Consider the following 113,342-nt stretch of genomic DNA (forward strand, 5'->3'; position numbering starts at 1 on the left):
GGCGTCATTCTGGCTGCGCGCCGCGACTCAATCAGCAGCATCAGCGCCAGAAGCCCTTGGGCTTCGGGTTCATCCGGCATCAGCGTCACCAGGAGCCGGGCAAGCCGGACGGCCTCCGAACAGAGATCGTCCCGGACCAGCGCCTCGCCTGAGCTGGCGCTGTAGCCCTCGTTGAAGATGAGGTAGACGACGGCGAGCACGGCCGCCAGCCGCTCCGGCAGCTCGGCGCCGCGGGGCACGCGGTAGGGAATCCGGGCGTCCCGTATTTTGGCCTTGGCCCGGACCAGCCGCTGTGCCATGGTCTTTTCCGGCACCATGAAGGCACGGGCTATTTCCGCCGTGCTCAGCCCGCCCAAGAGGCGGAGCGTCAGTGCCACACGGGCCGGGGTTCCCAAGGCGGGGTGGCAGCAGGTGAAGATGAGCCGCAGCGTGTCATCGCGCATCCCGTCCTCCTCCCCCGGCTCTTCCATTAACAGGTCCTCGGGCGCCGCGCCGGAAGCGTCCCCGGTCCGGTAGCCAAGGATGGCGGCCTGGGCATATTTGTCGTCGCGGGCGGCATCCCGCCGGAGCCGGTCGATGGCCCGGTTGCGGGCAGTGGTGATAATCCATCCGGCAGGGCTGGGCGGGACGCCGGTGGTCGGCCAGCGGTGCACCGCCGCCGTGAAAGCGTCCTGGACCGCGTCCTCGGCGAGGTCAATGCTGCCGAAGACCCGGACCAGGACCGCCACGGCGCGGCCGTACTCCCGGCGGAAGATCCGGGCTATCTCGCCGGTGGAATCCCCCGAAACGGCCCCCTCCGCAGCGGGCCCCTCTGAAGCGGAACCGCGCCCCGTCATCCGTACGTCTCCGAACACCTAGTGCAGGAACGGGCGGACTTCGACCGGCAACGTCACGATCTCCGCCAGCCGGCGGGCCCAGCCCAGGGCGGCGTCGAGGTCGTCCACGTCGATGACGGTGAAGCCGCCCAGGTGCTCCTTGCCTTCGGTGAAGGGCCCGTCCGTGATGAGCACGTCGTGTCCCTGCGGCCGCAGGACGGTGGCGGTATCCGCGGGATGGAGTCCGGCGGCAAACACCCAGGCGCCGGCCGCCTTCATCTCCTGGTTGAGGCCTTCCAGGCCGCGCATGATGGGCTCCACGAACTCCGCATCCGGCACGGGACCGTCAGGCTGGTAGATGCTGAGCAGGTACTGTGACATTTGGCTTTCCTCCTTGAGGATTCGGCCGGCCCGGTGCCGGCCTCTCACCTTCTATACGAACGGCTCCCGCCCGTATCGACACACTCCGCCGCGTCCGTTCCGCGGAACATCCTGCTACGCCTCCCGTGCCCCGACCAGCGGGTGGCTCAGGTGCTGGCGCGCGAACTTCAGGGTTTCGTTAAGCCACAGTTCGCGCTCCCCCGCGAACTTCGCCCTCCGGGTGGAGATTTCCGCCACCACCACGCCGTCGAACCCGCTGCCGGCCAGGTGCTGCAGCGCTTCCGCGCAGCCCTGGTTGCCGCGGCCGGGAATCAGGTGCTCGTCCCGTCCGGAACCGGAGCCGTCCGTGAGGTGGATGTGCCTGAGCTTGCTGCCGAGGGCCTTGATCGCCTCAACACTGTTGGCTCCCGCGGTGGCGGCGTGCGAGAAGTCCCACGTGACGTCGTCGTAATCCTGGCCCAACGGGTCCCAGTGCGGCAGGTAGGCAACCGTCTCCCGGCCCCGCACGCGCCAGGGGTACATGTTTTCGACGGCGATCCGCACCTGGTACATGTCGGCGAGCTGGCGAATGCCGGCGGGGAAGTTCTCCGCGTAGTTGTTCTGCCAGCGGAACGGCGGATGCACCACCACGGTGCCGCAGCCCACCTCGCGGGCCATCCGGCACGACATTTCGATCTTGTTCCAGGCCGATCCCCAGACCTTCTGGGTCAGCAGCAGCGTGGGCGCATGAATGGAGACGATCGGCTGGCGGTAGCGGTGGCTGAGCTCCAGCAGGGAGTGCGGGCTCTGGCTGGTGGTGTTGTTGGTGACCATCACCTCCACGCCGTCAAAACCAAGGTCCTGCGCCACGGCGAAGGCATCGTGCACGCTCAGGGGGTAGACAGAGGCGCTGGACAGCGCCACCGGGATCGCGCGGTTTTCTTCTGGCAAACGTTCGACGTCGGCGCTCATCTCAGTCATCCCTCCCGCCGGCGTCGGTGGTTGAGCCGGCGAGCGTGGCCGCAACCGGAGGCAGCAGCGCCTGGTGTGCCGGTTCCAAGGGGCCTTCAAAGATCAGCTGGTCCAGCCTGCGGAGGATCAGTCCTTCGCGAAGCGCCCAGGGACAGATCTTGACCTTCTTGAATTCGAAGAGTTCCAGGGCCGCCTCGGCCACGAGTGCTCCCGCGAGGAGCTGGTTGGCACGGGCCTCGGAGACACCGGGCAGGTGCAGCCGGTCTTCGGTCTTCATGGCGGAAATCCGCTGCGCCCAGATGCCAAGGTCCGTGGCGCCCAGTTCACGCTTGACGTACGGCCCGGCCCCGCTCGGCGCCGCCCCGGCGATCCGGGCCAGCGAACGGAAGGTCTTGGACGTTCCGGCCACCACGTTGGCCCTGCCAAGCTCGTTGAAACTTCGAACCGCAGGTTTGAGGGTTGCCCGGATATAGCGCCGGAGCTCCTTGACGCTCTTCGCGGTGGGCGGGTCCTCGTGCAGCCAGTCCCGGGTGAGGCGGCTCGCGCCCAGTGGTACGGACGTGGCCAGTTCAGGTAGCTCATCCTGGCCCAACGCCATTTCGAAGGAGCCGCCGCCGATGTCAAGGTTCAGGATGGGTCCGGCACCCCAGCCGTACCAGCGCCGGACGGCAAAGAACGTCATGGACGCCTCTTCGCTGCCGGTGAGTTCCTGGAGCGTCACGGTGGTTTCGTGCTTGACCCGGGCCAGCACGGCAGGCCCGTTGGTGGCTTCGCGGATGGCGGAGGTGCAAAAGGCCAGCAGGTCCTGGGCCTTGTGTTTGGCCGCGAACTCCCACGCTTCCAGGACGAATTCGATGAGTTCGTGCTGGCCGGCGTCGTTGATGTTTCCCTCGACATCGAGGAACTGCACCAGTGAGAGCGGGCGTTTATGCGAGGCGAAAGGCACCGGCCGCGCGCCGGGGTGCGCGTCGACCAGGAGCAGATGGACAGTGTTTGAACCGATGTCGAGAACGCCTAGACGCATTCTGCCATTATTCACCGATGGCAAGCCGCCGGCGCAACTGCGTCGGCGGCTTGCCGGTTCGAGTCGGAATGACGCCGGAGCTACTCGGCTGCCGCGGCGCCGGAACCCTCTGCGGGCTGGTCCGCGGGCTGGTCGGCGCGCTTGAAGTCGCGCCGGATGTTGGCCACGCCTTCGGGATCGATTTCGAAGCCGAAGGCGCTGCCGGGGTTGATCACCATGCCGAGCTCATCACCGAGGTTGCCGATGATGGCGGCTCCCTGGGTGCCCAGGACGTTGGGGGCGGCGTCGAGGAACTGCTGGTCCACCCGGCTCGGGTGCGAGAACACGGCCAGCACGGGCTTGCCTTCGGCGTTGGACAGCACCAGGGGTTCCACCTGGGCGTCCTCGCCCTCAAGCGCGTCGGAGCTGATGATGTAGACCTCGTTGTTGAGGAAGGACAGGATGACGTCCACCGGGTTGGCATCCGGCTGGTCACCTGTGGCGAGCTTCTCTTCGAGGTCGTTCAGGGGCTGGATTTCCGCGGGTGCAGGCTGTTCAGTCATGTCTCTACTCGACCACGTTTGCCGGGCGGGGCGCAATTCCTCCTTGCCGGGATCCGACTTCGCTGCTGCGGGCCGGGGGCTGTGTGCCGGCACGGAGCCCCCGGCCCGCACCCGCGATTTCAGCCGCCGAGGAGCCGGAGCAGGCGCACTTTCAGGCTCCGCTCGTCGAAAAGGTCCTTCCAGCCGATGCGCAGGATCCGCCACCCGAGTTCGGTCAACAGCTTCTCCCGCTCACGCTCTTCGTAAATCACCTGCGCCGTCGGTTTGTAGTCGAAGTACTTCGACCTTCCATCGAACTCCAGGGCAGCCCGTAGGTCGGGCCACGCAAAGTCGAATCTGCACATGCCTCTGGTTGTGCGGACCGGAAATTGGAGCACGGGAGCGGGGAGTCTCAACCCGGCAATGACGTCCCTCGTCAGTGACTCGCCGGGCGACTCCGACAGAGGGTTGGCAAATGCCAGTGCCCTGCGAAAGCCGGCAACACCCCGGACTCCCGTCAGTTCGGCGCAGGCCGATTCAAGTCGCTGTTTCTCGCATCCGATCCGCAGCCCGTGATCGAGGAGGATCAGGGCCTGCCGGTAGTTGAGCATCAGGGCGCAGTCCAGCACGGTCCGGTGCAAGGAAGTCACGGGCAGGCCATCTATCTCAAGCCGGTCGCCGGGCAGAAGAGGACTCGAATGGGCCCTGACGTCGGCGGCGTGCGAGCCCCGGGCGGCATGGTACGGAATGGTTACGTGTATCAGGTCGTCAGCTCGCCACAAATACAGCCGATGCAGGCGCGCTGCGGACGTGTGGCTGAACGTCAGCCCGTCAGCCGAGGCCGGCAGGGTCCGCTTGCTGTACGCGGCAAGTCGGGCCCGCTCCCTGTCGCCGTCCGAGAGGCCATTCCAGAAACTTCCGCGGGCCATGACGCCCGTGCGGACCCTGACAAGGGAGCCTGCCCGGAGGTGTTCATTGATTCGCCGCTTGCTGAGCCCCTGCGCAAGTAGCTCTTCAGTGCGCCACATGATTTCGCCTTTGGGGAGCGGAAATGCGGCGACGGCGTGATCAGGCGCCAGGGAAAGAGGCACTACGTGGCTGGAGCCGGAAGGTGCACCCGTCACCTCCGGCATGGGAGGCACTATGACGGCCGCGGGTGAGTTCCGCGAGACCCGGCCATCCGCCTGCGAGGTCACGATTTCGGCCCAGATGTCAGCGAGCGGATCCGTTGCCTCATGCGGGCGGGTGTTTGCCTGACTGGTCATTCCATCAGCTTCCAGTGGCGGCCGACACCTTGAAAGCGCCCGCCCGGGCCATGTGGAAAACTCCCGGACGCGGGTGCGGGCCGGGGGCTGCGTTCCGTAACGCAGCCGCCGGCCCGCACCCGCGGTCTCGAAGGACTACTTCTTGGCGACAGCCTTCTTCTTCGCCGGGGCCTTGCGCGCTGCCGGACGCTTGGCCGGGCCCTTGGCGCGCTTCTCCGCCAGGAGTTCCACAGCCTGTTCGCGCGTCAGTTCCTCGAGCGAGGTGGAGCGCGGGACAGTGATGTTGGTGATGCCGTCGGTGATGTACGGGCCGAAGCGGCCTTCCTTCACCACGATGTTCTTCTCCGAAACGGGGTCCGGTCCGAACTCGGCCAGCGGCGGGACGGCCGCACGGGCACCGCGCTGCTTGGGCTGGGAGTAGATCTCCAGAGCTTGCTCCAGCGTGATCGTGAAGATTTCCTCTTCGGAGCCGATGGAACGCGAGTCCGTGCCCTTCTTCAGGTACGGGCCGAAGCGGCCGTTCTGTACGGTGATGACGTTGCCTTCGGCGTCCTCGCCGAGCGCGCGCGGCAGGCTCATCAGCTGCAGCGCCTCGTCGAGGCTGACCGAGTCCACGCTCATCGAGGCGAACAGCGAACCGGTGCGCGGCTTGGCCTTGACGGGCTTCTTCGGCGGCTTGGGCTTGCCGTTCTTGTAGTACTCCACGGGCTGGTTGGCCAGCTGCTCGTCCGTCATTTCCGGAATGATTTCCGTGACGTAGGCACCGTAGCGGCCGTTCTTGGCCACGATCGTGTGGCCTGTGTGCGGGTCTTCGCCGAGGACACGTTCCTCCGGCGCCGCCGTCTCCATCAGCTCAAGGGCCTTGGCCGGGGTCAGCTCGTCCGGGGCCAGGTCCTCGGGGACGTTGGCGCGGGCGGACTCCACCACCTCGCCGGTCTTGGGATCGACCGTGGGGACCGAGCTCTCCAGGTACGGACCGAACTTGCCCACGCGCAGGGTGATGCCCTCGGCGATAGGCACGGAGTTGATTTCCTTGGCGTCGATTTCGCCAAGGTTGTTCACGATGCTCAACAGGCCGGGATCGGAATCTTCGCCGTAATAGAAGTGCTTGAGCCAGGCAGCGCCCACGGCCTGGCCGTTGGCGATCTTGTCCAGGTCGCCCTCCATGTCCGCCGTGAACTCGTAGTCCACGTAGTCATGGAAGTGCTGCTCGAGCAGCCGGATCACGGAGAAGGCGATCCAGCTGGGGACCAGCGCGGACCCCTGCTTACGCACGTAGCCGCGGTCCTGGATGGTGGAAATGGTGGAGGCGTAGGTGGACGGGCGTCCGATGCCCTTCTTTTCCAGCTCTGCCGTCAGGGAGGCTTCCGTATAGCGCGGCGGCGGCGAGGTCTCATGGCCGACGGCGACGATCTCCGAGGCAGTGAGCGCATCGTCCTTGGCCACGTTGGGAAGCCGGCGTGCTTCCTCGGAGTCGTCGTCTCCGCGGCTTTCGTCCTTGCCTTCTTCGTAGGCGGCGAGGAAGCCGGGGAAGGTGATGACGGTGCCGGAAGCCGAGAACTCTGCATCGCGGCCGTCCGCGGCCACCGCGCCGAGGCGGATGGTGGCGGTGGAGCCCTTGGCATCGCCCATCTGGGAGGCAACGGTGCGCTTCCAGATGAGCTCATAGAGCCGGAATTCGTCACCCGAGAGTTGCTTGGCCACCTGCGCCGGGGTGCGGAAGGAGTCACCGGCGGGACGGATGGCCTCGTGGGCTTCCTGCGCGTTCGCTGCCTTTCCGGTGTAAACCCGGGGCGACTGCGGCACGTACTCGGGGCCGTAGAGCTCCGAGGCCTGGCGCCGGGCAGCCGTCACAGCTTCGTCGCTCAGTGCGGACGAGTCCGTACGCATATAGGTGATGTAGCCGTTTTCGTAGAGGCGCTGGGCCACCTGCATGGTGCTCTTGGAGGAGAACCGCAGCTTGCGGCCCGCCTCCTGCTGCAGCGTGGAGGTGGTGAACGGAGCGGCCGGACGGCGGGTGTACGGCTTGGTGTCGACGGAGCGGACACGGAATTTCGCGTTCTGTAGCCCCGCTGCCAGCGACGTGGCGAGTTCCTCATTCAGGTGCGTGACGTTGCGCGAGGTGAGTTCGCCGTCGTCGTTGAAGTCCCGGCCGCTGGCCACCTTGGCGCCGTCCACGGCGGCGAGCTTCGCCTTGAATAACGACGTAGCGCCGTTGCCGGCACCGAACTGGCCGGTGAGGTCCCAGTAGGACGCGGCCTTGAACGCCATGCGTTCGCGTTCGCGGTCCACCACCATGCGGGTGACCACGGACTGGACGCGGCCGGCGGACAGGCCGCGGGCCACCTTGCGCCACAGCACCGGGGAAATTTCGTAGCCGTAGAGGCGGTCCAGCACGCGTCGGGTTTCCTGGGCATCCACGAGGTCCTGGTCGACATCGCGCAGGTTGCCCATGGCGCGCTGGATGGCTTCCTTGGTGATTTCGCCGAACGTCATCCGGTACACGGGGACCTTGGGCTTGAGCACTTCCAGCAGGTGCCACGCGATGGCTTCGCCTTCGCGGTCCCCATCGGTTGCGAGATAGAGGGCGTCAGCGTCCTTGAGCGCAGCCTTGAGCTCAGTCACCTTCTTCTTCTTGTCCGGGGACACCACGTAGTACGGCTTGAAGTCGTGTTCGATGTCGACGGCGAACTTGCCGATGGAGGTTTTCTTGAGTTCGGCGGGGAGCTCGGACGGCTGCGGCAGATCACGGATGTGACCGATGGAGGCCTCAACGATGAAGCCCTCGCCCAGATACTTGGCGATGGTCTTGCTCTTGGCCGGAGACTCCACAATCACGAGTTTCTTGCCGGTTTTGGCCTTGCTTGGCACGGTGCTCCTACAGAAAAAGGTTGGCTCGGGCAGATGGGCCCATACTCGCCTAGTTCACCATATTTTGGAGGATGATGCGCATTCATGTGGAAAACGGGTGCCGTGCATCACTTACGATCGTCCGGAATCAGGGACCACATTGTGGCCATGCGTTCCGCACCCGCGGGGACCTGGTCCGGATCCTCAAGCTCGTATTCCTTGAGCAGCCCGAACACCTTCGCGGTCAGCTCCGACTGCTGCGCCGGGGTCAGGTACAGAAGAGTGCTGGAGAGCACCACCACCCCGGGCGCCTCGGTCGATTCGTTGTTTTTCCTGCGCTCGTCGCGGACCCTGGCGTACGCATCGACCCTGCGCCGGAAAGCGTCCAGCTCAAGGTCCAGAACGGCGAACTCGGGACTGGCCACCCCGCCGCCTGAGTTAATGGTGAAGTCCGTCCCGGCGGCACGCCATCGACGTTCCCGCGCGTCTCCCGCTGTGGCGGCCGGCTCCACGATGCCCCACTTCTGCAGGGCCCGCAGGTGATAGCTCATGGCACTCGGCGTCAGGCCCGTCTGCGTGGCAAGCTCCGTGGCCGTCCGGCTGACCTGTGTGGAATACAGTTCGGAGATCACTTCCAGGCGTGCCGCGTGGGCAAGCGCGCGGATGGCCTTGGGATCGGTGATCTCCACCTTCTTCTCCGGCCGCATCCTGCGTTTGGCAGCCCCTGGCGCGGCCGGCTCCGGCTCCGGAGTTTCTGCGTTCACGTCCCCATTCTATCGGCCATCCGGCAACTCTGAAAGAAACGCTTGACATCCGCGCCAGCCGGGGAGTAGTTTCGCGGACATGGGGGACACGGCCAGGCCATCGCCTGCCTTATTACAACTAAATCCAGCACTCTGGCGAAGCCGGGATTTCCTGTTAGCCAGCAGCGCCCGCTTCATGGCTGCAGCCGGTATGGGTGCAGTTGTGGTCAGCGTGATGTTGCATCTGCAGGCCGCCGCGGCGGCCGGCACGATTGCCTTTGCCGGTTCCTGGCTGGTGGCCGCCTACCTTCTGTGTTCCGCCTTACCGCTGGTGGTCCTTGCCCCGTGGGCCGGGAGGCTGGCGGACACACGCGATTCCCGGACGCTCGCGACGGCGGCTTCCGCTGGAAGTGCCGCCGCCGTGGCGGGCATGGGCCTGAGCATGCACTTCCTGGAAAACTATTTTCCCGCGCTCTTCCTGCTGACTCTTGTGCTGAACGCCTGCCAGGCGGTGGCCGGACCAACGTTCCAGGCCCTGTTGCCCCGGATCGTCGGTGAAGAGCGCACACCCCGCGCTGTCGGGACCATGCAGGCAACCATCATGATCGCCGGAATGGCCGGACCCGCGGCGGGTGGCCTGCTGAGTGGCTGGGGCGGCTCAATACTGGTGTTTTCCGTGGCGAGCGCCTGCTATGTCCTGATGGGGGCGGGCGCCTTCCTGATCCGGACCCGGAGGGGCACTGCCGCCGAGCGTGCCGGCCGGAAGCAGCCTGCCCTGATGGACGGGCTCCGCCTCATCCGGCGGGACAGCCTCGTGTGGGCACTGGTGCTCGGCGCCCTGTTCTTCATTGCCGTGGGAGAGGCAACCAACGTCCTCGAAGTGTTCCTCGTCCGCGGCGAAATGGGCGCCTCCGAAACGCAGTACGGCCTGCTCGTTGCCGCTTTTGCTTTGGGAATGGCGGCCGGAGCCGCCCTCGCCGGCCTGATCAAAACACCCCGGGCGCGGCTCCGCATCCTCCTGGGATCAATGGCGCTGACGTCCGCAGTGCTCGCAGTCATCGGGCTGGTGCCCACCGTGGACATCATGTTCGTCGCCTACACCGGGATGGGTGTTTCCTGCGGCGTCCTCAACGCCTGTTTCGGGGCCATCGTGATCCTCCGGATGCCCGAGGAAGGCCGCGGCCAGGCGATGTCCATGATCGGAGGCCTGACCCGCGCCATCACCATTGCGGCGTTGGCCCTCGGCGGGATACTGGGGGCCTTGCTCCCCGTCCGGACGGGCTTCCTGCTGATCGGCGGCACCGGCGCGGTGGTGTCCCTGGCCATCGCCATCACCGTGCTGTGGCGCTTCGGCTCAGGAGACGGCCCGGAGGACCCGGCCCGCCCGCACGCGGGCCGGGGTGCTGCAGCCGAGCCTGCCGTTGCCGGGTCAGGCCGGGAGGAGGAACCCGTCGCGGACCAGGTTCCGGACTTCGGCGAGGAGCCCGTCCCTGAACGCCTGGCCGTCGAATCCGTCGCCCCCGCCCAGCAGCGCGTCCAGGGCACCGATGATCTGCCCGGCGGACAGATCGCCGTCGCACGCTGACACGAAACCGGCCAGCTCGGTGCTCAGCAGGTTGGTGTGCCGGAGCCCCGCGCCCTGGCGCAACAGGATCACGCCGGGATGTTCCGCCCCCGGGCGCTGGTGGCGCTCCTCCGTGACGTCCTCGGCCACAAGCAGGTGGGCGGCGCCCAGATCGTTGGCCGCCAGCCAGTCGGCCCGCTCCATTGCTGCCCCCAGGTGCGGGCCGATGGGCTGCTCGATCGGATAAGTGATCTCCTCGAACCGGCTGATGACCGGCCGGGCGCCGGCAGCGGGCCGCCGAAGGAAGATCATGCCGAATCCGATCCCCGCCACGTTTCGCGAGGCAAAGTCGTCCAGGTAGGCGGCGTAGGCGTCCTGGTAGTGCCGGCGATCGCGGGACTCGGAGGCGTCCTGCAGCCACGTTTCGGCGTATTGTTCCGGCCCCACCAGTTCGCGCTGGATGAACCAGGCATCCACGTCCGTTCCGGCCCAGCTTTGCGGCCTTTCCTGCCATGACGTTCCTGCGGTGACCTCCCAGTTACCCAATAGTTGGGCTGTTCCGGCCGGGGCAAGGACGGATGGCAGGTCCCGGACCAGTGACCCAACAATGTCGTCGCCGGGAAGGCCGCCGTCACGGTAGGTGAACTGGTCCGCCGCGGCCTCCCCCGGGCTCCGCGGCGTGATGACGAACGGCGGGTTGGACACCACCAGGTCAAAGGTCTCCCCTGCCACGGGTTCCAGCAGCGAGCCCAGGCGCAGGCTCACGCGGTCCTCCGGCCGGGCCGGGTCGACACGGAGCGCTTCGGCGTTCAGGAGCAGGTTGAACCGGGTAAAGGCAAGCGCCCGGGCGGAGATGTCCGTGGCTGTCACGTGGTCCGAATGCTGCAACAGGTGGAAGGTCTGGATGCCGCAGCCGGTACCCAGGTCCAGTGCTTTCGACACATGCCGGCGGACCGTGGTCTGCACCAAAGTGGTGGAGGCCTGCCCGATTCCCAGCACGTGGTCGTGGCGCAGAACGCCGGGCTGCTGGTGCGCCGCGAGGTCACTGGCCACCCACAGGTCGGTGCCCCCGCTACTGTCCGCACCTGCCTCGTCCGCGTCTGTTGCGGTATCGCCGCCCCAGCCGTACGGCCGCAGATCCGCTTTCGCCCTGACGGTTCCCGACGCAGGATCCGTGCCGTCTTCCGCCGCCGTGGAAGGTTCCACGAGTCCCAGCGTGAGGAGGCCCGCGGTACGGATCCCCGGGAGGGCGGCGTCGAGCACTTCGGCGCGCTGTGGCACCGCCAGCAGCCACAGGCGTACGACGGCGGCAAGCGCCGCCGCGTCCGGGTCACCCTTGGCGGCGTTTTCGGTGGCGATCAACGAGGGGATGATCTGGTCACGGCTGAGGGCGGAATAGGCGGAGTCGCCGAGGAGCCCGGCCACTCCATCCACGGTGAACCCGACGCCGCGCAGGTCCGCGGCGAGGGCGGCCATCAGCTCCGGGAGGTCGCTGCGGGGGGCGTCGGAGGTGTTGCCGGCCGTGAAGGCCATAGCTGTTTCAGTCACTGTGCAAGTCTATGGTTCGGGGCTGCGCCCTTTTGGGCCGGGTTCGCCCCGTTCCGCGCCGCCCGGGGCGGGATTGTCGGCAGTACCACCTATGCTTCTGAGCATGAGCCGCAAAAGTGTGATCTTCGTTGACGCAGGTTTCCTTCTGGCAACGGGCGGGCTGCGGGTCACCGGGAACTCGCTGCGCTCTGCCTTTTCCGTCCAGTACAAGAGCCTGGTGGACGGTATCCAGGAATTTGTCAGCGAGCGCGACAGCCGGGATCTGCTGAGGATGTACTGGTATGACGCCGCCAAGGACGGCGTGTTCAGCGACGAACACAAGCGGATCGGTCTGCTGCCTGGGGTGAAAGTTCGGCTGGGGCGCATGTCCTACAACGGCGAGCAAAAAGGCGTGGACCTTAAGCTCGGGCTGGACCTCGTGGGGGTGGCGCGGAACCGGTCGGCCGATGTCGCCTACCTTCTCTCCGGCGACGACGACCTCGCCGAGGCGGTGGAAGCGGCGCAGGACCTCGGTATGAAGGTGGTGCTGCTGGGGATCGAGAACCAGGGCCACCGGCTGGGGGTTACCGCGGTGGCGGAGCATCTGGCGTTGCAGGTTGACGATATCGCCACGCTTCCGCAGACGCTCCTGGACCGTTGCTTTGCGAAGTCGGCGCCGGTGGCTGAGCTTGCCGCCTTCGCCGCCGTTTCCTCTGAAACCGGGCCTGCTGAAGTCAGTGTTTCCGGCAACGGCGCGGTCCGTGTTCCCGGCACGCGGCCTGTTCCCGGACCAGGTGTTTTTCCCGCCCGGGGTGCCGTCGCGGCTACAGAGGCAGGGTCCGTTTCTGAGGCTGCTGGATCTCCCGTTCGTGCAGAGCCCGCCGCCGCTGCCGCCCCGACGGGATCATCCGGCAGGCCGGTGCCGACGCCGGGCCCCCGGCGGGTGCAGCAGGACGTGCGTCCGGTGCCGGCAGCCGGCGTTGTGCGCCGGGAACCGGTGTATTCCACCGCCACCGGAGCACCCGCCGCCCAAAGCCCGTGGTTCGATCTGGTAGAAAGCGCCGAAGCAGTGGCTGTGAGTCTTGCGGACAACTGGCACGGGAGCGTGAGCCAGCGCGAACTCAACGAACTCCTCGCCGAGCGTCCGCTGCTGCCGCCGACGATTGACCGGGTCCTGATCAAGGACTGTGCCGCGAAGATCGGCGAAGCCAAGACAGACCTCCAGGACATCCGGAAGGCGATCCGTGCGGCGTTCTGGCGCCGCCTCGATGAGCTTGTGTAGGAACAGCACTGCGGGGAGCACGTGCTGCGGCGGCCCCTGCCGGGACCTCCCGCGGGACCGGGCTGCCTTTTTCAGCGGGTAAGTTGGAGGTATGCTTTCACGTTCTTCCGGGCCGCAACGACTGCCTGCACTGAGGCGCATCGTCGGCGCGGCGTCCGTGGGCGCCTGCCTTGTGGTGGCCGCCTCGGCGTGCTCATCTGCAGTTTCCATCGAGAATGCCGACGTCCCGGCCTGGAAGGCCACCGCGCTGCCGACGGCCGGCGGAACGGTGCTCGAGGATGCCGGTAAGATCCTCAACCGCGAGCCGCTGGTCAAGGACGCGGCCGACGTTCCGGCCGGGGTGTACACCCTCACCATGACGTGCGACGGCGGCGGCAAGGCCTTCTTCACCGTCACGGCCGGCGGCACGAAGCTCGCCGAGGCCGGGGCCGCCTGCAACGGCAGCCGGGAGAGCGCCAAAATAACCGTGCCCGCCGCCGGCGCCGTGCAGGTCAGCGCCTCCAGCGTGGATGCTCCGCTGATTTACGCCTATCATCTGGCCGCCGGCAGCTAGCTCTGTGACTTGCACCGTCTGCGGGGGTGCGTATGCTCAGGGACATGTCAGCTCTCTGGGGGAAGCGGATGAAGGGCGTCGCCGCAGTTGTGCCGGTTTTGGGCCTGCTCGCGGCGTCGCTGAGCGGCTGTGAATACGCGGACGACGGCGGTCCGCCGGGCGTTGCTGCGTCCGCGCCACCGTCGAACGCCGGCCCGGAACACCCGGACTCCGGGGTTGCATCGAACTCTCCCGCCGCTCCACCTGAACAGGCCAACGACGAGCAGATGAGGCGGCTTCTGGGTCCGCCGGGAACCGATGAGCTTCCATACCTCACCGCAACAGGGGCAGCGGCCGCGTGGAGCGCCGAAGTTCCGGCCGGCGACTATCTCCTGACGGCTGCGTGCGTTGCCGCGCAGTATGCAGAGCTCGAGGTACGCCTGGGCGGGGCCGACGCCGAGGAGTCAAACATCCTCTGCCATACGAGGCGGGTCATGCGCCTCACCCACCAGGGCGGCCTGATCACGGCAAGGGTGGCGGCCGCCGCCGACCCGCACTTCGGCGCCAGCGGCGTCCGGCTGGAACCATACCCTGAAGTACCGGGTTCATCGGCGGGTCCGGCCAGCGGCTGGGCCGCGGAACAACTCGGTCCGGAGCAACCCGGAGAGGTGCGGGGCTATCCGGTGCCGGGCCAGTGGCATCGTTCCGGGCCGGTTGAGTCTCCCGGAACACTGACCCTCACCTTTGTCTGCGAAGGCACTGGCGCCGTCGAGATAACGGTATTCAAACCCAACGGTGACGATCTGTACGCTGGCAGCGGCTTCACGTGCGACAGGCCTTTCCCTGCGGATATTCCTGTGGGACCGGACGGCATCCTGGTGAGGGTGGAAGCCCCCCATGATCCGGTCCGGGCTGCGTACAGCCTGCTGCCGTCCACTGGGGGCGGGCATTAGTGGCGGTCCGGGCGCCAAAACGCGCGGTGTTCCTGGTCGCTGCCGTGCTCGCCGCCAGCCTGGCCGGCTCCGAATACGCGAACGACGTCGGGCCGGAGCCGTCCCGCTCCGCTGGCGCGGCGGGCAGCAGTGGCGCAAGCCCCTTGCCGCTGCCTTCCACGGATCCTGAACTTTTGGCGGAATTGGACCGCAACATGGCCGCAGTCGAACTGCTGCTCGCAGATGTCCCCGCGAGTGCGGGCGGGGCTGCCGGAGCCATCAGCGGGCACGGCGGAGCCGGAGGCGGACTGACGTACAACGGCGTACTGACCGGGGCAGGCACGTATACCGTCACGGCCGTCTGCGTGGGGGCGGAGCAGGCGCAACTGGTCGTGACGTCCCGCGGATCCGCCCCGGGCTCCCACGGCATGGACGTGCCCTGCGGGCAACCGGTCAGCCAGCAGGTTGAGTTGGGAACGGGCCCGGTAACCGCCTATATCGTGAGTCCGGAGGAGGGCAGAGTCTACACAGCGGCAGTGGGGGCGGTTCGGATTATGGAGCCCTCGCCCTGACGTCCGGCCGGGGCTGCCGCCGCGCGTCCGGCCGCCTCTGGTTTGGGGGTGGCGGCGGGCCTAGAGTCAGAGTATGCACACCGTGCAGGCACCAAGGGTGCCACGGCGTACGGCCGCGGCGGCCGCCGTCGTGCTTTCCGGTGTGCTGGCCGCCGGAGCGGCGCTGAGCGGTTGCGAGTACGTGTACGACGACGGCCGCGGGCCGCTGCCCACGGCGACGGCGCCGCCCTTCACCGACGCGGCGCTCCCGCAGGACCCGCGGCGGAACCTCCCCGTTACGGGCGCTGAACTGGATGCCTGGGTTGAGCGGGTGCTCCCGGAGACAGCCGGCCAGGTCTTCCACACGGGTTTCGGCCTGCTCAAGGCTGGCACCACACGCCAGGAAAGCACCGGCCAGCTGCCCAGCGGCACGTACTCGCTGACGCTGGCCTGCAAGAGCCCGCGCAGGGTGTCATTCACGGTACGCAACGGGGAACTCGCCCTCGTGGACCTGAGCCTGCGGTGCGGAACGTCAAGGGTGAACGTGGTCCATGTGTCCAACGACGCCATGCTCAGCGTGGAAGTGGCGGCCCAGTCGGCAGCGAACTTCGCCTACCGGATCAGCCGGATCTGAACACCGCGATGCCGAACTTATGCGGCGCAGCCTTCCGGGCAGCGGAGCGTCTCCGGGCTGGAGGCGCAATCCTGGCAGTAGAGCGTGAGCGTGCGGCAGCTCGGGTTGGAACAGTTCTCGAACTTGCTGGTGGGGGCCGAACAGCGGACACACTCGCCGATCGTCTTGGCTTCGTCGCTGAATTCCAGGTGCATGCGCTTGTCGAAGACGTACAGGGACCCTTCCCAGAGGCCCAGGTCCTTGAAGGTCTCGCCGTAGCGGACAATCCCGCCGTCGAGCTGGTAGACCTCCTTGAACCCGCGGTTCACCATGAGGCTCGAAAGCACCTCGCAGCGGATCCCGCCGGTGCAGTAGGTGACCACCGGCTTGTCCTTGAGGGAGTCGTACTTGCCTGACTCGAGTTCCTTGATGAAGTCGTGGGTGGTGGCAACGTCGGGGACGATGGCGTCCTTGAACTTGCCGATCTGCGCTTCAAACGCGTTGCGTCCGTCGAAAAACACCACGTCCTCGCCGTTTTCCTTCTTGGCATCGACCAGCTGGTGGAGTTCCTCGGGCTTGAGATGGGTGCCTCCGCCCACCACTCCATTGGCGTCCACCTTGAGTTCGCCGGGGGCTCCGAAGGAAACGATCTCGTCCCGTACCTTGACGCTGAGCCGGGGGAAGTCCTCCGCTCCGCCGTCGGACCACTTGACGTCAATGCCGTGGAAGCCCTTGTATTCGCGGGTCGTCTTTACGTACTGCTTGACGGCTTTCAGCTCGCCGCCTACCGTCGCGTTGATGCCGTCCTTGGAGATGAGGATGCGTCCGGTCAGGCCCAGCTTTTCGCAGAGGGCGCGCTGCCACAGGCGCACGGCATCGGGGTCGGCGATCGGAGTAAAGCCGTAAAAGAGCACAATTCGGTTCAAAGCCACGTATTTAAGGGTACTTGCTGACCGAAAGCGGCTGAAACGCTGAATCGGGGGCCTTGGCCTCTACCAGCGGCTCCGATCACAATTCAATAAGCAAGAGCACTTCCGGGACCCTACCTCTGTTGCTTGTGTCAGGGCTGGAATACTCTCATCACATGAGCCCAGACGCCATGGTTGAAGACATCACCCGCCTCGTGGAAATCTGGGTGACCGGATGGGCCGGTTGCCGAGGCTACGAGACGCGAACGGAAGGCCGTTTCCCGGCCGCGCTGCGCGCGGACACCACCAAGGAATGGGAGTATTTCGCCCACGATCCCTCGGACACCGAATTCGCCGAGCTTGCCGCCAAGACTGCCGAGGCGCCGGCCAGGATCCTCACCATCCTCACCAACGACGTCGCGCGGTACACCTATCTGGCCCAGCAACATGGCCTGAACGTCACCTCCGCCTCGCAGACCATGATGATCGTGGACATGGAGACGCAGGACTCCGAAGATCCGTGGCTCTCCGATGACGACCTGCAGCTCACCACGTCCAAGGACGACGGCGTCCACCATGCAGTAGTGCGCGCAGGCGAATCCGTGGCTGCGAGCGGCCGCGTGTTCGTGGTTGGACACACGGCCGTGTTCGACAAGATTGTCACCGAACCGGCCTATCAGCGGCGCGGGCTGGGGAGTTTCATCATGAAGGCTTTGGCGGCGCAGGCGTTCGAGCACGATGTGGAAAACGGCCTGCTGCTGGCCTCCCTGGACGGCCAGAAGCTGTACTCGCACCTGGGTTGGACTACCCTGTGCCACGTGCTGATGCTGTCCTCGTCAGACGAAGGCGCCGACCTTTCCGTCGGCTGACACCGCTTCCTTCGGCGGAAACACGCTTCGGCCGGCGCCGTTGGTTGGACCCGGGCAGCCACGCCGGAGTTCTTGGTGCCCGGGCTGCCAGGGGCCGGGCGATTTGAGCCCGGATGAAACAATATTGAAGTGAACCCGCATGACTCCCTGATTCCGCTGCTGGGCCGTGGCCCGGACCCGGAGCAGCTGCGTCATGTCCGCACCATTCCCGCCCGGCAGGCCGTAAACGAGCCGTGGCCGGAATGGGCCCACCCCGATCTCATCAAGGCCTACGGCTCCCTGGGCATCCATGAGCCGTACCGTCACCAGATCGAGGCGGCGAACCTTGCCCACGGCGGGGAACATGTGGTGATTGCCACCGGCACCGCCTCCGGTAAGTCGCTGGCGTATCAGCTGCCTGCGCTGGACGCGATCCACCGCTCGGAACTTCGGGTACTTTCGGAGCCGGGAAAGATCCACGACGACGGCGCCGTGGCCTTGTACCTCTCCCCCACCAAGGCGCTGGCCGCCGATCAGCTTGCCGCCATCCGCTCGCTCAGGCTCCCGACTGTCAGGGCCGAAACGTACGACGGCGACACCGACCCGGCGTCACGGCGCTGGATCCGGGACCACGCAAACCTCATTCTGGCCAACCCCGACATGCTGCACTTCGGCATCCTGCCCAACCACGCCTGGTGGGCCAGCTTCTTCCGCCGGCTCAAATACGTGATCGTGGACGAGGCCCACAGCTACCGCGGCGTCTTCGGGTCCCACGTGGCCAACCTGATGCGCCGGTTGCGGCGAATCTGCGCCTATTACAGCACCAGCACGTCCCAGCCTGGTCCGGTGTTCATCGCGGCATCGGCCACGGCGTCCGAGCCGGGAACGTCCTTCGGGCGGCTCATCGGTGCGCCGGTCCGGGCCGTGTCCGAGGATTCCTCACCGCACGGCTCCACCACCGTGGCTTTCTGGGAACCTGCCCTCACTGAACTACGCGGCGAGAACGGTGCCAAGGAACGCAGAACCGCCGTGGCCGAAACCGCTGACCTGCTGGCGAACCTGGTCTCCTCCCGGATCCGGACCATCGCGTTCATCAAGTCCCGGCGCGGGGCCGAGACCATCTCAGCGATCACCAAGCGGCTCCTGGACGAGGTGGATCCCAGCCTGCCCCAACGTGTTGCCGCCTACCGTTCCGGCTACCTTCCCGAGGAGCGGCGGGCGCTGGAGAAGGCCCTGAGGTCAGGGGAACTCCTGGGCGTCTCCAGCACCTCCGCCCTTGAACTCGGCATCGACATCTCCGGGCTCGACGCCGTCCTGGTTGCCGGCTGGCCCGGCACCAGGGCTTCCCTCTTCCAGCAGATCGGCCGGGCGGGGCGCGCCGGCCAGGACGCCATCGCTGCTTTCGTGGCCAGCGATGACCCGCTGGACACCTACCTGGTGAACCACCCGGAAGCCATCTTTGACGTGTCCGTTGAGGCCACGGTGTTCGATCCCTCCAATCCCTACGTGCTGGGGCCGCACCTGTGTGCCGCCGCAGCTGAACTGCCGCTGGGTTACACGGAGCTTGATCTGTTCGGCCCCACCTCGGAGAAACTCCTCGACCAGCTCGTCGCCCAGGGTTACCTGCGCAAACGTCCCGCCGGCTGGTTCTGGACCCACCCGCAGAGCGCGGCGGCCATGGTGAACCTGAGGGCGGACGGCGGCGGGCCGGTAAGCATTGTCGACGCCGAGACGGGCTCACTGCTCGGCACCATGGACTCGCCGCAAACGCATTACCAGGCCCACACGGGCGCCGTGTACGTGCATCAGGGCGACAGCTATGTGGTGGAGGACCTGAACGAGGCGGACCACTGTGTGATGGTGCGCCGCGCCAACCCCGATTACTACACCACTGCCCGTGACGTGACCCAGATCGAAGTCCTGGAAACGCAGCGGACCGCCCAGTGGGGCGACGTCGCCGTGCACTTCGGGGACGTGAAGGTGACAACACAGGTGGTTTCCTTCCAGCGCAAGGCACTGATTTCGAATGAAATTCTGGGCGAGGAACCGCTGGAGCTGGGCGCCCGGGACCTGTTCACCAAGGCTGTCTGGTTTGTGGTGGACAACCGATCGCTGACGGGGGCGGGCTTGATCGAAGCCCAGTTCCCCGGCGCCCTGCACGCGGCCGAACACGCCGCCATCGGGCTGCTCCCGCTCGTCGCCTCCAGCGACCGCTGGGACATCGGCGGGGTATCAACCGCCATTCACGCCGACACCGGGGTGCCCACGATCTTCGTGTACGACGGGCACCCCGGTGGCGCGGGCTTTGCCGAACGCGGCTTCGACAAGGCCAAGGTGTGGCTTTCCGCGACCCGTGACGCCATCGCGGCCTGCGAGTGCGACGCAGGCTGCCCGTCCTGTGTCCAGTCGCCCAAGTGCGGCAACAAGAACAACCCGCTGGACAAGGCGGCGGCGATCACCTTGATAGACGTACTTCTGAAGGACTCCACCGAGCAGCCCGCCGAGCAGCCGCATGCTGAACTGGCGACGGGTGCCCAGGCCGAGGCTGCCCGGCCGGCGGAGCACGCCGCCCGGTTCTGAGCAGGGCTCTCATGGGTGCCCGGTCAGCAGGGCTCTCATGGGCGCCCGGTCAGCAGGGCTCTCATGGGCGCCCGGTCAGCAGGGCTCTCATGGGTGCCCGGTCACGGAGGAGGCCCCGCCCGTGCGTGACCGGTGGCTGCGCCGACCATACTTCGGTTCAGGAGTTCCGTTCGGACCTCCACGGTGTCATTTCCCCCTTCCGAGCAACTGGTTATCTTCGCACCTTGCCGACCCGCAACATCGGCCGCAACGGAGCATGGCACGCCCTGGCTGATCCCCCGCAACGCGTCGGCTGCCGCCAGCGCCGCGAGGTCTGCGGCCGACGCCGCCCTGGACGCCATCACGGCGGACTGGGCCAGGAGCAGCATTAGCGCCATGGCTACAATCACCACTAGTCCGAGCCCGGCGGCAAGGACCGTTCCGGATCCACGTTCATTGGTCCGCCCCCGCTCGCCAGCCTCCGGTCCGCGCACTGCCACATGCCGTGATGCCGCATTTCCCGGTTCCGGATAGCCCGGTTTTCGGTGCCGCGGCGGCTTCACGAGGCCGCGGCTTCCGGACGCCGTTCCCACGCCTGTCCGGCTCGTGCCGGTGCGGGCCAGGCCTCCGCCGGCGGGACGCCTGCGGACTCGGCGGTTTCGCTCCGGGCAGTCTCGCTCCGGGCCAGGGCCCGGGCTGACAGTGCCCACGGCACGACGGACCCGACGGGACCGGAGACCCTGTCTGAAACCGTGACACTGAGCCATTCACCCTCAGCCACGACCACCGATGATGCCGAGGCCCCGGCGAGGTGCCGGACGATCCCTTCCACGGCTCCGGGGTCTTCCCCGCGCGCCAGTGCCCTGGCCCCGGCCCGTGCCGCTTCTTCGAGCCGCAGCTGGGTAATCCCGGCCGCCGATCCCGCGAGCAGGAGTGCAAGGAGAAGGAGGACCGCCGGCAACGCCACCGCGAATTCCGCGGTGACAGCTCCACGGTCCTTCCCCGAACCGCCGGGCCCCGGACCTCGCAATCCCGCGCCCGGCAACCGCAAACCGCTGGACCCGGACCAGCTATGTCCCCGAACGCCGGGCTTCTTCATCGCCGGCATCCGCTGCCGGCGCACCGCCGGCGTCATGGCAACGCCAGCGCCGTCCGGATGAGGTTCAGCAGGAAACCCCGGACTTCGTCACTGCGAAGGATGAACACCAGGATCCCGGCGAAACCCACGGCCGCCAAGGTGGCGATGGCGTATTCCGCGGTAGCCATTCCCACCTCGGATCCCATGAGCCGTCCGCGCGTCCGGCCGGAGACGGGCGCCGCGTCCCGGGCGCCGGGAAAGATTTCCAGGACTTCCGCGTCCTCGTGGCCGGTCTGCGCGGCGGCCCCGGACTGGGCATACTGACGGTGGTTGGAGGTGATTGACATGGCAGTTCCTTTCATTGGTTTCCGGCTGACTTGCCGGCTGGTTCGACTCTCCCGGCCCGGCCGGAAGGAATTAAGTGCGAGGTTCGGCTAAGTGGAAAAGCCCGGAAAGTCGCGGCTGTGGAGGAACACTCGTCCCCACGCGGGACCCCTCCGTCAGCTTCCGGACGGAAGCATCGCCAGTAGCACGGGCACCACGCCAAGGCAGACGAAAGCGGGCAGGGAGCAGAGCCCGAGCGGGACAACCAGCCTGACGCCGAGGGCGGCCGCACGCTTTTCCGCTGCCCGGAAGCGTTCCCGTCGCAGCCTTGCTGCCTGGGCGTAGAGAATGGCAGACGACGGCGCCCCAGTCAGGGCGGCAAAGCCGAGGGCCTGCCTCAGGACCAGCAGCTCCGGAGTCCGGGACTCGGAACTGCGCCACGCTGTTTCCCAGTCGGCCCCGATGGCCAGGGCGGCCACCACGGGCCGGAGCGATTCGTGATACTCCGGGGAGGCTGAATCCGCGACGAGTTCCAAGGCTCGACCGATCCCCGAACCGGCGTCCAGCATGGCCCCGATCAGTTCAAGCATCATGGCGGTGTCGCTCAGGCCGTCCCCCGCCCGAAGATCCGGCCGAGCCGCTGGCGCGTCGTCGCCGTTCCTTCCGTTGTCCACCCGCATACGACTTCGCCGAAGAAGCCTCCTGTGCGCGCTGCCGCGTCCCGTCAAGGCCAGTGCGGCGGCAGCGGCCAGCACAAGTGCCATGACCACCGACGGCAGCCATTCCGCCGTCATGGTGTTCCGATGGCAGAGCGGACCAGCCTGGCGGACCAGATCCGGCCGGCCACGGTCAGCGCTACGCCGGCGGCGAGCGCAGCCATCCCAAACGGCGTGCCAAGCAGGATGGACAGCGGATCCACGCCGAGGGCGGCTCCGAGCCCCAGACCCAGCAGCGGAAGCCAGGTCAGGAGGGTGACGGTGGCCTTCGGCCCAGCCAGGGCGGTCTGGCGGGCGGCTTCGGCGTCGTCCTCCACTTCCAGCTGCGCTGCCAGGCGGCTCAGGACGTCCGCCAGCGGGCAGCCGCTCGCCTCCGCAATGTCGAAACAGGCCGCGAGATCGCCCCAGATTCGACGTTCGCGGCTTTTGCTTCCCCGGAAGGCGGCGGAGGACGCCGCCCGGATGGCGTCCGCTGCGGGAGAACCTCGCATGGCGGCAGCCCGGGCCACCGACAGCATCGACAACGACGCAGGGGTGAGCGACGATCCGTCAGCGGGTCCGTCGCCTGATCGGCCGTCCGTGGCGTAGACCATCCAGAGTTCATCCCACAGCTTTGACGGTGTTCGGCCTCCTTTGAGCAGTGCGGCCAATTGCTGGACCACCACCGTCATAGGCACGCAATGCTCTGGCTGGCGCGACTTTCCGGGCCAGATGGCGCGCCGGGCCCCTGACGCGCCGCGCCGGCCGCCCTTGCCGGTGCCGCTGCCCGAACCTCGGGCACCTCCCCTGTCCCACGACTCGGGATGCCCGGTTTTCAGTGCTTTGCGGATCCTTCCTGAGCGGCCGCCGGGCGGCCGGGCAACGAGCCACGCAGCAAGTGCCAGCGCTGTAACGAACAGGACCATCATGCGCCTCCCCCGGACGCTGGTCCCCTCGGTCCCGCACCGTGCTCCGCAGCGCCGGATTCGTCAATGCCCAGCCGTCGGGCCAGCTTTGGCCACGAGGGCCCCAGGCTGACCGTACCCTCGTGCGCAGCCACGGCGACCGAGACCTCCAGTCCGAGGTGGCCGTCCTCAACCACGCCGATGCATGCCACGTGGCGGACCCCGCGGGACCGCTCAACATGCACCACGACGTCCAAGGCGCTGGCAACCTGCAGACGCATGGCGTCCTGGCCCATTCCGGCGAGGGCCCCCAGCGCCGTAAGCCGGGCAGGAACGGCTGCGGCTGTGTTGGCGTGGATGGTTCCGCCGCCCCCGGTGTGTCCGGTGTTCATGGCCGTCAGCAGTTCCCGGACTTCGGCTCCGCGGCATTCCCCAACCACCAGACGGTCCGGCCTCATCCGGAGGGCCTGGCGGACGAGTTCGGCAAGGTCCACCGCACCGCCGCCTTCGAGGTTTCCATGCCTCGATTCAAGCGACACCACGTGCGGGTGGACAGGGTTCAGTTCCGAAGCGTCCTCGATCAGGACGAGCCGTTCGCCGGGCTGGCTCAGACCCAGCAGCGTTGAGAGGAGGGTGGTCTTCCCCGACCCGGTGGCACCACTGATCAGGAAGCTCAGGCGCCGGGAAACCACGCGTTCCAGCACGTCCTGGATCAAGGAGCCAAACATGCCGCCGGCGCGGAGCTCGTCCAGCGTGAACACCTCGTGACGGCGGATCCGGACGCTCAGAAGCGTCCCGGCAGTCGAGATAGGCGGCAGGACCGCGTGGATCCGGTATCCGGCTTCGAGCCTGACGTCCACGCAGGGGGAGCCATCGTCAAGGCGCCGCCCGCCTGCCGCCACGAGACGGGCCGCCAACGAACGGACTTCGTTTTCAGAGGAGAATGACACCGCCGCCTGCTCCAGGCCGTTTCCGCGGTCCAGCCAGACGGAGTCCGGGGCGTTGACGAAGATGTCCGTCACTGATGGATCCCTGGTCAGCACCTGCAGGGGTCCCAACCCGTTGAGCTCGGCGCTGATCCGTTCGACGGCGGCCAGCGACCCTGCGGTGCCCAAGAGTCTGCCCGTGGCTTGGACCGCCGCGGCCACGCGGGACGGAGTCACGGGACCGGAATCTGCCATCACCGATTCCCGGACCGATTCGAGGAGCCCGGCGTCCAAGGCACTGTTGTGCCGCCGCCTTAGGCCTCCGGCGGGACCCGGAAACCGGGACATCCCGGGCGGTTGCGAAGGCGTGCTCACGGGAACTCACCACCCAGGAGGTCCAAAACCGACGCGGCGAACCGGCGCACGGTGCGCCGGCGTCCCGTTTCCAACAGGCGGCCGAGCTCCGTGGCGTTGGCCGTGCCCTTTACTTCCGGGACAAGTCCCTGCAGGGGCAGCCCCACGGATTCCGCGATCAGTGGCCCGTCCAGGACAGCCCCCGCTTTGCCCCTGATCACCAGCGCCGTGTCCACCGGCGGAAGTTCCTGCAGCAGCCTGGCGGAAGAAACGGCGGCCTTCAGCTGCGCGGGGGCCACCACCAGGATGCGGTCGCAGTCCCAGGCGAACGTCCGCAGCGGCTCCGTTCCGCGGCCGATATCCACGAGGACCAGTTCGTAGCCCCGCCGGGCGGCATCGAGGACACCGCCCACGGTGGCCGCCTCCACACCTTTCTGACGTTCACGGCTGCCTGGCCAGGACAGGAAGGAGAACCCGCCCGCCACGGGCAGGGCGTCGGACAGTTGCTCGGGATCGATGCTCCCGCTCGCCTCGGATAGGTCTGTCCACCGAAGGCCGGGTGATTCCTCGGCGGCCAGGGCGAGTTCCAGGCCGCCGCCCCAGGGATCGCCGTCGATCAACAGGACGCGCGCTCCCCACTCCGCGGCAGCCTGGGCGATCCAGATCGCAGCGGTGGTGGCACCGGCTCCCCCGCACCCGCCTGTCACGCCCAGGACGAGCCCGCCGGCTTCCGGTGACCGGGAACGGCTGAGGTATTCGGCCAGCCACGCGGCCGCATCCGGGAGAACCGCGACGCGTTCAGCACCCAGGGCGGCGGCAAGGTGCCAGAGGCTGTCGCCCTCACCGCCCAGGCCAACGAGCACGGCGGGTGCCCGGCGGCGGGGCGGCAACTCTCGGATATCGCTGCCCACGAGTACTACGGCTGCGGTGTCCCAGAACGGGGCGGCTTCCGTGGCATCGGCTGCGACGCGAAGCTGGCCGCCGGCTGCGGCCACGATCCGTTCAACCTCGCCGCGCAGGAAATCGAAGCCCGTTACCAGAAGCGTTTCCGCCGACTCGGCCGGAAGCCATGCGCCGGGAGCCCGCGCCGCCGGCGTAGCCTTCGCGGCGGTACCGGCACGGTCTGCCGTCCGGGCCCGGGCTGGCCGCCTGCCCGCAGCAGGTTGCCGCCCGGGCGCCTGCCGCCCGCGCATCCGCCGCGCCCGTGTCTGCTGTTCTCCCGCCTCCGTGTCAGTCCCGTTCCGTTCCCGGGGCTGGCTTCCGCGCGCGGCGCCCGCACCTCCCGGCGGTGCAGCCCGCGCGGCACGGCGTGCCGCCCTGGCCGGATCCGGAGGCCCTGAAGCCGGTCCGGACGGCGGACGGGCACCTCCGCCGGAGGACCTCACGGGGGCCTGGCCGCCGAGATCCCGCGTGACTTCCGGCGTCGGTTCCGGCATGGGTTCCTGAAGATGCTGCCTGCTCATCCTGCCACTGTGCCGACCCGCCGGCCCGTCCGACAGATCCCCGGCGAGCCATGTGGACAACCTCCTGCCCCGTGAGCCTGTGGAGGGGCAGTGCCCCACCGGACCTGCCAAGGCCCCGACCCGGACGGAAGCTGTCCGCACGGGCCCGCTGAAGCCAGGGCGCCAGCCGCCCTGGCGCCGGCCGCGCATCTGGCGCCGGCCCCGCACCTGCGCCCGGCCACACAGGCTCACGGGCCCAAGAGCCCGTCGGGGGCGCAGGCATGTCACTCCACAGGGCAGAATTAGGACTATGTACCTGCTGCTGTCCGCCCACGCCGACGGCGCAGCCCTCCAGGAACTCGTCGCAGACGGCTCCGCTAACCCGGCAAACCCCAAACCGCGCCTCGTCAGCGCCGGCGAGCTGGCCGGCGTCGTACGTGAACTCGAAAAGCGGCGCCCGCGCTGGATCTGGCACCGGACGCAGGACTGGTACCCTGCGCTGCTGGCGGCGGGGGTTGAGCTGGAACGCTGCTACGACCTCACGCTCTGCGGCGCCATCCTGGCCCATTCCGAGTTCACCGCCCACACTGCCTACGCCCGGAACGCGGACAAACTCACCCAGGATGACGACTCGCAGCAGCCGCCCCGCAGCCTGCAGCCGCCGCCCCAGCCGGCACACCAGGGGGCGCTCTTCGAGGACTCAGGACTCAGCCGGGCACCAAAACATTCGCTGGAGGAGCTGCGCACCGAGTACGCCGCCCAGCAGGAGGCACTGGGCCAGGCGAGCACGGACGCGAACCGCAGGCAGCGCCTCCAGCTGCTCCTCGCCGCTGAATCCGCCGGCGCCATGATCGCCGCGGAAATGCAGCACACCGGTGTGCCGTGGCGGGAAGAACTGCACGAACAGATCCTGGCGGACTACCTGGGACCGCGCCCGCCCCTGGGCCACCGGCCCGCGAAGCTCGAGGCGCTGAACTCCGAGCTCCGCAGGCTCCTGAACTCGCCAAGCCTCAACCCGGATTCGCCGCAGGAACTCATGCGCGCCCTGCACCGGAACGGCATCGAGGTGAAGACCACCCGGCAATGGGAGCTGAAGGAGTCCAGCCATCCGGCCATCGAACCGCTCCTCGCCTACAAGAAGCTGGCACGGCTGCATGCGGCCAACGGCTGGGCCTGGCTGGACGCCTGGGTGAACCATGGCCGCTTCCGGCCCGAGTATGTGGTGGGAGGTGTCGTCTCCGGGCGATGGGCGTCGCGCGGCGGCGGTGCACTGCAGATTCCGCGCCAGATCCGCGGCGCCGTGCACGCCGATCCCGGCCACAAACTCATCGTGGCTGACGCCTCGCAACTCGAGCCGCGGGTCCTGGTTGCCCTGGCCCAGGACTCCAAAATGGCCGAAGCAGCCCGGGACAAGGACCTCTACGCCGGCATCGCAGCACAGGGATTCGGCGGTGACCGGGCCAAAGCAAAGGTGGCCCTGCTCGGTGCCATCTACGGGGCCACCACCGGCGAATCCGGGCGCCTCATGCCGCAGCTGACCCGCACGTACCCCCGCGCCGTCGGCTTCGTGGAACAGGCCGCCCGGGAGGGTGAAGGGGGTGGAACGGTCACCTCCAGGCTGGGCCGCAGCAGCCCGCCGCCGTCGGACCGCTGGCTGCAGAGCCAGAAATCCACCACCGCTGAGGAACAGCGGAGGGCGGACGCGGTTGCCCGCTCCCGCGGGCGGTTCACGCGCAACTTCGTGGTCCAGGGGTCGGCGGCAGACTGGGCTGCCTGCTGGCTGGCGGAATTACGACGGCGGCTCCGCGCCATGCGGTCGGCCGGCGGACCCGGCGGCGAGCTGGTGTTCTTCCTCCATGACGAAGTGATGGTCCACTGCCCTGAAGACTCGGTGGATGCCTGCATCCGGGCGATCGAGGAGGCCGCCGCGGCCGCCAAGGAACTGCTGTTCGGCCGGATTCCGGTGGAATTCCCGGTGAGCGTGGCAGTGGTGGACTCCTACGACAGGGCGAAGTAGGTCCTGTAAGTCGCGCTCTGTAACCTACCTGCGGGTAGCTTTGTGAACCGTCTCACCTCCCGGTTAGGCTCAATTAGCCGGTTCGCAGCAGTGGCAGTGCAGCACCCGATACAGAACCGGCCGATGCAATGACGCATGGAGACTTGGGGAGGCAGCACAAAGTGGCTGGAACATTCGAAATTATCAACGCCGAAGAAGAAGCTTTCTACTTCCGGCTCAAGGCCGACGACGGCACGGTAGTGGCGGTTTCGCCACGGTTCAAAACACTCAAGGGAGTCGTCGCAGGCATCAACGCCGTCCGTGAGAGCGCGGCCACGGGGCTTGTCGTGAACCGGGGCCGGAGGGAACTGGCCTCCGGATAGCCCTTGACCCCGGCGCCCGTCACCGGGCGCTCACACATCGATCTGGTGCAACCTCGTCCGGTCCCAGGGGACGGACCAGCCCAGGTGATCGAAAAGTTCGTTCAGGATCATCCCGGTGAACCCCCAGACCACCACCCTGTTCACCACAAAGGCGGGGCTCAGGAACGACTGGCCGGCCCGGCTGACCGTGGCCATCACCCGGTTGTCGGGATCCAGAAGGTCCCGGACGGGGACCCGGAAAACCTGGGCCGATTCGCCGTAGTCCACCACCCGGACGGGCGAAGGCGAGTGCCACCAGGCCAGGACGGGCGTCACCAGGAAATTCCCGCGGGGCAGGGCCAGCTGCGGCATGGCACCCAGTACTTCCACACCAGCCGAGTCCAGCCCGGTTTCCTCTTCGGCTTCGCGAAGGGCTGCTTCAATGGGCGTCTCGCCCGGATCGATCCCGCCGCCTGGAAACGCCACCTGGCCGGGGTGATCGTCCAAGGTGTGGGCGCGTTCCAGCAGCAGGACATCGAGGTCAGCCGGGGCCAACGGCTTTCCTGAAGCAGCCGGGACGTTATCGAGGGCACCAAACAGCATCAGTACGGCGGCCTTGCGGGCAACGGCGTTGTCCACGGTGAGATCGCGCCAGTAGGGATTGCGCGCCGGGCCGCTCCCGGCTTCGATGGCGGCAATGAGGTCCGCGAGGTCCTGGCGGGCGGTCATTTCCCCCGCTTTTGTGATTCCATCCGGATTTCCGCAGCCCGGTGTGTTTCCGCCAGCAGCTGCGCCAGAAGCACTTCCTGCCCGGGTGCGAGCTCGTATTTGAGCAGCTTGCGGGCCTTCTCCGGATCCGTCTCCCCTGCCCCGTAGCTGGGGCACCATGTAGCCACCGCGCACGCGCCGCAGGCGGGCTTCCGCGCATGGCACACGCGGCGTCCATGAAACACCACCCGGTGCGAGAGCATGGTCCAGTCCCGCGGTTCGAACAGCTCTGCCACGTCGGCTTCAACACGGACGGGATCGTCCGATTCGGTCCAGCCGAAGCGCCGGGCAAGCCGGCCGAAGTGCGTGTCCACGGTGATTCCGGGGATGCCGAATGCGTTGCCCAGCACCACGTTGGCGGTTTTCCGGCCCACGCCGGGCAGCGTTACCAGGTCCTGTAGCCGGGGCGGCACTTCACCGTCGTACTCGTCCACCAGCCGGTTGCACAGAGCCATGACGTTCCTCGCCTTTGCCCGGAAGAACCCTGTGGGCTTGAGGATCACTTCGAGCTCGGCGGGGTCGGCTTCAGCCATGCTTCGGGCATCCGGATAGCGGGCGAACAGCATCGGCGTGATCTGGTTGACCACCACATCGGTGGTCTGGGCCGAGAGCACAGTGGCCACCAGGAGCTCAAAGGGGCTGCGGAAGTCCAGCTCGGCATGCGCGTAAGGGTACAGCTCCGCGAGCGCCCGGTTGATCCTGCGTGCGCGCCGCTTGAGCGCCAGCAGTGATTCCCCGGACGACCGCGGCATGATGCTGCCCGGCTTCGGAGTGCCGGAAAAAGTGGCCACCGGCGGCCGGCTAGCCGCGCTCGATGTTACTGAGGTCGCGCAGCACGCCCACCCGGCCATCAGTGTGCTGGACCAGGAATTCGTGACCCCGGTCCTCCAGCGCAAGAACCCACCCGCCGGGTTCGATCACGAAAGCGGGCATGCCCGTCCGCTCGTCGACGGCAGTGCGCGGCTGGGCAACAGCGAACCAGAACGCCTCGTGGACCGGCTGATCCTCGTGTTCCTCAGGCCGGCTGTAGGGGTCGACGGTGGCACCGATGGGCTCTTGCGACTTCACCTGGGGGTTCAGCATCGTCTCAGCGGGAGCCGAGGTTGACGCCACGGCACCCGCGGCCGCTGCGGAAGGAGCCACGGCCTCGGACACCCGGCCGGAGGCGGGAACTGCCCCTGCCTGCGTGGCCTCCGGTGCGGAAGGAGCGGCGGCGGCGGCCTGCGTCCGCACTGCAGCGGAAGGAACGACGTCGGCTGCCTGCGTTCTGGGCGACGTGTCGGTGACGCGGCTGGCAGCCGCAGCACCTACCGCCGCCGCCCCCGTGGCGACGGCAGCGTTGTTGCCGACCGCATGGCCCGAGGACGCGGCGGCGCCAGCGGCAGCTGCGGGCACAGCGTCACCCTGCCTGACAGCGTCATGCTGCGTCGGCTCCTGCCGGGCTGTTCCCTGCGGGGTTGCGGCACGCGCTGCGTCAGCGGCCGAAGCCCCGGCGTAAGGGCGGTCGCCGCTTGGCACCGGGCTTCCGGCAGCATCCGCGCCACCGGCCGCAGCGCCGGTGCCAGGCGCAGCGCCGGTGCCACCCGCGCCGCCAGCCGCAGCACCGGCCGTCAGCCGCTTCGACCAACCGGCCAGCGCGCTGGAGCCCGGGTCCTTCGCCGGTTTGGACTCCTTCGGGGCGCTGGGCTTGCGGAACGGCACCGCGGACTCACGGGCCACAACATGCGCCGGAACCTCGGCACGGTCCAGGAAGTCGCCGGCGAAGAAGGGGATGAACCGTGCCAGCACGGTGGCCGCGAAAAGCCCCACGGATCCGATCAGTCCCACCAGCATGACCGGGATGAATTCCTGGGCGGCCGACAGGAAGAAGAAGCCCAGCGCAAATGAGGCCACCACGGAGGCAAACTGGTCGATGGACAGGGACCCGACCCGCACCCTGGATTCGGGGCTCAAGCGGCGGGCCACGAAGAGGGCGGTCACAATCAGGGGCAGGATGATCCCCAGGCCGAGGAAGAAAAGGTTGCCCAGGTTCCACAGGTTGTACCGGGAGGCGAACATCGGGATCAGCGACGCGACAAACAGAAGAAGCGTCGATGCGAAGACGGTGACGTCCCGCACGGTGAACGGGCCAAGGACCGTTTCGTTCTTCTGTGCCGTCAGCCTGCTTCCCGAGGGCTTGGACCCGTCGGCGCTTGCCGGCGTGCCGGAATTCGCCGGGCCGGCCGCCTGACCGGGATGCTGATGGACGGCTTTGTGCTGTCCATGGCTTTGCTGGTTCATTCTGTTCTCCTTAGCATGGCGGCGCCCTGGACGGCGCCTCCTAACGGCAGGCAGAAACCGGACCGCAAGCGGTCCTGTCGCCTCCATCGGATGTCACAACTCCATCTCAGCCTAGCCAAGTGATTGCCTGATCACTAGCTGACGGGCCGGAGGCAGGCAACGCGAAATACTCGCGGAATACCCGCAGAATTTGCCTAGCACACCCGCCTGTTTGCGGGGTGTACACAACCTTCCGGGACAGGTCCGCGCGGTTTCCATCGGCCGTGCCCCAGGCCGCAGTACTCGCCGTGCCGGAACCACTCGGCGCTTAATAAATGCCGTTCACGGTTCACTATGTGACGGGGCACACGCAGGCCGCGGGGCAGGTATTAGTGTGTATTTCGGAACAGCTCTTTGCGGTACAGCCGTGATCGGCCGCTGCCCGATGCCGCGCACGCGGCCCGGCCGTGGCCTGATGACGGTCCGTCCCGCGCAGCAAAGATCGATGAATGATGAGGTTCACCATGTCCCAGGACACACCCAGCTCCACGGCCACCGCTGCACACACCGACGTGCCGGCCAACCCGTCCATTTCCGGAGCCGAAGCCGTCTCCGGGGCAGCCGGAGGCGCGTCAGCGAACGGCTCCTCAGCCAACGGAGCCGCAGCCAACGGCGCCCGGGGCGGGAACGGCGACGCCTTCGAAAACCTGTCCCAGGAGGACCGGAAGTTCGCCCCGTCAGCGGAATTCGCCGCGAACGCGGTGGTCACGGCCGCTGACTATGCAGAGGCCGACGCCGACCGTCCCGCGTTCTGGGCAAAGCAGGCCCGCGAACTGCTGACGTGGAGCAAGGACTTCACCCAGACGCTGGACTGGTCCAACCCACCCTTCGCAAAGTGGTTCGTCGGCGGCGAGATCAACGCCGCATACAACGCCCTGGATCGGCACGTCGAGGCCGGCAACGGCGACCGGGTGGCCATCTACTTTGAGGGCGAGCCCGGCGACACCCGCACGTACACCTACGCGCAGCTCACCGAAGAAGTGAAGAAGGCCGCGAACGCGTTCGAATCCCTCGGCGTGGCCAAGGGCGACCGCGTGGCCGTGTACCTGCCCATGATCCCCGAGGCGGTCATCACGCTGCTGGCCTGCGCACGGATCGGCGCCATCCACTCGGTGGTATTCGGCGGCTTCTCCGCCGAGGCCCTGCGCTCCCGGATCGACGACGCCGAAGCCAAGCTCGTGGTCACCGCGGACGGCACCTACCGCCGCGGCAAGCCCAGCTCACTTAAGCACGCGGTGGACGACGCCCTGTCCCACGAAGGGGACGGCAGCGGCCACACCGTCGAGAATGTCGTCGTCGTCAAGCGCAACGGCCAGGACGTGGACTGGCACGAGGGCCGGGACCACTGGTGGGCCGACACCGTCGGTGCGGCCTCGCCGGAGCACACTGCAGTGGGCCATGACTCCGAGCACCCGCTGTTCATCCTGTACACCTCCGGCACCACGGGCAAGCCCAAGGGCATCCTGCACACCACCGGCGGCTACCTTGCCCAGGGCGCGTACACCCACAAGGCCGTCTTCGACCTGCATCCGGAAACGGACGTGTACTGGTGCACGGCCGACGTCGGCTGGATCACCGGCCACTCCTACGTCGCCTACGCCCCGCTGATCAACGGCGCCACCCAGGTCATGTACGAAGGCACCCCGGACTCCCCGCACCAGGGCCGCTGGTGGGAAATCATCGAGAAGTACAAGGTGTCGATTCTCTACACCGCTCCCACCGCGATCCGGACCTTCATGAAGTGGGGCAAGGAAATCCCGGCCAAGTTCGACCTCTCCTCCATCCGGGTCCTGGGCTCGGTGGGCGAACCCATCAACCCCGAGGCCTGGATGTGGTACCGGAACGTCATCGGCGCCAACGCCGGAAAGAACGGCGAAAAGAAGGAGAACCCGGCCCCGATCGTGGACACCTGGTGGCAGACCGAAACCGGCGCCCAGATGATCGCCCCGCTGCCGGGAGTCACCGCCACCAAGCCCGGCTCTGCCCAGGTCCCGCTTCCCGGCATCGCAGTGGACGTGGTCGACGAAGCCGGCGAATCCGTGCCGAACGGCCGCGGCGGCTTCCTGGTCATCCGCGAACCCTGGCCGGCCATGCTCCGCGGCATCTGGGGGGACCCGGAACGCTTCAAGGAAACCTACTGGTCCCGGTTCGAGACCATGTACTTCGCGGGCGACGGCGCCAAGAAGGACGACGACGGCGACGTCTGGCTCCTGGGACGCGTGGACGACGTCATGAACATCTCCGGCCACCGCCTTTCCACCGCGGAGATCGAATCGGCCCTGGTCAGCCACCCCGCCGTGGCGGAAGCCGCCGTGGTGGGCGCAGCCGACGAAACCACCGGCCAGGCCGTCGTCGCCTTCGTGATCCTCCGCGAGGACGCCGTGGACTCCGGGGATGCAATCGTCCAGGAACTCCGCAACCACGTGAGCAAGGAGATCGGCCCGATCGCCAAGCCGAAGACCATCCTGGTGGTGCCTGAACTGCCCAAGACCCGTTCCGGCAAGATCATGCGCCGCCTCCTCAAGGACGTCGCCGAAGGCCGCGAAGTGGGTGACGCCACCACCTTGGCTGACAACACCGTGATGGCCCAGATCGCCCAGTCGCTCAGAAAGTAACTGTCGCCCGGAAGTAATAAGAGCCTGAAACCCCGGATTCCAGGCAACAGTCGGCCCCGTTTTTCCCCGCTCCGGCGCGGAAAAGCGGGGCCGCACTGCTTTGTGACGTTTCAAGCACGGAATGCACCCAAAATGTTGTTTCCCGTTCTTTCCTGTTCTCTTTTGAGAGGTTATAGTCAGAGCATGTGAGGTGCCTCACACGCAGCTTTTTTCAAGGGAGAGAACATGGCAGCACAGTTTGATGCGTCGGCAACTGCTTATCCGAGCCGGCGGACCATCCTCAAGACCGTCGGCGTCGGCGCGGCAGGCCTGGCCGGCATTCCGTTCCTCGCAGCCTGTACGGGCGGGAGCGGACCGTCGGCCACGGGTTCCGACTCCCCCGGCCTCACCTTCGGTTCAGGATCCTCGGACGATGTCCCCAAGCGGGCGTACCAGGCCGTCACGGATGCCTTCGCCGCCAAGACCGGCAAGAAAGTCACCACCAACGTTGTGCCGCACAACGATTTCCAGAACAAGATCAATTCCTACCTGCAGGGCTCGCCGGACGATACCTTCACGTGGTTTGCCGGATACCGCATGCAGTATTACGCGGAGAAGGGACTGCTCGCGCCCATTGACGACGTCTGGGAAAGCATCGGCGGCAACTACTCCGAGGCGCTGAAGAAGGCTTCCACCGGACCGGACGGCAAGATGTATTTCGTCCCCAACTACAACTACCCGTGGGGCTTCTTCTACCGGAAGAGCCTCTGGGCGGAGAAGGGCTACGAAGTCCCGGAGACCTTCGACGCCCTCAAGGCCCTGGCCACCAAGATGAAGGCCGACGGCATCATTCCGATCGGCTTTGCCGACAAGGACGGCTGGCCCGCCATGGGCACCTTTGACTACATCAACATGCGGCTCAACGGCTACCAGTTCCATGTGGACCTCTGCGCGCACAAGGAATCCTGGGACCAGCAGAAGGTCAGCAAGGTTTTTGACACGTGGTCCGAACTCCTTCCCTTCCAGGACCCGGCAGCCCTCGGCCAGACCTGGCAGGACGCAGCAAAGGCCCTGGAGGCCAAGAAGACCGGCATGTACCTGCTGGGTTCCTTCGTGACCCAGCAGTTCACCGATCCCGCCGTCCTGGCCGACATCGGATTCTTCGCCTTCCCGGAGATCGCGATGGAAGGCCGCGACGCCGTCGAAGCCCCCATCGACGGCCTCCTGCTGTCCAAGAAGGGCGGCGAGAACAAGGCCGCCCGCGACTTCATGGCATACCTGGGAACCGCCGAAGCCCAGGACGCCTACGCCGCGGTGGATTCGTCGAATATCGCCACGGCAAAGGGCACGGACGCGTCCAAGTTCACGCCGCTCAACAAGACGTGCGCGGACACCATTGCGAACGCAAAATACATCAGCCAGTTCTTCGACCGCGACGCCCTTCCGGCCATGGCCAACAACGTGATGATCCCTGCCCTGCAGAGCTTCATCAAGGACGGCAAGATGGACGTCAAAAACCTCGAAGCACAGGCCAAGACGCTGTACGCCGCCCAGTAGTTCCGGCCCCTGCCGGCCGCGTATCACAGGCAACCGTCCAGGAAGGAACGACGACGGCGGCACAGCCTTCCGCCGTCGTCGTTCCTTCCCGGAATCCGGACCAATCGAGAGAAAACTTCCATGAGCAGCACTGCAAGAGAACTGATTCCGCCGGAATCACGGGAGCCTGAGGGCCCTTCCGCGAAGCGGACCAAAGGCGGCCGGGTCCGCCGCCTGTCCCGACAGGACAAAGTGGTCCTGTCACTGATGGTGGGCATTCCCACCCTGATCGAACTGACCCTGGTATGGCTGCCCATGCTGATGTCCGTTGGCCTCAGCTTCACCCGGTGGAACGGCCTTGACCTCGGGGACATCCGCCCCGCCGGCGTGGACAACTACCAATTTATTTCCCAGGACTACCCGCCGTTCTGGCCGGCGGTGCAGCACAACATGCTGTGGCTCCTTTTCCTGGCCCTCATCGCCACGCCCCTGGGCCTGCTGCTGGCAGTGCTGCTGGACCAGAACATCCGCGGCAGCAAGATCTACCAGAGCATCTTCTTCGCCCCCGTGATGCTGTCGCTGGCCCTGATCGGCATTATCTGGCAACTGTTCTACCAGCGCGACAACGGCCTGCTGAACTTCCTCCTGGGTACTGCCGGCACGCCGCAGGCCGTGGACTGGTTCGGCGATTCCTCCGTCAACATCTGGGCCGCGATGATCGCAGCAACCTGGCGGCATGCCGGCTACGTCATGCTCCTCTACCTGGCCGGACTCAAGGGCGTGGACCCCAGCCTGAAGGAAGCCGCCGCCATCGACGGCGCGAGCGCCGTCCAGACGTTCTTCCGGGTGGTCTTCCCGGCCATGCGGCCCATCAACATCGTGATCGTGGTCATCACCATCATCGAATCGCTGCGCGCTTTCGACGTTGTGTACGTCATCAACCGCGGCACCAACGGCCTGGAAATGCTCAGTGCCCTGGTGATCCAGAACCTGGTGGGCGAAGGCCAGGTGATCGGCGTCGGCTCGGCCCTGGCAGTGGTGCTGCTGGTCATATCCCTCGTCCCCATCGTCTTCTACCTCAGCCGCACCTTTGGCAAGGAGAACAAAGCATGAGCACCGCAACAGTCCGCGCGGGCACGAAAGACACGGCCGCCGCGCCCCGGTCCGGCAGCCGTCCCAAGCGCCACTACGGAACACATATTTTCCTCACCGTCATGGCCGTCATGTGGCTGATCCCGCTGGGCTGGTCGGTCTTCACCGCGCTCCGCCCGGTGGCGTCCACCAACGAACACGGCTACTTCAGCCTGGCGGGCGACTTCAATTTCGATAACTTCATCCAGGCCTGGACACAGGGCGGATTCGCGACGTACTTCTGGAACTCGGTGATCATCACCGTTCCGGCCGTGCTCCTGACCCTGTTCCTGGCCTCCCTGATGGCGTTCGCCGTGAGCCGGGTGAGCTGGAAGTTCAACATCACCCTGCTCATCATGTTCACGGCCGGCAACCTGCTGCCGCCGCAGGTCCTTGCCGCGCCGTTGTTCGAGATGGCCAAGCACTTCGAGGTGCCGTACTCGTTCAGCGACTCCGGCAACATGCTGAACACCTACATCATCGTCATCGCCGTCAACACGGCCTTCCAGATGGGGTTCTGCACCTTCGTGCTCTCCAACTACATGAAGGCCCTCTCCGCCGACCTCACCGAAGCCGCCCTCGTGGACGGCGCCGGAATCTGGCGGCAGTACCGGGAGATCATCCTGCCGCTGTGCCGGCCGGCGTTCGCCGCGCTGGGCACCTTGCAGGTCATCTTCATCTACAACGACTACTTCTGGCCGCTGCTGTTCATCCAGAGCGGCAACCGGCTCCCGATCACCACAGCCATCAACAACCTCCAGGGCCAGTTCCTGAACAACTACAATCTCCTGGCCGCCGGCGCTGTGATCACGGTCATCCCCACCCTGGTGATCTACCTGCTCCTGCAGCGGCAGTTTGTTGCGGGGCTGACTCTTGGTTCCAGCAAGGGGTAGACCATGATGGAAGCTGACGGGGACAGCACTCCCCCAGCCGCAGCCCGAAAGGAACTCCATGCTCCCCGCAGCACGCCACCAGGCAATCGTGGACGCCGTCCAGCGCGAGCGGGTGGTCCGCGTCTCGGACCTCGCCCAGCAGCTGGGTGTGTCGCTCATGACCGTTCGGCGGGACATCGAGCTGCTCGAGGAGGGCGGCCGGGTGGAGAGGATCCACGGCGGCGCCAAGCTCCCCGGCGATGCCAGCACCCATGAACCCGGCTTCGAGCAGAAGTCAACGCAGCTCACGGCGGAGAAGAGGGCCATCGCCCTGGAAGCGGCTTCGCTGGTCCACGAGGGGATGGCCGTAGGGCTGGGAGCCGGGACCACCACATGGGCGCTGGCCAAGGAACTCGTCAACGGGCCGCGCATCACGGTGGTGACCAATTCCATCCGCATCGCCGATCTCTTCCATCACGGCTCATCCTCCGGGGCCGGGCGCTACGGCTCCACCGTGATCCTGATCGGCGGAGAGCGCACGCCGTCGGACGCCCTGGTGGGTCCGATTGCGACGGCGGCGCTGAAGCAGCTGCACCTGGACCTGCTGTTCCTGGGCGTTCACGGGATGGATCGCGACGCCGGTTTCACCACACCCAACCTGCTGGAGGCCGAGACGGACCGTGCGTTCGTGGCGGCTTCCCGCAAGGTGGTGGTGGTGGCCGACCACACCAAGTGGGGCACCCAGGGCATGAGCACCATTGCAGGGTTCGAGGAGGCGGACGAGGTCATCAGCGATGCCGGCCTCAGCGCCGACGCACGCCGGATCCTGCAGGAGAGCGTCGGCCGATTGCGGATCGTCGACGCGGGATAACCGCGCGCCCGGCACCGCTCACGGCCGGTGACCCGGGCGCTACGGGCAGCCGCAGGACTGCCGGACCAGCAGCCGCGTGGGGAAGACATGGTGGCGGGGCGGCTCTCCGCGGCCCGCTCCAACCAGCGCGCGCACCGCGGCTTCCGCCATGTCGCGCACCGGCTGTTCCACCGTGGTCAGCGGGGGCCACGAATATTCGGCCTCCACTGAACCGTCGAAGGAGGCCAGCGCAATGTCCTCCGGAGCGGAGAGTCCGGCTTCATGGAGGGCCCGGAGGATGCCCACGGCCTGCATGTCGGAGCTCGCAAAGATAGCGGTGGGCCGGTGCCCCGAGGCCAGGAGGCGTTTTCCCGCCGCGTAGCCTCCATCCCGGGTGAAGGCACTGCGCGCGATCGGGCCCTCCGGCAGGCCTGCGGCCTCAAGTGCCTGCAGCCAGCCCTGCTCACGGTCATCTGCCTCGTTGGCCGTGGTGGTGCCCATGGCCAGGCCGATGTTGGTGTGGCCGTGCCCGATAAGGTGCTCGACGGCGGTGCGGGCGCCGGCAGCCAGGTCCACGCCGACGCTCGTGACCCCCGCCAGCCTTTCGCTGTGGCTGAGCAGGACCGATGAGATCTCCGCCGATTCCAGATCCGCAAGGTCGGGTTCGGAGAGGACGCTCGCGAGCACCACGCCGTCCACCTGGCGGGCGGCCAGGTTACGGATGTGCCGGCGTTCCTTGGCGAGGTCGCCGTCGGAGTTGGTCAGGAACAACGCGTAGCCGAGTTCGCCGGCAGCGTCCTCCACCGCGTGCGCCAGCAAGGAGAAGAACGGGTTGCTGTTGTCCGGAATGATCAGGCCGATGGTTTCGCTGGACCCGAGTTTCAGCGCCCGTGCCGCGGCGTTGGGGCGGTAGCCCAGGACGCGGATGGCGTCCTGGACCTTCGCTTCCGTAGCCGGCGCGACCCGTTTCGGGCCGCCGTTGACAACGTAACTGACCACCGCCGTACTCACACCCGCATAGCGGGCAACATCCTTGCGGGTTACCGGGCCTCGGGGCGGGTGCGTTGCGGGAATGGTCATGGAGTACATGCTAGCTATGCACCCTGCGGAGCGGCGCCAAAATCGCGGATCGGCAGCCGTGCGCCGTCCTGCAGTGCCGAAGCATGGGCCACGATTCCCGGAAGCGTGAACCTCGCCGCCACCCAGGCATTGACCGGCGGGAGCGTCCCTTCGTTCACTGCGGTCACGAAGTCGTCCACCAGGAACTGGTGGCTGCCTTCGTGCCCGTTCGGGGCGCCGAGGAATTCGTCCGGAAGCCGTCCGCGGTCGTGGACAGGGGCAAGTCCGGAGATGAACGCATCGCGAAGTTCGGGGGCGACGTCGGCCAGCGAGGGATCATCCAGCGGGATGCTGGGCCGGGTTTCCACCTGCTCGGAGATGTCGTGGACGTTTTCCTTGTCCTGCCACACGGTCACCTTGGCGAGCTGCTCGAAGCTTGCCTCGGTGCCGAAGAAGCGGAAGCGTGATTCACGGATGTGCGACGGGTAGCCCACCCGGCGCATCTCGTTGGTGCGCATGGCGCCGCCGTCGTTCAGTTCAAAGAGCGCGGTGGCGTTGGAGAAGTCGTTGCCGAACATGCTGACGTCCTTGTCGAAGACGCCGTCGTCGCGGTCGTCCCGGACTCCGATGCAGCTGACACTGACCGCATGCGACGGCAATGCGCCCAGGACGCCGCCGATGGCGTGGGTGGGGTACAGCATGGGCGGGTAGCTCGCCGTCGACTTCCACGCGTCTCCGCCGCTGTACTGGTAGGCGTCGTAGAAGCCCAGGTCCATGTCGTGGACGTAGTCGCCTTCGCTGTAGAAGATCCTGCCGAACTTGCCGGCCGCGTGCTGGTTGCGGGCGTAGACGATAGCGGGGTTGTAGTAACTGGTCTCACCCATCGCGTAGACCAGCCCGGTTTCCTTCACGGCGGCGATGATGCGCTCGATCTCTTCTTCCGAGACCGCCATGGGAACAGCGGAATAGACATGCTTTCCGGCGCGCAGCGCCTGCTCCACCAGCGGACCGTGGGTCCAGCGCTGCGTGAAGATGGCGACGGCGTCGACGTCGGACGCCAGCAGTTCCTCGAAGCTGGCCTTGGTGCCGTCGAGCCCCCAGCGCTCAAGCGCCGCGGCGGCACGTTCCGGCCGTTCGTCCACGACGTAGACCTCGCTGACTCCCGGGTGGAGCTTGAAGAGATGGGCGAAATGGCCGCCGAACTGTCCGACGCCGACGACTCCGATTGAAAACGTCATTGTTTACCTTTCCCTGATTGGCCCGCGGTACCGGGCATGGTTGGCCGCTGTGGGCATGCTGCGAGTTTTCCACCGGAATCTACTCGAGTCAACAATCTAGCCATGATCCGCTGTAATTTTCTTTTTTGACAGCAAAAAAGACTTGCTAGACGAAATCTACTCGCGTAGATTCATCTCCAGTTGTTACCCACATCACAGTCAGGAAAGGGTCGAAGATGACCACCCTTACCAAGCAGCAACAGAACCCGGCAGCCCGGGCCCGCCGCCCGAAGGCGGCACAGCCCGCCCGGACGAGCCGGCCCCGAAGGCTGGGCGACTTGAAGATGGCACTGCTGTTCATCTTCCCCGCGATGATCGGCTTTGTTCTCTTCTATTTGGTCCCCACGATCCGGGGCGTCTACCTCAGCTTCACCGAGTACAGCATCCTGGGTGACCCCACCTGGATCGGTATCAAGAACTACACGGCCATGCTTGGCGATGAACTCTTCTGGAACGCGATGGGCGTCACCCTCCAGTACGTGGGGCTGAACATCGGCTTCCAGACCGTGATCGCCCTCGGACTGGCACTCCTTATGCACCGGGTGGCCAAGTCCACGTTCATCCGCGGCGCGTTGCTGTTGCCCTTCCTGGTGGCCAACGTGATCGTCGCCCTGCTGTGGTTCTGGATGCTCGATTACCAGATCGGCATTGTCAACGAAATCATCAATTGGATGGGCCTGCCGCGCATCGCCTTCTTCGGAAGCGAACAGTGGGCCATTCCCACCATCGCCGCCGTCAACGTCTGGCGGCACATGGGCTACACAGCCCTTCTGATCTTCGCGGGGCTTCAGTCGATCCCCAACCACGTCTATGAGGTGGCCTCCCTCGACGGCGCCTCCCCCGCCCGGACCTTCTGGAGCATCACCATGCCGCTCCTGCGCCCCGTCATGGTGCTGGTGCTCGTCGTCACCGTGATCGGCTCGTTCCAGGTGTTCGACACCGTGGCAGTGACCACCGGCGGCGGACCCATCAACGCCTCACGGGTCATCCAGATGTACATCTACCAAAAGGCCTTCGGCGAATCGGACTTCGGCTACGCATCGGCACTGTCCGTCATTCTCTTCCTCATTCTTGCCCTGGTGGCCTTCGTGCAAATGAAGTTCCTCAAGGGCAACGAATCGGATCTGGACTAAGGAACCCCAGCCATGAGCAACTCCACGATTACCCGCAAGAAGTCCGTCACCGCCTCCCCTCGCCGGAATTCCGCCAGGAAGCCCGTGAACTGGCGCCGCGTCGGAGCCTGGGCCCTGGTCGCCGTCGCCGTCGCCGTCACCGTGGCGCCCTTCCTCTGGATGCTCCGCACCGCGCTGTCCACCAACGCCTCGCTGGCCTCCAACGCCGGCAACCTGTTGCCCGCAGACTTCAACCTCGGCGCATTCAAGCGCGTTCTTGGCATGCAGAGCCCCGAAGAGGCCATTGCCGAGGGCGGCTCGGGTGCCGCGATCAACTTCTGGCTCTACTTGCGGAACTCGGTCATCTTCGCCACCGTCACCACCGCAGGGCAGGTCTTCTTCAGCGCGATGGCCGCCTACGCCTTCTCCCGGCTCCGCTGGCCCGGACGGAACGTGGTGTTCAGCCTCTTCCTGGCCACCATGATGGTCCCGCCGATCTTCACCGCCCTGCCCAACTTCCTCATGATCAAGAACCTGGGCCTGCTCAACACGTTCGCCGGCATGACGCTGCCCTTCCTGTTCATGACACCGTTCGCCATCTTCTTCCTGCGGCAGTTCTTCCTCAGCATGTCCCGGGAAGTGGAGGAAGCCGCCATGCTCGACGGTGCCAAGCACCTGCGGATCTTCTTCCAGATCGTCCTCCCCAACGCCGCTGCACCCCTGGCCACCCTGGCCCTGCTGACCTTCATCGGCCAGTGGAACGAATACTTCTGGCCGCTCCTGGTGGGCCAGGACGAAAACGTCCGTGTCCTTACCGTGGGCCTGGGCGTCTTCAAATCCCAGTCCCCGCAGGGCGCCCCCGACTGGACCGGGCTGATGGCCGCCACGCTCGTCGCCGCACTCCCGGTACTCCTGCTGTTCATTGCCTTCGGCAAGAAGGTGGTCAACTCCATCGGCTTCTCCGGAATCAAGTAACCCCTCACTTCCCTCCTCCCAAGAAACACCTCGAAAGGTCCACCATGAAGAAAACCATCGGCGTCGCAGCTGCCGCCGCGGCAATCGCCCTCTCACTGTCCGCCTGCGGCGGAGGCAGCACCGCCTCCACCGAGGCCAAGGGTGAAATCAACTACTGGCTGTGGGACGCCAACCAGCTCCCCGCATACCAGCAGTGCGCTGACGATTTCACCAAGGCCAATCCGGACATCAAGGTCAAGATCACCCAGCGCGGCTGGGACGACTACTGGACCACGCTGACCAACGGCTTCGTCGCCGGCACCGCGCCGGATGTCTTCACGAACCACCTCTCCAAGTACCCCGAGTACGCGGCCAAGAAGCAGCTGCTCTCCCTCGACGACGCTGTCGCCAAGGACGGCATCAAGCTGGATAGCTACACGAAGGGCCTGCCCGAGCTCTGGGTGGGCCAGGACGGCAAGCGGTACGGCCTGCCCAAGGACTGGGACACCGTTGGCCTGTTCTACAACAAGGCCATGGCGGACTCCGCCGGCCTGACCGCCGAGCAGATGGCGAACCTGGATTGGAACCCGTCCGACGGCGGCAGCTACGAGAAGGCCATCGCCCACCTGACCGTGGACAAGAGCGGCAAGCGCGGCGACGAGGCCGGCTTCGACAAGAACAACGTGGCAGTCTACGGGCTGGGCCTGGCAGGCAGCGGCTCCGGCCAGGGCCAGACGGAGTGGAGCTTCCTGAGCGCCACCACCGGCTGGACCGCCACGGACAAGAACCCGTGGGGCACCAAGTTCAACTACGACGACCCCAAGTTCCAGGAGACCATCGCCTGGTGGGCGGGCCTGATCGAGAAGGGCTACATGCCCAAGCTTGAGACCACTGTTGGCGCCAGCCTGGCTGACAACTTCGGTGCCGGCAAGGCCGCCATCAACACCACCGGCGACTGGCTGATCGGCCAGTACAAGTCCTACAAGGGCGTGGAGACGGCGTTCGCCCCCACCCCCAAGGGGCCTGACGGCAAGCGTGCCAGCATGTTCAACGGCCTGGCCGACTCCGTCTGGGCGGGCACCAAGAACCCGGCGGCATCCGTCAAGTGGGTTGAGTACCTTGGTTCCACCGCCTGCCAGGATGTCGTGGCCTCCAAGGCCGTAGTCTTCCCCGCCATCACCAGCTCCTCCGAAAAGGCGGCCGAGGCCTTCAAGGCCAAGGGCACCGACGTTTCAGCCTTCACCACCCACGTCGAGGAAGGCACCACTTTCCTCTTCCCCATCGCGGACAAAGCGGCAAAAGTTGATGGCATCATGAAGCCCGCCATGGACGCCGTGCTCTCCGGCAAGAAGCCTGCCAGCTCCTTGACCGAAGCCAACAACCAGGTGAACGATCTCTTCAAGTAGACCGCACCTGTAGTGGCTGCGTAAGTGGTCGCAGCCACAGCCCACGGTGCCGCCGTTTCATCCTCGCGAAGCGGCGGCACCCGGGGCACCCTCGCACCTACAGTCGAATCACCATACGAACCCCGCCGGCAGCGTCACCGGACGCCAGCCACAACGAAAGAGAAACCCCATGGATCCCCTGCACCTCCGCTCCGCCGGCACCAGCCTGGTGATCAGCTTCGACAGCGGGGAGGCCGAGGTCATCCACTGGGGCGCCGATCTGGGCGCTTCACTCCCCGATCTGGCCATCCTCGGCGAACCGATCCCGCCCTCCGCCATCGACGCCGCCGTCCCCGCCGGCCTGCTGCCGCAGGCATCCTCCAGCTGGCGCGGACGCCCGGCCCTCCGAGGGCACCGGATCGCCGACGGCGTGCCCGGCTACGACTTTTCCGTCCGCCTCCGTGTCACGGATGTCAAGACCGGAGGAGGTTCCGCCGTCGGGAATTCGGCTGTGATTGTCCAGTCTGATCCCGATGCCGGCATCACCGTTGAATCCACCCTGGAACTGCACGACGGCGGGCTGCTGGAAATGCGCCACACCGTCACCAACACCGGCACTTCACCTTTTCAGCTCGACGAACTGGCCACCGTGCTGCCGGTGGCTCCCGACGCCGTCGAACTCCTTGACCTGACCGGACGCTGGTGCCGTGAACGCCACCCGCAGCGCCGCGCCATCCAGCAGGGCACCTGGGTGCGGACCGGCCGGCACGGACGCACCGGCCACGACTCCTCCCTGTTGCTGGCCGCCGGTACGGCCGGCTTCGGCAACCGCCACGGCAAGGTCTGGGCCACCCACCTTGCCTGGAGCGGAAACCATGAGCAGTTCGCGGACAGCATTGGGGACGGACGGACCGTGATCGGCGGTTCCGAGCTGCTGGGGCCGGCCGAAGTTGTCCTCCAGGCGAACGGCAGCTACACCACTCCCGCTCTCTTCGCGGCCTACTCGGACCGCGGCCTGGACGGCATCAGCGAAGCGTTCTACAGCTGGTTCAGGAACCGCCCGCACCACGTGCTGCCTTCGGCGTCAGCCGTCTCAGGAGCAGCTCATGCGGGCACCGGCAAGGCCCGGCCTGTCATGCTGAACGTCTGGGAAGCTGTTTACTTCAATCACGAGCTCGGCGCATTGGTCGAACTGGCCGATTCCGCGGCGGACCTGGGCGTGGAGCGCTTCGTGCTCGACGACGGGTGGTTCCGCGGCCGCCGGCACGACCAGGCAGGCCTGGGCGACTGGTACGTGGACGAAGGCCTCTGGCCGGACGGCCTCACACCCCTGATCGACGCCGTCACCTCCCGCGGCATGGAATTCGGCCTCTGGGTGGAGCCCGAAATGATCAACCTGGACTCCGACGTCGCACGCGCCCACCCGGACTGGATCGTTGGGCCCGCCGCACAGTCCCACAAGGACGGGGGCCGGTTGCCGTTGACCTGGCGCCACCAGCACGTCATCGACCTGGTCAACCCCGAGGCCTGGCAGTACGTCTTCGACCGCATTGACGCCCTGCTGCGCGAAAACAACATCAGCTACCTGAAGTGGGACCAGAACCGGGACCTCACAGAGCACGGCCACGCCGGGCGCGCATCCGTCCACGAACAAACCCTGGCCGCCTACCGCCTCTTCGACGAACTGAAAAAAGCCCACCCGGGCCTCGAGATCGAAAGCTGCTCCTCCGGCGGGGCACGCGTGGACCTGGGCATCCTGGAACGCACGGACCGCATCTGGGCTTCGGACTGCAACGATGCCCTGGAGCGCCAGACCATCCAACGCTGGACCGGGCTGGTGGTGCCGCCGGAGCTGGTCGGAGGACACATCGGCCCCACCACGTCCCACACCACGGCCCGCACGCACGACGTTTCGTTCCGCGCGATCACGGCCCTGTTCGGACACTTCGGCCTTGAGTGGGACGTGCGCCAGGTCCGCGGAGCAGAGCGGGAGGAACTCAAACGGTTCATCGGCCTCTACAAGGAGCACCGCGGCCTGATCCACTCGGGCCGGATGGTCCGCGCCGATGTGGCCGACGATTCGCTGATGCTCCACGGCGTCGTTTCCCAGGGCACCCCCGCAACCGGAGACACGGCAGCACTGTTCGCGCTGGTCAGCACCAGGACCTCGTTCGCGGAGCGGCCGGGCCGCATCACCATTCCGGGACTGGACCAGGACCGCAGCTACCGCGTGGAGGCCATCTTCCCGACGCCCGGCGACGCTGATTACGCGCACAACTTCACACAGGCGCAGCCACCCGCATGGCTGGCCGAGGGTGCAGAGGCCAGCGGCCGGTTCCTGGCCGAGGTGGGCCTGCCCATGCCCGTCCTCAACCCGGAGCATGCAATGCTGCTCAGCTTCACCGCCGTGTAGCTCCAACGCCTCGCAGACAGCCTGCCGGCCGGGTACCAAACCCGGCCGGCAGGCTGTCTGCTTTCCAGGACCGGTCAGCGGGCGTCGGTGAGGACCACCTCGTAGGTGCTGGCCCCGGGAACGCCGAACTTCGCGTTGACCACGGCGAGCGTATCGCCGAACAAGGCCGCCGTCGTCGGGACCTGGAAGTCAGGGCTGGTGATCACGTCCCTGACCTCGAAGGAATCCAGTTGCCCGTCCAGGCGGACGCGGCTGACCTGGTTGAGCATGTTCTGCACAGCCCACAGGGTGTTCCCCTTCGCCACAATGCCATCCACGTTCGGCAGTTTGGCGCCGGCGATCGCAGCGCTGGCGCCGGTGTGCGGGTCCACCGTGTATAGGGCCTCATCCGCGGAATGCGCCACGATCAGGGTCCGGCCACCGCGGACGGCCGCGATGCCGTTCAGGTTGAAGTCCCCGGGAGTGGCGGCCGCAGGTCCGTCCAGTCCGAGCGTACTGGCCTTGCCGGGCTTGCCGTGGCGGTCCACCGGGACAAAGTACAGCTCACCCTTGCGCGAGTTGGTGAACCAGGCGCCGTCCGGGGTCACTGCGACGTCGTTGATGAATGATTCATCCGTGGTCAGCTGGTAGGTGGCCACGGTCTTTCGGGTGTCCGTGTCGTAGACGTAGGCCTGGCCGGTGGTGCCGCCGGCAACAAAGAGCAGGCCGTTCTCCACATCCGCTTTCATGCCAACCGCCATCCGGCCGTCGGGCACGTCAATGAAGAGCTTGGCCGTTCCCCTGCGGATATCTCCGCGGTAGATGTCCCCTTTGAACAGGTCCCCGGCGAAAAAGGTGGTGCCCTCCCCCTCGGCAATGCCTTCGGCGGACGAAGCGCCGGGAAGCTCAATGACCTTGTCATCGCCCTTCGTCGACGGCGGCCCGGCAGACGCCACGGGTGCCGGAATTATGAGTGCTGCGAGGGCAACCAGCCCCACGGCGGCACGGCGAAGTGCTTTTCCTGAATCCACATTTTTGCAGCGCATGATGACGCTCTCTCCAGATCGGGCTTTTCCGCGCGAGCTGACCGGTACGGGGAGCTCCGCACGATGGTCCTTCAAGTCTAGGCACCGCCGGTAAGGGTGGCCAGAGCCGCGGGAGATGGCGGGCACGGGCCGCCGGCTACGCCCGCCCGGCCGTGCCAAGATGAACCATGACCGATTCGTGTGAAGTCCTGGTGGTCGGTGCCGGGCTTGCGGGGCTCCAGTGTGCCTGCGAACTGCAGGCCGCCGGGCGTGACGTGCAGGTGTGGGAAGCGGCCGATGACATCGGGGGCCGGATCCGCACGGAACAGGTGGACGGTTTCCTGGTGGACCGCGGGTTCCAGGTACTGAATCCCGCCTACCCGGCTGTCCGCCGCTGGGTGGACGTCGGCGCGCTGGAGCTACAGCCCTTCGGCGCCGGGCTCGGCATCCGGCGCGATGACGGTTTCGCCGTGCTCGCCCACCCCCTGCGCGAACCGCAACTGCTTGCCCGGACCCTCGGCAGCGGCATTGCCACGCCACGTGACGTGGTGGCCCTCCTCCGCTGGGCGGCCCCCGCGGTTGCCCGGTCCTGGGGGCACTATGACGACGGCGGGTCCGGCCGGGACGTCACGCTGCGCCAGGCGCTGGACGACGCCGGACTGTCGGGAGGACTCCGCCGGGTGGTCGAACAGTTTTTCGCCGGGGTGCTCCTCGAAGACGACGGCAGCACCTCCAACGACTTCGCCCGGCTCCTGCTGCGCACCTTCGCGCTCGGCGTGCCCGGGCTGCCGCGCCTGGGCATGCAGGCACTGCCGAGGCAGCTGGCGGCTTCCCTCGCCGCGCCGGTGCGCACCCGGACCACGGTGGAGTCCATCCGGCGCGAGGGCGGTTCCATGCTGGTCCGGGCCGCCGGAGCCGAGCTCCGGGCAGAGCAGGTGGTGCTGGCCACGGATCCGGTCAGCGCCAGAAGCCTGGCACCCGGGAACGACGACGGCGGACCGGCGGCAGACGGCAGCCCGGCGGGCGGAGGCGTGCCTGCCCTGAAAGGCGTGCTGACGCACTGGTTCGCGGCGGACGAGCCGCCCACCCGGCTCAACGTGCTCTGCGTCGATGCCCGGGATCCGCGTGGCGGCCCCTTGGTCAATACCGCCGTCGTTTCCAACGCCGCTCCCGGGTACGCGCCCGCGGGCAGGCACCTTGTGCAGACATCGGCACTGTTCGGCCCGGGACGGCCGGTGCCCGGTGACGACGAGGTCCGCCGGCACGCCGCCGAGATCTACGGCTCGGATGCTTCACGCTGGGAACTGGTGGCCAGGCACGAAGTTCCGCATGCCCTGCCCGTCCAGCCGCCGCCGCTGGCGTCCCCGCGCCCGGCCGAGGCCTCGCCTGGTCTCTTCCTCTGCGGCGACTACCGCGCCACCGCTTCCATCCAGGGTGCCCTCGACAGCGGACACCACGCGGCGCAGGCGGTCCTGCGCCCAGACTTCGGCTAGCCGCATGCGGTTTTCCGTGTCACGGCACATCAAGGCGTCCGCCGCGGACGTGTGGGAGCTGCTCACCGACGTCGGGTGCTGGCCGGAATGGGGGCCTTCCGTGACAGGTGCCGAACTGGACTCGCCCGGCCTCAAGGCCGGCAGCACCGGCCGGGTGCGGACGGTGACCGGCATCAGCCTGCCCTTCAGGGTGACGGAATTCGAGGCGGGCCGCTCCTGGTCCTGGTCCGTTGCCGGCGTCCGGGCCACAGGGCACGCTGTGGTTCCGGAAGGGGACGGCTGCCGGATCACGTTTACGGTCCCGCGGTGGGCGCCTGCCTACCTCCTGGTCTGTGCTGCGGCGCTGCGCCGGATCGCCAGGATCACCGAATAGGGACAGCAGCGGCACAGGGACAGCGGCTCTGCGAATGGACGCCGTGGCTTCAGCGGGTCAGGCGGCCCTCAGACGGTCGTAAAGAACCCGCGCACGCCGCCCGCAAAGCGATAGATTGGCTCACATGACTGAAGCCTCCCCCGCCACCGACGCCGGCCGCGGCACCATCCTGGTCCTCAACGGGCCTAACCTGAACCTGCTGGGAACCCGGGAACCGGAGAAGTACGGCACGGCCACGCTGGCCGACGTGGAACAGATCGCCAAAGATGCGGCCGCCGCGTACGGCCTGGAGGCTGAATGTTTCCAGTCCAACCACGAGGGCGCCCTGGTTGACGCCATCCACGCTGCCCGGGGCAAGGCCATCGGCATCGTCCTCAATGCCGGCGCGTACACACACACTTCGGTGGCCATCCGCGACGCGATCTCCGCAGTGCAGCTTCCGGCCGTGGAGGTCCACATCACCAACGTCCATGCCCGCGAGGAATTCCGGCACCACTCCTACCTTTCGGACATCAGCAAGGCAGTGATAGCCGGCGCCGGCGTCATGGGCTACCGGTTCGCCGTCGAATACCTCGCAGAACTGAACGCCGGCAAGGCCTGACCATGGCAACGGTGGGGACTGCGGACTGGTACCGGAACTTCGGGACTCTCGATGCGCCGTCGTCCTCCCCCTGCTACGCCGAATGGTCGCTGGGCATCGCCGACGATCCTGAACTGATCCGCCGCATCGAGCAGTGGCCGCACAACAAACGCCAGCCGCTGCTGATCCTCGCCGCCGCCCGCTTCCTCGGGGCGGAAATCACTCCGTACCCCGAGTTCCGGGAGTTCCTGGACGCGAAGTGGGACGAGGTTTCCCGGATTGTGCTCTCCCGCGCCACGCAGACCAACGAGGCCGGCCGCTGCGCCACGCTGCTTCCCTCCCTCGCCGGCATCGCCGCGTCCTCGGGCCGTCCGTTGGCCCTGATCGAGGTGGGCGCCTCCGCCGGGCTGGCGCTGTTTCCGGACCAATACGCCTACGAGTACGTCGACGGCACTTCCGTCACGCGGCTGGTCCCGGGACCGGACGCCGCCGGTTCCCCGGCAGACGGGCCGCCGGTTCTGCGGTGCACGGTTGAGGGGGCAATTCCGCTTCCGTCCCGCCTCCCCGAGGTGGTGTGGCGGGCCGGGATCGACCTGAACCCCCTGGACATCAACAACCCCGACGACGTCGCCTGGCTTGAGGCGCTCATCTGGCCGGAGCAGGACTTCCGCCGTGAGCGGCTGCGCCGGGCCATCGCCATCGCGCGGCAGGACCCGCCGCTGCTCGTGGCGGGCGACCTCAACGAGCAATTGGTGTCACTGGCCGGCCAGGCCCCGCCGGACGCAACCCTGGTGGTCTTCCACAGCGCGGTGATGGCCTACCTGGACGCCGCACAGCGGGAAGCCTTCCGTGCCACCATCGGCACTCTTGCCGCAGAGCAGGGCTGCCACTGGCTGTCCAACGAAGGCCACACGGTGATCGCCCAGGCTGACGGCTCTGTGGTGGTGCCGGAAATGGACGATGCCCGGCTGCGCGGCAGGTTCCTCCTCCTCCAGGACGGCATCCCCACGGCCATCGCCGGCCCGCACGGCCAAAGCCTGGAGTGGCTCTAGCTGGAGTGGCTCTGGCGCCGCATACGGGTGCCTGCCGTTATTTCTGGATGCACTGCCCGGACGAAACAGGGCTGCTCAGTCCTGGCGCCTGGGCAGCCACGGGACCGAGGTCATCCATGGTGATGGCAAAGCCCAGATCGGCATCCGAGGTTGCCTTGGCGAAGATCACACCGGCCACCTGGCCTTCGGTGGTCAGGAGCGGCCCGCCGGAGTTGCCCGGCTGGACATCCCCGGCCAGCCGGTACACGTCTTCGGGTGCCGCATTGCTGCCGTAGATGTCCGGAACAAGGACGGTGGCGATGTCCTGCACCGTTGCCGGTTTGGACTGGAACGGACCGCCGTGCGGGTAGCCCGCGAAAGCGGCCGGGCTGCCGGCCGGAAGGTCTGCGCTCAGCTGGAGCGGGGACGACGGCAGTCCGTCCACGGCGAGCACCGCAAGGTCATGTTGGCTGTCGAAGTAGACCACCCGGCCGGGCATGGCTCCCCCGCCGGGAATCTCCACCACCGGCTGCGACACGCCCGCCACCACATGGGCGTTGGTCACAACGCGCCCCGGAGACACCACAAAGCCGCTGCCGGTCTGGTTCTGGCCGCACTGGTAGGCGGTGCCTGCGATCTTCAGGACGGACTCCGCTGCCCGGTTCAGCGCCGGCGTGTCCGTGCTGGCGTTCGGAATGGCCACCTGCTGGCCCTGACCCAGTCCTTCGATAAGTGTGGGGATGCCGTCACCGATCACGGTTGAGCGCAGTTGCGCCACGGCCGTTTTCACCGGCACCGGCGTCAGGCCGTCAATGAAGCGGATGACCTTGGACTCAGCCAATTGCTGCGACACGAACGGCACGCCCAGTGCGCTGATGCTGAAGGACAGCATGGACATGACCAGGGCCGCCACCACCACATTGACGCCGCCGCCCACCAGCCGGTCCATGGCCCGCAGCGGCTGGATCCGCACGGCGCTGCGGATTTTGCGGCCGATCATGGTTCCCAGCGCATGCCCCAGGACAATGAGCACGACGGCGGCGGCCACAATCGCGGTGAGCCGCCAGCCGCTGTCCTCGACGAGGTTGCTGACGACCGGCACGGAAACGAAGGCGGCCACGGCGCCGACGATAAACCCCGCGATGCCGCCAAGGGTCACCAGGAAGCCATTGCGCAGGCCGTAGATCAGGTAGGACAGCAGCACCAGGATCAACGCCAGGTCCAGGATGGTCAAGCCGAACACACGGGCTCCTCACAAAACAGGTAAGTCCTAATTCTAGGGGCGGACCCTGACAGTTTGCCGATGAGGTCCGGCGCCGCAGCAACCGGCGATGTGCCCGGCAAACCCCGGCCCCGCCGTCGGAATCTGCCGTGTATGGGCCCCGGAAGGGCCTCAAAGGCGCCGTTTCAGGCGTTTCGCGTGCCAAGTACGTCACAGAACCTTCAAAATTCTGAAACAATGGCTGAAGCGCCCCAGCCGACACATTTACTCAGGAGATTTCATGGACATCGAGGTATTGCGCCGCGCACCCCTATTCGCCACGCTCGACGACGAGGCATTCCGCCTGCTCACGGACGAGCTCACGGAGGTGGACCTGTCACGCGGAGCATCGGTCTTCCGCGAAGGCGACCAGGGTGACCAGCTCTACTTCATCGTCTCCGGCAAGGTGAAGCTGGGCCGTACGTCCCCGGACGGCCGCGAGTCCCTGCTGGCAATCCTCGGCCCGGGCGAGCTCTTCGGCGAAATGGCCCTCTTCGATCCGAGCCCCCGCACTGCCACGGCAACTGCCGTCTCGGAAACCCGCCTGGCCGGCTTGAAGAACGAAAGCCTCAACGCCCTCCTGCGCACCCGCCCGGAGGTTTCCGCGCAGCTGCTGCAGGCGTTGGCCCGCCGCCTGCGCCGCACCAACGATTCGCTGTCCGACCTCGTGTTCTCCGATGTGCCGGGCCGCGTGGCCAAGGCCCTGCTGGACCTGGCCGACCGCTTCGGCCGCCCGGCAACCGACGGCGTTCTGGTGGCCCACGAGCTCACCCAGGAAGAACTGGCCCAGCTGGTGGGCGCCTCCCGCGAAACCGTGAACAAGGCCCTGGCCGAGTTCGTGCAGCGCGGCTGGCTCCGACTGGAAGCCCGCGCCGTGGTCATCCTGGACATGCAGCGTCTCCGCCAGCGCTCCCGCTAGGTTTATCTGCGTCCGGCCCGAGGCCGGCATTCTCCGCGTGGTGCTCCTTCATCGCTTTGACGCACGCTTCCGGATGCCGAACCTCGGGCCTTTCTGTGTTTCCGGCCCCGTTCACGTCCCGAAGTTGCGACAACAACTGAGAGAGCGTCGCAGCAAAGGCGACAACAAGTGAGAGAGCGTTGGGGCGTTACCCCGAGCCGGGCGGCGGTCCTTCGCGTAGGAGCGCATCGCGATCGATCGCGGTCCGGAGGTCGCCCAGCGACCGGAGAGACGCCGGTCGAGCGTGTCCAAGCGACGGCGAAGGGCCGGTGCCCGGCGAACCCAGCCGCGGCGCATAGCGGCACCGAGCGAATTACCGCTCGCGCTGCGGCTCTCCCGCCACCGTCTTGGCTGCTTCGACTTCGAGCATCAGCTTGCCGTCTTCTTCGACAAGCTTCGGCTGGTACACGTGGGGCTTGCGCTTGTAGCTCAGGTAGGCGATGCACCCGTTGGCGGCAGCCATCTTCTCGAGCATGATTTCGGAGCCGGGCACCAGCAGCTGGCCGAGTTTCAGGCCCACGGTGTTTTCCTGGCCCACTTCGTCGGCGAGCGCGGTGGTGTCGCGTTCGGCAATGACTTTGCTGGCGCAGACCCAGCGTCCCCACACGCCTTTGCTTCCCAGCAGGGTGGGCTGCTGGTTCACGGGCACGGTGGCGGCAAAGTAGCGGGTGTTGAAGCGGCGGTGCGCAAAGTCGGGGCTGAGCCAGTTGACCAGGGGTTTCAGCAGGTCGGTGCGGATGGACAACCCGCGCTTCGCCAGGACGTCCGTGAAGGATTTCTCCTGTTCGGCAACGGCAATCCGGGCGCGCATCCATTCTGGGGTGGAGGTTGCTTCCACTGTGGTGGAGAAGTCCGGGCCGGCGAGGAGGACGCCGGTTTCTTCGAAGAGTTCGCGGATGGCACCCACCACGTGGCGGCGCGCCAGCCCGACGTCGTTCGTTCCCATTTGTTCCGCCCAGTGCTGCGGCGTGGGGCCAAGCCAGCCGACGGCGTCGTCGTCCGAGGCTTCCAGGGAACCACCGGGAAAAGCGAGGACGCCCAGAGGGGAGGAACCCGGGCGGTAGCCCAGCCAGGTTTCGAGTCCCGTGGGTGAGTCACGCAGGAGGACAACGGACGAGGCCAGGCGGGCGGCGCGCGGCGTTCGCTCGCCGTGTTCGAGCCAGCTTTGTGCTGCCCCCTCAAGATCGGGAGGCAGCACAAACAAGCGACGGGCTAACTGGGGCAAGGGAAGTGACCGGCCTTAGCTAAATTCGGCGATCAGTTCGACTTCGACCGGCGAGTCCAGCGGGAGCACTGACACACCGACGGCGGACCGGGCGTGCTGGCCCGCGTCGCCGAGGACCTTGCCCAGGAGTTCCGACGCGCCGTTGATGACTCCCGGCTGTCCGGTGAAGGTGGGGTCGGAGGAGACGAAGCCCACCACCTTGACGATCCGGGTGATGCGGTCGAGGTCGCCGATCACGCTCTTGACCGCGGCCAGGGCATTGACGGCGCAGACAGCGGCGAAGCGCTTGGCGTCCTCGGGAGAGACGGTGGGTTCGTCCGCGTAGCCTTCGGTGCCCGTGGACACCTTGCCGGTAGCTTCGAGTTTGCCGTTAATAAAGGGCAGCTGGCCGGACGTATAAACATGGTTGCCGGAGATGACGGCCGGAACATAGGCAGCCACCGGGGCTGCAACGTCCGGAAGGGTCAGTCCCAGCTCAGCCAGGCGCTGTTCGACGGCAGAAACCGGTGCTCCGTGTTCCGCTCCGGAGGCCGGATTTTCAGCGTGGGCCGGGGCTTCCGGCGCCGTGCCTGCAGGGGTTGTCATAACTACTGCTTCTCCCTCTTAAGGTAGGCAACGAGGCCGTTGCCGTCAGGACCGGTGACTACCTGGACGAGCTCCCAGCCGTCCTCTCCCCACTGGTCCAGAATCTGCTTCGTGGCGTGAATAATGAGCGGAATCGTGGCGTACTCCCATTTGGTCATGAGCTAAAGACTAGTCCTTGCCGGTAAAGTGGAAAACATGGCGACTGGTAAGAACCCTTTATTCGACACGGCCACCACCCTCGGAAAGATCCTCGCTTTCCTTGGCGTGAGCGCTATTTGTGGTGTCCTGGTGGCGGGCCTGCTGGTCCCTGCGGCAGCTGTTTCAGGCAGCACGGCAAGCGGCTCCATCGAATTCTTCGACACGCTCCCGGCGGAGCTGCAGGTTGATCCGCCCAGCCAGTCCACCAAGATCCTCGCCTCCGACGGCAGCGTGATCGCCAACCTTTACGCCGAAAACCGCACCCGCGTTTCACTGGACCAGATGTCGCCATACATCAAGGACGCAGTGATCGCCATTGAGGACAGCCGCTTCTATGAGCACGGCGGCGTGGACACCACGGGCATCATGCGCGCGCTGGTCAGCACCGCCCGAGGCAACAAGCAGGGCGCGTCCACCATTACGCAGCAGTACGTGAACAACGTCATCAATGCGTCGCTGGAAGCTGAAGGCAACACCGAAGACATCAAGCTCAACGGCGTCAACAAGGGCGTGGGCGACAAGCTCCGCGAGATGAAGCTGGCCATTGCCCTGGAGAAGAAGTTCACCAAGGAACAGATCCTCGAGGGCTACCTCAACATCGTGTTCTTCAACCGGGACGCGTACGGCATTGAAGCCGCTTCCAAGTTCTTCTTCAGCACCACAGCGAAGGACCTCACCCTTCCGCAGGCTGCCCTGCTGGCCGGCGTGGTCAACAGCCCGTCGTTCTACGACCCCATTACCAACCCTGAAAACGCCAAGAACCGCCGCGACCTGGTGCTCAAGTCCATGTACACGCAGCACAAAATCAAGCAGCCCGAGTACGAAGCAGCGGTCGCCGCCCCGGTGGAAACCAAGGTCACCCCGGCCCGCCAGGGTTGTGCCTATGCGTCCACCGCCCCGTATTTCTGTGATTACGTCCTGCACCTGCTGCTGAATGATCCGGCCTACGGTGCCGATGCCACGGAGCGCGAGCGGAAGATCTTCCGCGGCGGCCTGACCATCACCACCACCCTTGACCCCAATGCCCAGAACGCGGCGCAGGCCCAGGTTGATGCGTCCGCCGGCGCCAACCCGGACAAGTGGGGGGCCGCGGTCGTTTCGGTGCAGCCGAACACCGGCAAGATCACCAACATGGCGCAGAACACCGTGTGGTTTGCCGGGGATGGCAAGTTCGACAGCCAGCTCAACTTCAGCGTTGACGCGTACGACGCCAACGGCAACGACCTCAACGGCCTCGGCGGTGCACAGCCCGGTTCAACCATGAAGCCGTTCACGTTTGCCGAATGGCTCAACGAGGGCAATTCGATGAACACCCTCCTGAACGGTGCGGTTCGTCGCTATCCACAAAACTTCCCTTGGAAGAACACGTGCGAGACCCCGACCGTTGGCTGGTACGACAGCACCAACGGCGATTCCAAGGACCTGCAGAACGCCGAGGAGGGCTACTACCGTTCCATGACGGTCCTCGACGGCTTGGCCAACTCAATCAACACCATGACATTCGCCACCGCCGCCAGGGTGGACCTGTGCGGAATCCAGAAGGTCGTGGATGCCGTGGGCCTGCACGAAGGCCTTCCGCAGCGGGACTCCGAGGGCAAGATCACCAACCCGAACCCGCCCATCACGATGACGACGATTGGTAACCTGCTAGGTTCCAGGCAGACGTCGCCGCTGGCCATGGCGAGCGCCTTTGCCACCTTCGCTAACGACGGCAAGTACTGTGCCCCGATCGCTATCACTTCGGTGACGGACCAGACCGGCGCCCAGCTGCCGGCCCAGTCCACGAATTGCCGCGATGCCCTCAAACCGGAAGTCGCCCGCGGCGTGAACTACGCCCTCCAGGAAGTCCTCAACCGTGGTTCCGGTTCGCTCATCCAGCCCCGGATTTCCACCAAGACCAATTTCCCCATCGCGGCCAAGACCGGTACGTCCAACAACAACGGCTCAACCTGGGTGGTGGGACACACCACCGGTCTGGCCACCGCTGCATGGTTCGGTGACGCCCTCGGCGACCAGGGCCGCGCCGGCCAGAACGTCACCGTCAACGGCAAGTTCTACACCGGAATTGACGGTTACATGATCGCCGGGCCGATGTTCTCGAACTTCATGTCGCAGGTAGCGCCGGCTTACGGCACCAACCCCTTCACCCCTCCGCCGTCCAACATGATCAGCGGGACGCCCACTCGGCAGACCACCCCGAGCACGCAGGGCACGCAGGGCAGTGCACCTGCACCGGCACCCACCACCGCAGCCCCGGCTCCGGCGCCCAGCAACAAGGACAACGGGAAGGGCAACGGGTAGCGCACCGATGGGGGACACAACAACGCTGGCAAGCCGCGCCCGAAGCATCGGACGCGGCTTTGCCGTAACCGCAGCAGCCGGTGCCGCAGCCGGACTGGCAACGGCAGGCTACGGGCTGTGGGAAAAGAACCAGTTCGTCCTGCGCGAGGAAACCCTGCCCATCCTTCCTGCAGGTTTCGGCCCGTTCCGGGTCCTGCACCTGAGCGACATCCACTTCGTCCCCGGGCAGAACCGGAAGGCGCAGTGGCTGTCGTCCCTTGCGGAGCTGGAGCCGGACCTGGTGGTGAACACCGGGGACAACCTGAGCCACGTCAAGGCGATCGATCCGCTGCTGGAGGCGCTGGCACCCCTCATGGATTTTCCCGGCGTCTTCGTTCCCGGCTCCAACGACTACTTCGCGCCCGTCCTCAAGAATCCGGCGTCCTACCTGCTGGGACCTTCAAAAGCCCAGAAGAAGCCCGTGGAACTCGACTGGCCGCGGCTGCGCTCCTACTTCGGGATGTCCGGCTGGGTGGACCTGACCAACCGAAACCAGTCCCTGGTGCTGAAGGGGCTGCGCTTTGACTTCTCCGGCGTGGACGATCCGCATCTTAAGCTGGAGCGCTATGCCGGCTGGCCCCGCGGAACAAGGGGGCAGGACAACACGCCGCACCTGCGCGTGGCGGTTATCCACGCGCCGTACCAGCGCGTGCTGGACCATTTCACCGAGGACGGCGCGGACCTGCTGCTCGCCGGCCACACGCACGGCGGCCAGATCTGCCTGCCGGGTTACGGCGCCCTGGTGGCCAACTGCGACATCCCCACCTGGCGGGCCAAGGGACTCAACGACTGGGAAAGCAACGGACGCACGACGCCGGTCAACGTCTCCGGCGGGATCGGCACCTCCCGCTTCGCACCGGTACGCATCGCGTGCCGGCCGGAGGCCGTGCTCCTGACGTTGACAGAGCGCTGAGCGGCACGTTCCGAAAAGCTCAACCACCGGGGTAACCATTACAAAACACAATGACTGGGCAAGATCCCCGCGCCCCGCGGAATCCTGTGAACGGCGTCACTCCATGGCATAGGGTAGTTGCTAAAGGAAACTACATTCGCAGTTGAGCTTTAAGAAGCAGGCATGGCCAAGCAGACTCCATTCTTCACGTCAATCAGCCGACTCTACCCCCACGTAAGGCCGATCATCCCCCGGCTTCTTATGGGGTTAATGTGCGCCCTCCTGGCCAGCATCGTGGCCCTGGCCATCCCCCAGGTACTCCGGGTGCTCATCAATGATTCGCTCCGGCCGGGCGGCGCCACGGACGCCGTGTGGGTCGCTTCCCTGATCATCCTGGGCCTGGGCATCGCCGAAGCCGGGCTGGTTGCCCTCCGCCGCCAGTTCGTCATCAACCCGGCAACCACCGTGGAAACCCGGATGCGGGTGTCCCTCTACGGGCATCTGCAGGACCTGACGGTCTCCTTCCACGACCGCTGGGGATCCGGGCAGTTGCTCTCCAGGGCCATGACGGACCTGAACTTCCTGCGGCGCTGGATGGCGTTCGGTGCGATCATGCTGGTGGTGACCACCCTGACGGTGGTGATCGGCGTCGTCGTCATGTTTGCCATGAGCTGGCAACTGGCACTGATCTTCCTGGCCGCGGCCGTGCCCATCATGATCTATGGTTTCCGGTTCCGGACGCGGTTCAGCAAGGTGGCCCGCCGGAGCCAGGACCAGGCCGGCGATCTCGCCACCACCGTCGAGGAGTCGGTGCACGGCATCCGCGTGCTCAAGGCGTTCGGCCGCAGCCGCGAAGCCCTGGAGAACTTCAACGAACAGGCCGAGGAACTCCGCCAAACCGAGATCGCCAAGGCCAAACACCAGGCCACCTTCAGCATGGTGGTTACCCTGCTCCCTGAGCTCGCCCTCGGCGCCGGGCTGGTGGCGGGCATCATGCTGGCCGCGGACGGCCAGCTCAGCATCGGTTCGCTGGTGGCGTTCTTCGCCACCGCAGCCGTGGTGGCGGCGCCGGTGGAATTCAGCGGCATGCTGCTGGCCATGGCGCTGACTGCCAAGACGGCAATCGACCGGCATTTCGAGGTCATGGACGCACCCAACACCATCACCAGCCCGGAGCAGCCCCGGCAGCCCGCTCAGCTCAAAGGCGCGCTCAGCTTCAACGCGGCGACGTTCGCCTTCGAGGACGCACCGGACAAGCCGATCCTCAAGGACGTCAGCCTGGACATCCGCCCCGGCGAGACCATGGCCCTCGTGGGCATCACCGGCAGCGGCAAGAGCGCGCTGCTGCAGCTGGTCCCCCGGCTCTACGACGTCACCGCCGGCTCCATCACCATCGACGGGGTGGACCTGCGCGGGTTCTCCGTCGAGCAGTTGCGCACCGTGGTGGGGGTGGCTTTCGAAGACACCACGCTGTTCTCCAACTCCGTCCGCGACAATGTACTGCTCGGAGCAAGCGAGAAGAGCCAGGAGGCGCTGGAGGAAGCCCTGGACGTTGCCCAGGCACACTTCGCCTACTCCCTTCCGGACGGCCTGGACACGCTGATCGGCGAGGAGGGCCTCAGCCTTTCCGGCGGCCAGCGGCAGCGCATCGCCCTGGCCCGCGCCATCGCGGCGAAACCCAAGGTCCTGGTGCTCGACGATCCCCTGTCCGCCCTGGACGTCAACACCGAAGAACTCGTCGAAGCCCGGCTGCGCGAGGTGCTTGCCGACACCACCACGCTGATCGTCGCCCACCGTCCGTCCACCGTGGCCCTGGCGGACCGGGTGGCGCTGCTCGAAGACGGCCGGATTGCCGCCGTCGGCACCCATGCCGAGCTGCTGGCCCACAACGAGCACTACCGCTACGTGATCGCCAGCCTGGAAACGGAACCCCGGGATCTGGATTCCGAACTGTCTGACCTCTCAGAACTAGAGGACGAGTCCGAGGAGATTTCCCGATGACCACCGCCACCTTCGGCACCGCCAACGAGGACAACGCGCACCTGAGCAAAAGCGAAAGCAAAACAGTACGACGGCGGTCGCTCGCCTTGCTGGGGTCCCTGATCCGTCCCGTCCGGCTGAGGTTCTGGCTCACCATCGCCATGGTGGTCCTCTCACAGGCCGCCCGGGTGGCCGGACCGGCGCTCATCGCCTTCGGAATTGACCACGCCCTGCCGGCACTCCGGGCCGGGGACAACATGCCGCTGGTCCTCACCGGCGCCGCGTACCTCGCCGCGGCGGTCGCCACTGCGAGCCTCACCGCACTGTACGTGACCTCAACGGCCAAGCTAAGCCAGGCGATGCTGTTGGACCTGCGGGTCCGCGTCTTCCGGCACACACAGCGGCTGAGCCTCGAGTTCCACGAGAAGTACACGTCCGGCCGGATCATCGCCCGGCAGACCTCTGACCTCGAGGCGCTGCGTGAACTCCTGGACTCCGGCGTCAGCTCGCTGGCCTCCGGGATGCTGTTTATGGTGTTCACCGCCCTCACGGTCTTTGCGCTGGACTGGCGCAGCGGCCTCATTGTGCTGGCCGCGGGCGTGCCCATGTACTTCCTGGCACGCTGGTACCAGAAGCACTCCCAGATCGCCTTCCGCGAGTCCCGGGTGGTGTCCGCGCGCCTGATCGTGCACTTTGTGGAGACCATGACTGGCATCCGGGCAGTGAAGGCCTTCCGCAAGGAACGCGAAAACGCCGAGCGCTACGGCGAACTGTCCGAGGACTACCGCAAGGTGACCGTCCGGTCGATCAACCTCAACGGCGTCTTCCAGCCGGGACTGGTGCTGATCGGCAATGTCTGCGTAGCCGTGGTGCTGCTGTTGGGCGGTTTCCGCGTGCTGGGCGGTGACCTCGCCGTGGGTGTGCTGCTGGCCCTGATCCTGTCCACCAAGCGCTTCTTCCAGCCGGTGGACCAGATGGCCATGTTCTACAACTCGTTCCAGAGCGCCCAGGCAGCCCTCGAGAAGGTCTCCGGCCTGCTGGAGGAGGTTCCCACCGTGCGGCCTCCGAAGAACCCCGTAGCGCTCCGCGACGCCCGCGGCACCATCGACTTCAACGGGGTGGAGTTCCGGTACGGCGACGGGCCGGTCGTCATCCCCACGCTGGACCTGCACATACCGGCCGGGCAGATCGTGGCCCTGGTGGGCCAGACCGGTGCCGGCAAGTCCACGCTGGCCAAACTGATTGCCCGCTTCTATGACGTGTCCGAGGGGTCGGTGACGCTGGACGGCGTGGACCTGAGGAGCCTCACCACCCCGGACCTGCGCCGGAACGTAGTGATGGTCACCCAGGAGGCCTTCCTGTTCAGCGGGTCCGTGGCGGACAACATCGCCCTTGGCCGTCCGGAAGCCTCCCGCGAGGAGATCGAGGAGGCCGCCCGCGCCGTCGGCGCCTACGACTTCATCATGGAACTTCCTGAAGGCTTCGACACTGACGTGAACAAGCGCGGCGGCCGCGTCTCGGCCGGCCAGCGCCAGCTCATCAGCTTTGCCCGGGCATTCCTGGCCCGCCCGGCAGTGCTCATCCTGGACGAGGCCACCTCCTCGTTGGACATCCCCTCGGAGCGCCTGGTCCAGAGCGGGCTCGCCAGCCTGCTGGAGGGCGTGGCAGGGCACGACGCCGGGCGTACGGCCCTGATCATCGCCCACCGGCTGTCCACCGTTGAGACGGCCGACCGCGTCCTGGTGGTCCACGACGGACGCGTGGTGGAGGACGGCACCCCGGAGGAACTGATCGGCGGCGGCGGAAGGTTTGCCGAGCTGCACGGCGCATGGAAGGACTCACTCGTCTAGCTTTCGCGTTGCTTCAGGGCGCCGTTCGGACAGCCAAAGGGGCGCCGATTTCACATCCGGGGCAGGAATCGGATACTCTTGTGAAGTTGCTTTTGAAGCAACGGATCGGGATGTGGCGCAGCTTGGTAGCGCGCGTCGTTCGGGACGACGAGGTCGCAGGTTCAAATCCTGTCATCCCGACCAAAAGCAAAGAGGGTCTTCCATTCGGAAGGCCCTCTTTGCTTTGCCACCTCCCGCCTGCGGGCCCGGTTTCAGAGGCTGTCGAAGGTGGTTCTCTGGCCGGCCTGTCCATCGCCCAGCAGGGGAATCCCGGGACGGTTGGTGCCGTCATCCTCGCGGTAGTCCCCGCGCGTTTCGTACGTCCGGACCTGGTTCACATACCGGTGCCGGAGCCACAGTCCGTAGCCAAAGAGCACCAGTGCCTCCAGCAGTGACGCGATGCCGACCATCCCCCACACCAGGGTTCCGGCGTCGGCCGTCCCGCCGAACACCGCGGCAATCCCCGACCCCGCCACGGCGGCCACGATCAGCGACGTGCCCGCGACGGTCCAGACCGCATAGGCACGCTTCAAGTCATTCGATTCCCTGCGCTTCATGACACTCCCCTTGCGTCGTTGGAGCAAAAAAATGCCCCGGGACATGGTTCGCGCATGCCCCGGAGCCTGTGATCCCTTGCGGGAGGTTGTACTTGCGGCCTACATGGGGTCCGGCCAGTTGCCGATGTAGGCCGGGAAAGACATGGGGTCCGGCCAGTTGCCGATGGCCTGGGCAAACTGCATGGGGTCCGGCCAGTTACCGATAGCGATGGTGCTTCCCAACTGATCCGCCCAGTTGCCGATCGGACCTGCAGACATCACTGCGGGGGCTGCGGCTGAAAATGCCAGTGCGCCAGCCAAGGCGGCGGCGGCTGCGATCTTCTTCAACATTAGGTTTCCTCAATACGAGTCGGATTCGTTACAAAGTCAGCACTGCCCTTGTTGACATACATTGTAAAATGTTTTCCACAGAGACTGTCAAGCATTTGGTATAAAGACTGTCCGGAATAAGGAGGAAACCCGTGGGGAACGGATTCGGGGAGAAGCTCCGCGCCGAACGACTCGAACGTGGGTTGACGCAAGCAGAACTGGGAAAGGACCTTTATTCTCCCAGCTACATCTCCCTCTTGGAAACAGGTCGGCGTGAACCCACCGCCGATGTTATCGAAGAGTTAGCCCGCCGGCTCGAGCTGGCCCCCAAAGCATTGGAAGCCTGGAGCCAGCCCATCTCCGTCAGCGACGCCGAGTACGTCCTGGCCGGGCTCTACGCCCGGCAGGCCTGGGACCTCCGGGATTACCCGCTTGCGGCCGCCCACGCCGCCACCGCCGCCCAGATAGCCCTCGAGGGCAAGAACACCAGCGCCTGGTGGAACATGACCTACATGCAGGCCGAGTGCCTCATGAAGCAGGGCCAGCTGCAGGAATGCCAGAACATCATGCAGCACCTACTGGAGCACCCCATGGCCACGGAGTCAGCCGGCCTGGGCGTGCGCGCCCGCCAGATGCTCGCCGCGGTGTGCCACGGACAGGGCCAGCTGGCCACCGCCGTCGAACATGCCCAGAAGGCCGTGGAACTGTGCGCCCAGCTGCCGAAAGGGTCAACGCTGATCATCGGCGCCCTGCGCGCACTGATCGGCGCGCTGGCCGAAAGCGGCCGGCTGGACGAAGCCTGGACCTACTGCCAGGCCATGAACGACCAAATGGACGACCAATCCATCTCGCAGCTCGCCGGCGAGGTTGCCTGGGTGATTGGCAACGTGGCCTTCATGCGGCATGACTATCCCGAGGGCATCAAGTACCACGAACGCGCCGCCAAGCTGCTCTCGCCCGCCAATGACATCGAGCTGTGGGCACGCTTCAACAAGGCCTCCGCAGCAGTGCGGCTTTCCTCGGGCATCGTGGAACCGGAGACCCTCTCCGCCATCGAGCGCGCCGAACTGGCCCTGTCCATCGTGGGCGGAAACAAGACGGACCAGCTGGAAGTGGCCTTCATCCGTGCGCGCTGGCTGTACCTCACGGGGGACATCCCGGCAGCGGTGGCGAAGCTGCGCGAGATCCACGCCGAGCGGAAAGCCCTGGCCCGTCACACGGCGGGCGAAGTCTCGCTCCTGCTGGGGAAGTCGCTCAAGGCTGCCGGGGAATCCGACGAAGCCCTGGTGCTCCTCGAGGAGGCGCAGCAGGAATTCAGCGCCGCCGGCGCCTCCGACCGTGTCCAGCAGGCCATGGATGCCGTGCTGGAGATCAAGCTCGCCCAGCGGCGCGCGGCCGCGGCCCAGGCCGCCGCCGAGGCCAGCTAGGCGAACCCGGTCTCAACAACCTTCAGTCAGGCGAATGTCCGCCCGGTGAGCTTTTCGTACGCTTCAACGTAGCGGCCGCGCGTGCGGCTCACCACGTCCTCCGGCAGCGCCGGCGGCGGCACGTCCGAGGCCCGGTCCCAGCCGGACTCGGCGGACGTCAGCCAGTCGCGGACGTACTGCTTGTCATAGGACGGCTGGGACTTGCCCGGCTCATAGGTGGACGCGTCCCAGAAGCGTGAGGAGTCCGGGGTGAGTACCTCGTCGCCCAGGACGATGGCGCCGGTAGACACGTCGAAGCCGAACTCCACCTTGGTGTCGGCCAGGATGATGCCGCGGCCGCGGGCGATTTCCTCGGCCCTGGTGTAGATCTCCAGCGTCAGCTCACGCAGGCGGCCGGCAACATCCTCGCCCACCAGGCCCACCACGGCGTCGTAGGTGATGTTTTCGTCGTGCTCCCCCACCTCTGCCTTGGCGGACGGCGTGAAGATGGCCTCGTCGAGGCGGGAACCGTCCACCAGGCCTTCCGGCAACGGGATGCTGCACACCGTGCGGGACTTCTGGTACTCCAGGAGTCCGGAGCCGGTGAGGTACCCGCGGGCGATGCATTCCACCGGGAACATGTCCAGCTTCTTGCAGATCATGGCGCGGCCCTCGACCGCTGCCGGGACGCCGTCCGCCACGGTGGATGCCAGCACGTGGTGCGCGACGTCAAGCTGGTCGAACCACCACAGGCTCAGCTGGGTGAGGATGCGGCCCTTGTCCGGGATCTCGCTGGAAAGCACGTGGTCGTAGGCGCTGATGCGGTCGCTGGCCACCACCAGCACGCAGTCCTGGCCGAACTGCTGCGCGAGGGAGTCATCCGCGGGGACGTAGAGGTCCCGCACCTTCCCGGAGTAGACGTGGCGCCAGCCCGGGAGGTCCAGCGTTGCGGTGTCCAGACCGGCCTTGGGAGCCGACTCAAGGGGGGAATTTCCAGTCATGCTATGCCTTCGTCTTCGTCACGGGCAGCGTCCCGGTGGACGGGGCCGTGACCTTGATTTCACCGCGGGCCGCCTTGCGCCCGATGTCCGTGCGGAACTGTCCGCCTTCAAGCTGAACCAGTTCCACGCCGTCGTACGCCCGTTCGCGGGCCTCCACGAGGTCGGTTCCCAGCGCAACCACGGCGAGCACGCGGCCCCCGGCGGAGACCACTTTGCCTTCCTCGTCCAGCTTGGTGCCGGCGTGGATGACATGGACGCCTTCCAGCTCGTCAACCTTCTTGAGCCCGCGGATGCGGTCACCGGTCCGCGGGGTGTCCGGGTAGTTTTCGGACGCGACGACGACGGCGACTGCGGTGTCCTTGGACCAGCGCAGCTCTTCCGCCTTGTCCAGTTCGCCCTTGGCTGCTGCCAGCAGCAGCGCACCAAGCGGCGTCCTGAGCCGGGCCAGGACGGCCTGGGTTTCGGGATCGCCGAAGCGGACGTTGAATTCGATGACCCGGGTGCCGCGCGACGTCAGGGCCAGGCCCACGAACAGCACGCCGACGAACGGGGTGCCGCGGTGCGCCATCTCGTTGACCGTGGGCTGTGCCACGCGGTCGATGACTTCCTGGACCAGGCCTTCCGGAGCCCACTCCAGCGGGGTGTAGGCACCCATGCCGCCGGTGTTGGGGCCTTCGTCGTTGTCGAAGATGCGCTTGAAGTCCTGCGCCGGGGAGAGCGCCACCGTGTTCCGTCCGTCGCAGAGGACGAACACGGAAACCTCGGGACCGTCCAGGAACTCCTCGATCACCACGGAGCCGCCCGCATCGAAGCAGCTCTGGGCGTGGGCCAGGGCTTCGTCGCGGTTTTTGGTGACAACGACGCCCTTGCCGGCGGCCAGCCCGTCGTCCTTGACCACGTAGGGGGCGCCAAAGGTGTCCAGCGCGTCGGCGGCTTCCTCGGCGGTGCTCGCAACGCGCGCCATGGCGGTGGGGACGCCGGCCTCGGCCATGACCTGCTTGGCGAACGCCTTGGATGCCTCCAGTTGGGCGGCCGCCTTGCTGGGTCCGAAGACCGGGATGCCGGCTGCGCGGACGGCATCGGAAACCCCTGCGGCCAAGGGCGCCTCGGGACCAACCACCACGAGGTCCACGCCCAGCTTGGTGGCCAGGGCAGCCACGGCGTCCGGATCGTTGCCGTCAATGGCGTAGGTGGGGACCAGCTTGCCGATGCCCGCGTTGCCCGGCGCCGCGTGGACTTCGGAAACGTTGGGGTCTGCAAGCAGGGAGCGGACAATGGCGTGTTCGCGGCCACCAGGGCCAATGACGAGTACCTTCACAGTCTCCAAGGGTACTTTGTGCACCCGGTCCGGTCCTAAGCCGTGACCTGCCCCGTCAATCCTTAACGCCGGCAGCTACGAACCCCCGGCATGAAGAAGCTCACGAACTGGCTCAAGGGTCCCACCGCGCTGGCAGCGCTGGCAGGCGTGGCCGCGGCCGCCGTCGTACTTTCCGTTGCGGAACTGATCGGCGCCTTCTTCACGGCGCGGGCAACGCCGCTCATTGCCCTCGGCTCAACGTTTATCGACTTCACGCCGCCGTGGCTGAAGGATTTTGCCATCGCCACCTTCGGCACGAATGACAAGGCGGCACTGTTCGCGGGGATGGGACTGACCATCTTCCTGCTCGCCTGCGTGCTGGGCGTCGCGGCCTACCGGAAGTGGGCGCTGGGCGTAGCCGGCGTCCTCCTGATGGGCGGTGTGATCGTTGCCAGCGTCGTTACCCGGGCCGGTGTTGACCCGGTGGACGCCATCCCGTCGCTGATCGGCACTGCGGCCGGACTGGCTGTGCTGCGCCTGCTGGTCACGCGGCTGTGGCGGATGCGTTCATGGCCCGGCGTCGCCGCGGATCTTGCCGCCAAGGACACCGAACGCCCGGCCACCACCCGCCGCGCCTTCTTCGCCGCCAGCGGGATCACCGCAGTGTCTGCTGCCATCGCGGCCACCGGCGGCCGGCTGATCAGCGCGGCACGGAGCAACATTGCCCAGGCCCGCGAATCACTCCAGCTGCCGTCGCCGGCCAAGGCAGCCCCCGCTGTCCCGGCGGGCGTGCAGTCCGCCACCCCGGGGGTTACGCCGTGGATTACCCCCAACAACGAGTTCTACCGGATCGACACTGCCCTGAGCGTGCCGGAAATCAACGCCGAGGAATGGGAGCTTCGCGTCCACGGCCTCGTGGAACAGGAAGTCACCCTGACGTTCCAGGACCTGCTCGACGCCGAGCTGATCGAATCCCACGTGACCCTCACCTGCGTGTCGAATCCTGTGGGCGGCAACCTGGCGGGCAACGCCAGGTGGTTGGGCCTGCCCATCCGGGAGGTCCTCAGGATGGCGCGCCCCACTGAGGGCGCCGACATGGTGCTTTCCACCTCCGAGGACGGCTTCAGCGCCTCGACTCCGCTTGAAGTGCTCCAGGATGACCGGGACGCGATGCTGGCGATCGGCATGAACGGCGAGCCCCTTCCGCTGGAGCACGGGTACCCCGTGCGCATGGTCGTTCCCGGCCTGTACGGATTTGTCTCGGCCACCAAGTGGGTTGTTGACCTGGAGGTGACCCGCTTCGCGGACAGCAAGGCGTACTGGACCGACCGCGGCTGGTCCGAGCGCGGCCCCATCAAGACCATGGCCCGGGTGGAAGTGCCCAAGTCCTTCGCTCAGGTCCCGGCCGGCAAGGTGGCCATCGGCGGCACCGCCTGGGCGCAGACCCGCGGCATCACCAAGGTGGAAGTGCAGATCGACGACGGGCCCTGGACCGAGGCCGTGCTGTCCGCCGAAGCATCGGTGGTGACGTGGCGGCAGTGGTCGTTCGAATGGGACGCCACCCCGGGGCCGCACTACATCAAAGCCCGTGCCACGGACGGCACCGGCGAGGTCCAGACAGACAAACGCGCCGATCCCGTGCCCGACGGCGCCTCCGGCTGGCAGTCGGTGATGGTGACCGTGCAATAGCCCGGTTTTCCGGTAACGGCACCATAGACTTTAGCCATGCCAGAAAATCCGCATGCCACATTCACCGTGGAGTCCGCCGTCGAACTGGCAGTCGTGGAACGAAGCGGTTTCGTTGAGTCCCGGCACATCGGCTCCGCCGTGGTCCTTGCCGCTGACGGAACGGTGGTCACACAGCTCGGCGACATCACCACCCCCATCTACGCCCGCTCGGCGCTGAAGCCGCTGCAGGCCCTGGCGGCAATGCAGTCCGGGGTTCCCCTGCGCGGCGCACAGGTTGCCCTGGCCTGCGCCAGCCACACGGGATCCCTGGACCATATGGACGTGGTGGAGGGGATGCTGAAGGCCGCGGGAGTCGAGGAAGAGCAGCTGCAGTGCCCCGCTGCGTGGCCGCAGGACGAGAACGCCCGCCACTGGCTGATCCGGTCCGAACAGGGCAGGTCCAAGCTCGCATTCAACTGCTCGGGAAAACACGCCGCGTTCCTCTGGGCCTGCACGGAAAACGGCTGGGACACCCACAGCTACCTTGAACCCAACCATCCGCTGCAGCAGCGGGTCCGCTCCGTGATCGAGGAGTATTCCGGCGAGCGGATCGCGCACCTGGGCATCGACGGCTGCGGCGCTCCGGTGGCGGCCATCTCCCTGACCGGACTGGCACGGGCCTACTCGCGGCTGGCCAAGGCCCCCGGGGACAAGAACTCCAACGCCCGCGCCGCCACCATCGCCACGTCCATGCTGGACTACCCGTGGGCCGTCCAGGGCAAGGGCGAGCCCAACACGATCGTGATGGACGAACTGGAGATCATCGCCAAGATCGGTGCCGAAGGCGTCCTGGCCATGGCCACCACCACGGGTGTTTCCGTGGCCATCAAGGTGCTGGACGGAAACCTGCGCGCCACCACGCTGGTGGGCCTGACCCTGCTGGCGGCCTCCGGCGCGGTGGACATCCCGGGCGTCTCCAGCGTGCTGGAAAAAGTGGTGGAACCCGTGCTCGGCGGCGGACGGCCCGTGGGCAAGATCCGGCTGGGCCACGCTGTCTCGGCACTGCTGGACTGACATGGCTGTTTCACGTCGACGCATTGATATAGATGAAGGCCGCGCCGCCCTGGCCGCGTGGCTGGAAGCCGCCGGCACGGCGTCAGGCGCTCCGGCGCCTGGTGTTCCGGCGCCTGGTGTTCCGGCGTCGGGCGTTACGGCGCCTGGTGTTCCGCGGGCGGTGACCGCGACGGCGGTGCGCTACTCACTGGAGGAGGTCACGGCACGGGCGCCGGGCAACTCGGTGGAGGTGCGCGTTCCGCCGTTCGGCGTAACGCAGTGCGTGGAGGGCCCGCGGCACACGCGCGGCACTCCCCCGAACGTCATTGAGTGCGACGCCGCCACGTGGCTGGCAATGGTGACGGGGCAGGTGGCCTGGGCCGATGCCGTGGCGTCCGGGAAGGTAGCCGCATCGGGGCTCCGGGCGGACCTGTCGGAACTGCTGCCGCTGTAGCCCACTTCCTATTGGAGTTTTTGTCCACATCGAGGGACTTCGAGGCCGTTTTGGACCCATTATCTGGACAAAAACCCGGCCGGCGGGCGGGGTGCTTCAGCAGGGGTTGGCCTGACGCTCCGCGGCGGCAACGCGCAGCCCCGCCCCGGTGTTTTCCGGGACGGGGCTGCATTGTTGCGGTTCTGCCGGTTATCCGGTTGTACGGCCGGCGCCTATTCGTGGTTGATGGCGGCCGAGCTGCGCTCCGACGGACCTGCGTGGCCTCCGGGCCTGCTCATCTGGAATCCGGGGATGTCTTCGGGGTTGGGACCGCCGCGGAACTTGGGCGACGGCGCCTCTCCGCCGCTGATCCGTTCAAGCTCCTGGTCCTCGAAGTCATCCTCGACGCCAAGCATGATGGCCGAGTCGTGGTTGGTGATTTCGCCGCGGAATGCTCGGACCATGACGCCGCGGTCGAACTGCCCCTCCCACTTGGAGACAACGAAGGTGGCTACGCAGTTCCCCAGCAGGTTGACCACAACCCGCATGGAATCCATCAGGCGGTCTGCGCCCAGGAGCAGGGCCACGCCGGCAACCGGGAAGATTCCCAAGGCGGCCGCGGTGGCGGACAGCGCAAGGAACGAGGAACCGGGGACTCCGGCCATGCCCTTGGAGGTCAGGAGCAGAACACCGAGGGCGGCCAGCTGCTGGCCAAGGTCCAGGTTGTGGCCGAATGCCTGCGCCAGGAAGAGCAGGGAGATCGAAAGGTAGATCGCGGCGCCGTCGAGGTTGAACGAATAGCCGGTGGGAACCACCAGGCCGGTGGTGGCCCGTGAGCAGCCGGCGTTGGTCAGCTTGGTCATGATGCGCGGCATGACAGCCTCGGTGGAGGCAGTGCCGAGTGCCAGCAGGAACTCTTCACGGGTGTACTTCAGGAAGTGCCAGAGGGGAACCCGGGCAAACCCCCAGGCCACGAGGAACAGCAGCGCGATGAAGACGATGGCTGCGCCGTAGCAGGCGGCGATCAACTTGGCGTAGGTGCCGAGGGTACCGAGGCCGTACTGGCCGATGATGAATGCCATCGCACCGAAGGCACCGATCGGCGCCACCTTCATGATCCAGGACATGATCTTGAAGATGAGCTCCAGGACGGTTTCCATGAGGCTGATGACCGGCATGCAGCGCTCGCGTCCGATGACTACGATGGCCGCACCGAAGAAGACCGAGAAGAACAGGACCTGCAGGAGGCTGTTGCTCGCGAAGGCGCCGATGACGCTGGTGGGAATGATGTCCAGGATGAAGTGGGCCGCGTCTTTCGGCGGCGTGGTGCCGGTTTTCGCGTTCAGCGCTTCCTGGGAGAGAGTGCTGGGATCGATGTTCAGCCCGGCACCGGGCTGAACGATGTTGCCTACGATCAGGCCGAAGACCAGCGCGAACAGCGTGGCCGCAGTGAAGTAGAGAAGGGCTTTGACTCCTACCCTTCCGACCGCCTTGACGTCGCCTACGGCCGAGATGCCGGTGACAATCACCAGGAAAATCAGCGGCGCGATGATCATCTTGATGAGCTGAATGAATCCATCACCGAGAGGCCTCAGCTGCGAGCCGAGGTCCGGCCAGAAATGTCCGATGAGAACACCTGCCACGACGGCGATCAGAATTTGGAAAAAGAGCGACCTATACAGGGGCTTCTTCTTCGACGGCGCCGAACTCGCCTTCAGCGCCGCAGAGTCTGGGATCTTCATTGATCTGTACCTATCAATCGGGAACAGCCCCGGAGATCGGGGTCTGTTTCCAAAGTAACCCCGCTCACATTATTCCGCAAGAGGAAATTCAGTTTCCATAGTGTGGAAACTATCAACGGGTCGCGAAAGCCTAGCTGCGTCCCCGTCTTCGAGTTTTTGTCCACATCGAGGGACTTGAAAGGGTCCGAAGTCACTCCATCTGGACAAAAGCCCCTAGCCCCGCCAGCCCTGCTTCCGGAGTGTATGCGTCACCCTTGACGCCACCCACTCGGGACCCCGCTCCATGTCGATCCTGTTGATCCTGACCTGCCGCCAGCCCGCGTCCGCAACCCGCTGATCCCGGTATGCGTCCATGGCCTGCTGCTCCGGATCCAGATGATGCAGGCCCTCGTATTCGATGCAGGTCCGGTACCGCGCGTTGCCTAGGTCCGTCCAGACCGGCTTGCCCAGGGCATCGTCCACGCGGCAGTTCGGGGTGAACTCCGGAAGGCCCGCGCCGTGGAGCATCAGGCGAAGTCTGCTTTCGGGCGGCGAATCGACGCCGACGCGCAGCAGGTCCAGGGCAAGCCGGGCCTTACGGACACCGTGGATGCCGTTGGCGTTGTCCACGAACTTCCGGAGTTCAGCCAGCGGCACCATGGCAACTTTTGGCGGACCGAACAACCTGGCGTGTTCGCTGACGATGGCGTCGCCCGCCACCACCAGGTCATCCAAGGGCAGCACTGAGCCAAGATCCACCCAGGTCCGGGCAACAGACGTCAGTCTCAACCCATCGATTTCGACGACGTCGCCATCGCGGATCCTGAGCCGGTGTCCCGCCACTCCCTTGCGTCGGGGCAGCGTTCCGCCGCCCCCGCGGGAAAGGTGCAGGAAGCGCCCGGGCTCGCGGAAGTGCGGGCCGGTTTTCTTACCCCAGGGAACAGGTTCGACGACGGCGGTCACCGGGCCGCCGCCGTCGGGCCGGAATTCCGCCCACGGCGGCAGCGGAACGCCGTGGATCTCGGCAGCGCTGACAAGGCTGCAGAAGGTAACCGCGTCCAACCGGGTGTGGGATCGGACGAGCGCCGCGAGGTCAGTCCGGCCGGCCTTGGGGACACGGATTCCGCGGCTTGGCCGGTGCAGGTCGGCGCCCAACAGCCTGCTGGTTCCGACGCCGGCAGCGGTGGCCTCCGCAACAGCAAAGGGGCGCCGGCCGACTTCTTCTGGAAGGGGAGACAATCTGCTCATGGTCCATTGAGGCACCCCTCCGCGTGCTCGCAGAGGTTATCCACAGGCCAACATCCCGGCCGGCGAGTTTTTGTCCACATCGGGGGACTTAGAGGCCTCCCAAGTCGCGATATGTGGACAAAAACTCAAAGAAGTTGGTCAGCCGCGGCCGATGAACGGCATTCCTGCAGCCGTGATGACCACCGAGCCGACGCTGGCAGTGGGCGGCATGCCTGCCATCAGGAGCACCGCGCGGGCGGCGTCCTGCACCGGGAACGTGGGCTCCACCCGGCGGCTGCCGTCAGCCTGCAGGGCGCCGGAGTCCACGCCGATGGTGCCCATGATGTCCGTGGCGGTGTTGCCGATGTCGATCTGGCCGCACGTGATGCCGAATTCCCGGCCGTCCAGTTCGATGCTCTTGGTCAGGCCTGTCATGGCGTGCTTGGTCACCGTATACGCCACCGTCCGGGGCCGGGGGGAATGAGCTGAAATGGAACCGTTGTTGATGATCCGGCCGCCCTGCGGCTCCTGGGTCTTCATGGCCCGCACCGCAGCTGCAGCGCACAGCATGGAACCGGTGAGGTTCACCGCCACCACCGCATCCCAGTCGGCCACGCTGATTTCGTCCACCGACGCGGCCGGGCCGAACACACCCGCGTTGTTGAACAGGACATCCACCCTCCCCCACTTTTGGCGGGCCGCAGCGAAAAGGCGTTCGACGTCGTCGGGCACCGTGACGTCGCAAAGCACCGCCAGGGCCTGGCGGTGCCCCGCCGCGGACTCCAGCAGCGGCTCCTCACGGCGGCCGGCAAGCACCACGCGGTAGCCTTCGGCCAGCATGAGCCGCGCCACTGCCCGGCCGATCCCGGAACCCGCGCCGGTCACGACGGCGACCGGCCCCGGCCGGTGAGGTGGTACTGGCCGGTGGGTTGCAGTCATTCGTCGCTCCTTGCGTTAATGGCCTGCCCGTCAGGGCCGCGGCTACGGCGCAGCGGGCACATCCGCTGCGGATATGGGCCAGCCTATGACGGACTTGGGCCGCGGGCTGGCGTAGGTCCGGACTTTGGATGTGGACAGCCCCAGCCGCACCAGGGATTCAGCGATGGTCACAGCCGCCGCCACTCCGTCCACCACCGGGACACCCGCACGCCGGCGGATCTCCTCGTCCAAGCCTGCCATCCCGCCACAGCCCAGGACAATGACTTCGGCTTTGTCGTCACGGACGGCGATCAGCGACTGTTCGATGATGGCCTCTACGGCCCGCTCCGGTTCCTCTTCCAGCTCCAGGACCGCCATGCCGCTGGCCCGTACCGACGCGCACCGCACATCGAGGCCGGCCAGCTTCAGCCGGTCCTCGATGAGCGGAACCGCCCGGTCAAGGGTGGTGACCACCGAGTACTTGTGGCCAAGGAACATCGCCGTCGAGGCCGCCGCCTCGGTGATGTCGACGACGGGGACGTCCAGGAGCTCCTGCAGCCCCTCCCGCCCGTGCTCTCCGTACCCGGCCTGGATGACGGCGTCGAACGGCTCCGGATAATTGACCACGGCGTCCATGACGGCAATCGCGGCGAGGTAGCTTTCGAAGTTCCCCTCGCAGGAATCCGCGCCGAACCGCGGCGTGATCCCGACGATCTCGGTGCCCGGCGCCGCAATGGACCGTGCCTGGGCGGCGATGGAGTCCGTCATGGACTGCGTGGTGTTCACGTTGGCGACAAGTATGCGCATGGTGGTGTCTTCCGTTTTCGGTGGGGCCAGGTGGTGTTCGTCAGTGGGTGCTGACGACGGCGATGGATTCGCCGTCGACGTCTTCCAGCCGCTGCGAGCGGTCCGCGATGAAGTAGTACACCACTGCGGCGATGCCGGCCGCGAAGAACCAGGCGAAGGGGGCGGCCGCCTCGAGCGCCGGAACGAACGCGATCAGGAGGGCGACGGCGGCTGCCGGGACCAGGGCGATAATCGCCCTGGGGTTGAAGCCCTTTTTGTAGTAGTACGCCCCGGCGGGATCTTCCGTGTACAGCTCAAGCACGTTGACCCGGCCGCGGCGCAGCAGCCAGTAGTCGGCCATGACGACGCCGAACAACGGGCCGAGCAGGGCGCCGAGGCCGCCGAGGAAGTACACGATCACGAGCGGGTTGTTGTACAGGTTCCACGGCAGGATGATCAATCCGATGGTGCCGCTGACCCAGGCTGCCTTGCGGAAGTTCAGGTGCCTCGGGAAGAGGTTGGTCAGGGCGTAGACCGGGGCCACGAAGTTGGCCATCAGGTTCACGGCGATGGTCAGGATGAGCAGCGCAAGGCAGGCCAGGACCAGGAGGAGCGTATTCGGAATGGTCTGGACAATGTCCGACGGGCTCTGGATGACCGTGCCGTTGATCTTGAACTGGCCGCCGGCCATGACCACCACGATTGCACCGAAGAGGAGCATGTTGATGGGGATGCCCCAGAAGTTGCCGCGCACCACCGCCTTCTTGGAGACGGCGGACCGGGTGAAGTCGCAGAAGTTCAGAACGAAGGTTCCGTAGATGGACACCCACAGGGCGCCGCCGGCGAAGATGGTGCGCCACATGTCCGCCCCCTCGAGGGCGTTGTCAGAAGACCAGGCGATGGAGCCGCCGGCTTCGATAAAGATCCAGACGGCGATGGCCGCCATGGTCACCAGGATGACCGGGCCGGCAAAGGCTTCGTACTTGCGGATCATTTCCATGCCGAAACTGACGATAATCAGCTGGACGATCCAAAGGAACACAAAGGCGCCCCAGCCCAGTGTGGACAGCCCAAGGATCGAGTTGGAGTCCAACTCTTTCAGCGAGGGAACCATGGCCACGAGCATGACCCGAAGCACCACCGACGCCAGGTAGGTCTGGATGCCGAACCAGGCCACTGCCACAGCACCGCGCAGGAGGCTGGCGATCTGGGCTCCCCTGATGCCGAAGCTGATCCGGCTCATGACGGGGAACGGCACACCGGTCTTGACGCCCATGAAACCCGAGAAGCTCAGGAGGGCGAACAGCAGGACGGCACCGACGCCGAGGGCCAGGAGGATCTGCCAGCCGCCGAGGCCCAATGCGAAAAGCCCGATGGCGAAGGCATAGTTTCCAAGGCTGTGGACGTCATTGGCCCATAGGGTGAAGATGCTGTAGCTGGTCCAGCGCCGGCCTTCCCGCTTCGTCGGGGCAAGGTCGATGTTGTACAGGCTGGGGCTGATGGTGCGGCCGGACGCGGCGCTCGCTGTTTCGCACAGGGCTTCAACGCCCTTTGCGGGATGGACCGGCTGGCCCGACGACTCTGTCGGGCTGGGAGCCGTTTCGACGCCGACTGATGGGGTCGTCTGCATCTGGTTCTCCAGTTCTAAGGGATGGGTATGAGGGAAGCCGGGGCTTCCAAGAAAGTAATTCCATAAAATGGAAATTAGGTTTTGAGGAGTGGAATAACTCTATGACCTGGGTCACCTTAAGGTCAAGGGAGTGGCGCCCCCACGGGTTGTCACAATCGGTCCGCAGGGGCTTTCCGCCACCCCGGGGACCCGGCAGTGCAGGACCGCCTTGACCGTTCGGCCGCTTCTGCATAATCTCGAATGGCAAGAATGTTTTCTCACAATACGAAAACTTAGAGCCCAGACATTCAAAGATGAAAAGAGGCTGCCGTGGCTGCAGGAGAAGATACCTCCCATATCCTCAGCGGGTTGACTAACCAGCTGCCTGATCGTGATCCGGAAGAGACCGCCGAATGGATTGAGTCCCTGGATACGCTGATCAGGGAACAGGGCACTGAGCGTGCCCAGTACATCATGCGCAGTCTCCTGCAGCGTGCCGGCGCCCAGAGCGTCGGGGTTCCGATGGTCACCACCACGGACTATGTGAACACCATCCCGGTGGACCAGGAAGCGGAGTTCCCCGGCAACGAGGAATACGAACGCCGGTACCGGGCCTACATGCGCTGGAACGCCGCGGTGATGGTGCACCGGTCCCAGCGCCCGAACATCGGGGTGGGCGGGCACATCTCCACCTACGCCGGCGCCGCGACCCTGTACGAGGTCGGGTTCAACCACTTCTTCCGCGGCAAGGACCACCCCGGCGGCGGGGACCAGGTCTTCTTCCAGGGCCACGCCTCCCCCGGCATGTACGCCAGGGCGTTCATGGAAGGCCGGCTGACCGAGGAGGACCTGGACGGGTTCCGGCAGGAAAAGTCCAAGGCCGGCCACGCCCTGTCCTCCTACCCGCACCCGCGGCTGATGCCGAACTTCTGGGAATTCCCCACCGTGTCCATGGGCATCGGGCCGATGAACGCGATCTACCAGGCCCAGTCCAACCGGTACCTGCACAACCGCGGCCTGAAAGACACCTCGGACCAGCAGGTCTGGGCGTTCCTGGGCGACGGGGAAATGGACGAGCCCGAGTCCCGCGGCCTGCTCCAGCTCGCCGCGAACGAGAACCTGGACAACCTGAACTTCGTGATCAACTGCAACCTCCAGCGCCTGGACGGGCCGGTGCGCGGCAACGGGAAGATCATGCAGGAACTCGAAGCGTTCTTCCGCGGCGCGGGCTGGAACGTCATCAAGGTCGTCTGGGGCCGGGAATGGGATGAGCTGCTCGCCAAGGACTCCGACGGGTCGCTGGTGAAGATCATGAACGAAACCCCGGACGGGGACTACCAGACCTACAAGGCCGAATCCGGCGGGTTCGTCCGCGAACACTTCTTCGGCAAGGACCCCCGCACCAAGGACCTCGTCGCGGACCTCACCGATGACCAGATCTGGAACCTCAAGCGCGGCGGCCACGACTACCGCAAGGTCTACGCCGCGTACAAGGCAGCCACCGAATTCAAGGGCAAACCCACCGTCATCCTGGCCAAAACGGTCAAGGGCTACGGCCTCGGCCCGAGGTTTGAGGGCCGGAATGCCACCCACCAGATGAAAAAACTCACGGTGGAGGATTTGAAGGAATTCAGGGACTACCTGAGGATTCCCATTTCCGACGCCCGCCTGGAAGAGGACCCGTACAGCCCGCCGTACTTCCATCCCGGTGCGGACGCTCCGGAGATCGCCTACCTCCTTGAGCGCCGCGCGGCCCTCGGCGGCTACACGCCCGAGCGCCGGGCCAACCACGCGGCCATTGAGCTGCCCGAAGCCAAGACGTTCGACGTCGCCAAGCGCGGCACGGGCAAGCAGCAGGCTGCCACCACCATGGCGTTCGTCCGCCTGCTCAAGGACCTTCTCCGGGACAAGAAGTTCGGGCACCGGATCGTTCCCATCGTGCCGGACGAATCGCGCACGTTCGGCATGGATGCCTTTTTCCCCACGGCGAAAATCTACAATCCGGGCGGCCAGAACTACCTCTCCGTGGACCGGGACCTGGTCCTGGCCTACAAGGAATCCGCCCAGGGCCAGCTGATCCACCCCGGCATCAACGAAGCCGGCGCCGTCGCAGCCTTCACCGCCGCCGGCACCGCCTACGCCACCCACGGCGTACCGCTGATCCCGGTCTACGTGTTCTACTCCATGTTCGGCTTCCAGCGCACCGGCGACGCCTTCTGGGCAGCCGCGGACCAAATGACCCGCGGCTTCATCATCGGCGCCACCGCAGGACGGACCACCCTCACCGGCGAAGGACTCCAGCACGCCGACGGCCACTCCCCCATCCTCGCCGCCACCAACCCGGCAGTCGTCACCTACGACCCCGCCTACGGCTACGAAATGGGCCACATCATCCGCGACGGCATCGAACGGATGTACGGACCGGGGGCCGCAAGCGGCGAAGGAACCGGAGCTGCATCCGATAAAAACCTGATGTACTACCTCACCGTCTACAACGAACCCATCACCCAGCCCAACGAGCCTGAGAACCTCGACGTCAACGGTGTGCTGAAGGGCATCTACCGGGTATCGGCGTCGGGTGTGGAAGGTCCCAGGAGCCAGATCCTGGCCTCGGGCGTTTCGGTGCCCTGGGCGCTGGAAGCCCAGCGGATCCTGGCTGAGGACTGGGGCGTCTCCGCGGACGTCTGGTCCGTCACGTCCTGGAACGAACTCCGCCGCGACGGCCTCGCCGCCGAGGAGGAAGCATTCCTGAACCCCGGCGAGCCGGCCCGGATTCCGTTTGTGGCACAGCAGATGGCCGAGGCGCACGGGCCCATCGTGGCGGTCTCGGACTACATGAAGGCCGTCCCGGACCAGATCCGCCAGTTCCTCCCGAACGAGTTCGCCTCGCTCGGCGCGGACGGCTTCGGCTTCTCCGACACCCGCGCCGCCGCCCGCCGCTTCTTCAAGAACGACACCCACTCCATCGTGGTGAAGACGCTGCAAATGCTCGCGGCGAGGGGCGACGTTGAGGAGGGCGCGCCGTCGTACGCCATGGACCGGTACAAGCTCCTGGACGTCAACGCCGGAACCACCGGCGGAGCAGGCGGCGACGCCTGACGCAGGCCCTCCGGACCTCCTCCTTTGGAGTTTTTGTCCAGATAATGAGCTTTGGAAGCACTTTTGAGGCCATTATCTGGACAAAAACTCGTATGTGATGTGGGGGACTCGCTTGTATATGGTGTGGGAATGAGCGATCCGAACAAACACGGCACGACGGCGGTGCTGCTCGCTGCCGGGTCGGGGTCCCGTTTGGGGCGGGGGCCCAAGGCCCTGCTGCCGTTCCGCGGCCGCACCCTGGTGGAATTGCTCGCCGGGGTGCTGCTCGACGGCGGCTGCCGCGACGTCGTGGTTGTCCTCGGCGCTGACGCGGGCAGGGTCCGCGAAACCACGGACCTGGCCGCATACACCCTCCTCGAGAACCCTGACTGGCAGTCCGGGATGGGCAGTTCGTTCCGGCTGGGAGTTGCTGCGGCGGCAGCCGGGGACCACGTGCTGGTCGCGCTGGTGGACCAGCCCGGCCTGACTCGGGAAATCGTGTCCCGGCTCCTGTCGGCGCACCGGCCCGGACAGGTCACTGCCGCTGCCTACCGCGGAGCGGACGGCACCCTCCGGCGCGGCCATCCTCTGCTGCTGGACGCCACCCTGCGTGCCGACGCGGCTGAATCAGCAACGGGCGACGCCGGTGCCCGGCATTTCCTGCAGGCCCGCCCGGACCTCATCGACCTGGTGGACTGCAGCGACCAATCCGGTGGCGAAGACCTCGACACCCCGGACCAGCTGGGGCTGCTCGCCTAGCAGCTCAGGGCCGCTTTCCCGCTGCCAGCAGCTCTTCCAGTCCCTGTTTGAACCCGGACCGGCCGCCGTGGGCGGGATGCCTGATCTTCGGCACGTCCAGGCCACTCCGGTGCAGGCTGCGGTGCGCCACATTGCCCACGGCCACCACGGTTTCGATCGGAAATAGCTCAGTCAGTGCCTGCCAAAAGGGAGTTCCGAGGGCTGCTTCGGCCGGCTTCGGAGTGCGGTTGGACAACGGGCGCCCCGGCACGTGGGTATGCCACGGGCAGGCGCTCCACAGCAGGGGCAGGAATGCCAGCTCGGCCAGGACCTCCCACATCACCGTTGCGGTGGGCTCGGCCGCAACCCCCGCGGCCTCCGCCGGCAGCACATATCCCTTCCCCGGACCGAACAGACCGAAGGTGTTGGCAGGCCCCTCAACATGGTGCGGTTGGTGAAGGGAACGCCGGTGATCCTCATGCCCCTGAAGCCCGGGGCCTCCCCCACCAGCAGCACCTTCGGGGAGCGGTCCAGCATTTCCTGCAGGTAGATCCCCAGATTCCGGCGGCGCTGCCCATTTTCCGGCACGGCATGGTCGAAGAAGTTGTTGCATCCCGGCCCTGTTGCCACGGCCGCCAGCCGGTCAATAAAGGCATCGATGGAAGAAGAAGTCATGTGATGCCCTCTCCGTTGGCAGCTCGTCGGGCACCCAGAATATCCGGGCAGCCCCTTTAGCATGGGGACATGACGGACATGACCATCTTCACCGTGGGGCACTCCACTCATCCCATCGACGAATTCATCGGCCTCCTGAAGGCCCACGGCGTCAGGAAGCTGATCGACGTGCGCACCGTCCCGAAGTCCCGGCACAATCCGCAGTTCAATGGGGACTCCCTGGCGGCGAGCCTGCGCGCCAGCGGGATCACCTACCGGCGGATGGAATCCCTCGGCGGCCTGCGGCACGCGCGGAAGGACAGCCCCAATGGCGCCTGGCGGAACGCGTCCTTCCGCGGGTACGCGGACTACATGCAGACCGAAGAGTTTTCCTCAGCCATCGGTCAGCTGATGGAACGCGGGCGCACCAGCAATGCGGCGGTCATGTGCGCGGAAGCCGTCCCGTGGCGTTGCCACCGCTCCCTGATCGGGGACGCCCTCGTGGTCCGGAACGTCGTGGTGCTGGACATCATGACGGAGACGTCCGCCAAACCCCACACCCTGACCTCCTTCGCACGCGTTGAGGGAGAGCGGGTGTGGTATCCGGCGGACTAACGAGGCGCGCGTTCCAGGACGGCGGCCACGCGGACGGCAGCTGCCGGGTCGCGCACTACCAGCGCGGGTGGATCGCTTCGCGGAAGTAGCGGTCGTAGATTTCGCGGACCCCGACGTCGAACGTGGCGTCAATCCCGCTGACACCCGCAGCCGCAGCGTTGGAGCGGGCCTGGTCCACGTTCCGCGCGCCCGGGATCACCGTGCTGACGCCGTCCTGCGCCGCAATCCAGGCGATGGCGGCCTGGGCGGTGCTGACGCCGTCGGGCACCAGTTCCTCGAACTCGGCAACCGCCTTGAGGCCCTGCCCGAAGTCCACACCGGAGAAGGTCTCGCCGACGTCGAACGCGGAACCGGTGCGGTTGTAGTTCCGGTGGTCGTTCTCCGCAAAGGACGTATCCTCGGTGTACTTGCCGGACAGCAGCCCCGAAGCGAGCGGAACCCGGGCGATGATGCCCACCCCGGCGGCCTCGGCCGCAGGCAGCACTTCGTCCAGCGGCTTGAGACGGAAGGCGTTGAGGATGATCTGCACGGTGGCGGTGCCTTCGTGGCGCATGGCTTCGAGGGCTTCGTCGGTCCGCTCCACGCTGACGCCGTAGTTCCGGATGGCACCTTCGGCCACGAGGGTGTCCAGCGCGTCATAGACCTCGGCGTTGCTGTAGACGGACGTAGGCGGGCAGTGCAGTTGGACCAGGTCCAGCTGTTCCATGCCCAGGTTTCGCCTGGACCGGTCCGTCCACTCGCGGAAGTTGGCGAGGTTGTAGTTCTCCGGCACCTGCTCCATCCGGCGGCCCATCTTGGTGGCCACCGTGATGTCCAGGCCCGGGTTATCGGCCAGGAACGCGCCGATGGCCTGCTCGCTGCGGCCGTCGCCATAAACGTCCGCAGTATCGAAGAACGTGACGCCCTCTTCCACGGACGCAGCCAGGATGGCCTGCGCCTGCGCGGGGTCCACGTTCCCCCAGTCCGCGCCAAGCTGCCAGGTCCCCAGGCCAACAATGGAGACGTTCCGTCCGGTCTTGCCCAACTGTCGTTTTTCCATCATCCGACTATAGGCCGTTAGCGCTCTCAAGGTGCGAGGCGACTCCCGCGTCCTTCAGTCCAAGGTAGATCTTGTCCCTGGCAATGGGCAGCTCGGCGAACCGCACCCCCGTGGCGTTCCGGATGGCATTGGCGAGCGCCGGCGCCACCGGGTTGAACGGGCTTTCGCTCATCGACTTTGCCCCCAGCGGGCCCAGCTTGTCGCTGGTTTCGGCGAAATAGACTTCACTGCGTGGCACGTCCGCGAAAGTGGGGATGTGGTACTGCCGCAGGATGTCCGTGGTGACCTTTCCCCCGTCGTCCACCTTCACTTCCTCGTACAGCGCGGCGCCGAGCGCCTGCGCGATCCCGCCTTCGATCTGGCCGCGGCACTGCCGCGGGTTGACCACCACTCCGGCGTCGGCGGCCTGGACGCTCTGCAGGATCTTCAGTTCGCCGGTGCCGGTATTAACCGCCACCCGGAAACCCTGAACGTTGAACGCCACGGATCGGGGCGTCCCGCCCCAGTGGCCTTCGGTGGCGAGCTCGACGCCGGCCTGCTCGGCGGCGTCGGAAATTTCCGTCAGGGGGACGCGGGTTCCCTCGCACACCACCGCGTCCTCCTCCAGCACGCAGCCGGAGGACTGCACCTGGCGGATGCCGGCGGCGAACGCCCGGATCCGGACTGCGAGCTCTTCGGCCGCGGCCAGCGTGGCCTTGCCCGCCACCACGGTCCCGGCCGAGCCGAACGCCCCGGTATCGTGCTGCACCAGGTCCGTGTCCGACTGCCGGACCGTGATGCGCCCCGCCGTGGTGGACAGCGCGGTGGCCGCGAGCTGGGCGTGGACAGTGGTGGTGCCGTTTCCGAATTCGGCGGTCCCGACGTCGGCCGCGTACGTTCCGTCCGGAAGGAGCCGGAGCTTGGAGTGGGCAAAGTGGCCGCGCGGCGGGACGGTGTCGATCATGGACAGCGCCGTCCCCTCCCCCGTGACCCAGTCCGGGCCCAGGTCGTCCAGCCCGGCGGCCCGGTACCGCTCCAGCCCGCGGGCCAGGGCATCCTGAACCAGGCGGGTGCACTGGTCCAGCCCGTAGCTGCCGTAGAGCACGTCCTCTTCCGGGTCGGAGTGGGTGGAGAGCATGTCGTCGCCCTCCAGGACCATGTTCCGGCGGCGGAACTCCAGCGGATCCATCCCGATCCCGGTGGCGAGCTCGTCGATCCCGGATTCGATGGCGAAAATCATCTGGCTCAGGCCGTAGCCGCGGAACGCCCCGGACGGAACGGTGTTGGTGTACACGGCGTGTGCGTCCACTTTCTTGTTGGCGCACTTGTACACGCCCAGGGATTCGCCGCAGCCGTGGAACATCACGCCCGGGGCATGGTTGCCGTAGGCGCCGGTGTTGGTGAGCACCTCCAGCTGCAACGCGGTGAGCCGGCCTTCCCTGCTGGCACCGGCCTTGAGATGGATGGTGAACGGGTGCCGGGTGGTGGAGGCCGTGAACTGCTCCGTCCGGGTGAATTCGAGCTGCACCGGCCGCTTCAGCTTCATCGCTGCCAGGGCCACGACGTCCTCCGTGAGCACCTCCTGCTTGCCGCCGAAGCCGCCGCCCACGCGGCCGGCCACCACGCGGATCTGTTCCTCCGGCATATCGAAGACCCTGGACAGGGTGCGCCGGACCAGGAACGGGACCTGGCTGGAGGTGCGGACCTGCAGCCTGCCCTCCCCGTCCACGGATGCGATCGCGGCGTGCGTTTCCAACGCGGTGTGCTGCACCCGCTGGGTCCGATAGGTCTGTTCGTGGATGAAGTCGGCCTCGGCAAACCCGGCTGCCACGCTGCCGAGTTCCGAATGCAGCTCTGCCACGACGTTCTGCTCGGGCCGGCTGATGCGCGCCGTCGCCGCCTCCTTGCCGCCGTGGATTGCGGGGGCACCAGGGCGCATCGCGTCCTCGGGGGTGAAGACGGCGTCCAGCACCTCGTACTCGACTGTGAGGGCCCGGACGCCGGCTTCCGCCGCCGCCACGGAGTCGGCGACGACGGCGGCAACCTTCTGCCCGATGAACCGCACCACGTCATCCAGGACGCGGGTGTCATCCGGATCGTCGGTGTAGAGCTCATGCTGGGCGGTGGAGAACAGCTGGGCCGGGGCATCGTCGTGGGTGAAGACGGCCACAACGCCCGGAACCTGAAGGGCAGCGCTTGAGTCAATGGAAATGACCCGCGCGTGGGCGTGCGGTGACCGCAGGAGCTTCAGGTGCAGCAGCCCTTGCAGCTCCTCTGCGGGAACGTCCAGGGTATAGCGGGCTTTCCCGGTGACCACAGCACGGCTGGCGGGGGCCGGAACGTCGTCACCGAGCTGGCCCGGCCTGGGCTCGGGCTGGCCTTCGCCGGCGATGCCCGAACCGGGACCTTTGGGGTCCGGGTGTCCTTCATGGGCGCAGACGGCGTCCTCGATGGCCCGGTAGCCGGTGCAGCGGCACAGGTTTCCCTTCAGGTTCCGGGGCAGGTTTTGCTTCTGCTCCTCGTCGAACGTGGCTGCCGTCATCACCATGCCGGCGGTGCAGAATCCGCACTGGAATCCCTGGCGGTCCAGGAACTGCTGCTGCATCGGGTGGAGGGCGGCGTCGGTCCCTGTTTCTTTCGTGCCGGTCCCCGCCGTTTCGGTGCCGTCCGAGTCAGTCCCGTTCGTACCTGCCACAACGGAACTGCCGCAGGTGCGGGCGAGCCCCTCGATGGTGGTGACGGCGCGGCCCTCGGCCCGGACGGCCGGGTAGATGCAGCTGTGCACGGGAGTGCCGTCCACGTGCACGGTGCAGGCACCGCAATCGCCGCCGTCGCAGCCCTTCTTGACGCCGAAGTTGCCCTGCTCGCGCAGGAAGGTGCGCAGGCACTGGCCGGGACGGGGCTCCGCCGTGGCCGGGACGCCGTTGATGTCGATGCCGCGGGTGGTGTGGTTGGCCATGCTCAGGCCCCTTCCTGCTGAGGCGACGCCTGCGACGTAACGGTGTGCTGTGAACGGTGCGCGCCGGGCTCCGCCGAACTGCGCTCTTCCAAACTGCGCTGCGTCAGACCGGGCCGCGGCGGCCAGAAGTCCCCGGACACCCGGGCCGGCGGGACCCCTGCCGGGGATGCCAGTTCAGCCCTGATTTCTTCGGCCAGCCGGTACGTCATGTCTTTCCGCCAGGCGGGCAGGCCGTGGATGTCGTCGTGGTACAGCCCTTCGGGGATGGCGGTGTCGAGTGCGTCGACAAGCGCCGCCGCAGATGTGGACGCGCCGGACGGCTCATCTTTGGATGTCGCCGCGAAGCGCAGCTGTACGGGGCGTTTTGTGGCGGCGGTGACGGTGAGGACCAGAGTGCCGTCGGCGTCGAGCCTTCCGATCAACAGCACCCCTGATCGGCCCAGGTTGCTGAGCGACAGGCGCCGGAAAGCGACCCGGGCGGCCAGCGCAGATGCCGGGAGGTGGATGCTGCGCAGCAGCTCGCCCGGGGCCAGGCAGTTCTTGCCGTCCCCGGTGACGAACTCGGCCACCGGCACGGTGCGGCCGGTGCCGTCCGTCCCGAGCACCGTGGCCACTCCGTCGAGGGCGGCGCAGAGCGAGGTCATCGGGCCGGCGGGCAGCGAGGTGCAGAGGTTGCCGCCCACGGTGGACATGTTCCAGACCTTGAAGGAGGCCACGAAGGAGTCGCAGCAGGGGCGGATGAGGTCCAGGGCGGGCCAGTCAGTGTCCCGGCCTGCCGCGGCAGCGGACCCGGGCAGGGCGTACAGCTCCGCCACAGTGCAGGTCGCCGCGAGCTCGATGCCCGCATCCGTCACCGTGACGGCGGGCCAGCCGGCGGAGCCGAGGTCCAGCAGCCGCCGGAGCGGTTCTGTGCCGAAGGCAAGGCTCCCGTAGGAGAAGAGCACCGTTCCGCCGGCGAGCCACGCATCGCCGTCGCGCCATTCGGACGGGTCCTCGGTACGGACCACCGCCTCGATGGTGTTCATGTCCATGGGGTCTCCTGATGTTGCGGGGTGTTGACGTTGTGACTGGGGCCGGTTCCGTGGATGGGGCCGGTTCGGTGGATGGGGCCCGCGCCGTCTTTCAGCGACGCCGCCTGCACGGAGGCACCGGCGGAGCGGGTGCGGCTGGCCACGAGTTCGGCGGTGATGGACACGGCCACTTCGGCAGGGGTCACGGCACCCAGGTCCAGCCCGATGGGCGAATGCAGCCTGGACAGGTCCTCGGGGCCTACCCCTGCGGCAAGCAGGGAATCGACGCGCTGCCGGTGGCTGCGCCGCGAACCCATGGCGCCCACATAGGCCAGGTCCAGGCCCAGCGCGGTCTGCAGCAGCGGGATGTCGAACTTGGGATCATGGGTCAGGACGCACGCCACGGTCCGGGCGTCGATCCGCCCTGCCGCGGCTTCCTCAGCCAGATAGCGGTGCGGCCAGGCAGTGACCACCTGGTCCGCCCCGGCGAACCGCGACTGGCCGGCGAAGGCCGGCCGTGCGTCGCACAGGGTCACGTGGTAGCCCAGCAGCTGGGCGGCGGGCAGCAGCGCGGCGCCGAAGTCGTTGGCGCCGAAGATCAGCAGGCGGGCGGGCGGCAGCCGGCTCTCCACGAGCAGGGTGATGGGCTCCGGGCTGGTGGCTGAGTTCGTGGCCTGGCCCGGCGGCACGCCCATGCCGGAAAGGCAGCCCCCGGCTGGCGCGAGCCGGACCAGCCCGGTCCGGCCGCCGCGCAGCAGGGGTTCCAGCTGGGCGGCCGCCGCCCGCATCAGGCGGGCCGCCGCGCGCGGGGACAGCTCAGGCAGTCCCAGCAGCACCGCGAGTTCCGCAGAATGCTCCACCAGGAAGCTTGCCGGGTCCGGAATCACGACGGCGCCGCCCCCGTGGGCGTCCACCCGCCGGATCAGCGCGAGCGCGCTGCCGGGCTCCTGACCGGCAAGGACCCGCAGGTTCTCCAGCCGGAGCCCGCCTGGCGCGGTGCCCAGGGGTTCGATGTGGATCTCCAGCTCTCCCCCGCAGGTGAGCCCGACGGCGAACGCGTCCTCCGTGCTGTAACCGAAAAACTCGCGGCGCGTGCCGCCGTCGTGCAGTGCCGCCAGCGCCGCCTCCACGACGGCCCCTTCAACGCAGCCGCCGGACAGGCTGCCCAGGACGTCGCCGGCTTCGGACACCAGCATGGACGTGCCCAGCGGCCTCGGTACGGATCCGCCGGCCCCCACCACGGTGGCCAGTGCGCAGCGCTGGCCGGTGGTGGCGGGCTGCCATTCCTTCAGTGAAGGCATCAGATCCAACATTGCTGCACTCCCTTTTCCTGTGCGGCGATGGTGTCCATATTCTCGTTCCTATCGTGCGCCGGGGGAAGCACCGGCAGTGGTGGCGCCTGCGTCAGTTTGATTGCAGTTTGTGGCTTGCGGTTGGTGGAACAGCCGGTGTACTGGAACAGCGGTTGGGTGGACCGGGGCCGGCCCCATCTGCCTGCCCCGGTCCGGTCTGTGTAATCCCTAAGCGGGACTCCCTACGCGCCCAGCAGGGCGTTGATGGGACCGCGGGCGAAGTAGATCAGGAAGCCGGCCGTGACCACCCACATCAGCGGGTGCACCTTCCGGATCTTGCCGGAGCAGGCACTGATGACCGCCCAGGAGATGAAGCCCACGCCGATTCCGTTGGCGATGGAGTAGCTCAGCGGCATGGTGACGATGGTCAGGAAGGCCGGCAGTGCCACGGAGAACTTGCTGAACTTGATCTCGCGGATCTGGGCCATCATCATGGCGCCAACAACCACCAGCGCTGCGGCGGCAACTTCCAGCGGCACCACTGACGTGAGCGGCGTCAGGAACATCGAGCCCAGGAACAGCACGCCGGTGACCACCGAAGCCAGTCCGGTGCGGGCGCCTTCCCCGATGCCCGCGGCGGAGTCGATGTACACCGTGTTGGACGAACCCGACGTTGCGCCGCCGGCAACGGCTCCCAGGCCTTCGACGATGAAGGCCGACTTCAGCCGCGGGAAGGTGCCGTCCTTGTGCGCCACACCGGCGCTCTTGGCCAGTCCGGTCATGGTGCCCATGGCGTCGAAGAAGTTGGTGAACACCAGCGTGAACACCAGCATGGTCGCAGCGAGTCCGCCGATCCGGCCGAAGGCGCCGAACAGGTCGAACTGCCCCACCAGGGACAGGTCCGGAGCGGACACCAGCTGGCCGGAGAGGACAGGGGTGTTCAGGTGCCAGCCGCCGGGGTTGCTCGCGCTGCCGGGGCCGATTTTCATGACTGCCTCGACCACCGCGGCGAGCACGGTGGTGGCCACGATGCCGATCAGCAGTCCGCCCTGCACTTTGCGGGCCACAAGGACGCCCATGACCAGCAGGCCCACGATGAACACCAGGGTGGGGACCGAGGTGATGGAACCGTTGTCACCGAGCTGGACCGGAGGCCCCGCCGTCGTGGCGCGGACGAAGCCGGAATCCACGAACCCTATGAAGGCGATGAACAGGCCGATGCCCACCGTGATGGCCGCCTTCAACTCCTTGGGCACTGCCCGGAAGATGGCCGTCCGCGCGCCGGTGACGCCGAAGAGGACGATCAGGATGCCGTTGATGACCACCAGGCCCATGGCCTCGGCCCAGGTGACCTCCTGGATCACGGCCACGGCCAGGAAGGAGTTGATGCCCAGGCCTGCCGCGAGCCCGAAGGGCAGGTTGGCGATCAGGCCGAACAGGATGGTCATGACGCCGGCGGTGAGGCCGGTGACGGCACCCACCTGCGCTGCGGACAGCCAGCCGCCCGCAACGTCGGTGGGGGCATTGTCCGCGCTGAAACCGCCCAGGATCAGCGGGTTCAGGATGACGATGTAGGCCATGGTGAAGAACGTGACCAGGCCGCCGCGAACCTCGCGGGCCACGGTGGAACCGCGCTTGGTGATTTCGAAGAAACGGTCCAGGAAGGCGTTCGACGGCTGCGGGCGCTTAGGGGCGGCCGGTTGTTGCCGTTCGTCGGAGGTGGTGTCCAGGATTGTCATCTCAGCCACCGGCCCTAGTAATCAATCCTGGAGTCGAGCGTGTTCCAGGTGGTGAACGGTTCGAGGACCGGAGGAGCCTGCGGATCCTCGAGTTCAAGCCGGGCCACCGGCATCAGCGCATCGCGCTGGTCGTTTTCGAAGTACTCGTAGAACACTGCGTCGTCGAAACCCACGGAGGCGGCATCGTGCCGGTCCGCCGCGAACACCACACGCTCCACCCGGGCCCACAGAGCCGAGGCCAGGCACATGGGGCACGGCTCGCAGCTGGTGTAGAGGGTGGCTCCGGTGAGGTCGAACGTGCCGAGTTCACTGCACGCGCGGCGGATGGCCGTGACTTCGGCGTGGGCTGTGGGGTCATTCGTGGCGGTGACGCGATTGACGCCGTCGAACGCTTGTCCGTCTGCGGTGACAATGACGGCGCCGAACGGCCCGCCGCTGTTGAGGACGTTGGCAGTGGCCAACTCGATGGACCTGGCCAGGAATTCCTGGGCCGTGACGGTGGTACTCATGATGCGACTCCCTTTGCTGGGAAGCCGGTACGCCGAGGTGGAACGAAAAGGCCAGATGCGACGGTTACCAGGCTTCAGCATGTGCTTTTGAAGGTTAAGTTGCGCCTGGTAGATAGCTTCCCCGGTGTCCGGGGGCCCGCCTTTGGCAGAATCGAGACTAGCACCGGAACGTGAGCTGCACCATAGGTTTCGGAAAGTTAATTTCGTGATGTGAAATTCGGGTTTCCGTGCTGTCACAACACGTTGGCACGATTCCCGCCGTTGACGCGGCGATTCCCGCCGCCTTACGCTGATGCCCAACCGGCGCCACGGGCGCCGGACGCCTGGATCAGCAGACAGGCCCTCACTGAGCTGGAACTTCGTCCGCACGCTCAGGCAGGAGCCCGCCCCATGACCACGCACCCCTCCGATTCCCGGCTCTGGATCCGGAATCCGCTCGCAGCCTTCACCGCCAACAGCCTTGACGGCTCCGGGGGCGTCGTGGTGGCCGGCGGAGTCATCACGGAAGTCCTGGCCGCCGGCCAGCTGCCGTCCACACCCTGCCAGGAAACCTTCGACGCCGGCAGCCACGTCCTGCTGCCCGGCCTGATCAACACCCACCACCACTTCTACCAGACACTCACGCGCGCCTGGGGGCCGGTGGCCAACGCTCCGCTGTTCCCGTGGCTGCAGAATCTGTACCCGGTTTGGGCACGGCTCACGCCGCGCGACCTGGAACTGGCCACCACCGTTGCCCTCGCGGAACTGCTGCTCTCCGGTTGCACCACCGCCGCGGACCACCACTACCTCTTCCCGGAGGGCATGGAAGACGCCATCGACATCGAAGTCCGGGCGGTGCGGGAGCTCGGCATGCGGGCCACGCTAACCCGCGGCTCCATGACACTCGGACAGGACGACGGCGGCCTGCCGCCGCAGTCCACCGTCCAGCAGCCGGACGTGATCCTGGCGGACAGCGAACGGCTTATCCGCGAGTACCACCAGCGCGGCGACAGCGCCGTCATCCAGATTGCCCTGGCGCCGTGTTCGCCGTTTTCCGTGACCAAGGAGATCATGGCCGAAAGCGCCGCCCTGGCGGAACGGCATGACGTCCGGCTGCACACGCACCTGGCCGAAACCCTCGACGAGGAGGACTTCTGCCGGGAGATGTTCGGCCTGCGCACGGTGGAGTACCTGGAGAGCGTGGGCTGGCTGGGCAACCGGACCTGGCTGGGCCACGGCATCCATTTCAGCGATGCCGAGATCGCCGCACTGGGAGCCGCGGGCACCGCCGTCGCGCATTGCCCCACCTCCAACATGCGGCTGGCTTCGGGCACCGCGCGGGTGCTCGAACTGGAGGACGCAGGAGTGCCCGTAGGGCTCGGAGTGGACGGATCAGCGTCGAACGATGCCTCGAACATGATCCTGGAGGCGCGGCAGGCGCTGTACCTGCAACGGCTGCGCTACGGGGCGCAGGTCCCCGTGGAGCGTGCGCTGGGGTGGGCGACCCGGGGGTCCGCGGCGGTCCTGGGCCGGTCAGACCTGGGCCAACTGGCGCCCGGGATGCAGGCCGATCTGGCGCTGTTCAGGCTCGACGACCTGCGGTTCTCCGGCAGCCACGACCCCCTCGCCGCGCTCCTGCTGTGCGGAGCGGACCGGGCCGACCGCGTCATGGTGGGCGGGCAGTGGCGCGTGGTGGACGGCGCGATCCCGGGGCTGGACCTTTCCGGACTGATCGCTGAGCACTCGGCCGCGGCACGGAAGCTGGTGAGCGGGTAGGTTCCCGGGGCCTTCGCTTGCCGGTGCCTTCGCTGGCCGGTGCCTTCGCTGGCCGGTCAGCGGGTCTGGCCGCGGCATCCGATCGTTGCTAGCGTGGCGGAATGAGCCCCTCGAAGGCCCCGGCCGAGATCCTCGACATTGACGGCACCGAGGTTCGCATCTCGAGTCCGGACAAGGTGGTGTTCCCCGAGCCCGGGCTGACGAAGCTCGACCTGGTGCAGTACTACCTCGCCGTCGCGGACGGTGCGCTGCGCGGCGCCGGCGGGCGGCCGATGGTGCTCAAGCGATTCCCGAAGGGCATCGACGCCGAACCCTTCTTCCAGAAGCGCGTACCGGAGAACCACCCCGGCTTCATCGACACGGCAACACTGCACTACGCGTCCGGGACATCAGCCGAAGAAGCCGTGATCCGCGATGCCGCCGGCCTGGCGTGGGTGGTGAATCTTGGCTGCCTCGACCTTAACCCGCATCCCGTGCGGGCCGAGGACCTCGAGCACCCCGACGAACTCCGGGTGGACCTCGATCCGATGCCGGGGGTCGACTGGTCCCAGATCGTCGATGTCGCCTATGCGGCGCGGGAGGTGCTCGACGACGTGGGGCTGGTGGGGTGGCCGAAGACGAGCGGCTCGCGCGGACTCCACATCCTGGTGCGCATCGCGCCGCAGTGGTCGTTCCGCGACGTGCGGCTCGCCGCTGAGACCCTGGCCCGCGAGGTCGAAAACCGCACTCCCGGCCTCGCCACCGCGCGGTGGTGGAAGGAGGAGCGCGGCGAGAGTGTGTTCGTCGACTTCAACCAGAACGCAAAGGACCGCACGGTCGCCTCTGCGTACTCGGTCCGGCCCCTGCCCGACGCCCGGGTTTCCATGCCGCTCACATGGGACGAGGTCCGCTCCATCCGGCCGGAACAGTTCACCGTGCTTACGGTGCCCGGGCGCTTCGCGGAGGGGGGCGATCCGCACGCCGGGATCGACGACGCGGCTGGCAGACTGGACGGACTCCTGGCTCTGGCGGCCGAGCTAGGCCCCGCCGAGAAGCCGCCACGCGGCGGCGACGGCTCGGGCCGCCGGCAGTCGGTGATGCCGCTCATCGAGGTGGCCCGCACCAGGACCAAGCCCGAGGCACTCACGGCGCTCGACGAATGGAAGACCCGGCACGCGGATCTCGTCCCCGCCCTGCACCCGGCCGACGTGCTCGTCGACGGCATGCGCGGATCAAGTTCGCTCTGGTACCGGGTGCGGGTGAACCTGCAGCACGTCCCCGAAGCGGAGCGTCCGCCGCAGGAGGAGCTCATCGCCGACTATGACCCGTGGGCCGGCTAGGAATGGCCGGGGCGCCCGGGCACACCGGGCACCTGAGGCCTGCGACGCGCAAAGTGCCCATCGACACGCAAAAGGCCTGGCGACACCCGGATTCCAGTGTCGCCAGGCCTTGTGCGTGTCATCAGCGAAGATGCGTGTCGTCAGGCCCGTTATGAACGTTGGCCGCCGAAACCCTGCAGGCCGTGGACCCAGCGCGAGAAGCGGCCCGGGACATGCTCCCGGTCTGCAGGCAGGTAAAAGTCCGGATCCGTTCCGCCTCCGAGGGGGAGGTAGAACTCCTGGACTGAGGGTGCCGCCGTCTGTGCCGGTGCAACCGGCGTTGTGTCCTGCTGGTACATCTGATCCTCCTCCGAGGTGGTTGATGGTTAGTTCAAAGATTCCGCAAAACGGAAAAGAACTTTTGCTATGTGAAATAGCCTAGAGCGGCCCCCTGGCGTTCGTCAATGGTTCCGGGCACCCTCGGTCACAATCCGATTTTTCATCTAGTGATGTACACCACGGCGATGCTCGGCTACGCTTTAAGTCAACTCGTGGCGTAGGTCACGTAACCTGGGAGCAGCAGGCAGGGTCGTAATGAGCTGGCGTCATTGGATGCCGGCTCTTTTTTGTTGGGTCGGCTCCATCAGAAACGCGTGTGTAACACGCGCTTAATTTCAATGATGGAACCTAGGTTCCACATCACGGAAGTTGGGAATAGACCATGAGCAGCAAAATCATCCTCGGCCAGAACCAGTACGGCAAGGCCGAAGTCCGGGTCGTCAAGATCACCAGGGACACCGACCGCCACGAGATCGAAGACCTGAACGTCACCTCGCAGCTCCGCGGGGACTTCGCCGCCGCCCACCTTGAGGGCGACAACAGCCACGTCGTGGCCACGGACACGCAGAAGAACACCATCTACGCGTTCGCCCGTGAAGGCGTCGGCTCGCCGGAAGCCTTCCTCCTGCGGCTGGGCGAGCACTTCACGTCCAGCTTCGACTGGGTCACCGGCGGCCGCTGGGAAGCCGAGTCCTACAGCTGGGACCGGATCCAGGCCCACGGCGCCGAGCACGACCACTCCTTCGTGCGCAACGGCCAGGAAGTCCGCACTGCGGTGCTGGTCCGCGACGGCGCGGCCGCCCACCTCATCTCGGGCCTGAAGGACCTCACCGTCCTCAAGTCCACCCAGTCCGGCTTCGTCGGCTACCCGCGGGACAAGTACACCACCCTGCCGGAAACCACGGACCGCATCCTTGCCACCGATGTTTCGGCCCGCTGGCGCTTCAACGCCAACACGGACTTCAGCTCGCTGGACTTCAACAAGAGCTACGAGGACGTCAAGAGCCTGCTGCTGGAGGGCTTCACCGAAAAGTACTCCCACGCCCTGCAGCAGACCCTGTTCGACATGGGCGCCAAGGTCCTGGAAGCGCACAGCGAAATCGACGAGATCAAGTTCTCGATGCCCAACAAGCACCACTTCCTGGTGGACCTCTCGCCATTCGGCCTCGACAACCCCAACGAGGTCTTCTTTGCAGCCGACCGCCCGTACGGCCTGATCGAGGCCACGGTCCAGCGCGAGGACGCCACCCCGGCGGACATCGCCTGGTCCGGCATCGCCGGCTTCTGCTAAACCGCACCCGGTGGTTGAGCCTCTCGACGCCCCCGGGTATCGACAGGCTCGACCACCGGGCGCCTCCCGGCCTCTCCCCAGCTCGACCACCTGGGCCACCAACGATTCACAACTGTTAGCCAGACACCGTTAGCCAGACAAAGACGTCTGCCATGAACACCAAGAAAGTCTGCCATGAACACCAAGAAGAAATCGGCCGCTGCAGTGGCCGCCTCCGGCCGCAAGAAGTCCGACCGCCCCGAAGACCAGAGGCTGCCCATCGGAAGCACGTTTGCCTACGGCTTCCAGCACGTCCTCACTATGTACGGCGGCATCATTGCCCCGCCGCTGATCATCGGCGCAGCCGCCGGCATGTCATCGCAGGACATCGGCCTGCTGATCGCCGCCTGCCTTTTCGTCGGCGGCCTCGCCACCATCCTGCAGACCATTGGCATTCCGTTCTTCGGGTCCAAGCTCCCGCTGGTCCAAGGCGTCTCCTTCGCCGGCGTTTCCACCATGGTGGCAATCGTCCACGGCGGCGGCGGGATCCAGGCGGTGTTTGGCTCGGTGATTGCTGCCTCGCTGATCGGGCTGCTCATCACCCCACTGTTTTCCAAGATCATCCGTTTCTTCCCGCCGGTAGTGACGGGCACAGTCATCACCACCATCGGCCTGACGCTGATGCCGGTTGCCGCCAACTGGGCCATGGGCGGCAACAACAAGGCACCGAACTACGGCAGCATGGCCAACATCGGCCTGGCCGCGGCCACCATGGCGATCGTGCTGCTCCTGAGCAAGGTGGGCAACGCCGCGATTTCCAGGCTGTCCATCCTGCTGGCCATGGTGCTCGGCACGGGGATTGCCTTCGCCTTCGGCATGGCTGACTTCTCCAAGGTGGGCCAGGGCGAAATCGTTGCGTTCCCCGCCCCGTTCGCATTCGGGCCGCCCACCTTCGAGATCGCCGCGATCATTTCCATGCTGATCGTCATCCTGGTGACGCTCACCGAAACCTCGGCGGACATCATTGCCGTGGGCGAAATCGTGGGCACCAAGGTTGACTCCAAGCGCATCGGCGACGGCCTGCGGGCCGACATGCTCTCCAGCGCCATTTCCCCGCTGTTCAACTCCTTCACCCAGAGCGCCTTCGCCCAGAACGTTGGCCTCGTTGCCATCACGGGCGTCAAGAGCCGCTTCGTGGTCAGCGCCGGTGGCCTGATCCTGGTGATCCTCGGCCTGCTGCCGGTGCTTGGCCGCGTGGTCGCGGCGGTGCCGACGCCCGTCCTGGGCGGTGCCGGCGTCGTACTCTTTGGAACCGTTGCCGCAAGCGGCATCCGGACACTCGCCAAAGTGGAGTACAAGAACAACATGAACCTGATCATCGTGGCGGCGTCCATCGGCTTCGGCATGATTCCGATCGCTGCACCGGCGTTCTATGACAAGTTCCCGTCCTGGTTCGGCACCATCTTCCACTCGGGCATCAGCTCGGCCGCCGTCATGGCGATCCTGCTCAACCTGCTCTTCAACCACCTCAAGGCCGGCAACTCCGAGAACCAGTCGGTTTTCGTGGCCGGCACCGGCCGGGTGGTCCGCGAAGAGGACCTCAAGTGCCTGGCCCACGGCGACCGTTTCGAAGACGGCAAGCTGATCGACTGCGACGGCAAGGAAGTCCCGGTGGAGTCGGCGTCGAAGTCTGACCACTAAGTTACGCCCACCGGCACAGGCACCACCCGCCTCGACAGAGCGCGAACGGACAGCTGCGGCCCCTTTCCAACAGGGCCCCAACTGTCCGTTCGCGCTTCTGCGTCGATCATCCGTGCCGCCGCGGCCGATGCTGCAGCCACCCCTCCTGTGAGACGGTTGTTTCATGAGGATCGACGAACGAATCCAGCGGCACTATGCGGAGCTAAGCCCCCAGGAACAAAAGGCGGCAGACACGCTCCTGGACCGCCTCGGGGAGCTCGCCGTCTACAACGCCGCGGAACTTGCCAGGCTCAGCGGTGTCTCCAAAGCCACCATGAGCCGCCTGTTCCGGCGGCTCGGCTTCGAGGATTTCAACGAGGTCAAGGAACATACCCGGTCCATCCGTTCCAGCGGCATGCCGCTGGGTCCGCAGTCGTCCGACGGCGGCCTGGCCGCTCACTGGGGGCAGGAGCAGGAAAACCTGCGCCGGCTGGCTGAATCGCTCGACGAGGACAGGCTGTCAGAGGCCAGCGGCAAACTCGCCGGTGCCGGCACCGTGCTGCTGCTCGGCTTCCGCAACAGCTTCCCGGTGGCGCTGCACTTCCGGCAGCAGCTCCTCCAGTGCCGCCCCGCAGTATCCGTGGCACCGCAGCCCGGGCAGAGCCTCGGCGAAGAGTTCGCCGGCCTGGGCGCCGGCGACGCGGTGGTCCTGTTCGGCTTCCGACGGCGGCCTGCCGGTTTCCGCAAGATCCTCCAGGCAGCGTCGGCCACCGGGGCAGCGACCATCTTGATCGCGGACCCGAGCGCCCGCCTTCTCGCTGCCGACGCCACCATCTGGCTCGAGTGCCCGGTGGACGGCGCCCACGCCTTTGACAGCTACGCCGCGGCCATGAGCCTGGTCAGCGCGCTGGCCAACGGTGTGCTCATCGCCTCGGGACGGGCCGGCCGCGAGCGGGTCCGCGAGGTCACGGGCATGTTCGACACACTGGGCGAGATCGAAGCGCGCTAACCCGGCCCGGCGCCCGCCCGGGGCGCCCGCGCGCCGCCGCCCCATACCGCCGCCGCATACCGTCGGCGCAGCACAGCAACGGGCTGAAGTAAACAGGATTTGTTGCGCCAGAAACAGCTCTGAAACATTGGTTCCATCTAATTGAAAGTGCGAAACGGCCGGATCGGCGGCTGTCCCCATCTCTTAGAGGAAACCATGACAGATTCCGCGACGGCCGCACCCCGGGTGGCGGCTCCCGCCCGCACCGGCCAGCTCCCCGACTACGATCCCCAGCTCAGCAATGAGGATCTGGTGCCCCTTAAGTACCAGCGCTGGACCAGCTACAACCTGTTCGCCTTCTGGATGTCGGACGTCCACAGCATCGGCGGCTATGTCACGGCAGGAAGCCTCTTCGCCCTGGGCCTGGCCAGCTGGCAGGTCCTCGTGGCGCTGCTGGCGGGTATCGTGATCGTCAACATCTTCTGCAACCTCGTGGCCAAGCCCAGTCAGCTGACCGGCGTGCCGTACCCCGTCATCAACCGGGCCGTCTTCGGCGTCAAGGGCGCCAACATCCCGGCAATCATCCGCGGACTGATCGCAGTTGCCTGGTATGGCGTCCAGACCTTCCTCGCCTCCGAGGCCCTGGTGATCGTCTTCCTGAAGTTCTTCCCCGGCATGGCGCCGCTGTACGACGTCGAACAGAACGGCTTCCTGGGCCTCTCCACCCTGGGCTGGATCTGCTACGGCATCCTCTGGGTGGCACAGGCCGCTCTCTTTTGGAACGGCATGGAAAGCATCCGCAAGTTCATCGACTTCGCGGGCCCCGCCGTCTATGTGGTGATGCTGGTCCTGGCCATCTACCTGGTCTCCAAGGCGGGCATCGGCAACATCAGCCTGAACCTCTCCAGCGGGCCGCCCCTGGACTTCGCCGCCTCCATCCCCGTGATGGTCTCCGCGATTGCCTTGGTGGTGTCCTACTTCTCCGGCCCAATGCTCAACTTCGGCGACTTCGCCCGGTACGGCAAGAGCTACAAGGCGGTCAAGAAGGGCAACTTCCTGGGCTTGCCGGTGAACTTCCTGTTCTTCTCGCTCCTAACCGTCATCACGGCTTCCGCCACCATCCCGGTGTTCGGCCGCCTCATTACGGACCCGGTCAAGACGGTCCAGGAAATCGACACCGTGTTCGCCGTGCTGCTGGGCGGGCTGACCTTCGTCATCGCCACCGTGGGCATCAACATCGTGGCCAACTTCATCTCGCCCGCGTTCGACTTCTCCAACGTCAGCCCGCAGAAAATCAGCTGGCGGGCGGGCGGCATGATTGCCGCCGTCGGCTCCGTCATCCTGACCCCGTGGAACTGGTACTCCAACAACGACGCCATCCACTACACACTGGGCGTCCTGGGCGCGTTGATCGGCCCGCTGTTCGGCATCCTGATCGCCGGGTACTACGTGGTGAGCCGGCAGAAAGTCTGGGTGGACGACATGTACACACTGAAAACCACTGGCCGGTACTGGTTCCGGAACGGCTACAACCCGAACGCCGTCAAGGCCGTGGCCATCAGCGGCGCCATCTCCATCGCCTCTGTGGTAATCCCGAAGATCCTGCTCGACACCGGCGCCACCGCGGTGAACGCCACCTGGATCGGCAACTACAGCTGGTTCCTTGGCTGCGCCCTCGGGTACGTGGTCTTCCAGGCCCTTGAGCGCAGGTCCCCGATGATCTCGCTCGAACCAGCCGGCGAGGAGAGCGGCGCGGTCAGCGACGGCACGCTGGTTTAGCACCCGCCGCCGTCGAACTCCGAACCCGCCGCCCGCTGAATAAGCGCGAACGGACACTTGCGGCCCCCGGAAGGCGGGCCGCAAGTGTCCGTTCGGACTCAGCCGGGCGTCCAGGAGAACGACGGCGGGCGTCGCCGCCGGGGCTTAAGTGTCCGTTCGCGCTGGACTTACGACGGCGGGGGTCAGTTTTGGTTGAGCTCGTCGGAGATCGCCTGGGCTGCTTCGCGCAGGAGCGGCACGGCACGTTCGGCGAAGGACTGGTCCACGCGCGAGACCGGCCCGGAGACCGAGATGGCCGTGGGCGTCGGCGCGTTCGGCACTGCCATCGCGAAGCAGCGGACGCCGATTTCCTGCTCCTCCTCGTCGATGGAGTAGCCGCGTTCACGGATCAGCTTCAGGTCAAGGAGCAGGGAATCAACGTCGCCGATGCTCTTGGGGGTGGGTGTGGGCATCCCTTGGCGTCCCACAATCCCGCGGACCGTGTCATCGTCCAGCTGGGCCAATATCGCCTTGCCCATGCCGGTCGCGTGCATGTAACCGCGTTTGCCCACCTCGGTGAACATCCGCATGGAGTGCAGGGACGGCACCTGAGCCACGTAGATGACCATGTCGGAGTCCAGGACGCCCATGTTGGCCGTCTCCCCCAGCCGGTCCACGAGGGACTTGAGCTGCGGCCGGGCCAGTGCACCGAGCTGCTTGTTGGCGCCCTCGCCGAGCCGGATGAGCCGCGGACCAAGTGCATACCGCCGGTTGGGCAGCTGGCGGATGTAGCCAAGGGTGACCAGGGTGCGCAGCAGGCGGTGGATGGTGGGAAGCGGCAGATCGGTGGAGGAAGAAAGCTCGCTGAGCGTAACGTCTCCGCCGGCGTCAGTGATCAGTTCCAAAAGTTCGAAGACGCGCTCAACGGACTGCACGCCTCCCGGGGCTTTTTCAGCCATAACCGTGGTCTCCTGCGGTATCGGTTCCGACAACTCTTATCCACATCGTGAAAAAAATTGCTTAGAAGACCCAAGATACAGCACGCGTCCTCCCCCGTCGATGCGCGCCAGGGGCTTGTGTTTCCACAAAGTAGATAATAATATCCATAATACGAAAACATTTGATTGAGCAGTACGCCCCGCTGCGCTCAGCGTCCGGGGCCCGACCAGGAGGAACATTCAATGGCGAACCCGAGCCCCGGAAATTCGATCACCCTGCGCGTAGAGGCGCCGTCCAGCTTTACCGCAACGAGCGAACTGGCCGCCGCCGTCGGCGCTGCCGGAGCAGCCATCACCGCCCTGGACGTCACCGAATCGCACCACGAAACGCTGGTTGTGGACGTCACCTGCAACACCACCGACGACGAACACGCCGCCCGCGTCAAGGACGCCCTGAACGCGCTCGACGGCGTCACGGTCCAGCACGTCTCGGACCGGACCTTCCTGATGCACCTCGGCGGCAAGCTCGAGGTGGTCCCCAAAGTGGCCCTGCGCAACCGGGACGATCTTTCCCGCGCCTACACCCCCGGCGTCGCCCGCGTCTGCCTGGCCATCGCGGAGGACCCGGCGGCGGCCCGCAACCTGACGGTCAAGCGGAACACGATCGCCGTCGTCACCGACGGTTCCGCCGTCCTGGGCCTCGGCAACATCGGCCCGGCCGCAGCGCTTCCGGTGATGGAAGGCAAGGCCGCGCTCTTCAAGCAGTTCGCCAACGTGGACGCCTGGCCGGTCTGCCTGGACACCCAGGACACCGAGGAAATCATCAAGATCGTCAAGGCCCTGGCACCGGTCTACGGCGGCGTGAACCTCGAGGACATCGCCGCACCGCGCTGCTTCGAGATCGAAAACCGGCTCCGCGAGGAACTCGACATCCCTGTCTTCCATGACGACCAGCACGGCACGGCAATCGTCACCCTTGCCGCCCTGGTCAACGCCCTGCGCGTGGTGGGCAAAAAGCTCGCCGACGTCAGGATCGTGGTGTCCGGAGTCGGCGCCGCGGGCTCGGCCATCATCCAGCTCCTCAAGGCCCAGGGCGCGCAGCACATCATTGCCGCCGGACGTTCCGGCGCCATCCACTCCGGCAAGGAATACAGCGACGAACACCGCAGCTGGATCGCGGCCAACACCAACGAAGAAGGCTTCTCCGGAACCCTGCATGAGGCCCTCGTCGGCGCGGACGTCTTCATCGGCGTCAGCGCTCCGCACGTCATCGGCGAGGAGCAGGTGGCCGCCATGGCCAAGGATGCGATCGTCTTTGCCATGGCCAACCCCACTCCGGAAATCGACCCGGTGGTAGCGTCAAAGCATGCGGCAGTGGTGGCTACGGGGCGCAGCGACTTCCCCAACCAGATCAACAACGTCCTGGCATTCCCCGGGTTCTTCCGCGGGCTGCTGGACGCCGGAGCCTCGGACATCACGCCGGACATGCTCGTTGCTGCAGCTGAGGCCATCGCCAACCGCGTGGCTGACGACGAACTCAATGCCAGCTACATCATCCCCAGCGTCTTCGACCCGCACGTTGCGGCCGACGTGGCCACTGCCGTAGCAAACGCAGCACACGCCGCCGCTTCGGCAGGCGCAGCCAACGCAGCGCACGCAAACCTAGAACCCGCCAACGCCTGATTCGCAGCCTAGAAAGGACCCGGACAATGGCTCTCTCAGTCACAGACCCGCAGCCGATTGCACGAGCAGAGGAAATCCTCACCCCGAAGGCACTGGCCTTCGTGGAGGAGCTCCACAAGCGGTTTGCGGGCACCCGCGCCGAACTCCTCAAAGCCCGCGTGGCCAAGCGCGAGCAGGTGGCCCGGACCGGAAAGCTCGATTTCCTGCCCGAAACCAAGGATGTCCGCGAGGGCGACTGGAAGGTTGCTCCGGCGCCCGCCGCGCTGCAGGACCGCCGCGTGGAAATGACCGGCCCTGCCTCGCCGGCCAAGATGGCCATCAATGCCCTCAACTCCGGCGCCAAGGTGTGGCTGGCCGACCTTGAGGACGCGAGCACGCCCACCTGGGCCAACGTCATTGATGCGATCCTGAACCTCCGGGATGCGGCCACGGGCACCCTGAGCTACACGTCCCCGGAGGGCAAGGAATACCGGCTCCGCACCGACGCACCGCTCGCCGTTGTTGTGGCCCGGCCCCGCGGCTGGCACATGGAGGAACGCCACCTCCTGCTCGACGGCGAACACACCGTGGGTGCGCTGGTGGACTTCGGCCTGCACTTCTTCCACACCGCCAAGCAGCTCCTGCTCAACGGCCAGGGTCCCTACTACTACCTGCCCAAGATGGAGAGCCACCTCGAGGCGCGCCTCTGGAACGACGTGTTCGTCTTCGCGCAGGATTTCCTGGGCATCCCGCAGGGCACCATCAAGGCCACCGTGCTGATCGAGACCATTCCCGCGGCGTTCGAGATGGACGAGATCCTGTACGAGCTCCGCGACCACGCCGCCGGGCTGAACGCCGGACGCTGGGACTACCTGTTCAGCATCATCAAATACTTCCGCGACGCCGGAGCGGACTTCGTGCTGCCGGACCGCGCCACCGTGGCCATGACGGCACCGTTCATGCGCGCCTACACCGAACTGCTGGTCAAGACCTGCCATCACCGCGGCGCCTTTGCCATGGGCGGCATGGCGGCAGTTATCCCCAACCGCCGCGAACCCGAGGTCACCGCCCAGGCGTTCGAGAAGGTCCGCGCGGACAAGACGCGCGAGGCCAATGACGGCTTCGACGGTTCATGGGTGGCACACCCGGACCTGGTGCCGGTGTGCCAGGAAGTGTTCGATTCCGTCCTGGGCGAGCGCCCCAACCAGCTGGACAAGCAGCGCCCGGAGGTCCACGTCACCGCGGACCAGCTGCTGGACATCGCCTCGGCGGACGGCACGGTCACGGAGGCCGGGCTGCGCCTGAACCTCTACGTTGCCGTCGCCTACACGGCAGTGTGGATCTCAGGCAACGGCGCGGTGGCCATCCACAACCTGATGGAGGATGCCGCCACCGCGGAAATCTCGCGGTCGCAGGTCTGGCAGCAGATCCGCAACAGCGTGGTCCTGGCAGATACCGGGAACACTGTCACCCGGGAACTGGTCAGCACCATTCTTGCCGAGGAAACCGAAAAGCTCCGGGGTGAAGTGGGCGAGGAAGCCTTCGCTAAGTACTACAAGCCTGCGAGCGACCTGATCGCGGACATCTGCCTCTCCGAGGACTACACGGACTTCCTGACCACCCCGGCCTACGAACTGGTGGGCTGAGGCATGGCGGTACCCTCCGGATCTCTCAGCGCGGCGGACCTGGCGCAGATCGACGCCCAGCTGGCGGCGACCGACCAGTTGCTGGAACGCAACTACCCGGGCGACGACGGCACCCGCCAGCCGGTGCATACCGTGTATGTACCGGCGGACCGTTTCACGCCGTCGTTCTCCGCCGACTGGGGCGCGCAGGCTCTGGCCGCCGCGGATGCGCACGGCGGCCTGACCCGGCTGGGCCACTTGCTGGGCCAGGACGCCGAACTCGCTGAAGCCGTGGCGGCGCGGGTCCAGGCCAAGCTGGAAAGCGAACCCATCGAGGACCTGCGGTTGGACTTCGAGGACGGTTTCGGTGACAGGGGCGACGATGCCGAGGACGCGGCCGCTGTTGCGGCGGCGTCTGCCGTGGCCGCCGCCGTTGCGGCGGGCACTGCGCCCCCGTTCATCGGCATCCGGTTCAAGTGCTTCGAGGCGGCCACCAGGGCCCGCGGGCTGCGCACCCTGGACCTGTTCGTCTCCGGACTGGCCGCAGCGGGCGAGCTGCCGCAGGGCCTGATCCTTACCCTGCCCAAGGTCACCACCGTGGCGCAGGTCAGGGCCATGGACTTTGCCGTGGCGCGGCTGGAGGAAGCCCATTCGCTGCCCGCCGGCCGGCTGCGGTTCGAGGTGCAGGTGGAGACGCCGCAGCTCATCCTCGGCCCGGAAGGCACCTCGCCGGTGGCGCAGCTTCCGCACGCCGTGCCCGGCCGCATAAGCGGCCTGCACTACGGCACGTACGACTACTCCGCCTCGCTGCAGATCTCGGCCGAGTACCAGTCCATGGAGCACCCGGTGGCGGACTTCGCCAAGGAAGTCATGCAGCTGGCGGTGGCCGGAACCGGCATCCGGCTGTCGGACGGCTCCACCAACATCATCCCGGTGGGCGACAACGTGGAGAATGCGTGGCGGCTGCACGGCCGGCTGGTGCGGCGCTCCCTGGAACGCGGCTACTACCAGGGCTGGGACCTGCATCCCGCCCAGCTGCCCAGCCGGTTCGCTGCCACCTACGCGTTCTACCGGCAAGGGCTGCCCGCCGCTGCGGCCCGGCTGCGCAACTACGTGGAACGCACCGAGGGCGGGGTCATGGACGAACCCGCCACCGCCCGCGCGCTGGCTGCTTTCGTGCTGCGCGGCGTCCAGTGCGGCGCCGTTGGTGCGGACGACGTCCAGGCGCTTGCCGGCGTCGGAATCCCACAGCTAACCGGTCTGGCCCACCCACGGCTGGCCCACTCCACTTCGAAGTAAGGATCCAATGATGGGCAAGTATTACTACCCCCAGGGCGGCCTGCCGCCGCAGACCCACCTCACCACGGAACGGGCCATCGTCACGGAGGCCTACACGGTCATCCCCAAGGGCGTCATGACCGACATCGTGACCAGCACCCTGCCGGGCTTCTCCAACACCCGCTCCTGGATCCTGGCCCGTCCGATCTCCGGGTTTGCCACCACGTTTTCGCAGCTGATCGTGGAGATCGGCCCGGGCGGCGGCGCTCCCAAGGCCGAGTTTGAGCCCGGTGTCGAAGGCGTTGTGTTCGTCACCAAGGGCAAGGTCAACCTGACCCTCGACGGCGAACTGCACCAGCTTGAGGAAGGCGGCTACGCCTACCTGGCCGCCGGTGCCGCCTGGGGTCTGGAGAACGTCTCGGATGACATCGTCTCTTTCCAATGGATCCGCAAGGCCTACGAGCGGCTTGAGGGGTACGAGGCAAAGTCCTTCGTCACCAGTGATGCCGAGGTGGAACCCACCGCGATGCCGGATACCGACGGGGCCTGGAAGACCACCCGCTTCACGGATTCCAGCGACCTGGCCCACGACATGCAGGTGAACATTGTGACGTTCCAGCCGGGCGGGGTCATCCCGTTCCCGGAGACCCACGTGATGGAGCACGGCCTGTACGTCCTGGAGGGCAAGGCCATGTACCTGCTGAACAACGACTGGGTTGAGGTGGAGGCCGGGGACTTCATGTGGCTGCGTGCCTTCTGCCCGCAAGCCTGCTACGCCGGCGGCCCGGGCCAGTTCCGTTACTTGCTCTACAAGGACATGAACCGCCAGATCCGCCTGACCTAATTCCGGCTAGTCCCCCCGCACCGAGCGTCGCCGAGATCGCCGGAAGCCTGCCGGTTCGCCGCAGGTTTCCGGCGATTTCGTGTATTTTCCGGCGACTTCGGCGGACTGCCCGGCCTATTGACGCGTCCGGACCGGCTGAGGAACATGAATTCCGTGGCTTGGATTCGCACCCTGCAGTTCCGGGCCGCGGCCGCGGCAACCGCAGCCGTTTTGGCCGCCGCACTCGGCGGCTGCACTGCGGCCCCGGAGCCGCCGGAGCCGCCTTCGTCGATCGCACGGCTGGCGGAAGGGCTGGAGGAGTTCGGCAACGCAATGCTCGACGACGGCGCCCCCGCCGTCCTGATGCAGGCCAAGGTGCGTGGCGAGGATTGGGCGCGCGCCTCCGGTGTCCGGAGCCTGGAAACCCGGGAGCCGGTGGAGACCGCCGATCAGGTGGACATTGCCAGCGTGACCGAAGCCTTCGTGGCAGTATCTGTGCTCAAGCTGGTCGACGAAGGCAGACTGGGACTTGAGGACGACGTCAGCAGGCATCTGCCGGACTTCGAGGGCATCATGCACCCGCCAGGGCCTGTCACGGTCCGGCAGTTGCTGCAGCACCGATCAGGGATGCCTGACTACATGATGCCGCTCCTTCAGCAGGGCAGCCTGCGCGATGTGCTGGCCACGGGCCGGAGCCACCGCGAATTCCTTGCCCTGGCAGCGACCCAGCCGTGGAAGCGCAGGTTGGCACAGGGTTTTGAGCACTCCGCTTCGAACTACATCGTGCTGGGCATGATCGTGGAACGGCTGCGCGGACGCCCGATCGGCGAGGTGCTGCGCTCTGACATCATTGAGCCGCTGGGCCTGCGATCCACCTCGATGACCGGCTCCGGTCCGGCCCCGCCCTCGCTGGTCCATGGCTATGTCACGAGCTTCGGCGAGCGATTGGACGTCAGTTACGCCCCACTCCATGCGGGCGACCCTGCCGGAGGCCTGGTGTCCACCGTCGGCGACCTGAACGTTTTCTTCGCGGCACTCCTCCAGGGCCGGCTGATCCCCCGGGCCTTGGTCACGGAAATGCAGGACCCGCCGTACGCGCAGTACGGCCTCGGCATCCAGCGCTGGAACGACACCTGCACCAACGACTTCTACTACGGCCAGGCCGGCCAGAACGCCGGGTACGGCGTCATTTCACTGTCCAGCGCTGACGGAACCCGGCAGGCATCGTTCGCCCTGGCCAGTCCGCCAAAGCCCTTCAGCTCCACCGACAACGGCATCGTGGACGACCTCACCGACGTCGTCGAGGAGGCCCTGAACGCAAGCTGTTAGGTGCGCCGCTTGTCCGCGGAATGGAAGGTCTTGCGGCCCTTCTGGCGGAACCCCGGGCGACGTAGAGTGAAACATGCCCACCACAGCCGGCGAGGTCCTGACAAACTATCTAGCACAGCAACTTGCCGGGCTGAGGGAGCAGGAACCCCTGGTGCGGCAGGACCTGCCCGACTCCGTTCACCAGATGCGGATGTCCGCCCGGCGCCTACGGTCGTTGCTGGCCACGGGCAAAAAGTTCTTCGACGACGGCGCGGCGGTCGCCGAAGTGCGGGACGAGCTGAAGTGGCTCTCCGGTGTGCTGGGTGCGGCCCGGGACCCTGAGGTAATCCATCAGCGGCTCCGGGACCTCCTGGCCCGGGAACCGGACGCACTGGTCTTCGGGCCCGTAGCCCGGCAGATCGACGAGGAAATGGAGTCCGCCTCAGCCGCTGGCCGCAGGGCCGCTCTTGAGGCCCTCGACGGAGACCGCTATGCCCGTCTGGTCGAGCGCCTCCAGGGCCTTGTCACGCTGGCACCCCTGACGGGCAAAGCCGCCCGCGAACCGCGCAAAGCCATGCTGAAGCTCGTCGCCAAGGACACCGCCAGAGTGCTGCGCAGGGTGCACGAACTGCCGGACACCACGGGCAGCCCGGCACACGGCGGCCCGGCCCCCGCCAGCAATGCCCACGACGCGGGCCTGCACGAGGTCCGGAAGGCAGCCAAGCGCCTCCGGTACGCCGCCGAAGCGGCCGAGCCGGTGGCGGGCAAGAAGGCCGCCAAGGAGGCCAAACGGGCCCATGAACTGCAGCAGGTCCTCGGCCTCCACCAGGACAGCGTGGTGGTAAGGACCCTCCTGGCTGACCTGGGCAGCCGGGCTCCGGGCAACGACGTGGCCAGCGACGGCGGGTACGGCAGTGACGCGAGCAGTTTCACGTACGGCCGTCTCCACGCAAAGGAGGAGGCTCTTGCCGCGAGCGCCGAAGCGTCATTCTGGAAGGCTTGGAAGAAGTTCTCCCGCAAACAGGCCGGCTGCTAGGGCTGCAGCACCACCTTGATGCAGCCATCTTCTTTCTTCTGGAATTTCTCGTACATCGCCGGGGCTTCATCCAGTCCCACCCGGTGCGTCACCAGATCCATGACACCCAGGGGATCGGCGTCGTCCTCCACCAGGGGCAGGAGCTCGTCGGTCCAGTTCCGGACGTTGCACTGGCCCATGCGGAGCTGGACCTGCTTGTCGAACATCGACAGGAGCGGCATCGGGCTTGCCTGCCCGCCATAGACGCCGCCGAGGGAAACCGTGCCTCCGCGGCGGACGGCATCGAGGGACGCATGCAGGGCCGCCAGGCGGTCCACGCCGGCGGTTTCCATGGCCTTTTGCGCCAACTTGTCCGGCAGGAGTCCCATGGCCTGGTGGGCAAAGGCAGCGACCGGGGAACCATGCGCCTCCATGCCGACGGCGTCAATCACAGAATCCGGGCCGCGCCCGTTCGTCGCCTCACGGAGTTGGTCGGCAATGCCCTTGGCGTAGTCCATCGTTTCGATGCCATGACGATCCGCCATCGCCCGCCGCTCGGGAACGGGATCGACGCCGATCACGCGCAGCCCGAGGTGCCGTCCGATGCGCGTGGCAAATTGGCCCACGGGACCGAGGCCAAACACTGCCAGCGTGCCGCCCTCCTCGGTGTCTGCATATTTCACTGCCTGCCAGGCCGTCGGCAGGATGTCGGAGAGGAACAAGTACCGCTCATCCGGCAGTTCTTTTCCCACTTTGACCGCCCCATAGTCCGCGTGCGGAACCCGAAGGTATTCGGCCTGGCCGCCGGGGACCGATCCGTAGAGTTCCGAATATCCGAAGAGGGCGGCACCGGAGCCGTGGCTCGTCACTTGTGTGGTTTCACATTGGGACTGCAGCCCGCGCGAGCACATGAAGCAGTGTCCGCAGGAGATGTTGAAAGGGATCACCACGCGGTCCCCTTTGGAGAGGTTCGCGACCGAACTCCCCACCTCCTCCACAATGCCCATGGGTTCATGCCCTATGACGTCACCCTTGTGCATGTAGGGACCGAGGACTTCATAGAGGTGCAGGTCGGATCCGCAGATTGCCGTGGAAGTAACACGGATGATCGCGTCCGACGGCTCTTGGATGGTCGGATCGGGAACATTCTCCACGCTGACGGAGCGTTTGCCTTGCCAGGTTAGTGCCTTCATGATGCGCCTTTCTGTCAGCAGACTGCTTGAAGATCAGTAAGCTTACTATCCTTACCGCGGGAAAACTAAGCACACTGAGTACATCTATTGCGTGCAGGCGCCGGGGATCATAGCGTTGGAGAATCCGAGCATCGAGGAAAGGCAACGACATGACGCTGTACCAACCAGAGCCGGTGGAGATTTCGACGCGGATGCGACCCGGCGAGTGGACAGAATCCGGCCTTGAGGAATTGATCACGTCATACCGGGCCAAGCTGATGGAAATGGGCGCGGACCCCACCGATGTGATCACCGAGGTTGAACGGGACGACGACGGGTCAGTCAGCGTCGCCGTCTCCTGGAACAAGGGCGCCATCGCGGACGCCTAGCGCCCCCGTTCACTCTGAGCTTCCGGCGAGCCTGCCAATCGCGCTGTCCCGCAGGTTCGCCAGGAGCTCCCTTGGATTTTGGTAGATTTCCACGGCACCGGCCTCCAGCAGTTCCGCGGCAGAGGTCCCCCCGCACGTGAGCCCGATAGTGGGAATGCCCAGCCTGCCCGCCGCGTAGACATCCCAGACTGCGTCACCCACGTAAACGACGTCCTCTGCCCGCAGGTCCACGGCGGCCAGGGCCGCAGCCAGGATGTCCGGCGCTGGTTTGCCCCGCTCGGCATCATTGGAACTGGTGGCGGCGTGGATAAAAGAGTCTGCCCGCAACGTGGCACGAAGTACGTCCAGGTCCCTCTGCCGGGCAGAGGAGGCCAGGGCGACGGCGAAGCCGCTTTCGTAGCACTGGGCCAGCAGGTCCCGCGCCCCGTCAAGCGGACGGAGCGCGGGCCAGAAGGTGGCAAAAACGGCACCATGGGAGGACATGATGGATGCGTCTTCGGATTTGTCGCGGCCTGCCGGCAGGAGTCGGTCCAGCAACTCCGCTCCGCCCATGCCCACAGAGCGGTGGATGGACGCCATCGGTACATCGAGCCCGGCCTCCCGGAACGCCTGCCACCACGCCAGCGTGTGGAGGTAGCAGGAATCAACCAGGGTCCCGTCGACATCGAAGAGGACCCCGCGCTTGCGGCCGCCGGGACCGTTGGGTGACATAGCCGCCGTTCGCGTCAGTAGTGTGTCCGGGCACGTTTGGCGCCCGTAGCTCCGGTGGGCCTCCCCGACCCCAGAACGCCGATGTTCTTCGGCGCCTTGACGTGCTGCCGTACGGGCGGCTGCTTGAGTGGCTCCGAGTCCTGACTCACGCTAAGGTCCCGGATCAGCCCGGTGCCGGCAATCTCCCGGGCCTTGGCCACACCCGCCGCTGCGGCGCGTTTCGTGGGGAAGGTTACCGAGATGGCCATCAGGTTTCCGCTTCCGTCGATGAGCTTGACGCGGTAGCCGCCGTCCGGGGCATCAACCAGTTCGAAGTATCCAGCCATTGCAATTCCTCCGTTCCAACCCCGACTTGAGGTATTAGTAAGTATACTTACCTCTGCTGGATTCGGAAGTCCCGCCGGATTCCGGGGACGCTGACCGCCGACGGCGCGGAAGCCGGCGGACCGGACTTAGGCCGCCGCAGCCCGGCGAAGGACCTGGCGCTGGCGGCCCAGTCCCTCGACTTCCAGTTCCAGCACGTCGCCGTCCTGCAGGTACGGGAAGCGCCCCGACAGGGCCACGCCCTCCGGGGTGCCCGTCAGGATCACATCGCCGGGCTCCAGCACCATGAACTGGCTCAGGTGATGCACCACGGCCGGTACGTCAAAGATGAGGTCCGCCGTGGACGAGTCCTGACGCAGGTCGCCGTTCACCCAGGTCCGCAGCCGCAGGGCTGTGGAATCCAGGTCAGCGGCCGGGACGAACCATGGGCCAAGGGGCGTGGAAGCGGGAAGCGACTTTCCTTTGACCCACTGGCCCGCCGCGCCGGGGAGCTGGTAGTCCCGCTCCGACAGATCGTTGGCCAGCACGTAACCGGCAACATAGTCCGCGGCGTCGTCCACCGACGGCAGGTAGGAGGCGCGCCGTCCGATCACCACGGCCAGCTCCACTTCCCAGTCGTACTTGCGGGACAGCGGCGGGATGGGGGCGTCGTCGAAGGGCCCTGCCACCGTGTTGCTTGGCTTCAGGAACACCACCGGGACCTCCGGTACCGCGGCACCGGACTCGGCGGCATGGCCGGCATAGTTCAGGCCGATTCCCACGACAGCGCCGGGGCGGGCCAGCGGGGCGCCGAAACGGAAGGTGCCGGCGTCGGGGATTTCGGCCAGGTTCCCGGCCTCCAAGGCATCGCGGACCCGGGCGACGCCACCGGATTCAAGGAACGTACCGTCAATGTCGGCGGTGATGCCGGCCAGTGAATACCATTTCCCGTCGGACTCGGGCCCGCCGGGCTGGACGGCCGGCTGCTCCCTGCCGGGTTCTCCAAGACGCGCAAATTTCACCGGTCCACACTCCTTCGTGCCTGCTCCAATAGGTTCAGTGACCATGGAACCACGCAGCGCGCCGCGGTCCCCAGCTGAACCAAATGTGACCGGCAGGGCCGGGATCAGTGCCCGTGCAGTGGGGTGTCGCTGCGCTGCACACTGTCCTCGTGCAGCTCCATGGCACTCATGACCAGCGCGAAGTGGCTGAACGCCTGGGGCGTGTTCCCCAGCTGGCGGCCCGCTTCCACGCCCCATTCCTCGCTGAGGAGGCCAACATCGTTGCGCAAGGCCAAAAGCCTTTCGAACAGCTCCTTGGCTTCGTGGCGCCTGCCCACGCCGATGAGTGCTTCCACCAGCCAGAAGGAGCAGGCCAGGAAGACGCCTTCGTCGCCGGGCAGTCCGTCGTCGGCATCAGCAGGACGGTACCGAAGCACGAAGCCATCGTGGGTAAGCTCCCGCTGCACGGCGTCAATGGTGCCCACAACCCTGGGGTCATCGGGCGGCAGGAAACCCACGCGGGGTATCAGCAGCAGGCTCGCGTCCAGCTCAGGCCTGCCGTAGGACTGGGTAAAGGTGTTGCGCCCCGCATCGAACCCGTTCGCCATGACGTCTGCGTGGATTGTGTCGCGCAGGGCTTCCCAGCGGTCGGCCGGCCCCACCAGGCCGAAGTCCCGCACGCCCTTGACCATCCGGTCCGCCGCCACCCAGGCCATCACCTTTGAGTGGGTGAAGTGCCGCTGCGGGCCGCGCATCTCCCACAGCCCGTTGTCGGGCCGCTGCCACGCGCCCTCGAGGTGTTCCATGAGGGCGACCTGGACATCCCAGGCTTCATCGCTGTGTTTCAACAGCGAGTGCCGGGTCAGTGCCAGGCAGTCCAGCACCTCGCCCCACACGTCCAGCTGGAGCTGGCCCGCGGCGCCGTTGCCGATCCGGACGGGCGTGGATTTTTCGTAGCCTGCCAGCCATGGCAGCTCCATCTCCGGCAGCCGCCGCTCCCCGTGGATGCCGTACATGATCTGCAGGTCGGCCGGATCCCCGGCCACCGCCCGCAGCAGCCAGTCCCGCCAGGACGCGGCTTCCTCGGTGTAGCCGGCGGCAAGCAGCGCCTGCAGGGTCAGCGTGGCATCCCGCAGCCAGCAGTAGCGGTAATCCCAGTTACGCGGTCCGCCCAGCTGCTCCGGCAGGGACGTGGTCACCGCCGCCACAATGCCTCCGGTCGGAGCATACGTCAACGCCTTCAAGGTGATCAGCGAGCGCTCGATGGCCTCACGATAGGGGCCGGTTATCTTGCATTTGGCAGACCATTCCCGCCAAAACAACTCCGTTGACTCCAGGACCGCTTCAGGTTCGACGGACCGGGGGCGGTGCAGGTGGCTCGGCGACCAGGTCAACACGAAAGGCACCCTCTCGCCCGCCCGCACGGTGAAGTCGCTGATGGTCTGCATGCGTTCGCCGCGCAGCGGGGCGTCCGTGACCAGGTAGGCGGCATCAGGACCGGCGATGGCGTGGATGCCGTGTTCATCGTGCCGGACCCAGGGCACGATGTGTCCGTAATCGAACCTGAGCGCGAGTTCGCCGCGCATCCGGACGGACCCGCGGACGCCCACCACAATCCGTACGATGTCCGCAACGCTGTCGCGCGGGGGCATGAAGTCGATGACCTTCACCTTGCCGGTGGGCGTTTCCCATTCCGTTTCCAGAATCAGGGTCCCCTTGCGGTAGTGGCGCCGCGTGCACTCCCGTGCATCGGCCGGCGCCAACAGCCACCGCCCGGCTTTCGGGGTGTCCAGCAGCGCGTTGAAGCAGGCCGGCGAATCAAACCGCGGAAGGCACAGCCAGTCAATGGAACCCTCGGTGCTGATGAGGGCCGCCGTCTGCAGATCGCCCACCAGGGCGTAATCCTCTATGCGTGCCATGGACCTTACAGTGCCACAAGCGTGTCCGGACCGACTACTATCCAAGGCATGCTGCAACGGAACTTCGGAAACTCTTCCCTCAGCGTGTCCGCCCTCGGGTTCGGCGCCGGCCATATTGGCTATGACGACGTCAGCGAGCGCGAGGCCCACGGACTGCTGGACCGGGCGCTGGATTTGGGCGTCACCTTCATCGACACAGCACGCGGCTACGGCCTCTCCGAGGAACGGATCGGTTCCTGGCTATCCGACCTTGGTGGACAACGCGACACCGTGGTGTTATCCACCAAGGTGGGATACGACGTCGACGGTGCGGAGGACTGGAGCGCGGCCGCGGTGACCGGCGGCGTGGACCAGGCCCTCCGGAAGCTGGGAACCGAGGTAATCGACGTCGTGTTCCTGCACTCCTGTCCGCTTTCCGTCCTCCAGGACGGAGAGGCAGTGGAGGCGCTGTTGCGTTGCGTTGACGCCGGAAAAGTCCGGGTTCCG

Annotated in this window: 97 protein-coding genes, 1 tRNA gene and 2 pseudogenes (2 of these 100 only partly in view); 50 read left to right on the forward strand and 50 right to left on the reverse strand. The window is 66.6% G+C overall.

Annotation, left to right across the window (positions count from 1 at the left end; translation table 11 throughout):
• The 8 genes from AC1MDG_RS17230 to AC1MDG_RS17265 all read right to left on the reverse strand — a co-directional run.
• A protein-coding gene (locus AC1MDG_RS17230) for an RNA polymerase sigma factor (protein ID WP_479805472.1) crosses the window boundary here: on the reverse strand, positions 1-836 show its 5' portion. Its footprint begins 481 nt before the window's first position; 836 of the gene's 1,317 nt are visible here — the first part of the coding sequence; the start codon lies at positions 834-836; the stop codon falls past the left edge of the window.
• An 18-nt stretch (positions 837-854) separates the two neighbouring features.
• Positions 855-1,196, reverse strand: a complete 342-nt coding sequence (locus AC1MDG_RS17235; RefSeq protein WP_479805474.1) for a YciI family protein — start codon at positions 1,194-1,196, stop codon at positions 855-857.
• A 114-nt stretch (positions 1,197-1,310) separates the two neighbouring features.
• Positions 1,311-2,147, reverse strand: a complete 837-nt coding sequence (locus AC1MDG_RS17240) for a sugar phosphate isomerase/epimerase family protein (protein ID WP_479809129.1) — start codon at positions 2,145-2,147, stop codon at positions 1,311-1,313.
• Position 2,148: 1 nt separating this feature from the next.
• On the reverse strand, positions 2,149-3,171 hold the full coding sequence (locus AC1MDG_RS17245) for a Ppx/GppA phosphatase family protein (protein WP_479805476.1): 1,023 nt from the start codon (positions 3,169-3,171) through the stop codon (positions 2,149-2,151).
• An 80-nt stretch (positions 3,172-3,251) separates the two neighbouring features.
• Entirely contained in the window at positions 3,252-3,713 is a 462-nt protein-coding gene (locus AC1MDG_RS17250) for an SseB family protein (RefSeq protein ID WP_479805478.1), read from the reverse strand.
• A 119-nt stretch (positions 3,714-3,832) separates the two neighbouring features.
• A complete protein-coding gene (locus AC1MDG_RS17255; protein WP_479805480.1) occupies positions 3,833-4,957 on the reverse strand; it encodes a type IV toxin-antitoxin system AbiEi family antitoxin domain-containing protein in 1,125 nt (374 codons plus the stop codon).
• A 135-nt stretch (positions 4,958-5,092) separates the two neighbouring features.
• A complete protein-coding gene (gene topA / locus AC1MDG_RS17260; protein ID WP_479805481.1) occupies positions 5,093-7,828 on the reverse strand; it encodes a type I DNA topoisomerase in 2,736 nt (911 codons plus the stop codon).
• Between the two features lie 107 nt (positions 7,829-7,935).
• Positions 7,936-8,571: an ArsR/SmtB family transcription factor gene (locus AC1MDG_RS17265; protein ID WP_479805483.1), complete on the reverse strand. Its 636-nt coding sequence runs from the start codon at positions 8,569-8,571 to the stop codon at positions 7,936-7,938.
• A gap of 214 nt (positions 8,572-8,785) precedes the next feature.
• Between AC1MDG_RS17265 and AC1MDG_RS17270 the strand changes: the two are divergent.
• Positions 8,786-9,877, forward strand: a pseudogene (locus tag AC1MDG_RS17270) (MFS transporter); the annotation flags it as partial.
• Between the two features lie 102 nt (positions 9,878-9,979).
• On the opposite strand, the gene AC1MDG_RS17275 reads toward AC1MDG_RS17270, so the two are convergent.
• Positions 9,980-11,647, reverse strand: coding sequence for a DUF7059 domain-containing protein (locus tag AC1MDG_RS17275; RefSeq protein WP_479809130.1), 1,668 nt, complete (start codon positions 11,645-11,647; stop codon positions 9,980-9,982).
• A gap of 118 nt (positions 11,648-11,765) precedes the next feature.
• Here AC1MDG_RS17275 and AC1MDG_RS17280 point away from each other — a divergent pair, with 118 nt between their 5' ends.
• The 5 genes from AC1MDG_RS17280 (at position 11,766) to AC1MDG_RS17300 (ending at position 15,572) form a co-directional block, all read left to right on the forward strand.
• Positions 11,766-12,923 carry an NYN domain-containing protein gene (locus AC1MDG_RS17280; protein WP_479805485.1) on the forward strand — a complete coding sequence of 386 codons (1,158 nt, stop codon included), beginning with the start codon at positions 11,766-11,768 and terminating at the stop codon, positions 12,921-12,923.
• 91 nt (positions 12,924-13,014) lie between these two features.
• Positions 13,015-13,476 carry a hypothetical protein gene (locus AC1MDG_RS17285; RefSeq protein ID WP_479805487.1) on the forward strand — a complete coding sequence of 154 codons (462 nt, stop codon included), beginning with the start codon at positions 13,015-13,017 and terminating at the stop codon, positions 13,474-13,476.
• A 44-nt stretch (positions 13,477-13,520) separates the two neighbouring features.
• Positions 13,521-14,408 carry a hypothetical protein gene (locus tag AC1MDG_RS17290; RefSeq protein ID WP_479805488.1) on the forward strand — a complete coding sequence of 296 codons (888 nt, stop codon included), beginning with the start codon at positions 13,521-13,523 and terminating at the stop codon, positions 14,406-14,408.
• A 26-nt stretch (positions 14,409-14,434) separates the two neighbouring features.
• A complete protein-coding gene (locus AC1MDG_RS17295) occupies positions 14,435-14,959 on the forward strand; it encodes a hypothetical protein (RefSeq protein ID WP_479805490.1) in 525 nt (174 codons plus the stop codon).
• A gap of 73 nt (positions 14,960-15,032) precedes the next feature.
• Positions 15,033-15,572 (forward strand): hypothetical protein, encoded by a 540-nt coding sequence (locus AC1MDG_RS17300; RefSeq protein ID WP_479805492.1) that lies wholly within the window; start codon positions 15,033-15,035, stop codon positions 15,570-15,572.
• Positions 15,573-15,589: 17 nt separating this feature from the next.
• Here the strand turns inward: AC1MDG_RS17300 and trhO are convergent, their stop codons facing one another.
• A complete protein-coding gene (trhO, locus tag AC1MDG_RS17305; RefSeq protein WP_479805494.1) occupies positions 15,590-16,483 on the reverse strand; it encodes an oxygen-dependent tRNA uridine(34) hydroxylase TrhO in 894 nt (297 codons plus the stop codon).
• 152 nt (positions 16,484-16,635) lie between these two features.
• Here trhO and AC1MDG_RS17310 point away from each other — a divergent pair, with 152 nt between their 5' ends.
• Positions 16,636-17,328: a GNAT family N-acetyltransferase gene (locus AC1MDG_RS17310; protein WP_479805496.1), complete on the forward strand. Its 693-nt coding sequence runs from the start codon at positions 16,636-16,638 to the stop codon at positions 17,326-17,328.
• A gap of 129 nt (positions 17,329-17,457) precedes the next feature.
• Complete coding sequence (locus AC1MDG_RS17315) at positions 17,458-19,887, forward strand: DEAD/DEAH box helicase (protein ID WP_479805498.1); 2,430 nt, start codon at positions 17,458-17,460, stop codon at positions 19,885-19,887.
• A gap of 101 nt (positions 19,888-19,988) precedes the next feature.
• Here the strand turns inward: AC1MDG_RS17315 and AC1MDG_RS17320 are convergent, their stop codons facing one another.
• From AC1MDG_RS17320 to ssd, 7 genes are all read right to left on the reverse strand, one after another.
• Entirely contained in the window at positions 19,989-20,264 is a 276-nt protein-coding gene (locus AC1MDG_RS17320; protein WP_479805500.1) for an Rv3654c family TadE-like protein, read from the reverse strand.
• A 161-nt stretch (positions 20,265-20,425) separates the two neighbouring features.
• Complete coding sequence (locus AC1MDG_RS17325; protein WP_479805501.1) at positions 20,426-20,833, reverse strand: TadE family type IV pilus minor pilin; 408 nt, start codon at positions 20,831-20,833, stop codon at positions 20,426-20,428.
• A gap of 164 nt (positions 20,834-20,997) precedes the next feature.
• Positions 20,998-21,291 (reverse strand): DUF4244 domain-containing protein, encoded by a 294-nt coding sequence (locus AC1MDG_RS17330; RefSeq protein ID WP_043483765.1) that lies wholly within the window; start codon positions 21,289-21,291, stop codon positions 20,998-21,000.
• Between the two features lie 153 nt (positions 21,292-21,444).
• Entirely contained in the window at positions 21,445-22,062 is a 618-nt protein-coding gene (locus tag AC1MDG_RS17335) for a type II secretion system F family protein (RefSeq protein WP_479805503.1), read from the reverse strand.
• The gene (locus AC1MDG_RS17340) at positions 22,059-22,892 is read right to left on the reverse strand and encodes a hypothetical protein (RefSeq protein ID WP_479805505.1); all 834 of its coding nucleotides are present in this window, start codon (positions 22,890-22,892) and stop codon (positions 22,059-22,061) included. Before AC1MDG_RS17340 ends, AC1MDG_RS17335 begins: the two co-directional genes overlap by 4 nt.
• A complete protein-coding gene (locus tag AC1MDG_RS17345) occupies positions 22,889-24,142 on the reverse strand; it encodes a TadA family conjugal transfer-associated ATPase (protein WP_479809131.1) in 1,254 nt (417 codons plus the stop codon). The genes AC1MDG_RS17340 and AC1MDG_RS17345 overlap by 4 nt, the downstream gene beginning before the upstream one ends.
• A gap of 23 nt (positions 24,143-24,165) precedes the next feature.
• Positions 24,166-25,611 carry a septum site-determining protein Ssd gene (gene ssd / locus AC1MDG_RS17350; protein ID WP_479805507.1) on the reverse strand — a complete coding sequence of 482 codons (1,446 nt, stop codon included), beginning with the start codon at positions 25,609-25,611 and terminating at the stop codon, positions 24,166-24,168.
• 289 nt (positions 25,612-25,900) lie between these two features.
• On the opposite strand from ssd, the gene AC1MDG_RS17355 reads away from it, so the two are divergent.
• Positions 25,901-27,607 carry a bifunctional 3'-5' exonuclease/DNA polymerase gene (locus tag AC1MDG_RS17355; RefSeq protein ID WP_479805508.1) on the forward strand — a complete coding sequence of 569 codons (1,707 nt, stop codon included), beginning with the start codon at positions 25,901-25,903 and terminating at the stop codon, positions 27,605-27,607.
• A 161-nt stretch (positions 27,608-27,768) separates the two neighbouring features.
• Positions 27,769-27,969, forward strand: a complete 201-nt coding sequence (locus tag AC1MDG_RS17360) for a YegP family protein (RefSeq protein WP_052500603.1) — start codon at positions 27,769-27,771, stop codon at positions 27,967-27,969.
• A gap of 30 nt (positions 27,970-27,999) precedes the next feature.
• On the opposite strand, the gene AC1MDG_RS17365 is transcribed toward AC1MDG_RS17360, so the two are convergent.
• From AC1MDG_RS17365 to AC1MDG_RS17375, 3 genes are read right to left on the reverse strand one after another with little or no spacing between them, the layout of a single operon-like run.
• Positions 28,000-28,677 (reverse strand): NUDIX hydrolase, encoded by a 678-nt coding sequence (locus AC1MDG_RS17365; protein WP_043483779.1) that lies wholly within the window; start codon positions 28,675-28,677, stop codon positions 28,000-28,002.
• Positions 28,674-29,468 (reverse strand): endonuclease III, encoded by a 795-nt coding sequence (nth, locus tag AC1MDG_RS17370; protein WP_479809132.1) that lies wholly within the window; start codon positions 29,466-29,468, stop codon positions 28,674-28,676. Before nth ends, AC1MDG_RS17365 begins: the two co-directional genes overlap by 4 nt.
• Positions 29,469-29,517: 49 nt before the next feature.
• Positions 29,518-30,996, reverse strand: a complete 1,479-nt coding sequence (locus AC1MDG_RS17375; protein ID WP_479805509.1) for a hypothetical protein — start codon at positions 30,994-30,996, stop codon at positions 29,518-29,520.
• Between the two features lie 488 nt (positions 30,997-31,484).
• On the opposite strand from AC1MDG_RS17375, the gene acs reads away from it, so the two are divergent.
• The 5 genes from acs (at position 31,485) to AC1MDG_RS17400 (ending at position 38,039) form a co-directional block, all read left to right on the forward strand.
• Positions 31,485-33,650, forward strand: coding sequence for an acetate--CoA ligase (acs, locus tag AC1MDG_RS17380; RefSeq protein ID WP_235347428.1), 2,166 nt, complete (start codon positions 31,485-31,487; stop codon positions 33,648-33,650).
• A 225-nt stretch (positions 33,651-33,875) separates the two neighbouring features.
• Entirely contained in the window at positions 33,876-35,186 is a 1,311-nt protein-coding gene (locus tag AC1MDG_RS17385) for an ABC transporter substrate-binding protein (RefSeq protein ID WP_479805510.1), read from the forward strand.
• A gap of 120 nt (positions 35,187-35,306) precedes the next feature.
• The gene (locus AC1MDG_RS17390) at positions 35,307-36,278 is read left to right on the forward strand and encodes a carbohydrate ABC transporter permease (RefSeq protein WP_479805512.1); all 972 of its coding nucleotides are present in this window, start codon (positions 35,307-35,309) and stop codon (positions 36,276-36,278) included.
• Positions 36,275-37,189 (forward strand): carbohydrate ABC transporter permease, encoded by a 915-nt coding sequence (locus AC1MDG_RS17395; RefSeq protein WP_479805514.1) that lies wholly within the window; start codon positions 36,275-36,277, stop codon positions 37,187-37,189. Before AC1MDG_RS17390 ends, AC1MDG_RS17395 begins: the two co-directional genes overlap by 4 nt.
• A 58-nt stretch (positions 37,190-37,247) precedes the next feature.
• Positions 37,248-38,039, forward strand: coding sequence for a DeoR/GlpR family DNA-binding transcription regulator (locus AC1MDG_RS17400; RefSeq protein ID WP_479805516.1), 792 nt, complete (start codon positions 37,248-37,250; stop codon positions 38,037-38,039).
• Between the two features lie 39 nt (positions 38,040-38,078).
• Here the strand turns inward: AC1MDG_RS17400 and AC1MDG_RS17405 are convergent, their stop codons facing one another.
• Complete coding sequence (locus tag AC1MDG_RS17405; RefSeq protein WP_479805518.1) at positions 38,079-39,098, reverse strand: LacI family DNA-binding transcriptional regulator; 1,020 nt, start codon at positions 39,096-39,098, stop codon at positions 38,079-38,081.
• A 14-nt stretch (positions 39,099-39,112) separates the two neighbouring features.
• Entirely contained in the window at positions 39,113-40,315 is a 1,203-nt protein-coding gene (locus AC1MDG_RS17410; protein ID WP_479805520.1) for a Gfo/Idh/MocA family protein, read from the reverse strand.
• Between the two features lie 215 nt (positions 40,316-40,530).
• On the opposite strand from AC1MDG_RS17410, the gene AC1MDG_RS17415 reads away from it, so the two are divergent.
• The 4 genes from AC1MDG_RS17415 (at position 40,531) to AC1MDG_RS17430 (ending at position 46,218) form a co-directional block, all read left to right on the forward strand.
• On the forward strand, positions 40,531-41,487 hold the full coding sequence (locus AC1MDG_RS17415; RefSeq protein WP_479805522.1) for a carbohydrate ABC transporter permease: 957 nt from the start codon (positions 40,531-40,533) through the stop codon (positions 41,485-41,487).
• Between the two features lie 12 nt (positions 41,488-41,499).
• Positions 41,500-42,441, forward strand: coding sequence for a carbohydrate ABC transporter permease (locus tag AC1MDG_RS17420; protein ID WP_043483800.1), 942 nt, complete (start codon positions 41,500-41,502; stop codon positions 42,439-42,441).
• Between the two features lie 44 nt (positions 42,442-42,485).
• The gene (locus tag AC1MDG_RS17425) at positions 42,486-43,826 is read left to right on the forward strand and encodes an ABC transporter substrate-binding protein (protein ID WP_043483803.1); all 1,341 of its coding nucleotides are present in this window, start codon (positions 42,486-42,488) and stop codon (positions 43,824-43,826) included.
• 169 nt (positions 43,827-43,995) lie between these two features.
• Positions 43,996-46,218 carry an alpha-galactosidase gene (locus tag AC1MDG_RS17430; protein ID WP_479805525.1) on the forward strand — a complete coding sequence of 741 codons (2,223 nt, stop codon included), beginning with the start codon at positions 43,996-43,998 and terminating at the stop codon, positions 46,216-46,218.
• A 74-nt stretch (positions 46,219-46,292) separates the two neighbouring features.
• On the opposite strand, the gene AC1MDG_RS17435 is transcribed toward AC1MDG_RS17430, so the two are convergent.
• On the reverse strand, positions 46,293-47,243 hold the full coding sequence (locus AC1MDG_RS17435; RefSeq protein WP_479805526.1) for an SMP-30/gluconolactonase/LRE family protein: 951 nt from the start codon (positions 47,241-47,243) through the stop codon (positions 46,293-46,295).
• 167 nt (positions 47,244-47,410) lie between these two features.
• Between AC1MDG_RS17435 and AC1MDG_RS17440 the strand changes: the two genes are divergently transcribed.
• The 4 genes from AC1MDG_RS17440 to AC1MDG_RS17455 all read left to right on the forward strand — a co-directional run bounded on the left by AC1MDG_RS17440 (position 47,411) and on the right by AC1MDG_RS17455 (position 50,720).
• Positions 47,411-48,715 (forward strand): NAD(P)/FAD-dependent oxidoreductase, encoded by a 1,305-nt coding sequence (locus AC1MDG_RS17440; protein ID WP_479805528.1) that lies wholly within the window; start codon positions 47,411-47,413, stop codon positions 48,713-48,715.
• A gap of 4 nt (positions 48,716-48,719) precedes the next feature.
• The gene (locus tag AC1MDG_RS17445; RefSeq protein ID WP_479805530.1) at positions 48,720-49,088 is read left to right on the forward strand and encodes an SRPBCC family protein; all 369 of its coding nucleotides are present in this window, start codon (positions 48,720-48,722) and stop codon (positions 49,086-49,088) included.
• A gap of 124 nt (positions 49,089-49,212) precedes the next feature.
• Positions 49,213-49,689, forward strand: coding sequence for a type II 3-dehydroquinate dehydratase (gene aroQ / locus AC1MDG_RS17450; RefSeq protein WP_479805532.1), 477 nt, complete (start codon positions 49,213-49,215; stop codon positions 49,687-49,689).
• 2 nt (positions 49,690-49,691) lie between these two features.
• Positions 49,692-50,720 (forward strand): DUF2332 domain-containing protein, encoded by a 1,029-nt coding sequence (locus AC1MDG_RS17455; protein ID WP_479805533.1) that lies wholly within the window; start codon positions 49,692-49,694, stop codon positions 50,718-50,720.
• Positions 50,721-50,757: 37 nt separating this feature from the next.
• Here AC1MDG_RS17455 and AC1MDG_RS17460 read toward each other — a convergent pair whose 3' ends face one another.
• Positions 50,758-51,942 carry a MarP family serine protease gene (locus AC1MDG_RS17460; RefSeq protein ID WP_479805535.1) on the reverse strand — a complete coding sequence of 395 codons (1,185 nt, stop codon included), beginning with the start codon at positions 51,940-51,942 and terminating at the stop codon, positions 50,758-50,760.
• A gap of 259 nt (positions 51,943-52,201) precedes the next feature.
• Between AC1MDG_RS17460 and AC1MDG_RS17465 the strand changes: the two genes are divergently transcribed.
• Entirely contained in the window at positions 52,202-52,879 is a 678-nt protein-coding gene (locus AC1MDG_RS17465; RefSeq protein WP_011693220.1) for a Crp/Fnr family transcriptional regulator, read from the forward strand.
• A gap of 352 nt (positions 52,880-53,231) precedes the next feature.
• Here the strand turns inward: AC1MDG_RS17465 and AC1MDG_RS17470 are convergent, their stop codons facing one another.
• From AC1MDG_RS17470 to sp36, 3 genes are read right to left on the reverse strand one after another with little or no spacing between them, the layout of a single operon-like run.
• Positions 53,232-54,143: an NUDIX hydrolase gene (locus AC1MDG_RS17470; RefSeq protein ID WP_479805537.1), complete on the reverse strand. Its 912-nt coding sequence runs from the start codon at positions 54,141-54,143 to the stop codon at positions 53,232-53,234.
• Between the two features lie 15 nt (positions 54,144-54,158).
• Positions 54,159-54,728, reverse strand: a complete 570-nt coding sequence (locus tag AC1MDG_RS17475) for a RidA family protein (RefSeq protein ID WP_479805539.1) — start codon at positions 54,726-54,728, stop codon at positions 54,159-54,161.
• 2 nt (positions 54,729-54,730) lie between these two features.
• Positions 54,731-54,886 (reverse strand): Sp36 family protein, encoded by a 156-nt coding sequence (gene sp36, locus AC1MDG_RS17480; RefSeq protein ID WP_011693223.1) that lies wholly within the window; start codon positions 54,884-54,886, stop codon positions 54,731-54,733.
• Positions 54,887-54,923: 37 nt separating this feature from the next.
• Here sp36 and AC1MDG_RS17485 point away from each other — a divergent pair, with 37 nt between their 5' ends.
• From AC1MDG_RS17485 to AC1MDG_RS17505, 5 genes are all read left to right on the forward strand, one after another.
• A complete protein-coding gene (locus tag AC1MDG_RS17485) occupies positions 54,924-57,227 on the forward strand; it encodes a transglycosylase domain-containing protein (protein ID WP_479805541.1) in 2,304 nt (767 codons plus the stop codon).
• A gap of 7 nt (positions 57,228-57,234) precedes the next feature.
• A complete protein-coding gene (locus AC1MDG_RS17490; RefSeq protein ID WP_479805543.1) occupies positions 57,235-58,179 on the forward strand; it encodes a metallophosphoesterase in 945 nt (314 codons plus the stop codon).
• Between the two features lie 162 nt (positions 58,180-58,341).
• Positions 58,342-60,159 carry an ABC transporter ATP-binding protein gene (locus tag AC1MDG_RS17495; protein ID WP_479805545.1) on the forward strand — a complete coding sequence of 606 codons (1,818 nt, stop codon included), beginning with the start codon at positions 58,342-58,344 and terminating at the stop codon, positions 60,157-60,159.
• Positions 60,156-61,988, forward strand: coding sequence for an ABC transporter ATP-binding protein (locus AC1MDG_RS17500; protein ID WP_479805546.1), 1,833 nt, complete (start codon positions 60,156-60,158; stop codon positions 61,986-61,988). Before AC1MDG_RS17495 ends, AC1MDG_RS17500 begins: the two co-directional genes overlap by 4 nt.
• Positions 61,989-62,094: 106 nt before the next feature.
• Positions 62,095-62,171, forward strand: a tRNA-Pro gene (locus AC1MDG_RS17505).
• Between the two features lie 68 nt (positions 62,172-62,239).
• Here the strand turns inward: AC1MDG_RS17505 and AC1MDG_RS17510 are convergent.
• Positions 62,240-62,584 carry a hypothetical protein gene (locus AC1MDG_RS17510; protein WP_479805548.1) on the reverse strand — a complete coding sequence of 115 codons (345 nt, stop codon included), beginning with the start codon at positions 62,582-62,584 and terminating at the stop codon, positions 62,240-62,242.
• Positions 62,585-62,683: 99 nt separating this feature from the next.
• On the reverse strand, positions 62,684-62,914 hold the full coding sequence (locus tag AC1MDG_RS17515; protein WP_479805550.1) for a hypothetical protein: 231 nt from the start codon (positions 62,912-62,914) through the stop codon (positions 62,684-62,686).
• Between the two features lie 131 nt (positions 62,915-63,045).
• Here AC1MDG_RS17515 and AC1MDG_RS17520 point away from each other — a divergent pair, with 131 nt between their 5' ends.
• On the forward strand, positions 63,046-64,320 hold the full coding sequence (locus AC1MDG_RS17520) for a helix-turn-helix domain-containing protein (protein WP_043483846.1): 1,275 nt from the start codon (positions 63,046-63,048) through the stop codon (positions 64,318-64,320).
• 26 nt (positions 64,321-64,346) lie between these two features.
• On the opposite strand, the gene AC1MDG_RS17525 is transcribed toward AC1MDG_RS17520, so the two are convergent.
• Positions 64,347-65,300 carry a phosphoribosylaminoimidazolesuccinocarboxamide synthase gene (locus AC1MDG_RS17525; protein ID WP_479805552.1) on the reverse strand — a complete coding sequence of 318 codons (954 nt, stop codon included), beginning with the start codon at positions 65,298-65,300 and terminating at the stop codon, positions 64,347-64,349.
• A gap of 1 nt (position 65,301) precedes the next feature.
• Positions 65,302-66,618 carry a phosphoribosylamine--glycine ligase gene (purD, locus tag AC1MDG_RS17530; RefSeq protein ID WP_479809133.1) on the reverse strand — a complete coding sequence of 439 codons (1,317 nt, stop codon included), beginning with the start codon at positions 66,616-66,618 and terminating at the stop codon, positions 65,302-65,304.
• A 90-nt stretch (positions 66,619-66,708) separates the two neighbouring features.
• Between purD and AC1MDG_RS17535 the strand changes: the two genes are divergently transcribed.
• From AC1MDG_RS17535 to AC1MDG_RS17545, 3 genes are read left to right on the forward strand one after another with little or no spacing between them, the layout of a single operon-like run.
• Positions 66,709-68,286: a molybdopterin-dependent oxidoreductase gene (locus AC1MDG_RS17535; protein WP_479805554.1), complete on the forward strand. Its 1,578-nt coding sequence runs from the start codon at positions 66,709-66,711 to the stop codon at positions 68,284-68,286.
• Positions 68,287-68,322: 36 nt separating this feature from the next.
• A complete protein-coding gene (locus AC1MDG_RS17540; protein ID WP_479805556.1) occupies positions 68,323-69,339 on the forward strand; it encodes an asparaginase in 1,017 nt (338 codons plus the stop codon).
• A gap of 1 nt (position 69,340) precedes the next feature.
• Positions 69,341-69,772: a sterol carrier family protein gene (locus AC1MDG_RS17545; RefSeq protein ID WP_479805558.1), complete on the forward strand. Its 432-nt coding sequence runs from the start codon at positions 69,341-69,343 to the stop codon at positions 69,770-69,772.
• Between the two features lie 212 nt (positions 69,773-69,984).
• Here the strand turns inward: AC1MDG_RS17545 and AC1MDG_RS17550 are convergent, their stop codons facing one another.
• From AC1MDG_RS17550 to AC1MDG_RS17570, 5 genes are all read right to left on the reverse strand, one after another.
• Complete coding sequence (locus AC1MDG_RS17550; RefSeq protein WP_479805560.1) at positions 69,985-71,493, reverse strand: cation:dicarboxylate symporter family transporter; 1,509 nt, start codon at positions 71,491-71,493, stop codon at positions 69,985-69,987.
• 213 nt (positions 71,494-71,706) lie between these two features.
• Complete coding sequence (locus tag AC1MDG_RS17555) at positions 71,707-72,720, reverse strand: endonuclease domain-containing protein (protein WP_479805562.1); 1,014 nt, start codon at positions 72,718-72,720, stop codon at positions 71,707-71,709.
• 138 nt (positions 72,721-72,858) lie between these two features.
• The gene (locus tag AC1MDG_RS17560; RefSeq protein ID WP_479805564.1) at positions 72,859-73,638 is read right to left on the reverse strand and encodes an SDR family oxidoreductase; all 780 of its coding nucleotides are present in this window, start codon (positions 73,636-73,638) and stop codon (positions 72,859-72,861) included.
• A gap of 42 nt (positions 73,639-73,680) precedes the next feature.
• A complete protein-coding gene (locus AC1MDG_RS17565) occupies positions 73,681-74,424 on the reverse strand; it encodes an aspartate/glutamate racemase family protein (protein ID WP_479805566.1) in 744 nt (247 codons plus the stop codon).
• Between the two features lie 40 nt (positions 74,425-74,464).
• The gene (locus tag AC1MDG_RS17570) at positions 74,465-76,033 is read right to left on the reverse strand and encodes an NCS1 family nucleobase:cation symporter-1 (protein ID WP_479805568.1); all 1,569 of its coding nucleotides are present in this window, start codon (positions 76,031-76,033) and stop codon (positions 74,465-74,467) included.
• Positions 76,034-76,342: 309 nt separating this feature from the next.
• Between AC1MDG_RS17570 and aceE the strand changes: the two genes are divergently transcribed.
• Positions 76,343-79,111, forward strand: coding sequence for a pyruvate dehydrogenase (acetyl-transferring), homodimeric type (gene aceE / locus AC1MDG_RS17575; RefSeq protein ID WP_479805570.1), 2,769 nt, complete (start codon positions 76,343-76,345; stop codon positions 79,109-79,111).
• Between the two features lie 129 nt (positions 79,112-79,240).
• A complete protein-coding gene (nboR, locus tag AC1MDG_RS17580) occupies positions 79,241-79,849 on the forward strand; it encodes a nicotine blue oxidoreductase (RefSeq protein WP_479805572.1) in 609 nt (202 codons plus the stop codon).
• Positions 79,850-79,853: 4 nt separating this feature from the next.
• Here the strand turns inward: nboR and AC1MDG_RS17585 are convergent.
• A pseudogene (locus AC1MDG_RS17585) lies at positions 79,854-80,503 on the reverse strand (uracil-DNA glycosylase).
• Positions 80,504-80,572: 69 nt separating this feature from the next.
• On the opposite strand from AC1MDG_RS17585, the gene AC1MDG_RS17590 reads away from it, so the two are divergent.
• Positions 80,573-81,097: a DUF488 domain-containing protein gene (locus tag AC1MDG_RS17590; RefSeq protein WP_479805574.1), complete on the forward strand. Its 525-nt coding sequence runs from the start codon at positions 80,573-80,575 to the stop codon at positions 81,095-81,097.
• A gap of 55 nt (positions 81,098-81,152) precedes the next feature.
• Here the strand turns inward: AC1MDG_RS17590 and AC1MDG_RS17595 are convergent, their stop codons facing one another.
• The 6 genes from AC1MDG_RS17595 to AC1MDG_RS17620 form a co-directional block, all read right to left on the reverse strand.
• Positions 81,153-82,136 (reverse strand): aldo/keto reductase, encoded by a 984-nt coding sequence (locus AC1MDG_RS17595; protein WP_479805576.1) that lies wholly within the window; start codon positions 82,134-82,136, stop codon positions 81,153-81,155.
• Positions 82,137-82,143: 7 nt separating this feature from the next.
• Positions 82,144-85,074, reverse strand: coding sequence for a molybdopterin-dependent oxidoreductase (locus tag AC1MDG_RS17600; protein WP_479805577.1), 2,931 nt, complete (start codon positions 85,072-85,074; stop codon positions 82,144-82,146).
• 2 nt (positions 85,075-85,076) lie between these two features.
• Positions 85,077-86,105 (reverse strand): FAD binding domain-containing protein, encoded by a 1,029-nt coding sequence (locus AC1MDG_RS17605; protein ID WP_479805579.1) that lies wholly within the window; start codon positions 86,103-86,105, stop codon positions 85,077-85,079.
• On the reverse strand, positions 86,096-87,397 hold the full coding sequence (locus AC1MDG_RS17610; RefSeq protein WP_479805581.1) for an XdhC family protein: 1,302 nt from the start codon (positions 87,395-87,397) through the stop codon (positions 86,096-86,098). The genes AC1MDG_RS17605 and AC1MDG_RS17610 overlap by 10 nt, the downstream gene beginning before the upstream one ends.
• A gap of 221 nt (positions 87,398-87,618) precedes the next feature.
• Positions 87,619-89,115 carry an NCS2 family permease gene (locus tag AC1MDG_RS17615; RefSeq protein WP_479809134.1) on the reverse strand — a complete coding sequence of 499 codons (1,497 nt, stop codon included), beginning with the start codon at positions 89,113-89,115 and terminating at the stop codon, positions 87,619-87,621.
• Between the two features lie 14 nt (positions 89,116-89,129).
• Positions 89,130-89,624, reverse strand: a complete 495-nt coding sequence (locus tag AC1MDG_RS17620) for a nucleoside deaminase (RefSeq protein WP_043483989.1) — start codon at positions 89,622-89,624, stop codon at positions 89,130-89,132.
• A gap of 390 nt (positions 89,625-90,014) precedes the next feature.
• On the opposite strand from AC1MDG_RS17620, the gene AC1MDG_RS17625 reads away from it, so the two are divergent.
• Together AC1MDG_RS17625 and ligD are read left to right on the forward strand one after the other, a co-directional pair.
• Positions 90,015-91,379, forward strand: a complete 1,365-nt coding sequence (locus tag AC1MDG_RS17625) for an 8-oxoguanine deaminase (protein ID WP_479805583.1) — start codon at positions 90,015-90,017, stop codon at positions 91,377-91,379.
• A 101-nt stretch (positions 91,380-91,480) separates the two neighbouring features.
• Positions 91,481-92,698, forward strand: coding sequence for a non-homologous end-joining DNA ligase (ligD, locus tag AC1MDG_RS17630; RefSeq protein ID WP_479805585.1), 1,218 nt, complete (start codon positions 91,481-91,483; stop codon positions 92,696-92,698).
• A gap of 149 nt (positions 92,699-92,847) precedes the next feature.
• On the opposite strand, the gene AC1MDG_RS17635 is transcribed toward ligD, so the two are convergent.
• A complete protein-coding gene (locus AC1MDG_RS17635) occupies positions 92,848-93,036 on the reverse strand; it encodes a hypothetical protein (RefSeq protein ID WP_479805587.1) in 189 nt (62 codons plus the stop codon).
• A 362-nt stretch (positions 93,037-93,398) separates the two neighbouring features.
• On the opposite strand from AC1MDG_RS17635, the gene pucL reads away from it, so the two are divergent.
• From pucL to AC1MDG_RS17655, 4 genes are all read left to right on the forward strand, one after another.
• Complete coding sequence (pucL, locus tag AC1MDG_RS17640; protein ID WP_043484000.1) at positions 93,399-94,307, forward strand: factor-independent urate hydroxylase; 909 nt, start codon at positions 93,399-93,401, stop codon at positions 94,305-94,307.
• Between the two features lie 174 nt (positions 94,308-94,481).
• The gene (locus AC1MDG_RS17645) at positions 94,482-95,987 is read left to right on the forward strand and encodes a nucleobase:cation symporter-2 family protein (RefSeq protein WP_479805589.1); all 1,506 of its coding nucleotides are present in this window, start codon (positions 94,482-94,484) and stop codon (positions 95,985-95,987) included.
• 163 nt (positions 95,988-96,150) lie between these two features.
• Positions 96,151-96,975, forward strand: coding sequence for a MurR/RpiR family transcriptional regulator (locus AC1MDG_RS17650; protein WP_479805591.1), 825 nt, complete (start codon positions 96,151-96,153; stop codon positions 96,973-96,975).
• 195 nt (positions 96,976-97,170) lie between these two features.
• Positions 97,171-98,733: an NCS1 family nucleobase:cation symporter-1 gene (locus AC1MDG_RS17655; protein WP_479805593.1), complete on the forward strand. Its 1,563-nt coding sequence runs from the start codon at positions 97,171-97,173 to the stop codon at positions 98,731-98,733.
• A gap of 182 nt (positions 98,734-98,915) precedes the next feature.
• Here the strand turns inward: AC1MDG_RS17655 and AC1MDG_RS17660 are convergent, their stop codons facing one another.
• A complete protein-coding gene (locus tag AC1MDG_RS17660) occupies positions 98,916-99,671 on the reverse strand; it encodes an IclR family transcriptional regulator (protein ID WP_043484012.1) in 756 nt (251 codons plus the stop codon).
• Positions 99,672-99,893: 222 nt separating this feature from the next.
• Here AC1MDG_RS17660 and AC1MDG_RS17665 point away from each other — a divergent pair, with 222 nt between their 5' ends.
• The 6 genes from AC1MDG_RS17665 (at position 99,894) to AC1MDG_RS17690 (ending at position 107,382) form a co-directional block, all read left to right on the forward strand.
• Positions 99,894-101,333: an NAD-dependent malic enzyme gene (locus tag AC1MDG_RS17665; protein ID WP_479805595.1), complete on the forward strand. Its 1,440-nt coding sequence runs from the start codon at positions 99,894-99,896 to the stop codon at positions 101,331-101,333.
• 26 nt (positions 101,334-101,359) lie between these two features.
• On the forward strand, positions 101,360-102,958 hold the full coding sequence (aceB, locus tag AC1MDG_RS17670; protein ID WP_479805597.1) for a malate synthase A: 1,599 nt from the start codon (positions 101,360-101,362) through the stop codon (positions 102,956-102,958).
• 3 nt (positions 102,959-102,961) lie between these two features.
• Entirely contained in the window at positions 102,962-104,236 is a 1,275-nt protein-coding gene (locus tag AC1MDG_RS17675) for a DUF6986 family protein (protein ID WP_479805599.1), read from the forward strand.
• A gap of 10 nt (positions 104,237-104,246) precedes the next feature.
• The gene (locus AC1MDG_RS17680; protein WP_043484707.1) at positions 104,247-105,059 is read left to right on the forward strand and encodes a bifunctional allantoicase/(S)-ureidoglycine aminohydrolase; all 813 of its coding nucleotides are present in this window, start codon (positions 104,247-104,249) and stop codon (positions 105,057-105,059) included.
• A gap of 144 nt (positions 105,060-105,203) precedes the next feature.
• Positions 105,204-106,367, forward strand: a complete 1,164-nt coding sequence (locus AC1MDG_RS17685; RefSeq protein ID WP_479805601.1) for a serine hydrolase domain-containing protein — start codon at positions 105,204-105,206, stop codon at positions 106,365-106,367.
• Between the two features lie 73 nt (positions 106,368-106,440).
• Entirely contained in the window at positions 106,441-107,382 is a 942-nt protein-coding gene (locus AC1MDG_RS17690; protein ID WP_479805602.1) for a CHAD domain-containing protein, read from the forward strand.
• On the opposite strand, the gene AC1MDG_RS17695 is transcribed toward AC1MDG_RS17690, so the two are convergent.
• Entirely contained in the window at positions 107,379-108,554 is a 1,176-nt protein-coding gene (locus tag AC1MDG_RS17695) for a zinc-dependent alcohol dehydrogenase (RefSeq protein ID WP_479805604.1), read from the reverse strand. The genes AC1MDG_RS17690 and AC1MDG_RS17695 overlap by 4 nt on opposite strands.
• A 149-nt stretch (positions 108,555-108,703) precedes the next feature.
• Here AC1MDG_RS17695 and AC1MDG_RS17700 point away from each other — a divergent pair, with 149 nt between their 5' ends.
• Complete coding sequence (locus AC1MDG_RS17700) at positions 108,704-108,922, forward strand: hypothetical protein (RefSeq protein WP_479805606.1); 219 nt, start codon at positions 108,704-108,706, stop codon at positions 108,920-108,922.
• 9 nt (positions 108,923-108,931) lie between these two features.
• On the opposite strand, the gene AC1MDG_RS17705 is transcribed toward AC1MDG_RS17700, so the two are convergent.
• From AC1MDG_RS17705 to AC1MDG_RS17720, 4 genes are all read right to left on the reverse strand, one after another.
• Positions 108,932-109,633, reverse strand: a complete 702-nt coding sequence (locus AC1MDG_RS17705) for an HAD family hydrolase (RefSeq protein ID WP_479805608.1) — start codon at positions 109,631-109,633, stop codon at positions 108,932-108,934.
• A 14-nt stretch (positions 109,634-109,647) separates the two neighbouring features.
• Entirely contained in the window at positions 109,648-109,959 is a 312-nt protein-coding gene (locus AC1MDG_RS17710) for a hypothetical protein (RefSeq protein WP_043484029.1), read from the reverse strand.
• A 126-nt stretch (positions 109,960-110,085) separates the two neighbouring features.
• Positions 110,086-110,958, reverse strand: coding sequence for a fumarylacetoacetate hydrolase family protein (locus AC1MDG_RS17715; protein ID WP_479805610.1), 873 nt, complete (start codon positions 110,956-110,958; stop codon positions 110,086-110,088).
• Positions 110,959-111,062: 104 nt separating this feature from the next.
• Positions 111,063-112,856, reverse strand: coding sequence for a glycoside hydrolase family 15 protein (locus AC1MDG_RS17720; protein WP_479805612.1), 1,794 nt, complete (start codon positions 112,854-112,856; stop codon positions 111,063-111,065).
• Between the two features lie 48 nt (positions 112,857-112,904).
• Between AC1MDG_RS17720 and AC1MDG_RS17725 the strand changes: the two genes are divergently transcribed.
• Positions 112,905-113,342, forward strand: partial view of an aldo/keto reductase gene (locus AC1MDG_RS17725; RefSeq protein WP_479805614.1) — the beginning only. Its footprint extends 453 nt past the window's final position; the window shows 438 of its 891 coding nt (coding positions 1-438); it begins with the start codon at positions 112,905-112,907; its stop codon lies off the right edge, out of view.

It is taken from the genome of Arthrobacter sp. AIWTK1, assembly GCF_056680535.1.

Excerpts from the sequence above, each read along its gene's own strand:
- AC1MDG_RS17235 (WP_479805474.1), bottom strand. The coding sequence starts at position 1,196 with ATGTCACAGTACCTGCTCAGCATCTACCAGCCTGACGGTCCCGTGCCG.
- AC1MDG_RS17240 (WP_479809129.1), bottom strand. The coding sequence starts at position 2,147 with ATGAGCGCCGACGTCGAACGTTTGCCAGAAGAAAACCGCGCGATCCCG.
- AC1MDG_RS17245 (WP_479805476.1), bottom strand. The coding sequence starts at position 3,171 with ATGCGTCTAGGCGTTCTCGACATCGGTTCAAACACTGTCCATCTGCTC.
- AC1MDG_RS17250 (WP_479805478.1), bottom strand. The coding sequence starts at position 3,713 with ATGACTGAACAGCCTGCACCCGCGGAAATCCAGCCCCTGAACGACCTC.
- AC1MDG_RS17255 (WP_479805480.1), bottom strand. The coding sequence starts at position 4,957 with ATGACCAGTCAGGCAAACACCCGCCCGCATGAGGCAACGGATCCGCTC.
- AC1MDG_RS17275 (WP_479809130.1), bottom strand. The coding sequence starts at position 11,647 with ATGGCCTTCACGGCCGGCAACACCTCCGACGCCCCCCGCAGCGACCTC.
- AC1MDG_RS17280 (WP_479805485.1), top strand. The coding sequence starts at position 11,766 with ATGAGCCGCAAAAGTGTGATCTTCGTTGACGCAGGTTTCCTTCTGGCA.
- AC1MDG_RS17285 (WP_479805487.1), top strand. The coding sequence starts at position 13,015 with ATGCTTTCACGTTCTTCCGGGCCGCAACGACTGCCTGCACTGAGGCGC.
- AC1MDG_RS17290 (WP_479805488.1), top strand. The coding sequence starts at position 13,521 with ATGTCAGCTCTCTGGGGGAAGCGGATGAAGGGCGTCGCCGCAGTTGTG.
- AC1MDG_RS17300 (WP_479805492.1), top strand. The coding sequence starts at position 15,033 with ATGCACACCGTGCAGGCACCAAGGGTGCCACGGCGTACGGCCGCGGCG.
- AC1MDG_RS17310 (WP_479805496.1), top strand. The coding sequence starts at position 16,636 with ATGAGCCCAGACGCCATGGTTGAAGACATCACCCGCCTCGTGGAAATC.
- AC1MDG_RS17320 (WP_479805500.1), bottom strand. The coding sequence starts at position 20,264 with ATGGCGCTAATGCTGCTCCTGGCCCAGTCCGCCGTGATGGCGTCCAGG.
- AC1MDG_RS17330 (WP_043483765.1), bottom strand. The coding sequence starts at position 21,291 with ATGTCAATCACCTCCAACCACCGTCAGTATGCCCAGTCCGGGGCCGCC.
- AC1MDG_RS17335 (WP_479805503.1), bottom strand. The coding sequence starts at position 22,062 with ATGACGGCGGAATGGCTGCCGTCGGTGGTCATGGCACTTGTGCTGGCC.
- AC1MDG_RS17340 (WP_479805505.1), bottom strand. The coding sequence starts at position 22,892 with ATGATGGTCCTGTTCGTTACAGCGCTGGCACTTGCTGCGTGGCTCGTT.
- AC1MDG_RS17345 (WP_479809131.1), bottom strand. The coding sequence starts at position 24,142 with ATGTCCCGGTTTCCGGGTCCCGCCGGAGGCCTAAGGCGGCGGCACAAC.
- ssd (WP_479805507.1), bottom strand. The coding sequence starts at position 25,611 with ATGAGCAGGCAGCATCTTCAGGAACCCATGCCGGAACCGACGCCGGAA.
- AC1MDG_RS17355 (WP_479805508.1), top strand. The coding sequence starts at position 25,901 with ATGTACCTGCTGCTGTCCGCCCACGCCGACGGCGCAGCCCTCCAGGAA.
- AC1MDG_RS17365 (WP_043483779.1), bottom strand. The coding sequence starts at position 28,677 with ATGACCGCCCGCCAGGACCTCGCGGACCTCATTGCCGCCATCGAAGCC.
- nth (WP_479809132.1), bottom strand. The coding sequence starts at position 29,468 with ATGCCGCGGTCGTCCGGGGAATCACTGCTGGCGCTCAAGCGGCGCGCA.
- AC1MDG_RS17375 (WP_479805509.1), bottom strand. The coding sequence starts at position 30,996 with ATGAACCAGCAAAGCCATGGACAGCACAAAGCCGTCCATCAGCATCCC.
- acs (WP_235347428.1), top strand. The coding sequence starts at position 31,485 with ATGATGAGGTTCACCATGTCCCAGGACACACCCAGCTCCACGGCCACC.
- AC1MDG_RS17385 (WP_479805510.1), top strand. The coding sequence starts at position 33,876 with ATGGCAGCACAGTTTGATGCGTCGGCAACTGCTTATCCGAGCCGGCGG.
- AC1MDG_RS17390 (WP_479805512.1), top strand. The coding sequence starts at position 35,307 with ATGAGCAGCACTGCAAGAGAACTGATTCCGCCGGAATCACGGGAGCCT.
- AC1MDG_RS17395 (WP_479805514.1), top strand. The coding sequence starts at position 36,275 with ATGAGCACCGCAACAGTCCGCGCGGGCACGAAAGACACGGCCGCCGCG.
- AC1MDG_RS17400 (WP_479805516.1), top strand. The coding sequence starts at position 37,248 with ATGCTCCCCGCAGCACGCCACCAGGCAATCGTGGACGCCGTCCAGCGC.
- AC1MDG_RS17405 (WP_479805518.1), bottom strand. The coding sequence starts at position 39,098 with ATGACCATTCCCGCAACGCACCCGCCCCGAGGCCCGGTAACCCGCAAG.
- AC1MDG_RS17410 (WP_479805520.1), bottom strand. The coding sequence starts at position 40,315 with ATGACGTTTTCAATCGGAGTCGTCGGCGTCGGACAGTTCGGCGGCCAT.
- AC1MDG_RS17415 (WP_479805522.1), top strand. The coding sequence starts at position 40,531 with ATGACCACCCTTACCAAGCAGCAACAGAACCCGGCAGCCCGGGCCCGC.
- AC1MDG_RS17420 (WP_043483800.1), top strand. The coding sequence starts at position 41,500 with ATGAGCAACTCCACGATTACCCGCAAGAAGTCCGTCACCGCCTCCCCT.
- AC1MDG_RS17425 (WP_043483803.1), top strand. The coding sequence starts at position 42,486 with ATGAAGAAAACCATCGGCGTCGCAGCTGCCGCCGCGGCAATCGCCCTC.
- AC1MDG_RS17430 (WP_479805525.1), top strand. The coding sequence starts at position 43,996 with ATGGATCCCCTGCACCTCCGCTCCGCCGGCACCAGCCTGGTGATCAGC.
- AC1MDG_RS17435 (WP_479805526.1), bottom strand. The coding sequence starts at position 47,243 with ATGCGCTGCAAAAATGTGGATTCAGGAAAAGCACTTCGCCGTGCCGCC.
- AC1MDG_RS17440 (WP_479805528.1), top strand. The coding sequence starts at position 47,411 with ATGACCGATTCGTGTGAAGTCCTGGTGGTCGGTGCCGGGCTTGCGGGG.
- AC1MDG_RS17445 (WP_479805530.1), top strand. The coding sequence starts at position 48,720 with ATGCGGTTTTCCGTGTCACGGCACATCAAGGCGTCCGCCGCGGACGTG.
- aroQ (WP_479805532.1), top strand. The coding sequence starts at position 49,213 with ATGACTGAAGCCTCCCCCGCCACCGACGCCGGCCGCGGCACCATCCTG.
- AC1MDG_RS17455 (WP_479805533.1), top strand. The coding sequence starts at position 49,692 with ATGGCAACGGTGGGGACTGCGGACTGGTACCGGAACTTCGGGACTCTC.
- AC1MDG_RS17465 (WP_011693220.1), top strand. The coding sequence starts at position 52,202 with ATGGACATCGAGGTATTGCGCCGCGCACCCCTATTCGCCACGCTCGAC.
- AC1MDG_RS17475 (WP_479805539.1), bottom strand. The coding sequence starts at position 54,728 with ATGACAACCCCTGCAGGCACGGCGCCGGAAGCCCCGGCCCACGCTGAA.
- sp36 (WP_011693223.1), bottom strand. The coding sequence starts at position 54,886 with ATGACCAAATGGGAGTACGCCACGATTCCGCTCATTATTCACGCCACG.
- AC1MDG_RS17485 (WP_479805541.1), top strand. The coding sequence starts at position 54,924 with ATGGCGACTGGTAAGAACCCTTTATTCGACACGGCCACCACCCTCGGA.
- AC1MDG_RS17490 (WP_479805543.1), top strand. The coding sequence starts at position 57,235 with ATGGGGGACACAACAACGCTGGCAAGCCGCGCCCGAAGCATCGGACGC.
- AC1MDG_RS17495 (WP_479805545.1), top strand. The coding sequence starts at position 58,342 with ATGGCCAAGCAGACTCCATTCTTCACGTCAATCAGCCGACTCTACCCC.
- AC1MDG_RS17500 (WP_479805546.1), top strand. The coding sequence starts at position 60,156 with ATGACCACCGCCACCTTCGGCACCGCCAACGAGGACAACGCGCACCTG.
- AC1MDG_RS17510 (WP_479805548.1), bottom strand. The coding sequence starts at position 62,584 with ATGAAGCGCAGGGAATCGAATGACTTGAAGCGTGCCTATGCGGTCTGG.
- AC1MDG_RS17515 (WP_479805550.1), bottom strand. The coding sequence starts at position 62,914 with ATGTTGAAGAAGATCGCAGCCGCCGCCGCCTTGGCTGGCGCACTGGCA.
- AC1MDG_RS17525 (WP_479805552.1), bottom strand. The coding sequence starts at position 65,300 with ATGACTGGAAATTCCCCCCTTGAGTCGGCTCCCAAGGCCGGTCTGGAC.
- AC1MDG_RS17535 (WP_479805554.1), top strand. The coding sequence starts at position 66,709 with ATGAAGAAGCTCACGAACTGGCTCAAGGGTCCCACCGCGCTGGCAGCG.
- AC1MDG_RS17540 (WP_479805556.1), top strand. The coding sequence starts at position 68,323 with ATGCCAGAAAATCCGCATGCCACATTCACCGTGGAGTCCGCCGTCGAA.
- AC1MDG_RS17545 (WP_479805558.1), top strand. The coding sequence starts at position 69,341 with ATGGCTGTTTCACGTCGACGCATTGATATAGATGAAGGCCGCGCCGCC.
- AC1MDG_RS17550 (WP_479805560.1), bottom strand. The coding sequence starts at position 71,493 with ATGAAGATCCCAGACTCTGCGGCGCTGAAGGCGAGTTCGGCGCCGTCG.
- AC1MDG_RS17555 (WP_479805562.1), bottom strand. The coding sequence starts at position 72,720 with ATGAGCAGATTGTCTCCCCTTCCAGAAGAAGTCGGCCGGCGCCCCTTT.
- AC1MDG_RS17560 (WP_479805564.1), bottom strand. The coding sequence starts at position 73,638 with ATGACTGCAACCCACCGGCCAGTACCACCTCACCGGCCGGGGCCGGTC.
- AC1MDG_RS17565 (WP_479805566.1), bottom strand. The coding sequence starts at position 74,424 with ATGCGCATACTTGTCGCCAACGTGAACACCACGCAGTCCATGACGGAC.
- AC1MDG_RS17570 (WP_479805568.1), bottom strand. The coding sequence starts at position 76,033 with ATGCAGACGACCCCATCAGTCGGCGTCGAAACGGCTCCCAGCCCGACA.
- nboR (WP_479805572.1), top strand. The coding sequence starts at position 79,241 with ATGAGCGATCCGAACAAACACGGCACGACGGCGGTGCTGCTCGCTGCC.
- AC1MDG_RS17590 (WP_479805574.1), top strand. The coding sequence starts at position 80,573 with ATGACGGACATGACCATCTTCACCGTGGGGCACTCCACTCATCCCATC.
- AC1MDG_RS17595 (WP_479805576.1), bottom strand. The coding sequence starts at position 82,136 with ATGGAAAAACGACAGTTGGGCAAGACCGGACGGAACGTCTCCATTGTT.
- AC1MDG_RS17600 (WP_479805577.1), bottom strand. The coding sequence starts at position 85,074 with ATGGCCAACCACACCACCCGCGGCATCGACATCAACGGCGTCCCGGCC.
- AC1MDG_RS17605 (WP_479805579.1), bottom strand. The coding sequence starts at position 86,105 with ATGGACATGAACACCATCGAGGCGGTGGTCCGTACCGAGGACCCGTCC.
- AC1MDG_RS17610 (WP_479805581.1), bottom strand. The coding sequence starts at position 87,397 with ATGTTGGATCTGATGCCTTCACTGAAGGAATGGCAGCCCGCCACCACC.
- AC1MDG_RS17615 (WP_479809134.1), bottom strand. The coding sequence starts at position 89,115 with ATGACAATCCTGGACACCACCTCCGACGAACGGCAACAACCGGCCGCC.
- AC1MDG_RS17620 (WP_043483989.1), bottom strand. The coding sequence starts at position 89,624 with ATGAGTACCACCGTCACGGCCCAGGAATTCCTGGCCAGGTCCATCGAG.
- AC1MDG_RS17625 (WP_479805583.1), top strand. The coding sequence starts at position 90,015 with ATGACCACGCACCCCTCCGATTCCCGGCTCTGGATCCGGAATCCGCTC.
- ligD (WP_479805585.1), top strand. The coding sequence starts at position 91,481 with ATGAGCCCCTCGAAGGCCCCGGCCGAGATCCTCGACATTGACGGCACC.
- AC1MDG_RS17635 (WP_479805587.1), bottom strand. The coding sequence starts at position 93,036 with ATGTACCAGCAGGACACAACGCCGGTTGCACCGGCACAGACGGCGGCA.
- pucL (WP_043484000.1), top strand. The coding sequence starts at position 93,399 with ATGAGCAGCAAAATCATCCTCGGCCAGAACCAGTACGGCAAGGCCGAA.
- AC1MDG_RS17645 (WP_479805589.1), top strand. The coding sequence starts at position 94,482 with ATGAACACCAAGAAGAAATCGGCCGCTGCAGTGGCCGCCTCCGGCCGC.
- AC1MDG_RS17650 (WP_479805591.1), top strand. The coding sequence starts at position 96,151 with ATGAGGATCGACGAACGAATCCAGCGGCACTATGCGGAGCTAAGCCCC.
- AC1MDG_RS17655 (WP_479805593.1), top strand. The coding sequence starts at position 97,171 with ATGACAGATTCCGCGACGGCCGCACCCCGGGTGGCGGCTCCCGCCCGC.
- AC1MDG_RS17660 (WP_043484012.1), bottom strand. The coding sequence starts at position 99,671 with ATGGCTGAAAAAGCCCCGGGAGGCGTGCAGTCCGTTGAGCGCGTCTTC.
- AC1MDG_RS17665 (WP_479805595.1), top strand. The coding sequence starts at position 99,894 with ATGGCGAACCCGAGCCCCGGAAATTCGATCACCCTGCGCGTAGAGGCG.
- aceB (WP_479805597.1), top strand. The coding sequence starts at position 101,360 with ATGGCTCTCTCAGTCACAGACCCGCAGCCGATTGCACGAGCAGAGGAA.
- AC1MDG_RS17675 (WP_479805599.1), top strand. The coding sequence starts at position 102,962 with ATGGCGGTACCCTCCGGATCTCTCAGCGCGGCGGACCTGGCGCAGATC.
- AC1MDG_RS17680 (WP_043484707.1), top strand. The coding sequence starts at position 104,247 with ATGGGCAAGTATTACTACCCCCAGGGCGGCCTGCCGCCGCAGACCCAC.
- AC1MDG_RS17685 (WP_479805601.1), top strand. The coding sequence starts at position 105,204 with ATGAATTCCGTGGCTTGGATTCGCACCCTGCAGTTCCGGGCCGCGGCC.
- AC1MDG_RS17690 (WP_479805602.1), top strand. The coding sequence starts at position 106,441 with ATGCCCACCACAGCCGGCGAGGTCCTGACAAACTATCTAGCACAGCAA.
- AC1MDG_RS17695 (WP_479805604.1), bottom strand. The coding sequence starts at position 108,554 with ATGAAGGCACTAACCTGGCAAGGCAAACGCTCCGTCAGCGTGGAGAAT.
- AC1MDG_RS17700 (WP_479805606.1), top strand. The coding sequence starts at position 108,704 with ATGACGCTGTACCAACCAGAGCCGGTGGAGATTTCGACGCGGATGCGA.
- AC1MDG_RS17705 (WP_479805608.1), bottom strand. The coding sequence starts at position 109,633 with ATGTCACCCAACGGTCCCGGCGGCCGCAAGCGCGGGGTCCTCTTCGAT.
- AC1MDG_RS17710 (WP_043484029.1), bottom strand. The coding sequence starts at position 109,959 with ATGGCTGGATACTTCGAACTGGTTGATGCCCCGGACGGCGGCTACCGC.
- AC1MDG_RS17720 (WP_479805612.1), bottom strand. The coding sequence starts at position 112,856 with ATGGCACGCATAGAGGATTACGCCCTGGTGGGCGATCTGCAGACGGCG.